Source organism: Staphylococcus sp. mip270_02 (assembly GCF_054031535.1).
Map to the genome: position 1 here is coordinate 807,400 of NZ_CM132934.1, position 115,343 is coordinate 922,742.

Below are 115,343 nucleotides of genomic sequence, written 5' to 3' on the forward strand. Positions count from 1 at the left end.
ATTAATGTAATTCAGTGAATATAAAAATTAAAATTAAACATAAATTTAAATAATAAAGGAAGTATTGAAAGTGTTTCTCAACTTGAGTATGATTTAACTAACAAAGGAGGTGGCTATTATTTTTAGTAGAAACACTAAAGACAATAGTAGTAAGCACAAGGTGAAAAAGCCGTTAGGTTTTGTTTCGGCAATCGTTACGTTAGTGACGATGATTGCAGCAATGCTTTTTACAGTTGCAGTATTAGAAAAGGAACCACATATTCCTTTATTAATAGGAACAGCTGTAGCGATACTAATCACAATGTTACACGGTTATGAATTTAGCGAAGTTGAAGAAATGATGTATAAGGGGATTCGTCATGCTTTACCAGCAATCGTAATCATTATACTTGTAGGGTTGGTAATAGGATCGTGGATAGGCAGCGGTGTAGTCGCTACAATGATTTACTATGGATTACAACTGATAGACCCAAGATACTTTTTATCAGTTGTTATTATCTTATGTGGCATTGTAGCTTTAGCTATAGGCAGTAGTTGGTCGACGATGGCGACTGTGGGGGTCGCATCGATGGGTATTGGCATTAGTATGGGTATATCACCAGGTATGGTGGCTGGTGCAGTGATTTGCGGGTCATACTTTGGTGATAAGATGAGCCCTCTATCGGACACTACGAACTTAGCTTCTGGATTAACTGGTGTTGACTTGTTTGCTCATATAAAGCATATGTTTTATACGACGATTCCAGCATTAGTTATTTCATTAATTGCTTTTTTCTTTATAGGACAACGCTTTGGTGGAAGAAATTTTGACGCAAAAAACATAAAAGACATTCTTGCGACGATGCAAGATAATTTTTTAATTACACCATGGCTATTACTTATACCAATTATTGTAATTGCACTCGTTGTAGTAAAAGTGCCTGCAATACCAGCAATTTGTGTAGGTATTATATTAGGGTTCTTTGCACAGATATTTTTACAAGGTGGCTCTATTACAGAAGCACTTACAGCTCTGCAAACAGGTTATACAATTGATTCAGGCAATAAATTAGTAGATGAATTGTTCAATCGCGGTGGATTGGAATCAATGTTCTATACGATATCACTGACACTTGTTGCAATGACCTTTGGGGGTGTCCTAGAATATTCTGGTATGCTCACAGCGTTAATTGCTGTTATTTTAAAAGTGGCTAAATCTACGGGATCATTGATCGCGTCTGTTATTGTATCGTGTATTGGAACAAACTTTACCTGTTCTGAACAATATATATCAATTATCGTGCCATCGCGCATGTATATAAATACGTTTAAAGATAAGAAACTGCATCCGAAAAATCTATCTAGAGCTTTAGAAGATGGTGGAACATTGACATCTGTGTTCGTACCTTGGAATACATGTGGTGTCTTTATTGCATCAACTTTAGGCGTTTCAGTGGTAGAATATGCGCCGTTTGCTATTTTAAATTATACTGTACCAATCATTTCGATTATATTTGGTTATATCGGTTTTAAAATTATCGGTTTAGATGAAACAGAGAGTGAACAACCGGAACAATCTCCACCAAATGATACAAATTTAGCATAAAGCATAAATACAATAGTGCAATAGCTGTAAATTTTATGAAGGAGCGGGACATTATAGGGGTTCCGCTCTGATTTTTATACTGGAAGTTTGTGAATGACTATATAAAGTATGTGATTGAATTATTAGAAATTATACGTATACTGTACAGTATTAATTATGTTTCAAGTAGAGGTGTAAACATATGGATATTAAACATATGAAATATTTTGTCGAAGTCGTAGATCAAAAAGGAATGACTAACGCTTCAAAATCACTATATATTGCTCAGCCTACGATTAGCAAAGCAATAAAAGATTTAGAAAAAGAACTTAATATGACTTTTTTCGATCGTAGTAAGAGACAACTCGTATTAACTGATGCTGGAAAAGTATTTTACAAAAAATGTAAAGAAATTTTAACTTTATATAAAGATTTACCAAAAGAAATTAATAGCTTGTTAGGATTAGAAACAGGCCATATAAGTATTGGATTATCGGCAGTAATGAACATGAATAAGTTTATACATATCTTAGGAGAGTTTCATCAAGAATATCCAAATGTCACCTACAATCTTGTTGAAAAAGGCGGCAAAATGATTGAGACACAATTAATCAATGACGAAATTGATATTGGTATTACAACGATACCCGTAGACCAAGATATTTTTCATTCTATACCACTTTATCAAGAAGACTTAAAATTAGTAGTAAATAAAGAACATAGACTAGCGAATAGAGAACAGATTAATATGGCTATGTTAAAGGATGAAGATTTTATCTTATTTAATGAGGACTTTTATCTAAATGATAAAATTATTGAAGCGGCAAAAAACGCTGGTTATGTACCAAAAACAATATCTAAAATTTCGCAGTGGAATTTTATAGAGAATTTATTAAGTGCGCACTTAGGCGTAAGCATATTACCAGAAAATATTGTGAATTTATTAGACGGTAGCTTTAAAAATATTAGAATTGATGATCCAGGTATGCGTTGGGAATTGGGAGTTATTTGGAAGCGAGATAAATATCTTAGTCACGCAACAAGAAAATGGATTGAATTTATGAAAGAACGTTTATAAAAAAATAATTTGTAAAGTACCACACTACTTTTAAGAAAGTTTTATTTAAAAAGACATTGTTCATAGCAGATGGGGCGACGAAAACAATTTTGTACATTGTGTTTTCGTTGTCTCTCTCTTTTTTTATCTAATAAATATATAATCTATCAAATAGAAATTTAATCTCTCATAACCATAATTCCAATTAATATTAATTGGAATACGTATAGCTAAATATAATTAAATAAATCGCTTCCATTCATAAAAGTAATAAGTAATATTAAAAATCAATATTTTTATTATATGATTAAGAGTCTTATACTAAGAGATGTAATCAATAAAGTTTAAAATAATAATGCAATAAAGGATGATGAATATTGCAAATATCAAAGAAGGTATCAAAAGTTTTACTGCAAGTATTATTAATTATGGGGATCACTTATATAGGCAATGTAATTCAGAGCGTATTGCATATACCAATTGCAGGTAGCATTGTAGGATTACTTGTATTTTTCCTTTTATTACAGTTTAAAATAATTCCGTCAAAATGGGTCAGTGAAGGCTCTAACTTTTTCCTTACGACGATGGTGTTTTTCTTTGTACCATCAGTAGTTGGTGTTATGGATGTCGTGTCTGATATTAACTTGAATTTTATACTATTCTTTTCAATGATTATTTTAGGAACATGTTGTGTCGCATTAATTTCTGGTTTTATAGCTGAGAAAATGGTTAAAACTGCGCGATACGGGAATGGACAAAATTAGATGATGTTTTTAAAAGGCTTTTTAATGATTGTTTTAACACTAGCTATGTTTATAGGTGCCAAAAAATTACAGGTGAAATATAAAACGCCATTTTTAAACCCGGCATTAATATCGTCTATAGGAATTATTATTGTACTTCTATTATTTAATGAAGATTATCAAGATTATATGACTGGTGGAAAATGGATTCATTATTTATTGAATTGCACTGTTGTTTGTTTAGCATTTCCACTTTATCAAAATCGCCATAAAATACTACAAAACGCGAGTATTATTTTTAGTAGCGTGCTGACAGCAGTGATGTTAAATTTCATATTCGTATATAGTGTATTAAAAATATTAGGATATTCAAAAGAAGTGATCGTGACAATGTTACCAAGGTCAATGACTGCTGCGGTAGGCATAGAAGTGTCACATCAACTTGGTGGTATCGATACTATTACAGTGATGTTTATTGTAACTACTGGATTGATTGGTAGTATTTTAGGTTCTTATTTATTAAGATTAGGTAAATTTAAAACCTCAATTGCGAAAGGTTTGACTTATGGAAATGCTTCACATGCTTTTGGTACTGCACAAGCATTAGAAATAGATTTAGAATCTGGTGCATTTAGTTCTATTGGAATGATACTAACAGCAGTTCTAAGTTCAATCATCTTACCTATTCTGATCCTTTTCTTATACTAAATAAATACTGTTTAGTGATAATAGATTGCGAAGTTAATTAAAAATATTAGAAATCAACTTGAATATTGAAAGGAGCTATTTTGATAATGGCAAAAATTAAAGCGAATGAAGCATTAGTGAAAGCATTACAAGCATGGGATATTGATCACTTATATGGCATTCCTGGTGATTCTATTGATGCAGTGGTTGATAGCTTAAGAACGGAAAGAGATAATATTGAATTTGTCCATGTTCGTCATGAAGAAGTTGCAAGTTTAGCTGCTGCGGGTTATACAAAATTAACTGGTAAAATCGGTGTCGCATTAAGTATCGGCGGCCCTGGCGTTATTCATTTATTAAATGGTATGTACGATGCGAAAATGGATAATGTGCCACAATTGATTTTAGCAGGTCAAACAGACAGTACTGCTTTAGGAACAAAAGCTTTCCAAGAAACAGATGTTAATAAAATGGTCGATGATGTAGCAGTATATAAACATCAAGTAACTGAAAATGATAAAGATATCTTTGGAATTGTAAACGAAGCAATACGTACAGCTTACGAGAAAAAAGGTGTATCTGTTTTAATCTTGCCTAACAACTTATTGACGCGCAAAGTTAAAGACACTACTAACCAAAAAGTAGATACTGCGCCACCAGCTCGTGTAGCACCAAAACCAAATACTATAAAGAAAGCGGCTAAACTCATTAATAAAAGTAAAAAACCAGTAGTATTACTTGGTACTGGTGCACAGCATGCAAAAGACGAAGTCCGTGAATTTATAGAAGCATTTAAGATACCAACGATTGTAACATTACCAGCAAAAACAGTTCTGCCTGATGCACACCCTTATAACATAGGGAACCTTGGTAAAATAGGTACTAAAACAGCATACCAAACGATGCAAGATGCGGATTTATTAATTATGGTTGGTACTAATTATCCTTATGTAGATTATTTACCAAAGAAAAATATCAAAGCAATACAAATTGATACAAATCCAGAAAACATTGGACACCGTTTTGATGTTAATGTGGGCATTCTTGGCGATAGCAAACTAGCATTGCTACAATTAACTGATATGGCTAAGCACGTTACGGATCGCGACTTCTTAAATAAAACATTAGAAAGAAAAGCCACATGGGATGCTTGGATGGCTGAAGATATGGCTAATGACAGTAAACCTATTAGACCCGAACGTTTAATGGATGCTATAAATAAAGTTAGAACAGACGATGCCATCTTCTCTATAGATGTCGGTACAGCAACAGTTTGGTCTACGCGTTATTTAAACTTAACAGTAAATAATAAATTTATTATTTCTAGCTGGTTAGGTACTATGGGTTGTGCGTTACCTACTGCAATAGCTGCCAAACGTGAGTATCCAAATCGCCAAGTAGTTGGTATTATCGGCGATGGTGCGTTTGATATGGTCATGCAAGATTTTGCAACTGCAGTGCAGTATGATTTACCAATGACATTATTTGTATTAAATAATGAACAACTTTCATTTATTAAATATGAACAACAAGCTGCTGGTGAGTTAGAATATGCTATTAACTTCACTGATATTGACTTAGAAAAATTTGCTGAAAGTTGTGGCGGAGTTGGTTATACACTTAAAGATCCAAACAGAATTGATGAAGTCGTTGAAGCTGCTATGACTGAAAATAAACCAACGATTGTTAATGTTTATGTAGATGAAAATGCAGCACCTTTACCAGGTAAAATTGTTAATGAAGAGGCAATTAACTATGGTAAATGGGCATTTAGATCTATTACCGAAGATAAAAAATTAGACTTGGATGAATTGCCACCAATGTCAACAGCAGTAAAACGTTTCTTCTAAAATAACAATGAAGCGTTAGTCGCTATAGATAGATCTTTAAAATATTTCTTAATAATAAAAGTTGATGAGATAAGTTATTGAAAGATAGTCAACAAAGATAAACGATATAAGTAATTTTATAGGGCGAGAACACGAAACCAAAGTAACTTTTGGTTTGTGTCTCGCTCTTTTTATATATATTAAGATATTGATAAAAATCCAGACTATGGAATAATAGAGTTAACTAAATTTTCAGATAAAAGTAAAAAAGCATGCATTATACATCAATAACGCTTAGGAGTTATAGTGCATTGATTATTTTATAGCATAGTGTAGTTAAATTGGAGAGGATGTAAAAATGATTAAAAAAATATTTAAAGGTAATCAATTAAAAACACCGCATACGTATGCACTGTTACTCTTTATTATTATCTTTTCTAGCGTATTGACGTATTTAATTCCTGCTGGTGAGTATGCAAGAGAGAAGAAAGATGGACAAACTATAGTTATATCAGGTTCATATGAACAAGTTCAGCAACAAGGCGTATCATTCTTTGATATTTTTAGAGCTATACCTGAAGGTCTTCTTAGTGGTGGAGAAATTGTATTTTATATTTTCCTAGTAGGTGGGGCGTTTGGTATTGTACATAAAACTGGTGCATTTGAAAACGGTGTAAATAAAGCAATGCAAACACTAGGTTCATACAAAGTACTGATGATTCCTTTAACTATGACTATTTTTTCGATATTAGGCTTCTCAATAGGGTTAGCAGAAGAAACGATTATCTTTGTTCCTATTGGTATTATTATCGCACGCACACTAGGTTATGACGCGTTGACCGGTGCAGCAATGGTTATTTTGGGAGCGGCAAGTGGTTTTATAGGTGGAATGTTAAATCCTTTTACTGTAGGAGTAGCACAAACAGTGGCAGAATTACCGATGTTTTCGGGGTGGGGACTACGTACCATTATTTATATTTTTATTCTAATTGCTGCAATCACTTCAGTTATGTTATATGCACGTTCTGTAAAACGTGATATGTCTAAATCTTTAGTATACGAATTAGAACAAGTTGAAAGTCACAAAAATAGTGTAATAGAAGTAGAGCGCTTTACAAAGCGACAAGCCGTTGGTTTAGGGTTGATAGTCATAGTAATCATAATAAATGTATATGGAATATTTACGTATGGTTGGTCATTTAATGAAATGAGCGCTAACTTTATACTAGCTGGTCTACTAGCTGGTTTCATTGGTGGCCTTGGATTAAATGGTACATTTGATGCAATGATTGATGGGATGAAAGATATACTGTTTGGTGCTATGATAGTTGGATTTGCAAAAGGTATTATTGTTATTCTAGAAAATGGTCAAGTTATTGATAGTATTGTGCATGGGATGACAACTTTACTTGGGGGTGTACCATCTTCTTTAGTCATTATTGCTATGTTTATATTACAGTTTATGCTCAATTTCTTTATACCATCAGGATCTGGTCAAGCCTTGACTACAATGCCTTTAATGGTACCTATTGCTGATTTGTTAGATATTAATAGACAAATTACAGTGTTAGCATTCCAATACGGTGACGCAATTAGTAATGTATTATTTCCAACGTCAGCTATTTTGATGGGAGCCTTAGCGGTAGGTAAAATAACCTATACGCAATGGTTGAAGTTTGCTTGGAAGATTATTTTATCTTGGATTATTATCTGTTGTATTGGCATGTCAATTGCGCTTATAGTTGGCTATTAGCACGAGTTATTTAGTGCAATTGTATAAGCTTATACAAATTAAAAATTAAAATTTATATTGTATATTTTATGAAAGCGTTATATAATGTAAAAAAACATATCGTTATTTTGCGTGTTACTGGTTAAGCAGGCATGAGCAAACAGAAAGACTATAGGGAATAGTCTGTTTGCTCATGCCTTTTTTTGCGCACTAATAGCGATCAAATTATATTTTGGAAGGGATGTTTTTAGATGTTTAAAAAGCTATTTGGACAGCTTCAGCGTATAGGTAAAGCTTTAATGTTACCAGTCGCTATTTTACCTGCTGCCGGGCTATTACTGGCAATAGGCACAGCTATACAAGGGGAGGAACTACAACACTATCTACCATTTATTCAAAATGCTGGTGTTCAAAGTGTAGCCGAAATGATGGCAGGCGCTGGAAGCAGTATATTTGATAATTTACCAATGATATTTGCTTTGGGTGTTGCGATAGGTTTAGCTGGTGGAGATGGTGTTGCAGCAATTGCAGCATTTGTCGGTTACGTTATTATGAATAAAACGATGGGGGCATTTTTACATGTGACGCCAGACAATGTTAACGACGCAGCAAGTGGTTATGCAAGTGTCTTAGGCATACCTACATTACAAACGGGTGTGTTTGGCGGTATTATTATTGGGGCATTAGCAGCGTGGTGTTATAACAAGTTCTATAACATTTCGCTCCCGTCCTATTTAGGTTTCTTTGCTGGTAAACGTTTTGTACCGATTATGATGGCAACAACTTCATTTGTATTAGCGTTCCCAATGGCATTAATATGGCCAAGTATTCAATCTGGCTTAAACGCATTTAGTGAAGGTTTATTAGATTCAAATACAGGGGTCGCAGTTTTCTTATTTGGATTTATTAAACGTTTGTTGATTCCATTTGGTTTGCATCATATTTTCCATGCACCGTTTTGGTTTGAATTTGGCGCCTGGAAAAATGCAGCTGGCGAAATAATTCACGGTGACCAACGTATATTTATTGAACAAATTAAAGAAGGTAGTAATTTAACAGCTGGTAAATTTATGCAAGGGGAATTTCCAGTTATGATGTTTGGTCTTCCAGCAGCAGCTTTAGCAATCTATCACACAGCAAAACCTGAAAATAAAAAAGTAGTAGCTGGCTTAATGGGATCAGCAGCTTTAACTTCTTTCTTAACAGGTATTACAGAACCTTTAGAATTTTCATTCTTATTTGTAGCGCCATTACTATTTTTAATTCATGCGATTCTTGATGGTCTATCTTTCTTAACTTTATATTTACTAGATGTACATTTAGGTTATACTTTCTCAGGTGGATTTATCGATTATGTCTTATTAGGCGTCTTACCTAATAAAACACAATGGTGGTTAGTCATTCCTGTAGGACTAGTCTACGCAGTGATTTACTACTTTGTATTCCGATTCTTTATCCTTAAATTTAAATACAAAACACCAGGTCGCGAAGATAAACAAGCGCAAGCTACGAATTCATCTGCAAGCGAATTACCGTTTAATGTGTTAAACGCAATGGGTGGACAAGAAAATATCAAACACCTTGATGCATGTATTACGAGATTGCGTGTTGAAGTAGCAGATAAAAGTATAGTGGATACTGCGGAATTAAAAGCATTAGGTGCTTCAGGTGTACTCGAAGTAGGTAATAATATGCAAGCAATTTTCGGACCTAAATCTGATCAAATCAAACATGATATGTCCTTAATTATGAAAGGTGAAATCACAAAACCTAGTGAGACTACAATCACTGAAGAAGATGAGGAAAATACTGTTCAATTAAATAAAGTATCAGAAACAGAGGTTTATGCTCCAGGTAAAGGACAACTTATTCCTTTGTCAGAAGTGCCAGATCAAGTATTTGCTCAAAAAATGATGGGTGATGGTGTAGGTTTTATTCCAGAAAATGGAGAAATTGTAGCGCCATTTGATGGGACAGTTAAAACAATCTTCCCGACAAAACATGCTATTGGGTTAGAATCTGAACAAGGCATAGAATTATTGATTCATATAGGCATCGATACAGTTAAGTTAAATGGTGAAGGTTTTGAAAGTCTTGTGAATACTGGAGATTCTATTAAGAAAGGTCAACCACTTATGAAGGTTGATTTAGACTATATTAAGTCTAATGCACCAAGTATCGTAACACCTTTAATCATAACAAATTTAGAAGATCGTACAATTGAAACAGCCGATGCAAAAAATGTATCTATTGATGAAGTAATTATGAAAATTAGTCAAAAATAATAAATTATAAAATTAAAACTAAAAGAGTTCGAGGCATAATACGATATGTCTCGAGCTTTTTTATTAGCTCAGGAATTCACACGAAAATAAAAAATGTTGAAATATTCTGAAATTGTAAATATTATTAGAATTAAGAAAAGAGAAAGTAATGGGTGATAAAAATGAAATATAAACCAACAATGAATGTAATGTCGAAAGTATCATTAGTCCCACCAGAATTAAATATGGCGGAATCACTATATAGAACAATTAAAAATAATTTTAAACACTTGTCACCATTTTTAGATTTTATAACAGACGATGTGACGATTGAAGATGAACGTGCATATTTAAAAATGATGATTCAGCAGCATGCGGACAATAAAGCGAGATTGTTTTTAATTTACTATGAAACAACACTTATAGGTACTGTTGATTTACATAAAATAGATGATAATAATAATAAAGCTGAAGTAGGTTATTGGATAGCTGAAGGATATACGGGTAAAAACATAGTAACAAATTGTGTTAATCATTTATGTCACTTTGCGTTTGAAACGTTATCTCTTAACAAACTTATAATTAAAGCTGATGTTAGAAATATAGCCAGTAACAAAGTAGCTGAAAAAACAGGATTTACTTTTCTAGCTACAGATGTAGAAGACATCTTTGATGGTGAAAATTATAGAGACATGAATAGATATGTCCTACTTAAAAAGCAATTTGAGCAGCGACAAAGATAATTTGTTATTAGGAGGGAGTATATGGAACTTACTAGAGGCATAAACCATATAGGATTAACAGTTCCTGACATTGAAAGTGCTACTCAGTTTTTTAAAGAAGCTTTAAACGGTAAAATTGCGTATGATAGCCAGACTAAAGCAGACGAGCCGCGAGGAGGGCCACATATTGAACATGTTTTAAATATTGAAGAAGGGGCAGTAATTATAAAAAAAAGAATGATGGTATTTAATAATGGCCCTAACATAGAGATGTTTGAATTTAAGCATGCTACACAAAATAATCCGATATCTTTACAGGATATAGGATTTACACATATTTCATTTTATGTGGATGACTTTGATAACACACTAGCTCAAGTTAAACAAGCTGGAGGTATACCAGTATCTGAGCCACATGCTAATACAAGATATGAAGATACGGCCGGTAATCAAACAGTATATGTTAAAACACCATGGGGGAGTTTAATTGAGTTACAAACTGTACCGAATGGTTTTTATTACCCGGACAATAGTGAAGCAACTGTCTTTATACCAGAACCATAACTAAATATAACTAAATGGAGGAAAGAAAAATGTTACAAAACAAATTAAATGTAGCTAATTTGAAAACACCTATTCATAAATTAGAACAGTTAAGTGAGACTTTAGGTAAAAATATTTATATTAAAAGAGATGACTATACTGGAACTGAAATTTCTGGTAACAAGGTGCGTAAATTAGAATATACCTTGCAATATGTCTTGGATAATGGCTATGATACAGTAATCACAACAGGGGCAATAACATCAAATCACGCAAGAGCGACCGCTGCATTATGTGCACAATTCAACATAACATGTCATTTAGTACTTCGAGGTAACTTGGCAGAGTTTGAAGGAAATCTATTTTTAGATGCGATGTTGGGGGCGCATATTCATATCATTGAGCCATCAGCTTCAAGAGAAGAAGCAATGGAAGCATTACAAAATGAATTAGAAAAACAAGGAGAACGGACATTTGCGATACCAGCAGGCGCTTCTGATTGGATAGGATCACACGGTTATATCAATGCTTTTAATGAAATTGTTGAACAAGAAAAAGAGATGGACGTCCAATTCGATTCAATTAATTTAGCCGTCGGTTCTGGAGGAACTTATGCTGGTCTTTGGTACGGTAATATAAAAGACGGTTTAAATAAAAATATCATGGGGTTCGCAGTCACTCAAAGTGCGCATGAATTTAAAACAAAAATAATCGAAATATTAACTCATTTAGATGATAGTATATCATCATTTGACATGATATCTATCAATGATGATTATATTGGTCTTGGTTATGGACAAGCAACAGATGAAGAATTGCAATTTTATATAGATATTGCCCAACAAGAAGGGATTATTTTAGACCCAACTTACACAGGAAAAGCCTTTAGAGGTTTAGTTGAAGAAATTAAAGCTGGTAGCTACGACAATCAAAATAATATTTTATTTATTCATACAGGTGGATTACAAGGTTACACACAGGCAACAAGAACACGTATTCAACAATTGCTTCCTGAAATTATACAGGATAAATAGCAATAAACTAAAAACTATTATTATGTTTGCATTAAAGTAATGTATTATAGATGAAGTTTATATTGGTGAATTTGCGTATTACTATATTTATAACATTGAGTTGTAGCATTCTACGTAATTATATAAGGAGCGTAATGAGTCATGACCATTAGAAAATTAGTGTCAGAAAAAGCGATAGAAGTGAATGGTTACGATATAGATGCGATGGGTATCGTAAGTAACATAGTATATATCAGGTGGTTTGAAGATTTACGTACGGATTTTATAAATCAATATATGCCTTACTCTGATATGATGAATCAACATATTTCACCAATATTAATGAAAACAGAGGCAGAATATAAAACTCCTATAACTATACATGATAAACCTATAGGCCGTTGCTACATTGTAAAAGCGAGCAAATTGCGGTGGGAATTTGAGTTTGAGATTGTGTCTGAGGACAAAGTACATTGTTTAGGCCATCAAAATGGTACGTTTTTTGACCTACAAAATCAAAAGGTGACAAAATTACCAGAAGTTTTTCAAAATATACTGTGAGAATAATAGTTAGTTTAGTTAGGAATTTGAATGTGTTCATGTATGGTATTATAAGTAAGCAAAAAGTTTGCTACATTATAGATAAACAAGGCATAATGATATTCAATTTATTAAAATAAAGGTGGTGTTCAATCGTGCAACAGACATTGCCAACGATAGATTCATTTCATGACTTTATAGCTCGACATCCATTGGCTGTAATACACATTATGAGGGACAATTGTAGTGTGTGTCATGCAGTATTGCCACAGATAGCTGATATAGTAAAAGACTTTCCTAACGTACCTTTGGGTATTGTTAATCAAAGCGAGTTAGAAGAGATAGCAGGGGAATTATCTATCTTTACTGTACCAGTAGATTTGATATATCTAGAAGGAAAAGAAATGCATCGCCAGGGTCGTTTCATTGATATGCAACAATTTGAACATCAATTGAACTTAATGTATCAAAGTTTAGATAACTAAAATTTGATAAGCACTTTTCCATAGTCACTCATATTAATAAAATAATGAAATTCTTGTAATATAAGTTTCTACAGGGTTTATTATATTTTTGAAATCTATTAAGCAAAGATTATGAAAAAGCTGGGACATTAATTATGTCTCAGTTTTTTTATGCTTTTTCAGAAATTAAATTGCTCGTCATAAAAAAGTGGAAAATTTGATAAAAACTGTCATAATTATGTTAAATAATGTATGACAAGTAAAATTCATAGTGCTAAGGGGGATTTTTATGCGAATTGAAAGAATTTGTCCAAATGAAGCGGAAGCGCTTTATGATTGTATGAGAAAAATTGATGAAGAGTCCCAATATATGCTCTATTTACCAGATGAAAGAAATTTCGATAAAGAACGTTTTATAGATGACATAAAGCGCAATTTTTATATTGGTGTCAAGTCGGAAAATAACCAAATCTTAGGTTATTTATCAGTACATATTAGTACATTAGCAAAGGTGAGGCATATTGGTTACATTGTTAGTGGATTAATCAATGATTTGAAACAACAAGGTTTAGCGACGCAAATGTTTGATGAAACTTTTAAATGGGCTGAACGCAAAGGCATCAGAAGGTTGGAATTAACAGTGATTACTACTAATAAACCCGCTGTAAATTTTTATGAAAAGGTAGGCTTTAAGATTGAAGGGATTAAACATAAGTCTGTTTATATGGATGGTCATTTTTTTGATGAATTTTATATGTCTATGATGTTGAATGAATTCTATAATACTGAGTCTGAAAATATATGGTAGGGGCTTCATGAATTTCAAAAATGTCACAGTTAGTTAATGAGATAGTTCCTTTTGTTAAAATTATTGTTGAGTGTGTTATAAACTATATGTAATAGCAATATTAATGTAATAGGCAAGGAGGAAAAATTATGATAAAAAAAATAGCTACATTATCAAGTGTGACAATTGCCGCTTCATATCTATACGTAAAAGTAAGAGAAAAACGAAGTTATAAAAGCTTTTTATATGAATTAATGTTAAAAATCACTAATACGAAAAGTTCATTTGAAAATGTTGAAAATGCGCAAAAAAGTTTAGATGCTGTGAAAGAAGAAACAAAGGGTCTATACAATGGTACAGAATATCGTTTTAAACATAGGGTGCAAGCGACAACAGTACAACAGTCTACGGTTTATACAATCAATAATCAATCTGATAGACAACAACAAGTCGTATTATATATACACGGTGGTGCTTGGTTCCAAAATCCAATGAAAAATCACTTTGATTATATCGATACACTTGCAAGTGAATTGAATGCGAAAATCGTTTTACCTATTTATCCAAAAGTGCCACATGCGACTTATAAAGAGACATTTACATTATTAAAAGAAATATATGAAAGTATTGTAAGGGAGGTAGAAGATCCACATCAAATTATAGTGATGGGAGATTCAGCTGGTGGGCAAATCGCGTTATCATTTGCTCAGTATATTAAAATGCAATCATTACCTCAGCCAAGTAATATTATTTTGATTTCTCCTGTACTAGATGCAACATTATCTAATCCAGAGTCAGCAGTTTATGAAGAAATTGATCCGATGTTAGCTAGAGAAGGAAGTAAGTTTTTCTTAGAACTATGGTCTGGAGATTTATCTTTAACAGATTGGCGTGTTTCCCCGATGTTTGGAGATTTAGAAGGGCTGGGGCATATTACGTTAATCATTGGTACAAAGGAAACATTATATCCAGATGTACTTAAACTTTCGAATATGTTGAATAAAAAGAATATAAGTCATGATTTTTTACCAGGGTATAACTTGTTTCATATTTATCCCGTATTTCCAATTCCTGAAAGAGCACAAGTAATAACAAAACTAAAGCAGATTATTAAAAAATATTAGCCTTAGTTTGAATCAAGGTAGTTTAATAACGAAATGATAAAACTTAAATTTCTAAAATACAATAAAGAAGTGAGGTGGCAGTCTAATATTTAATTTAGACTGCCACCTCACTTCTTTTTAATTATTCATTAGAATAAATCATATAGATGCTAACATCAATTTAATAATGTATTAATTTTAATTTGTATGATTCTTTTTTAAAGAAATCATTAAGATTAATAACATAATTAATACTATACCTAATAATTGGAATGGTAGAAATGTTACTTTTAACCAAATAGCGCTAGACACAATAGCCATTACAGGTTCTATTGTGCCAAATAAAGTGGTTTCCTTTGCTGATAAATACTGCAAACTTTTTATAAAGAAAAAGAAAGCAATTGCAGTTCCTCCTATAATACCGAAACCTAAATAACTTAGTGTACTGAACGTTATTTGTGAAATATCAAATTGCCACAATGGTGCTTTGAAATTCATCAATATTCCTGAAATTAACATCGCCCATCCTACCACTAAGATTGAAGAAAAATTAACTAATAATTTCGTTGCATATATAGTGTAAAAGGCAAGGGCGATACCAGAAACCACTCCCCAAGTGATGCTTGAAGTTGGTACTACGAGACGACTTAGAGAACCATTTGTTAAGAGTAGAAATGTACCAGTAAGTGTCAGCGTAATAGTTACTAAATCGAAAATCTTAAAAGTTGCTTTGCCACGTATAATAAACCAGAAAATAATATAAACAGGAGCAATATATTGCAGTAACGTAGCTATTGCTGCATTACCTTCATCGATAGAAGCCATATATGAGTATTGTACGAGTAACATACCAAAAATAGAGAATATCAACATCTGTATCGTACTTGTAAAGTTTGAGAAGATAGTAAATATGGAATGTTTGGGATTTAATATTTTGAAAATAATCATAAGTATTACGCCACTAAGTAGTAGTCTAGTGGTAACATACCAGTTAACATCGATATGCCTATACCTAAATAGATAATCTGATACTGTTCCGCCAAGCCCCCAAAAGGATGCACCTACAATCGCTAAAATAATACCTAACATACGTTTTTTTGTTTTCATTATATCACCTAATAATTATTAATATATTAAACTATAAATGAAAATAGTTTGATATAATACATTAAAATGTATTAAAAATATCAATATATTGAGGTGACGTTGCATGGATAACGAAATGGTCATAGGAAATAATAGAGAAGAATATATAAGATATCCAGACTATCAATGGAAGCATGTTATTCTACGTACTACTTTAAACCAAACACTATTAGGTCATATACCTTTACATTGGCATCATGCTTTACAATTCGTCTATGTAATTAACGGCACAGTAAAAATAAATATTGCTGAGAATACTATAATATTAAAGGAAAGAGACGGTATATTTATAAATGCCAATATTGTGCATGAGGTTCACGATATCGTTGAAGGCAGTACGTTTTATTGCTGGAATATTGAGCAACCTAGCATTACAAACTTTATTGAGTATAAATATGTAAATTATATTATTGAGTTAACAAACCAAGTTCCATATATATATTTATCATTTGATCATAAGCAGCAACGAGTACTTTTAGAAATAATTGAATATACAGGTATGATTTATGAAAAGCAAGAAGACTTGTATCAGCTTGAAATCACAATACAATTTTATAGCGCTATTAAATGGTTGTTACATCACGTGCCAGGCTATATAGATGATTTAACTTACAATTTTGATAGTCGCGTTAAACAAATAATTGAATATATACACGAGTATTACTCAAACAAAATAACGTTACAACAACTAAGTGGAGTTATTCATATGAGTGAAGCGGAAACGATAAAGTTATTTAAGAGGGCAACTAAACAAACGCCATTTGAATATTTGCAAAAAACAAGGCTAGAGGCTAGCATCTATCAGTTAAATCATAAAGCAAAATATACAATTACAGATATTGCCATGCAATGTGGATTCTCTACCACGAGTTATTTTATAAAATTATTTAAGGACACATATGGCATGACTCCAAAACAATATCAAAAGTTCCAATTGCAGTCATAAGATAAAGCAACGTAAATAAGGGTGAGATAGAAAACAATAGTTGAATGCTATCTCACCCTTGTTATCTTTATTAAGATTAATTTACTACTATATAAATAGTTATTTCAGCTAACAATTAGAGTAATTACCTTTATCTTAAAACGTTCTATCATGACCATTATCACAAATAATTTTTATTTTAGATTTTTTAAGTAAGTAGGGAAAAATTCTGTGTATAAATCAATGAATTTGAAGTAGCTATCTTTTTCAACATATTCGTCTACTTGATGTGCCTGACTTACTAGGCCAGGGCCGTACATGATAAATGAAAAATCTTCATCTTTATCAACTAATAAGTCAGAAGCATCTGTAACTCCTGGCGATGCTTCGTAAGGTAAATCTGTATTTAAATATTTTAATCCTAAATCATGGGCTAGTGTCGCTAGTCTATTTTTACCGGTAGTATAAACAGGAGGTCTAGACATATACGTATCAATTTCTATGTCTGTATTATCGGTTTCAACTTGTTTTAAAATTTCGTCGAAATAAGTTATGAATTGGTCATTGTCATGTTCTGGAATAGTGCGAATGTTAAACTCAGATTCAGCATGTTCTGGTATAGAGTTTACTTGATTGCCACCATTGAAAATTGTAGCGTTCATGATTGGGTTACCTAATAAATCATTATTTTTATCAAATTTCGTGAACCCTTCATCCGCTTTATATACAAATTTCACTAAAGGTGATATCGCATTAAACCCTAATTGTGGCATAGAGCTGTGGGCAGCCTTTCCTCTTGAAATAACGCGAATGTCCATAGAACCCTTATGTGCATAGATGATTCTATCTTGTGAAGGTTCTGCAATAACTAGTGCTTCTACATCTTTCATGTAACCTTCTTGTTGGAAAGTTTTAGCACCTTCACCAACAATTTCTTCTCCTGCAGTGGCTAATAGTCTGATCCGCCCGTATTCTAATAAGTTTTTATCATGGATATCAATCATGCTTAATACTAAAGCAGCTAATCCAGATTTCATATCGGCTGCTCCACGACCATATAGTTTGCCATCTACTTCAGTCAATTTAAATGGATCAAATGTCCATTTATTAATATCGCCTTCAGATACGACATCCATATGACCAGAAATACCTAAAACAGGCCCTTCGGTCCCAATCTCTGCAACTAAGTTGGCTCTCGTATCATTGATTTTAATTATTTTTGATTCGATACCGTGTTGGGATAATAAGTCTTTTAAGTATTCACAAACTTGCATTTCATGGTCATTTACGGATTTGATTGTCACTAAATCCTCCAAAATTTGAACCTTTTCACTATCTGTAAATTTACTCATAATTAAAAACCCCTTTTCAATAAATATAAAATTCAGACAATTTAAGTATAGCTAATAAAATTGAAGAATTGTAACTAAAAGGGTTGAATTTAACGTAAAGAAAATTTGGAGGACAATGCTTTGTAATATATATTAATAAAATGATAGAACTTATTAAATATAAAAAATCATACATGATTTTTTATCAACTTTGTTCTAAAGTCCATGTATGATGCTTATCATCTTTCAATGAAGATACATTATTTAATTTGTAATCGTTACTAGATTGTGAACCTTGAGGTATATCACTAGATTCAGTAGTTTTTAACTCAGAAGATTGGGAACTGTTGTTGATATAGTCTACGTTTTCAATATTTTTAGTGTTATCAGAATCTAACACAGCGCCTCTCATATCATTACCTTGAAAACTTCCTACTAAAAGCATAACCAGATAAGCGCAACAAATAATCGCTACAATAGCAAGATATATTGAAACCACCAATTTGACTGATTTACTCATAAACTACCTCCTAAAATTTGTATCAGTTGTCCCTTACACATATAAGATAACATGTAAATTTTAATGCTATGTAAAATTGAGGTAAATAATATATTTATTTATTTTCGTTATAAATTCTTAGATGAATAAAAAACATTAAAATTATTCATATAAAAATAAAACATATGTAAGAATCAACAAAAAGCTTTTGCGTAAGGATTCATAAGTGTATTTATTTTTTTTACAGATGAATTGTAAACTCAGATTTACAAATTATTAATAGATAATTCAAACTATTTAAACTAAATCAATAACTGCATGATAGCATGTCATTATCAAAAGATAGCAGTAGATTAGACATATCATTTAATAATATTGAAATTCTAGCTATTTTGAATACATAAAATTAAATAGGTTGTTGAAAAGAGGGATAAAATTTGCTACTAATCATAATTTGTATCGGGGTTATTCTTTGGTTAGGTATTGTTGAAAAGAAAAGGCATTCTAACAGATTAGAAAAGATTCCTATACGTATCAATATAAATGGTATTAGAGGTAAATCTACTATAACTAGATTGATTTACAGTACTTTACGTGAGGATAACTATCGCGTTATTGGCAAAACAACAGGTACAGATGCGCGTATGATGTATTGGTTTACACGTAGGGAATATCCAGTTTATAGAAAACCACAAGGAGCTAATATTGGAGAACAACGTGATATTATCAGGAAAGTTGTTAAACAAAAAGCCAACGCTTTAGTTAATGAATGTATGGCTGTGAATCCCGATTATCAAATTACGTTCCAGAAAGATCTTGTAAAAGCTAATATAGGAGTTATCGTCAACGTAATGGAAGATCATATGGATGTTCTTGGACCAACGTTAAATGAAGTGGCGGAGGCTTTTACAGCAACTATTCCTTATAGAGGACATCTTGTTGTTATGAAAGATGATTATACAGACTTTTTTGCTAAAGTAGCAAAAAGGCGTAAGACGAAGCTTATCGTTGTAGATAAGGAAGAAGTGCCAGAATCGTATTTAAGGAAATTTGGTTACATTGTGTTCCCTGACAATGTAGCTATTGCAATGGGTGTTGCAGAAGCACTTGGTATTGATAGAGAAATCGCATTAAAAGGTATGCTGAATGCGCCACCAGATGTTGGAGCCGTTGAGGTTAAATACTTTGATGCTAATCAGTCAACTAATGTTTATGTCAATGCGTTCGCTGCTAATGAACCGAAATCGACTAAGGCAATATTAAATAAGGTAGAAAGTTATAACTATCCATATAAGAAAATAGTTATTATCTTGAATTGTCGTTCTGATAGGGTCGATAGAACACGGCAGTTTGCTGAGGACTTTATTACTGAAGTTGATTTTGACACATTGATTTGTACTGGTAAGAGTACGCAAATGGTTACTGAAGTAATGAAAGGACAACCGGATAAAAAGTATTTGAATTTTGAAGGTAGAGATATAAAAGAAATAGAGCAAGCGTTATACCAAGAGTCTCAAAACTCATTGATATTTTGCGTGGGTAATATCCATGGACCAGGTAAACAAATAGCGCAGTATATAGAAGGGATCAAATAATATGATAGGTTCAGAATTATATTTTTCATTATTTGTGGGCATTGTATTAAGTTTAATCTTCGCTGAAAAATTTGGTATTAGTCCAGCTGGATTAGTAGTACCTGGATATTTAGCTTTAATTTTTGATCAACCAATTATGCTATTATCTGTACTCATCATTAGTTGTATTACATACTTTATCGTAAATCATGGTATAAGTCGGATTGTTATATTATATGGCCGAAGGAAATTTGCAGCCATGATCTTGACTGGAATGGTTTTGAAATTTGTTTTTGACTTAATATATCCAGTGACACCATTCGAGATGGTCGAAATGTCGGGCATAGGTGTCGTTATACCAGGCATTATAGCAAACACGATTCAAAAGCAAGGTGTCATTATTACTTTATCAACTTGTATGCTTTTAACATGTATCACTTATGTCATTTTATTCTTTTATAGCTTTATCAACTAGTAAGGAGCATATATATGAAGAATTCTAAAAGATTTTCAATAGAAGAACGCATACTCAAGTGGACTAAACGACATAAGAAAAGAAATACAATTTACACTAGCATTATTTTAATTATCGCTATTGTACTTTTAGTATTTGTCATGACATCACAAAAAATTGAACCCGTTAAAGCTATGAATAAAGGTCAAGGTGATATAAGAATGACATATTTAGGAAATGTCGAATTAAATAACCACATCAGGAAGAATAATATTAGCGAAGCTTTTAGTGCTATTAAGCCAATTTTAAAAGGGAGTGATTATTCTACAGCAAGTTTAAAGGTATCGAAATTCTCAGATGATAGAAAAAAAAATATCAATAAAAACTTAGAAAATGTAATGTTTTTAAGAGATTTGAATATTAAAAGCTTAAATCTTATCAACCAAGTTACAGACAATGTAACTGCGAGAGACTTAATGAAATCAGTAGAAGCTCAGTCAGGCTATAATTATTTAACTGGAAATGGCTCCAATGCTATCAATAGTAAAACAGTACAACAAACGGTTAAAAATAAAAAAATAGCTAATGTATCTTTTACTGATGTTGAATCAGACTATACAGATACATTAAAAAATACGACATCAGTTAGTTTGGAGCCAAACATTTATATCCCATTAATTAAAAAACTTAAAGAAAACAATGATTATGTAGTTGTTAACGTTGATTGGGGTATCACAGATGAACGATCAGTTACTACTAGGCAAAGAGAATACGCGCATTCGTTAGCTGATGCGGGTGCTGATGTGATAATTGGTCATAACTCGGTAGTACAAGAAATAGAAAAATACAAAGACACCAGTATCTTTTACAGTTTAGGCAATGTAACATCAGAAGATTTTTTATCTAAAAACAAACAAGGTTTAGCAGTGCAACAAAATTGGAACGGTGACCAGTCTCAATTTACGGTGACGCCAATTAAGTCACAAGGTGGGCAAATCACTAAATCTAACCCAAGTAAAGTAGAAGAAATCAAGTTACTTAATAATATTGAAGGTAAAAACATAAATTTTAAAAAAGAGAATGGAGGTTACGTTTATGAACATTAAAAAACATTGGGTAAGTATAACAGTTGTTTCAGTTGTATTGGTTGTTTTACTATTAATTGTTTTCGCGAGAGCGAACGAAGGATTAGATCAATATGAACTAAATGAATTGAAAACTTCTCATCATCAATATCTTTCTAAAGGAGCTTAAGTATGAGTATTTATAATAAAAAAACGCTCATCGTAATATTACTCCTTACAATTATCATATCTTTTGGCTTTTTTATGATAACTAAAAAAGATAATTATAATAAAGATGAATTATATGAGAATAAAATAGCAGATCATGCCCAGGATCTTTCCGACAAAAATTACGGTGTTGCTTCAAACAATCCAATCGCAACGCGGGTTGGGGAAAAAATATTGCAAGACGGCGGTAATGCGATAGATGCATCTGTAGGTGTTTCTTATGCACTTGCAATAACAGAGCCTCATTCATCCGGTTTAGGTGGTGGTGGCGCAATGTTAGCTTATGATGGCCAAGAAAACGTTGCACCAAAGCAATGGCAATACAAAGACATATCATCTTTTGACTTTAAACAAAAAGACGAGATAGGTACACCTGGATTTGTTCGTGGTTTACACGATGCACATAACGAAGGAGGCAAGATGGAGGAACAGAAAATATTAGACTATGTTATACCTTTAGCTGAGGATGGTTTTGAAGTGGATTCAGAACTGGAACGTAGTTTAAAACTTTATGGCTCAGATATTGATCGGAACTCCCCATTTTTTGATAGTGGCCAGACGAAAAGAGAAGGTGACGTTGTAAAACAACCAGCTTTAGCTAAAACGATTAAAGGCATTAGAGATCATGGACCGGAATACTTTTATGAGAAAGTAGGTAAAAGTGTTTCTAAGCAAGTGGATGATGAAGTTAATGAAAAAGATTTTACAAGTTACAAAACAGAGAAAAAGGAACCGGTAAGTACAGATTACCTAAATAATAAAGTATATTCTGCATCTAATCCGTTAGGTGGAACGCTAATGCTACAAGGTTTAGAAATTGATGAAGCAACAGGTAATGATACAACCCCTGATAACCGATTAGATTATATTACAGGTATGTTAAAGTCTAGAGCATTGATGTATAGAAATAGAGATATTATTAATGGTCAAGATGAAGACTACGATGAATACTTATCTCAAGATTATATATTAGGAAAATTAAACGAGGTTAATTTTAATAGTAATTTCAATACAAATAATGTGGACAATACAAGTACTACACATTTTGTAGTTATAGATAAAAACGGTAAGTTAACAAGTACTACCAATACTTTAGCAAGTTTCTTTGGTTCCGGTAAATTTATGAAAGAGGGATTCTATATGAATAACTCATTAAACAACTTTTCATCTAATCCGGCAAGTCCGAACTATGGTGGGAAGCATAAAGAGCCAAGGTCGTTTACAGCACCAAGTATTGTAGTAGGCCCTGATTATTACATGGGTATAGGAACGCCAGGAGGTAACAAGATACCAACCACATTGAATGAAGTGTTGGTAGATTATTTAAGAGGTGATGGTACCCTACAAGAATCGATAGATAAGCCACGTTTTTATAATGATGGGGGACAAATTTTTTATGAAAATGCTACAAGTAAACAAGATATAGATATATTCAAAAGTTTAGGTTTTCAGATTGAAGAAAAACGTAATGATCCTAACTTTGGCAGTGTCCAAGCCGCACTATACAACAAGAATAATAAAACTGTTGAAATTGGACACGATGTCGGTAATAGATAGTAAATAAAGGGGTAAGATAGAAATTTTATATAACATCAACAACAAAAGAAAACGGATAGATATCAGTTTGAGATATCTACCCGTTTTTTACTAAATGATTAAGTAAGTTGTTTTACCAACCTTGGCCTGCTATATCGTAGTTTGCTAATTGGCCTTTTTCCAAGTCTTGAATTGCAGCTTCTAGCACATTTAAAGCAGTATCTAACTGATCATAAGTTATGACTAATGGTGGTTGGAAACGCAGTACATTTCCAGCAACAGCAATGATGACGACACCATTGTCAAAACAACGATTACAAATCTTTAAAGCTGCTTCAGGATTGCGCACTTTTTTAATTTTATCTGACACAATATCGATACCAATAGAGAGCCCTTTACCTCTGACATTTCCGACAGATTTATATTTTTCAGGCCATTGATTCAGGCGTTCACGAACGTAATATCCTTTATCAGTACTAGCCTGCAATAGTCCTTGATCTTCAATCATAGAAATTGTAGCTAACGCAGCTTCACAACTTACCGGATTAGCACCAGTAGTAAATAAATGAGCTGGGGCGTCTAAATAGTCCATGATTTCTGAACGCCCAACAATGGCGGACATTGGTAGACCACCTGCCAGTGATTTACCAAATGTAATAAGATCAGGTTCAATATTATAATGCGATACGGAACTCCAACAACCTGTTCGTCCTAACCCTTGTTGGATATCATCCACAGCCAATAATATACCGTGTGTTTGGCATAACTCTTGTAAGGCTTCAAAGTAACCGTCTACGGGTTCAAGTAAACCGCCATCGCCTTGGATAGTTTCAATCATGATACAAGCTACTTCGTCGGCTGGTACATACTTTTCGAACATTTCTTTAAGTGGAGCAAGATATTCTTCTACTGTATTTGGATTTTGATGCTCAAACATACCGCGATAATTATCTGGAAAAGGAATGTGATAGAAACCTGGTAGCATTGGACCATAATGTTTACGCATATTTAAACTGATTGCAGACATAGAAAGTGATCCATATGTAGAACCATGATAAGCATTGATAAAACTAATAATATAAGGTCTTCCTGTATATGCGCGAGCTAATTTAACGATGCCGTCATTTGCATCTGATCCCGAAAGGCCGAAAAGTGCACGTTTCTCATAGGCACCTGGTGCAATTTCACATATTTTTTTAGCTAATTTGACTAAAGGCTCATGATACATGTACGCAGGAGTATAATGTATGAATTGATCAACTTGTGCTTTGATAGCATCAGTAACCTGTTTAGGTGCATGACCAACGTTTTGAGAACTTGCACTAGATAGCAGGTCAATATATGTTTTTCCTTCAACGTCTACGAGTGTTGCACCATAGCCATGCGAGATAGCTAATGGATAATATTTAATTCTTCCTGGCTTAGCAAAGTATTTACTATCTTCATTGATAAGTCGTTCTGATTTGTTCATAATTGATGCGCCTCCCATAATTTAACGTAGGGTGTGTCGATATGTATAAAGTCATTGTGAGTTATGTTTCGTCAGCATATACACAGCTTAAAATTATAAAAGTAGTGTCTATATTTATGGTAAAAAGTCACGTAAATAAATAGCTAATAAGTCGAATATACTAAGAAAATTTAGAATTGTAAATATATTCTGAAAAATTAAAGTTGAATAACGCTTTTTTAGTGTAAAATAACCATTTTATTAGATAGAAGTGCTCAATTTTAATTACTTGCAAGTTGAATTTTATAATAATATATATTGAGCGAGGTAATATGATGCTATTAAAAACATAAAAACAGTTATAACTAGAAATGAATGATAAAAATTGGTATATTGTGCTTAAGAAATAATGTTTATCTCTATAACATAAAAAGTAAAATCTTTAAAAGATTTATCGAATGGTAAAAAGTCAAAAATATTTAAAGTTAAAATAAAAAAATAAATTATAAGATTTGAAAGTGAATAGGAGGAAAAACATATGATATATGCTGGTATATTAGCGGGAGGTATCGGTTCTAGAATGGGAAACGTGCCACTGCCAAAACAATTTTTAGATTTAGATGGTAAACCTATATTAGTTCATACGGTTGAAAAGTTCTTGCTCACAAATGAATTTGACAAAATATTTATTGCGACACCACAAAAGTGGATTTCGCATACGAAGGATACGTTGCGTAAGCATCAAATTAATGACGATAGAATCGAAGTGGTACAAGGTGGTTCAGACCGTAATGAAACGATTATGAATATTATAAATGAAGCTGAAAAAGCACATTCTATAACTGATGAAGATGTAATCGTTACACATGATGCGGTTAGACCATTTTTAACGCATCGAATCATCAAAGAAAATATTGAAAGTGTATTAGCACATGGTGCAGTCGATACTGTAATACCTGCAACTGACACTATTATCACTTCAAGCGATGGAGAACAAATACAGTCTATCCCAGTCAGAAGTGAAATGTATCAAGGTCAAACACCACAATCATTTAATGTGAATTTATTGAGGAATAGCTATAATGCGTTATCTGTAGAAGAGAAAGAAATAATGACAGATGCCTGTAAAATTCTTGTAGTAGCTAATAAAAAAGTGAAATTAGTGATGGGAGAATTATATAATATTAAAATCACCACACCTTATGATCTTAAAGTAGCGAACTCTATCATCAAAGGTGGGATGTTGAGTGATTAATCAAGTTTATCAATTGGTTGCGCCAAGACAATTCGAAGTAACATATAATAATGAAAATATTAAAAGTGATAAAGTTGTTGTAAGACCATTATACTTATCAATTTGTGCGGCAGATCAAAGATATTATACTGGTAGCAGAAATGAACAAGTATTAAAGAAAAAATTACCGATGTCTCTAGTTCATGAAGGTGTTGGTGAAGTTGTTTATGATAACAAAGGCATATTTAAGACTGGTACAAGAGTTATTATGGTACCGAATACACCCGTAGAAACAGATGAAGTCATAGCAGAAAACTATTTACCTAGTAGTAAATTTAGATCTAGTGGTTATGATGGTTTTATGCAAGATTATGTTTTTATGGATCATGACCGTGTCGTAGAAATCGACGATAGTATCGAAGATTTAAGTACAATTGCATACTCTGAATTAGTAAGCGTGAGTTGGCATGCGATCCAAAGGTTTGAGCGTAAATCAAATGCAAATAAAAATAGTTTTGGTATTTGGGGCGATGGCAATTTAGGATATATTACTGCAATTTTATTAAATAAACTATACCCCAATGCAGCAATTTATATCTTTGGAAAAACAGATTATAAATTAAGTCATTTTTCTTTCGCAGATGAAATATACCATATACATGAAGTACCTGAAGGGGTTACTTTTGATCATGCATTTGAGTGTGTAGGCGGAAAAGGTAGCCAGTCTGCAGTAAACCAAATCATTGATTTGATTTCACCTGAAGGCACAGTTAGTTTGTTAGGTGTAAGCGAATATCCTGTTGAAGTTAACACAAGATTAGTGTTAGAGAAAGGTTTAACAATGTTTGGAAGCAGTAGAAGTGGTGCGCAAGACTTTAAGGATATTGCGAAATTCTATAAAGATCATCCAGATGTTGTGGAAAAATTAGCGCTACTCAAAGGTAACGAATTTGATGTTAAAACCATTAATGATGCAGTCAATGCATTTGAAACAGATTTATCCACTTCGTGGGGCAAGACTGTCATTAAATGGACGATGTAAACTTTTAAAAATAAGCAATTAGTAATAATATTTTGGAATAATATTATGAACAGGATAGAGAGAGGTTTTTTAAATTGAGTAAATCTAAAATAATAATTGATAATATTTATTGGGAACGTATTCAATTATTTATTTCTGGTCATGTTGAGGATATCGAATTGAACAAGAAACGTTTTGTTCTACGTAATTTAACTGAGACTAAAGAATTGAAAGCAAACGATGTGAAAATTAATGGAAATCAATTCGTAGCACGCTTTAATGTGGCTATATTGGATGACGGAAATTATCTACCTTCAGGTGAATACTTAATTGTATATAAAGGTGACTTTGATTATATAGCTAATATTAATTCATCATTGTTAGAACCTAGTCAATATACGTTAGAGGAAGATGAGCTGGAACAGTATCATGAGATAGATACTCAAAATGGTAAGAATAATTTTCTATTAGAACATTTTATGTACACGTTTAAAAAAGGTGGCAACTCTAATAAAACAGAGTATGTTGTGAGGCCGATGATATCCAGTGAAGTTAATGAGTTTGTACTAGATATCTTGTTTAAAGCTCCAATACCTAAGTTAAATCCTCTAAAACAAAAGATTGCAGATTTGAAATTAAAGTATAATCGTTATTCATATAATGTACGTAATTTTGTCTTCCAAATGATATTTAATACAACAAAATTTTTCCATTTGAAAAAGGGAAATACTGTACTATTCACATCTGATTCAAGAGCTGAAATGTCAGGTAACTTTGAATATGTTTATAATGAGATGTTACGCCAAAATTTAGATGACAAATATAAGATACATTCCTTGTTTAAATCTAATATTTCGGCACGTCGTAACTTTATCGACAAATTTAAATTTCCGTATTTATTAGGTAAAGCAGATTATATATTTGTGGATGATTTTCACCCATTACTCTACACAGTAAAATTCAGAAAAAGTCAGGAAATTATTCAAGTATGGCATGCAGTTGGTGCTTTCAAAACTGTTGGTTATAGTCGAGCTGGAAAAAAAGGTGGTCCATTCTTTAATTCTGTAAATCATAGAAACTATACTAAGGCCTTTGTTTCATCAGAAACAGATATACCATTTTATGGTGAAGCCTTTGGTATTAAAGAACAAAATATAATTCCGACTGGTGTGCCTAGAACAGATATCTTATTTGATGAGGCGTATGAGCAACAAGTTACAGCCGAAATGGAGGAGGCACTGCCAATCATTAAAGATAAAAAAGTGATTTTATTTGCGCCTACATTTAGAGGTAATGGACATCATACGGCGCATTATCCATTCTTTAAAATTGATTTTGCTAGATTTGCAAGGTATTGTCGTGAAAATAATGCAGTAGTTTTATTTAAAATGCATCCATTTGTGAAGAATAGACTAAATATTCCTAGAGAATACGAGCAATACTTTGTGGATGTTTCTGATTTTAGAGAAGTTAATGATATTTTATTTGTTACGGATATTTTAATTAGTGATTATTCATCACTGGTTTATGAATTTGCGGTATTTAAACGACCGATGATTTTTTATGCATTTGACCTTGAGGATTATATTACATCACGTGATTTTTATGAGCCATATGAAATGTTTGTGCCAGGGAAAATTGTAGAGTCATTTAGTGATTTAATAACAGCACTAGATAATGAAGACTTTGAAGTAGACAAAGTAGAACCATTCTTAGATAAGCATTTTAAATATCAAGATGGTCGTTCGAGCGAACGTTTAGTAAGAAACGTATTTGGAAGCTAAGAAAAACTGAAAATAAAAAATTATGATGAGCTGAAACAATAACTAATAAACTAAAAGTAAGATAATGAATCTATTCATAAGATTATGTATCATTAAACTAACTATGTGTTATTAGTATTTCAGCTCATTTTTATAAGGTGGATATATCAATGGAATTTTCAATCATAGTACCAAGTTACAATTCTGAAAAGTATATAGGAGAACTATTGAACAGTTTACAGAATCAAAAATACGATAAGAAGGATTTTGAAGTTATACTGATAGATGATTGTTCTACAGATCATACTTTGGAGATAGTAGAGTCTTATAAAAACAAATTGAATTTAACTGTAAAACAACTTGAAGCCAATTCAGGTGGCCCTGGAAAACCTAGGAATACAGCTCTAAACTTAGCTAAAGGAGAATATGTCTTCTTTGTAGATTCAGACGATTACATTCATCCAGATACATTGAAAGATGTATCAAAATTTGTTGAAGGTAATCAGGCTGATGTGGTTCTAGTTAAAATGGAAGGTGTAAATGGTCGTGGCGTTCCTAAATCTATGTTTAAAGAAACCAATGATGATGTCACATTAGCTAATTCACGTATTATTTATACATTAAGTCCCACTAAGTTTTATCGTACGTCCTTACTACGTGATAATCATATTGAGTTCCCAGAAGATTTACGTAGTGCAGAGGATCAACTATTTACAATGAAAGCATACGTTAACGCAAAGAAAATCGCTGTATTAGCAGATAAACCATACTACTATGCGACTAAGCGAGAAGGGGAACATATGAGCTCGGCATATGTGTCACCTAAAGATTTTTATAAAGTTATGGGATTAATTACAGAAGAAATTCTTAATAGCCCTTTAGACAATAGACATGATATATTAGGGTATTTTTTAGATCGCCATTTTTCATTTTCAAGAACAAATAATTTTTCACTTAAAATAGCAGATGATAAAAAAGAAGATTGGATGGATGCGTTAGGCGACTTTATACAAAAAGTACCAACCGAAGTAGACGATATAGTCAGAGATTCATTAAAACCATTGTTATATTATGCACGCAAAAAAGATATGAAACATTATCAAATTGTTGAAGAAAGCTTTAATAATGGCCAATTTTATAATTTTAGTGCGCAACAAGGTGTATTGCAAATTCAGTTTGATCGTGAAGAACCATACTTTATATTCAATAAATTAATGAAACCGGATATAAGAATGACCCATTTTAAATTTAATGAACAAGGTTTTGAATTGGAATTAGAATTTTTAAGTTCAATTATCAACCCTAATCATGTAGCTTCTATGATACAACTGAAGTTAGTATCACGTAATAAAAAAGAATTGATTTATATACCTTTAGCTATTAATGATCAAACATGTTTTAAATTTAATGCTTCTATGAAGGACATTATGCCGTATTTAATTAAAGAAAAGGTTTGGGATGCATTTTTAGAAATGCGCGTAGATAATATGAGTGTTGAAAAACGCATTGGCGGTAAACGCTTAAAGTATTCCTATGGAAAAGAAACGAGTACAATTGCTTCACTGAATGATAATTATTATCGTTTTACACCGTACTTCACAAAAGATTTTGACAATCTATCATTTTATGTAACTCAAAATAAATTAGACGATATGATTGAAGTTACGATAAAAGATAGTAAAACGATTCAACTTAGTAGTTTAGAATTTAACTATATTTTGTCTGAAGGTTTAACAACTGTATTACTGCCAGATACGTTTATGTATGGTTACCTGACTGCTCATCAATCTAAAGAAAAAATGACTTATAATATAGCGCTCAACGATAAGATTAAAGCTAAAAATCTTAAAAAGAATTTCACTTTGGAATCGCCATATTTTAATTTAAGGTATTAACCAGTATATAATAATAAAAAGCAACGATATAACTATAAATACTTGGGTTTAAATATTTATAGTGAGCTAACTTATGGGTGGGAATACGAAATCAATTTTCAAATTTGATTTCTATCCTGCCCTTTAATTTTAATTTGATAGTGATGATATAGGGTGACGACTATATTAATGCATCCATATAAGTATGATGCTTTAGAGAGTTCAATAATCTATTGTATAATTTATAAACTATTAGTGTGCTATAAACCGATGTCATTGATAATAATTTTCAATTATAGTATCTTTGAAATAATGTATTTTTAATAGGAATATAAAGCATAAGTTAAGGTGTATATTAATATCTTAGTTTCATATGCGATACGGCAAATGAGTTTGCTCTTGTATTCTTTTTCTAGTCACGACGTGGGACGATAAGATAGGTTATTTAAATATAATTTTCTGAGTCATTCCAATTTTAGTTTTATGTGAAGAGGGAGTTACTGATGAAAAAAGGCAAAATAGATGTTAAAGATTTAATAAATATAGGAATATTTACGGCGATATATTTTATATTTATAGCCCCGCCAGGTATTTTAGGCATTATACCAATATTTATGCTATTACTGCCTGCTATGATAGGTTTGGTTGGTGGTATACCAATTATGTTACTTATTACGAAAACACAAAAATTTGGAGCACTATCGCTTTGTGGTATTGTGGTAAGTTTGATATTAGCAATTATGGGTCATCCTTGGATGGCATTGCTTTTAAGTGTACCTATTATTATATTAGCAGACGTTATTATGGCAATAGGTGATTATAAAAGCTGGAAATTAAATGTTATAGGTTATATTATTTTCTCATTTTGGCCAATAGGCAATTTATTACCATTTTATTTTATGAGACAGTCATATCTAGCCTTTATACAAGAGAAATACGGTTCAGATTATGAAGCTACGGTAGCTGCATTATTTTCAATAGAGATGATTCCTATCATAATCGTTACGACTATCATTGGAGCGCTGATAGGTACTTACATCGCTAAAGGCATATTGAAGAAGCATTTTAAGCGTGCAGGTATGATTTAGTATGAATAACAAAATAATAAATCAAAGCCATATATTTAATTTAGACCCTAGAGTAAAGCTTGGAATCATGGTTATTATTTCACTTATTTCATTAACTGGTGGTGTAACGGGAAATGAAATTTTCTTACGTTTACTTGTAATGTTAATACCCTCTGTTTTGATTTTACTCATTGGTAAATATTTGATTGGATGTCTATGCATTATTGTTACAATTAGTGCATGGTATGGAGAAGCGTTTGTTACATTTGATCATAGTCAATTAGCTACTTTATTCATCTTTGTCTCTTCAGGCGTGATTACACGTTTTTTACCATCACTTGTAATGGGATATTATATTTTTAAGACAACTCAAGTTGAAGTTCTTATTGCAGGTCTAGAACATCTGAAAACACCGAGAAAGATTACGATTCCTATCGCTGTAATGTTTAGATTTTTACCAACTATCAAGTCAGAATCAGCATCGATTAAAGATGTAATGAAAATGAGGGGTATTTCATTGCGTTTTGCGTTTAAAAAGCCACTGCAGTATTTCGAATACCGCGTTGTGCCGTTGTTAAATAGCGTCGTGAAAATTGGTAATGAATTGACTATTGCATCAATCACACGTGGTTTGAATTTAACACATAAAAGGACATCTATCGTATTGCTAAAAATGCGTTGGCTAGATTGGTTATTTATTAGCATAGTACTGATTTTATGGGTAACTTATTATATAGTGTGAGGTTGAAATATGATTCGAATTGAGGATATGTCGTTTAATTATGAAAATGGAGAAAAAGTGTTAAATAATATTAACCTTACTATTAATAGTGGTGAGGTTATTTGTTTAACGGGTGCGTCAGGTTGTGGGAAAACTACAGTGACACGCATTTTAAATGGTACTGTACCTCATCTATATCATGGCAATGTTGAGGGGACTGTTCAAGTCAATGGAAAGGATATACGTCAGGAATCTATTTATGAGATTTCGGAGTTGAGTGGTTCAGTTTTTCAAAATCCTCATTCACAATTTTTTTGTTTGAATACAACAAGTGAATTAGCATTTGAGCCGGAAAACTATGGCGTTAATCCACAACGTATCAACACTAATATTAATCATAGTGTTGAAGTATTGAATATGAATCATTTATTAGATAGAGATATATTTAACTTGTCCGGCGGAGAGAAACAACTTATCGCATGTACTGCAATACAAGTAAGTGGACATGAAATTATCATTTTAGATGAGCCTTCGTCTAATTTAGACTTTACTACAATTACTAAATTGCGACAGTTGTTAGAACAGTGGAAGAGTGAAGGTAAAACGATTATAATTGCTGAACATCGTTTGCACTATTTGGTAGATGTTGTCGATCGTTTTGTAGTGATGAAGCATGGTGAAATCGACAAGATGTACGACAATCGCTCATTTAATGCATTAACACATGGCAATTTAACGTTTCTAGGATTAAGGTCAATACATTTAGATGAGATGAAACCTAAAGCTTTAAATTACAACAATAGTGAAGAAAAATTAACATTGCATAATTTTGTTTTTAACTATAAATCCAAGCAACCATATGCACTTAATATTCCTAAAGTCGAATTAACTAAAGGTAAAGTAACAGCTATTATAGGTCGTAACGGTTCTGGAAAATCGACATTTGCTCGTTGTCTAACAGGTGTAGAACGTAAATTTAAAGGTTACGTTGATATGAATAGCGTAATATTAAAACGTAATCAAAGATTAGACCGTGTATATATGGTTTTTCAAGATGTGAATAATCAATTATTTGCTGAAAGTGTTGCTGAGGAGCTACGTTTAAGTAATAACAAATTAGATGATGCATCGATTCAATCGCGATTACAACAGTATGGAATATCAGAACATGTTGATAGGCATCCTTTGTCACTTTCAGGTGGAGAAAAACAACGCTTAGCTATTGCGAGTGCTGTAGAAACTAAACGAGAGGTTCTCATTTTTGATGAACCCTCTAGTGGGTTAGATGGACAACGTATGCGTGAGATAAGTGGAACCCTTAATTGTTTAGCCAATCAAGGACACACAATATTAGTCATTACACATGATTATGAATTATTGATGTCATGTGCAGATGAAGTATTACATCTTGAAAATGGATGTGTTAAAGCCCAATATCAAATAGATAATGAACATTTAAACGAGTTACAGAACTTTTTTGAAATTTAAATATTGCAGTAATTGTTGAAATTAAGAAAAGGCCAAAAGCAAATGTAAGTTTGTTTTGGCCATTTTTTGTTATTAACTCATGGCAATCATAATATATTGGAGAGACGATTGAGATAGTTTGTAAATCAAAGGTTCTTTAAAGTAATGTAAACTCAATTTCGATAATGGATAATTAGCGCTATTGATTTGTTCTATATAGTTTAACCCGAAAATTTTTTGATCTATATTTGAAGGTAACAAATTTGTAATCATTCCATGATCTTTATTTAAAAGCCTTGAAAACACTGGAAATGATTTGATGAAATGGTGGTTTATTCTAACTATAAAAGATGCTTTTTCTACGTTACTAAATAATAAAATATGATAATGGCAATTTGTTTTACATATAATTGCGTTTGGGAGTAAAGCAACCTGTTGTTTGAAAAAAGCTTTGAGAAAGCTATATATATGAACAATAGGCATCGGGCAATGATATTTATTAAATAGCATGATTCTATCATTATTGTCTGTATAGTATGGGTAACCAAAACCACAGATACTTTGATTTAATTCAACTAAAAAACGCGTTAATAAAATATGTGTCTGCTGGCTAGATGTGTTGTAGTAATCTTGTAAAGAATTATGAGTCAAATGAGTTATAATTAGTTTCTTTGCATACTCATCACCTAATTGGCTAATAAATATTAAAAGTACTTGTTTTAAGTTATGGTCTTTTTGTGACTGAGCTACCTTATGAGCCATTAACCTATAAAAACTATTCAAATCTAAATCAATGTAGTAAAAATCTGCTTTAATTGAAGTAATATTATGTAACATTTGTGATAAAGTATTTTTACTTTTAATGATAGAATCTATCGTCGTACCAATTTTAATAAGCGGATACTTGAGACGGACTTTTTCAATAAAATTTAAAAGTTCATTATAAGTATAATAAGAAAAATCGAATTGTAATGTTATTTGATTTAAATCGTTTACTAGTTCAGCTAGTAATTTAGCAACCGAAAACTTCTGAGTTTGACGTAAAGATAGGTGAGTTATTTTAATAGTCAACTGATGACCCTTTAGCATTAACTGTTTTATTGTATTTATGATTTGTTGAGCACTCAATGTATTTAATCGCCTCAAATGTGTATCTAATATACAAAAGTTTACTTTTGGAAAAATCGTCGTAGTATCATTGTGCATCGTATGTGATTCATAAAAATGATTCAAGGCATATATGTCATCTAATTGAATAAGAATAGTCATGGGTTTAAAGAAATTATTAAATGACAGTTTTGAAAGATTTAATGAATAATCAGAGTTATTTGTGTCCTTAGTTGGTGGTTGAACTTTATCCAAATAACTTTTTGAAGGTACGTCATTTGAGATTATTTTATATGGTGATTTATAATACCCTTTTTTAAATAAGTAAATATACTTTTTAGGGGGCATTTGGATGTAATATTTAAAATGTTTAGAATAAGTTGTTACATTTAAAAATTGATATTTAATAGCGACTTCGTAGATACTTTTATTATTTTGAATAAGATCATATAGGGATAAAGCAATTCTTAACGAAGTCGTATAATATTTAAAATTTATGTTGATATTATTAGCAAATAGTATAGATATATACGATTGTGAGATATAAAATGTTTGAGATAAATGTTTTGTATTCAAAGTGTTACAAATATTATCATGAATATATTTAGTAATACGTGCTACTAAAGGATGTTTAGTATTTAAACAAGGTATATAGATGCTACTTAACACTACCCGAGCTTCTCTTAATAAGAATTCAATAATGCTAGATATATAAACATTCATACTGAACTCATCTTGGATAGGTCGGTGTATAATTTCCAGAACTAGGTTTCTAAATTGTTCTACAAAGTGAATACAGTTAAAATCGAAATATGATTTTGAAATATTAATATCTTTTTCAATAAATAATGGTAAAGGAATTTTTAATTCTAACAGTTCTTGAACATCTAACATTTGATATAAATCCGCATTATTAACAATTATGCCATCAGTAACTGTAATAATTAATCCATTTAAATTGATTTTGCAGGGTTTATTTAAAGGGAGCAGTATAACAATTTCATTGATGCACCTTGTTAATTCAGATGTATACTGATTTCTAATAGATAGTGTACTAATCAAAAATATCACCTTTATCTAGATATGAGTCTTTTACCTTATAGTAGTAAGCCTATTGTACAACTCTATACTTTAAAAAAGGTAGCCAACTAGCAACATTAACAAAATGAATGTCTGAATTAATATAATGACATTGTGAAAAGAATCTAAGGGAACATTTATTAATAAAATTTTAGCGAGGTAGTAAAAATATAAATAATTTTTATGCAGTATGTTATGTAATAGAGCTTGAAAGTTTATAAAAGTGACTAAATAACATTTTTATATGAAAGTAACAAGGTTATAACGGATAGAGCATTGTTGAGATTTGCATGAAATGATTTGAGTTTCATAGTTAAACTTGAGGAGAAAGGTTAAAAAGAAGCGAGTAAAATAATAACTGTGCCAAAGTTTATAAGAGGTCAAAACATGAATAAGATCTAAAGTTACTGCCTGAAAGTAACTTTAGATCTTATTTTTTCAAGTAGGCAATAATCTACTTGAATAGAATGTTGTGATATATCATATATTAAATTGGGTGCATAAAGTCTAATTCTGGGAATGGAATATAACTATGATGATAAACGGCACGTTACTAGCTATGATATAAATTTAACATTCTATATTAATATTATATAACTAAAAACGAAACCTTACAATATAAAATTAAATAGTACATAAATATATTAGGGTGTAATTGGATCAGCTTAGCAATTATTATTTATTAACGTATTAGTCAAAGTAAGCTATCTGTTTTGTTTATAAAGATCTAAAGCTTTATAAACAAATATTAATATAGAGATAAATAAAAATAAGGTAAACAAACCGTTAAATATCTCGTTATTAAACAGGCTGACAACTGTGGCACTACTCAGTGCATTTAAAAATAGTGAACCGGTTGTTTCGATTTCAAATAAATCAAAGGAAAATAAAACTAACGTGATTAGTAACATGTAACCTAGGGCAATAAGAAATAGGTTTAACAAATCAATTAAAAATAACTTTCTCATCACAACCAGCCTCCTCCCTTACTTTTCTATATCCCATTTATAAGGAATTAATCTTAAGTTATTGTAATTTTACAGTTTATTTATAAATAGTCTAAGGATTAGTTATTTTCCTGTTTTGAGTTTAGTAGATGCAAAATGTTATAAAATAAATGTAAAAAGTAAAATTAGTTATTAAATATTAATTGAAATTAAGTTAAAACTGTTTCAATGTAGTCTAAACGTGCTAAAGAGTAAGTAAGTCTGATTTTTATCAAGAAAGGGAGGTTATATATGTATAAAGCTATTATTTTTGATGTTTACGGTACAATATTTGATATGGAATCGCTAAAAAACGATATGGGTCAATTCAATGAAGTGGAAGCAAAATCCATTTCGCAACTTTGGCGTAAAACTCAGTTAGAGCATATGTTTTTAAGACAAGTGATGCAAAGATATGTTCCTTTTGATGAATTGACTAAAGAATCACTGCGCTATGTATTAGATGTTCATGAAATTCAATACAATAGAGAAGATGTAAATCAACTCTTTGACGCTTTTTTAGATTTAGACTATTTTAAAGAAATTCCAAAAGTGCTTTCGGAGTTGAATTCGAAAAACTTAGAAGTTGGTGTATTATCAAACGCTAATGACAATATGTTAATGCCTTTAGTCGATAATTCTGAAATTAACAAGTATATAGATACTGTTATTAGCGTTAATGAAATAAAGCAATATAAGCCTAGCCCTGCTAGCTATTCCTTAATACTGAAATATTATCAAATGACACGTGAAGATATTTTATTTGTTTCTTCAAATGCATGGGATGTTTCAGGAGCAGCTAATTTTGGATTTGACACAGTATGGGTAAATCGTAGTAAATCACATTTTGACTACAATGGGCAATCGCCAACTATGACAGTTAATAATTTAAATGAAATGGTTAAATGGTTAGAAATGAATAAAAGATAAGACATAAGTTGTTATATAAGTACTTAAAAATACAACTGCCTTTTATAAAATTAGGGGCGGGAAGACGTAATCAAAATTATGATTCGTGTTCCCGCCCCCAACAAGGCTAAGTAGTTTCAATTTAATAGATATGGACTCAGATATTATTTAGTTTGATTCAGATAATCTGTTAATAGTCGAATGTATAAATCGATGAACGTAAGGTATACATCTTTATAGACGTACTCGTCCACTTGGTGTGCCTGTCCTGTTTCACCTGGGCCATACATGACAAATGAAAAGTCTTCACTTTTATCTTTCATTAAATAAGAAGCATCTGTAGTTGCAGTAGAAGAAGTAACTTCTAAATTTCTGTTGAAATATTCATCCCCTAAAGATTTAGCTAATTTTAAAAATGAATTATCGCCTGTAGTGTAAACAGGGTCACGATTAACATAAGGATTTATAGTGATATCCCCGTTACTTTCTGTTTCGATTTTTTCTTTGATACGATTGAATAGTTCTTCGAATTTTTTATTATCAAATTGTGGAATTGTACGCATATTAAATAGTGATTCAGCATATTCAGGAATAGAGTTAACTTGGTCTCCACCGTTTATAATAGTTGAATTCATAGTAGGAGTACCTAGCAACTCACTGCTTACGTCCACTTTGTTATACTCTGTATTTAAAGCATGAATGAAATCAACTAAAGGATTAATGGCATTAAAACCTAACTCTGGCATGGAACTATGTGCTGATTTTCCTTTAGAAGTGACTTGAATGTCCATCGTACCTTTGTGTGTATAGACAATGCCATCTTGTGATGGTTCTGCAATTAACAATGCATCTATATCATCCATATAGCCTTTTTCATATAGCAAGGCGGCACCATTACTTGTAACCTCTTCGCCAGCTGTAGCCATAAAGCGAATTGATCCCTGCTTCAATAGACCTGCTTCTTTAATTTCTATTAAACTAATTGCTAACGCTACAAGTCCGGATTTCATATCTGCTGAACCACGACCGTGTAATCTCCCTTGATCATCTTCAGTTAATTTGAAAGGATCATAATTCCATTTATCACTATCACCTGTTGTTACGACATCCATATGTCCCGAAACGCCGACTACAGGTTTACCGTTTCCGATTTCTGCAATGAGGTTAGCACGAGAAGATTCACCATCCAACGTTAGAATTTCTGTATGAATATCATATTTTTTAAAAAGCTGTTGCAAATAATGAGCAACATCGAGTTCTTTTTCATTTACAGACTGAATTTCAATAATATCTGATAATATTTTTACACGTTCATCTTTTGAAAATACCGCCATATAAACACTTCCTTCAAAATTAATCAATACATTATAATTAATACCACTAAGTCTAAGTAACAAAACAAATTAGCGATTTGAGCCCAAGAGAACGAAAGTTTTTATAAAGAAATTAAATGTCCATCCTGTTCCCAATTTTAGTTAAAGTTTATAGGGGTATTGATTTTTGAAAAAATATTTTAGTTATATATTATTTATTAAAAGTATTTAAATCTAATTGGTAAAATGCAAGATCTAGCCATTTATCGAATTTATAACCTACTTGTTGAATCGTACCAGAATGAGTGAAATTGAATTTTTTGTGTAAATAAATACTGTAATCATTTGTAGCATCTATACCAGCAACTAACGTTTTATAGCCGCTTTTTTGTGCATGATGGATGAGTTCCAGTAATAATTTCGAAGCGATACCTTTCCCTCTGTGATACTTACTTACGTAAATTGAGTGTTCAATAGAATATTGGTAAGCTGGCCAGTCCCTAAATGAACCATAAGATGCAAAGGCAATAGCTTCATCATGTTCCACATAAACAAAAATAGGCTCGTTACTCTTTGATTTATTTTCAAACCAAGCCTCTCGTGATTCAAGCGTTTGTGGGTTATAGGTATACACAGCGGTAGTATTTAAAATGGCATCATTGTAAATGTCTAAAATATTTGGTAAATCTGATTTAACTGCTTGTCTTATCATAAAAATTCCCCACAATCTTTTATATTATGTCTTAGGTTTATTTAACACTTATTTTCTAAAAGGTGCAATTTTTTGTCATGAAAATTAACGTGAAGATACAAAAATATATTTTTAATCCCTTAATATTAATGAAAATAATTAATGAATTGTGCTATAGTTGATATAACTTTTTAAATTTGAAATTGTTCAAAAGGAGAAACAAAGAAAATGAAGAAATGGACTAATCGCCTGATTACTGTGGCGGGGGTGTTACTTATTTTGACGGCAGTTTACCTTTTCACTAAACCATATATCGATGATTATTTAACTAAAAAAGATAATGAAACAAAGATAGAAACTTATGATAAAGATGCTGTAAACAATAAAAATCAAGAAGTTGAAATTCCTAAAGATAAAACAAAAATGGCCGGTTATTTATCAGTACCAGACGCAGATATTAAAACGCCAGTCTATCCAGGACCGGCTACACCGGAACAACTTAATAGAGGCGTCAGTTTCGCTGAGGCGGATGAATCATTAGAAGAGCAAAACATCGCGATTGCTGGACATACCTATACAGGAGGTTCAGATTATCAATTTTCAAACTTACCAGATGCAAAAGTAGGAAGTAAAGTGTATTTAAAAACAGGAAATAAGAAAAAAGAGTATAAAATTGTTAAAATTTTTGACGTGAAACCAGAAGACATAGAAGTACTTGAAGAACAACAATCCACAAAACAACAACTTACATTAATAACATGTGACAATTATAATGAACAAACGAATCAATGGGAAGATCGTAAAATATTTATTGCTAAAGCAGTATAATAATGGAATTGAAACAATGGTTTTATAATTAATAACTTTTTATAAAATTAAAGTGGCTGAGGAATGTCTCAGCCACTTTAATTTTATGTGTTTAAAGCATCAATAAAGCGTTTGGTAATTTCCTTAGGACGTGTAATGGCACCGCCAACAACAGTGCAATGTACGCCTAAATCTGTTACAGTTTTAAGCATTTCAGGAGTGACAACATTGCCTTCAGCTATAACTTTAGCATCGACATGTGCTAAAACATCTTTTAAAAATTGGAAGTTGTTTTCATATAAGATATGCCCTTTAGTATATGACGTATAACCATATAATGTAGTGCCAATATAATCAAAACCAAGTTTATCAGCATTAATTGCTTCATCTAGTGTTGAAATGTCTGCCATAAGTTTAATATGAGGGGCATTTTCTCTAACATAGGATACAAGTGATTGTAATGATTCTTTTGGACGTATTTGTTTTGTAGCATCTAATGCAATGACTTCACATTGACTTTCAATTAATTCATCAATTTCTTTGCTTGTTGCAGTAATGAATACATCAGAATGATCATAATCTCGTTTGACGATACCAATCACTGGTAGATCAATCTCTTGCTTAATTGCAATAATATCTTCTTTAGAATTAGCTCTGATACCGACGGCACCGCCCTCATAAGCTGCTAACGCCATTTTTGACATGATAAATGACGAGTGTAGTGGTTCGTCAGGTAATGCTTGGCATGACACGATTAATCCTTGTGGTAACATAATATACACTCCATAACTTTGATAAATTTAATAAATCATTAAACTCCTTTAGATTTGTAATTTTAATATAACATTGAGAAAATAATAATCAATACATTTAATTGTTATGAAAAATATTTTCATATATACTGAGATTATATTCATATTTGAAGGGGAGAATCCTAATGAAATTTGAAAATCGTGTGCAACGTTATCGACACTTATTTACGAAAACAGACAAGCAAATCGTTGAATACATTCAAAGTAATCAATTTGATGATGCTTTTTCGACGATTAATTCATTGGCGCATGCTATAGGCACGTCACCAGCCACTATTACGCGCTTTAGTAATAAATTAGATTATGATAACTTTCAAGACTTAAAGTTTAATTTGCAACAAGAAATGACAGACAATGTTATAGAAAATAGCCCACTTATACAACGTATTCATAAATACCATCAAGATATTATTCAACAGACAGGCGAGTTTATTTCTGATGAAAAAATTCAAAGGTTAGTAAATCAAATTATGCGTAGCCGACAAATTATTTATGCTGGACTAGGAAGTTCAGGACTGTCTGCAACTGAATTTTATTATCGTATGATGCGCATGGGATTAAAAGGGAATGTATCAACAGATGCACACCAAATGAAAATTTTTGCATCATTATTAACGGCTTCTGATACATTTGTAGCTATTTCAAATAGTGGGGAAACTACTGAACTTATTGCAGCAGCAGAAGTCGCTCATGAACGCGGGGCATTTGTTGTGGCAATTACAAATTACGAGGGCAGTGCGTTAACACAATGTGCAGATTTAGTATTAATAACGACAGACCAGTCTAGAATTAATGATACAAGGTTTATTAATACGCAAATAGCAACGCTTTTCTTAATTGATATTGTAAGTTATTTGTTATTGGATGATGATTATATGCAAAACGTCTACCAGCATACCAAAAAAATCATATTAAACGAATAGCTTTCAACCATGTAAAATTTTAATAAGTGTATCGTAAAGTAATGAATGGACTATATATAGCTTGAAATGACTTTTGCGTTAAAGAGTTTTCATTAAAATTATGGAAGCAAAATGATAATTTTAATTCGAAATGATATTTAGACTTATTTCGCTTCCACAATTAAATTTAGAACGATTATTATAAAAATCTAGATATTGCACCATATAACGAGGCGTAATTTTGGGTTTGAGTTGTTTGCACAGGTGCGTGACCATAATTTGAAGGTAAAAATTCTTCAATTTTAGGGGTGATATAATTTAATAATTGTGTGCCTTGAGAAGATATACCGCCACCAATCAAAATTAACCCTGGATCGTAAATAATTTGAATTTGTGCAATGCCTTCTGCGACATGTGTACTCCACCGGTCGAGAATGGAGATTGCTAATGCATCTTGTTGCTCAGCTAATTCAAAAAGTTTGGGTACATTATCTGAATAAGGTAATGCATGTGTTTTCATTAGAAACTTCAATGCATTAGTTGAAGCGCGTTGCTCAAACGTTAATCTATCTTGTACTTTATATAATAAGTAACCGATTTCGTTGGCTCTATTACGCTCCCCATTGTACAAGTGACCAACTTTATTGTAAAAAGCTCCTCCTATACCTGTCCCCAATGTAAGGCAAAAAATATTATCTGCTTCATAATCATGTAAAGTCAGCTCTCCTAGTAGTGCAGCATTAACATCATTAAATACTTTTACTTCTGCGTTTAATGGTGAAAGTAATTTATGAAAGTTTGTACCAATAAAGTTTGGAATCGTAGGACCAGCATATACTACAGTTCCTTTTTCTTCATTGATGACACCCGCACTAGAAATCCCCACTTGCAAAGGATGTATCATATAAGTTTCTTTAAAATGAGACACAAGTTCAAAGATTGCATCAGCAATAAATTCATTGATGTTATTTGGTGTAGGTATTCTTTGATAATTTATGAACTTTAAATTTTCATCTAGTACAGCGGCTTTAATATCAGTACCTCCAATATCAATTGCTATTTTATAATTAGTCATAATTCATACCTCCATTCATAGTATTTACATTAATATGTATCATTTTTTAATTTAAAAGTGTAGTTATAATAACTATGAAAAATATTTTCATTGATATTTGTTATAAGTGATGATTTTTTTCAAAACACTATTGATACTGTTAATGGTAGCGGTTACAATTTGAACTGTAAATAGAAAAGCTTTATATCTTTAACTTAATGTAATAGGGGTTTTAGAGTTAATAAAAATATATAAACAAAAGATGGAGGGAAATTTATGGAAGAGAATTTTAAAGGATTATATGCGGCATTATTAGTTCCGTTCGATGAACATGGTGAAGTGAAAGAAGAGGGGCTAAAACAAATTGCTAAAAATGCGATTGAAACTGAAGGCTTAGACGGTTTATATGTAAATGGCAGTTCAGGGGAAAACTTTTTACTAAGTAAAGAACAAAAGAAGCAAGTATTTAAAGTTGCGAAAGAAGCCGTTAATGATGACGTAACATTGATTGCGCAGGTAGGATCTTTAGATTTAAATGAAGCTATAGAATTAGGGAAATACGCTACAGAATTGGGTTATGATGCTATTTCTGCAGTTACACCGTTTTATTATCCATTTACCTTCGAAGAAATCAAAGACTATTATTTTGAGCTAATTGAAGCGACACAAAATAACTTGATTATTTATGCGATTCCTGACCTTACAGGTGTCAATATTTCTATTGAACAATTTGCTGAACTATTTAATCATGAAAAAGTAATAGGTGTTAAGTATACTGCTCCAAACTTCTTTTTATTAGAACGTATACGTAAAGCTTTTCCTGATAAATTAATACTTTCTGGATTTGATGAAATGCTTGTACAGGCTGCGATTTCAGGTGTAGATGGAGCTATTGGTTCTACATATAACGTAAATGGTAAACGTGCAAGACAAATATTTGAAAAAGCACAAAACGGTCAGATTGACGAAGCTTATCAAATTCAACATGATACTAATGACATTATAGAAACGGTATTATCTATGGGGATATATTCTACATTAAAAGAAATTTTAGCGACACGTGATATAGATGGTGGTTTACCGAAACGACCATTTAAGCCATTTAATGAGACGAATAGAAGTAAATTAGCAAAGTTAATCAAAGACTATAACTTATAAGACATCACGTTAGGGGTTGAAGTAAATGCAGCAAGTAGGGTTTGGTGCTTGGAACTGGGTAGCAGTTATTGCTTACCTTGTCGTTATGTTATTAATCGGGGCTTATTTTACGAAACGCGCGAGTCAAAATACAGATAGTTTTTTTACTGCAAGTGGTAGATTACCGTCTTGGGCAGTAGGCTTTTCTATTTATGCTACAACATTAAGTGCGATTACTTTTATGTCGACACCTGAAAAGGCGTTTTTGACGGACTGGTCATATATAGCAGGTAATATAGCAATTGTCGCTATTATTCCATTGCTTATTTATTTCTATGTACCGTTCTTCAAAAAGTTAAAAGTGACATCGGCATATGAATATTTAGAAGCGAGATTTGGACCTAGCGTCCGTGTTATTGGGTCATTACTTTTTGTATTCTTTCATTTAGGAAGAGTTGCTATCGTTATTTATTTACCGACACTTGCAATTACAGCAGTATCAGATATGAATCCATATGTCGTTGCAAGTTTAGTAGGTATTTTATGTATACTATATACATTCTTAGGTGGTTTTGAAGGCGTTGTATGGAGTGATTTTATTCAGGGGGTCATTCTATTAGGTGGCGCAGCAGCTATAATTATCTTAGGTGTCATGCATATTCAAGGTGGTATGGGAACAGTTGTATCTGATGCGCTTGAACATAAAAAGATTATTAGCGTAGATAATTGGAAATTTAACACTGCAGCGGCCGCTATTCCAATTATTTTTCTTGGAAATATTTTCAATAATTTACATCAGTACACAGCGAGTCAGGATGTTGTACAACGTTATCAGGCATCTGAGTCTATGAAAGAAACGAAAAAATCACTATGGATGAATGGAGCATTAGCATTAATATCAGCACCTTTATTTTATGGTATGGGAACAATGTTATATTCTTTCTATAATCATGAAAGTTCATTACCTGAAGGATTTAATACATCTTCAATCGTCCCGTATTTTATTCTTACTGAAATGCCACCATTTATTGCAGGTCTACTAATTGCAGCGATATTTGCTGCAGCACAGTCTACAATTTCATCAAGTTTAAACTCAATATCAGCTTGTTTATCGGTAGACATCAAACATAGATTCTTTGGAAAAGGTGAAGAAAAGGATGAAGTAAGAACTGCGAGATGGATAATTATTATTTCAGGATTATTTGGATTTGGTATGTCTATTTATTTAATAGCTTCTGATTCAAATGATTTATGGGATCTATTCTTATTAATTACAGGGCTTGTGGGAGTACCATTAGCAGGAGTTTTTGCTGTAGGTATCTTTACAAGAAGAACAAATACATTTGGTGTTATAGTAGGATTAATATTGGGAATTATTTTTGCTTATATCTTTAATGGTATGGGCGGCGGCAACTCACCATTCTTTGTATCTATTATTTCATTTGGTGTTGCATTTATTTGTTCTTACGTTATTAGTATTATTATACCTGGTGAACAAAAAGACATTAAAGGTTTAACAATTTATGATATTAAAGAAAGTACTAATTATATTGCGAAGGTTCATGATAAAAAAGAAAAGTAATTTAATGTCACGGTGGACGAATTATTCTCTTAGGCATATCAGTTTCTTTTTGAACTAGGGAAGTTTAATATAAAGCTATTAAATTAGTAATGAAACGAGGAATGAACATATGTCTACATTAGTTGTAGTTGCGCATCCAGATATTAATAATTCAACTGTTAATAAAGCATGGAGAGATGAATTATCTCAACATGAGGAATTAGTAACCGTTCATGAGATTTATCCAGAATACCCACACGGTCAAATTGATATTGAAAAGGAACAAAAATTGTTCGAAGCACATGATCATATTATTTTTCAATATCCATTATATTGGTATAGCTGTCCACCATTATTAAAACAATATTTAGATGAAGTATTTACCTATGGCTGGGCGTATGGCTCACAAGGAAATGCGTTAGAAGGAAAGCAAATTGGATTAGCAATTTCAATCGGGGCCGTACCAGAAGCTTATACACCTGAAGGTAACGTCCAGTTTACAATAGAGGAATTAATTAGTCCTATGATTGCGACAACGCGTTTCGTAAAAGCAAACTATGTAGGTGCACATAAATTATATAGCGCATTTACGATTACACCGAGTCAATTAGCAGAAAATACACAATCATACTTAGAATTTATTAAACAAATATAAAATGAGTGAGCCTGTGGCATAAGAGATGTCGCAGGCTCAAATTTTAGTTTAACAATAGTTGAATGTATAACTGTTCAAAGCATGATGCGTAAAGAGAAATACAACAAAATATGAGTTGAATAATTTACTCTCAATTATGTTAGTAATCGAGATAAAGTGCATAGGTTTACTTTGAAACAATGAGCATTGTCGATATAATGAAAGGGCGTACATATAAATTGGAAGATTTGAGGGGTCAATATGATAAAAGCAATCGCAGTTGATATGGATGGTACATTTTTAAATTCAAACAAAACGTATGACGAGCATAGATTTGATAAGATATTTAAGCAACTTAAAGCTCAAAATATTAAATTTATAGCAGCAAGTGGTAATCAATATGCAAAATTAAAATCGATATTTGGTGAACGTGACATGTTCTTTGTAGCTGAAAATGGTGCTGTTATTTATGAAGGGGATATATTATACGACTATCAAGCGTTTGATAGAGAGTTTTACCAAGAAATTATTGACTATTTAAATGTTGAACGTGAAATTGATAATTTAATTGTTTGTGGTCTAAACAGCGCTTATATTTTAAAGGATAACAACGATGCATTTAAAAAAGACGCTCACTTCTACTATCGCGAACTAAAAGAGATAGATAACTTTCAAGATTTACCGGAAGATGAATATGTAAAAATCGCGCTTAATATCAATAGAGAATCTCATCCTACATTAGATGAAGACTTAAGTACAAAATTCAGTGAAAATTTAAAGTTAGTATCTAGCGGCCGTGATAGTATTGATTTAATTATACCAGGAATGACTAAAGGTAGTGCTTTAGAGAGACTTTTAAAACATTGGCAATTAGATGCAGAAGATTTGATGGCTTTTGGTGATGCTAATAATGATTTAGACATGTTGCAATTAGCCAAACATAGCTACGTCATGGCAAATAGTGAAGATGAAACATTATTTGAAATTGCTAATTATGTGGCACCGTCTCATGATGAACAGGGTGTGCTAACAACTATTGAGGAACAAGTACTTCAGCCACTAAATTAATAGTGAATAAAGTTTTTATAACTTGATACGTAATTTATAAACATATCGTTTTAATAAGATATGGAATTTGACTATACTTAAAAGTACTTAAATTGAAAGGTAGGATATAAAAGTTATGGATCAAATGCAACAAATGCTGCTAAATGCTTTTAATTTTAGACATGCAACAAAACGTTTTGATGCTAATAAAAAAATCTCAGATAGTGATTTTAATACCATCTTAGAAACGGGTAGATTGTCTCCAAGTTCACTAGGATTGGAGCCGTGGAAATTTGTAGTAGTTCAAAACCGTGAAATAAGAGATGAACTTAAAGAAATTAGTTGGGGAGCACAAGGCCAATTAGATACGGCAAGTCATTTTGTTTTGATTTTAGCACGTAAAAATGTGACTTCACAATCACCATATGTGCAACATATGATACGAAATATCAAACAATATAGTGAAGAGAGTATTCCTGCTACAGAACAAAAATTTGATAATTTCCAAACTAGTTTTCATATAAATGATACGCCACAGTCGTTACTAGATTGGGCAAGAAAGCAAACTTATATAGCCCTCGGTAATATGATGACGAGCGCGGCATTACTTAATATAGATTCATGTCCAATTGAAGGATTTGATTTAGATGCTGTCACAGCGTACTTATCAGAAAAAGGTATTGTTGATTCTGAAAACTTTGCCCCCTCTGTTATGGTAGCCTTTGGATACAGAGAAACTGATCCTAAAGCTAAAGTACGTCAACCACAAACTGATGTCGTTGAATGGTTAGAATAATTAAAAAGTAAGGAGTAGGACAGTAATTTTGAAATTGAATTACTGTCCTACTCCTTATTTGTTTTGAGGTGAACTATATATCAAATTATAAAGACTGAGTTCTTATCTGTTACCAAAACACTTTAAATTTTATCTGCTACAAAGCTTTCGTTGCTGTGTATAATGATTTCAAAACCCTCTGGCCCCTCAAATTGTTCTCTATGCGTATTTGGTTTATAAATCGACACTTTTGATAAACCAAGGCTGCTATCATTGTCTTGGCGTACGATATTGGATTGCCATGTGTTAATAGCGATGTGATGATGGTAATGGTTTGTAGACATGAAAAGTGCTTGGGAAAAATCAGAGATATGCTCAAGTCCAAGTTTGTTTAAATAGAAATCTTTTGATTTCTCTAAATTGGCTGCTTTCAAATGTAAGTGGCCAATTTTCGCATTGGTGGGCATGCCTTGCCATCCAGCTTTACTACGTTGTGATACTAAGTCATCGACATCTACTGCAAGTGTATCCATCTTGACTTTATTATCTTCCCATAGCCAATTCTCTTTAGGTCGATCAGCATAAATCTCAATGCCATTACCTTCAGGATCATCGAAATACAATGCCTCACTAACAAGGTGGTATCCACCTCCAATTTGTACGCCTAAACTTGCGGCGTGATATAAAAAATTACCTAAATCTTGTCTGTTAGGCAATAACAAGGCGATATGGAATAGTCCTGATTCTCTCATAGAAGGACGTCTACCATCTTTGACTTCTTGTAAAGTTAAGCTATGTCCGTTACTTCCTATATTGAAAGTAACGCCTGTATTAGACTCTAACTTTATGGATAAGCCTAAAATTTGTGTATAGAAAGTTGTCATTTTTGCTAAATCAGCAACATTTAAAGTGATATTAGTGACTTGAATTGATTGATTATCGTGAAAAGACATTATCAAACTCCTTGTTGTTTACTTGTATTTTTAAAGATTACAAGCATTACTTTAGTATAAAAAGTATACCTAGTCAATGGAATGAACTTATAATGATAATACTTTTTTAATTAGTATATATGTTGTGAAATGGGGTATAACGTTATGACAGAAAATACATAGATAGGACTGTTAAACATGACACACTATTATTTCAAAGAAAACTTTTTTAATGCTTCAAAGTCTACAATAGATATATACGATGATAATGATGAAGTAGCTTTTGAATTACAATTATTTTATACCTCTTTGGGGCAAGAAACGATGGCATTGTTTGGTAACGGTAAACAAAATTTTGAAATCACAGACGGCCATGATACTTTTCGAATTTTACAAGAAAGAACAATTAGTGGTGCGATTAAAACACCATTTAAAACAGTTTGGCAAGTAGAAAAGAATGGTCAGAAAATCGGAATCTTCCGCTCTAAAATGGGATTTAAGCCTTCTATGCAGTTCGAAGGTGATAAAGGAGATATATTAAAATTCCAATCAGGATTTTTTTCAAGAAGTGTTAAAGTATCTGATGGCAATAACGAGTTGATGCAAACTAAATCAGAACGGTTCAAATTAGCTTCGAGACATGATTTGTATATTGAAACTAAAACATATAATCCGGCGATGCTTATTATGATGTTTCAAGTTTTTTATGAATTTCAAGAACAACAAAGAAGAAATTCAAATTAGCTTAAGTGAAATCAAATTTAGTATAAATTATGCACCATCAACTTAAACTAATTAATAGAAGATGGAAACCTGAAGTCTATGTAAAAGCGTTAGATTTTAGGTTTCTATTTTTTAGGGAATTTCAAATAGTAACAGTGTGTAATATATCCATTCTATTTACATATATCTACATGTGGTAAGATATGAGAACATAGAATAAAAACATCATTGGGGGTGACGGGATGAAAGTATTTTGGAAATTGGGATGGTTTTTTAAACAACAGAAACTTAGTTATATCATTGGTTTAGGGACATTATTGCTAATTGCATTAATTGAAATTGTGCCACCACAAATTATAGGGCGTACAATAGATCAAATGACGACAAATCAATTAACATCTAAATTATTAATGGTTTATTTAGTTATATTGGTTGTAGTTGCCATATTAACTTATGTACTTAGATATGTATGGAGGTTATCTATATTTGGAACGAGTCAAAAACTGGGACAAATTTTAAGAACATATCTTTACAAAAAGTATACAGATATGAGTGCTATATTCTTTCAAAATAGACGTACAGGAGATTTAATGGCTCATGCTACAAATGATATCCGTGCCGTACAAAATGCAGCAGGTGCTGGAATCCTTATGATCGCGGATTCATTGATTACAGGGGGAACTGTAATTATAACGATGGCTACAACAGTAAGTTGGAAACTCACATTGATTGCCATGATACCACTACCATTTATGGTGTTATTAACTAGTTTTTATGGAGCTCTTTTAAGTAAAGGGTTTAAAAAAGCTCAAGCTGCATTTAGTAAATTGAATGATAAAACACAAGAAAGTGTTGCAGGGATTAAAGTTACTAAAACTTTTGGCTACGAATCCAGTGATCAAGCCGACTTTAAAGATTTAAGTGATGATGTGGTTGATAAAAACCTAAAAGTATCTAAAATAGACGCATTATTTGATCCGACAATTACATTAGTTATTGGTATGAGTTACTTTTTATCTATTGCGTTTGGAGCACAAATGGTCTTTCATAATGAGATAACCTTAGGACAACTCATCACTTTTACGACGTATCTAGGGATGCTAGTATGGCCGTTATTGGCATTGGGGTTATTTTTTAACATTGTACAAAGAGCAAAAGCTTCTTATGAACGTATAGAGGAAATAGGAAACTTACCTAATGGTATCGATACTCATCATAAAACTGATAAAAGTCCTCAAGGTGATATTCACTTTAATATTGAACATTTTAATTTCCCAGGTAATGATAATCAAGGGGTGTATGATATTCACTTTACAATCAAACAAGGTACCACTGTAGGTATTGTTGGCCGTACAGGCTCAGGTAAGAGTACATTGATAAGGCTATTGTTAAGAGAGTTTGATACTAAACATGTTCAAGATATAACATATGGTTCTTATCCGTTACGTGACTATAAAATTGGATTATTAAGAGGGCAATTTGGTTATGTACCACAAGAACATTTTTTGTTTTCTACTACGATTCGAAATAACATCGCGTTTAGTAATGAGGCTATAGAAGATGATCAAATATATGAAGTAAGTCGATTAAGCCATATCCATGATGATATTATGAATTTTACTAATGGCTACCAAACAGTTGTAGGTGAACGGGGTGTATCATTATCAGGTGGGCAGAAGCAACGAGTTTCTATAGCGAGAGCTTTATTATTGAATCCTGAGGTATTGATTTTAGATGATTCATTATCTGCTGTAGATGCACAAACTGAAGAGGTAATATTAGGGAACTTAGAACATTTGAGAAAGAATAAAACTAATATTATAACAGCGCATCGTATGAGTGCCGTGAAACATGCTGACCTTATTATTGTTATGGATGAAGGGAAAATAGTTGAACGTGGTCATCATGAATCATTAATGCAACAACGAGGATGGTATTATGAAACTTATCAATCACAAGCGTTACAAGCCAAGTTGTCGCGTAACTTAGACAATCTTACGAAAGGGGATGGTGAAAATGACTGAATACGAACACGCTAACTTAACCGCTAAAGACCAAGGAAGTGTGCTGATAAGGTTATTTAAATACACATTACCCTATAAGTGGATTATTATTTTAGCATTCTTAACATTGATTATATCAACTGTCGCCAGCATGATGACGCCCTATATGGTGAAAATATTTATTGATGATTATTTAACGCCACAAGACTTTCCGAGAAGTGCTATGATTTGGCTCATTGCGATTTTCTTAAGTGTGCAAATAATTGGTGCATTAACACTTTATTTTAGCCAATATCTCTTTCAATATTTAGCGTTTAAAGTGATTCAACAATTGAGGATTGATGCTTTTAATAAACTAGGGAAATTAGGAATGAAGTATTTTGATGAAGTACCGAGTGGTAGTATTGTCTCACGACTAACAAATGATACCGAAACAATTGTGGACATGATCGTGGGAGTGTTCTCAACTTTTATTATGGCCTTATTTCTGATGATATCTAGTTATATCATGATGTTTGTATTAGACGTCAAATTAGCTTTAATAGCGCTTGTCTTTTTGCCTATTATTTTTGTTATCTTGTCTACTTATCGTAAGTATTCAGCGTATTTATTTTCAAAATCAAGACAGCGTTTATCTGATTTGAATTCAAAATTAGCAGAGTCAATTGAAGGCATGAAAATTATACAAGCTTTTAATCAAGAAAGACGATTAAACAAAGAGTTCAATCAGATTAATGATGAACATTATCATTATATGTTGAAAACAGTGAAACTAGATAGTTTACTGTTAAGACCGGCTATTAGTTCTATCTCAATCTTTGCTATTGTAATGATTCTTGCTTATTTCGGTATAATTAGTTTTACCACTGGCGTGACAGCAGGTGTAGTTTTTGCATTTATTCAATACATGGAACGCTTTTTTGAACCGATTAATCAAGTTAGCCAAAACTTAAATATTTTACAGCAAGCGCTTGTATCGGCGAGTAGAGTTTTTGCGCTAATCGATGACGATACTTATGAGCCACAGCAAAATGAAATTGAATCAAATCACATAAATTCTGGGAAAATAGAGTTTGAAAATATTAGTTTTAGTTATGATGGCAATACTGATGTACTAAAAAATATTAATTTTACTGCTAATCCTGGAGAAATGATAGCACTTGTTGGTCACACAGGATCTGGTAAAAGTTCAATCATCAATTTATTTATGAGGTTTTATGAATATCAACGAGGAGATATTAAGATAGATGGACATTCCCTCAAGACAATACCTAAATCAGAATTAAAAGAAAAAATTGGTTTAGTATTACAGGATGCATTTATCTTTTATGGAACTATAGCGTCTAATATAAAATTATATCACCCTACAATGACGTATGAACAAGTGAAGGCAGCGGCAAAATTTGTTCATGCTAATCGTTTTATTGAGCAATTACCTGAACAATATCAGCACAAAGTAATTGAAAAGGGTAGTGCTTTTTCAAGTGGTCAAAGGCAGTTAATTGCATTTGCTAGAACAATTGCTACAGACCCTAAAATTTTAATTTTAGATGAAGCAACTGCCAATATTGATTCTGAGACTGAAGAACAGATACAACAATCATTAAATGAAATGCGTAAAGGTCGGACAACATTAGCGATAGCTCATCGATTATCTACAATTCAAGATGCGGACCAGATTTTTGTTTTGAATCGAGGTGAGATAGTCGAATGTGGTACTCATGAACAATTAATTACACAAAAAGGCATATATCATAATATGTATTTACTTCAAAATGGTTAACTCTTTGTTCTAAAGATAGTAGTGTGTTTATAATAGATTTAATTTATATTTAACATAATGAAAAAAGGTGAAACTAAGCCATTTATTTCTACTTAGTTTCACCTTTCATTTGTATACAAATGAAATAAATACATGTCGAACCAAATATTAATCTGTTTGATTGAAATTTTTAACTTTATCCAGCGTAGACATCTTGGTATTCATCATTTTTTTCAATCACGTTTTTAGCAAATGGGCAAGTAGCAACAACTTTTAAGTTATTTTCGCGAGCATAATCAACTACGGATTTTACTAATTGTGAACCGATACCTTGGCCACCTAGTTCTTTAGGGACGCCAGTGTGGTCAATATTGATTTGATTATCTCCTTGAGGTTGGAAAGTGATTTGTGCTTGTGGATTATTTTCGTCGTCACCGATATAAAACTTGTTTGAACCTTGTTTAATTTCAGCCATACTATCTCTCCTATTTATAAGTCATATATATTAAATATCACATTTGAATGAATGTTAAACAAAACGAGTCTTGAATAAAGAAAGAATATTAGTAGATTAAGTAAAAACCATTGAAATATCATGAAAATAAGTTTATAGTTTTAACGGAATAATTTCGATTTGGAGGGGCGTTTTTTGAGAAAAAGTATAATACTCATTATGGCATGTGTAGTTGTTGTGATGTTGAGTGCATGTGACAATATCAATAAAGGCGAAAACAAAGACGTCAGTTCAAAAAATAAACTTAAAATTTATACTACAGCATTTGCGTTTCAAAGTTTTACTGAACAAATAGGCGGTAAATATGTAGATGTAGAATCTATCTATCCGCCAGGAGCCGATATGCATACCTTTGAACCAACACAAAAGGAAATGGTCAATATTGCAAAAGGCGATTTATTTATTTATTCTAACCAAGAAATGGATCCAGTTGCTAAAAAAATTGCAGGTTCTATAAATAATAAAGATTTAAAATTAGCATTAGCAGCTGGTTTTACACATGACGATTTAGTTGTAAGTCATGAACATGAGCACGAGCATGAAGGGCATGCACATGATCACGAAGAGGTAGGTCATGACCATGAAGAAGGCAGTGAAGACCCTCATGTTTGGCTAGACCCAGTACTTAATAAAAAAATGGTGAAATCAATCAAGGATGATTTAATAAAAAAAGATCCTCAACATAAAGTTTATTACGAGAACAATTATAACCAAGTCGTTAACGATTTAGATAATATCAACCAAAGATTAAATGAAATTACAGAGCATCCAAAGCGTGACACTGTAGTGATTTCTCATGATTCTATTGGTTATTTAGCCAATCGTTATGGGTTTAAACAAGAAGGTGTCAGTGGTATGAATAATGAAGAACCAAGTCAAAGAGACTTGATGAATATTGTTAACAATATCAAACAAACTAAACAACCTTATGTACTTTATGAACAAAATATTTCATCTAAAGTTACTGATGTAATACAGAAAGAGTCTAATTCAACGCCTTTAAGTTTTCATAATATGGCAACACTTTCTAAAGAAGAAAGTAAAGAGAGCAATATTACTTATCAATCCTTAATGAAACGAAATATAAAATCGCTAGATAAAGCATTAAATGAATAAGATTAACAAAACCCTGAGACAAATAACATCTCAGGGTTTTTAACTACTATTTGACTAAAAAGATAATTATTTTAAAATTTTCTATGTCATATTTTTAGTCATATCTTATATAGGATACAGTAGTGTTGTAATATTCTTCTAAACCGTGTACACCATCGGCACCACCAATACCAGATTCTCTCCAACCTGCATGGAATCCATTCACTACTTCTTCGGCTTCACAGTTTGCATAGACTTCACCAAATTTAAGTTTTTCAGTAGCTAACATAATTTCTTTTAAATTTTCAGAGAAGATAAAGGATGATAAACCAGCATTTGTATCATTGGCTTGTGTAATTGCAATATCAAAATCTTGATAAGTTACAATAGGTAGAACAGGACCGAAAATTTCATTTTTAAAGGCTTCATCTTCAACGTTTACGTTATCTAAAATAGTAGGTTCATAGAAGAAACCAGAACGTTCTATCTTATGTCCTCCTGTAATTAAAGTAGCGCCATTTTTTATGGCATTTTGGACTTTTCCATCAATACTATCAAGTTGTTGTTGGTTAATAATCGCACCGTAATCAGTTTGTTCATCAAATGGATCGCCTACTGTTAATTGTTCCATTTTAGTTTTTAATTTATTTACAAAATCCTCGTGAACATCTTCGTGTACAAAAATACGTTCAGGGCATGTGCATACTTGTCCAGCGTTATTGATTCTGGCAGTAACGATGTAATCAACAGCTTTGTCTAAATTGGCATTAGGAGTTACTAGCACTGGAGCATTACCCCCAAGTTCTAAATTTACTTTTTTAACTGTATTGGCGCTTTCAGCATACACTGATTTACCAGCTCTCATGCTACCTGTAAGTGAAATAAGTTGGATATCAGGGTGTTGTGCTAATTGAGTACCAACCGTTTCTCCCGTACCAGGAAGTATTTGGACAAGCCCTGCTGGTATTGTTGAATCACGAATAAGTTCTGCAATTTTCAGTGTTATTAATGATGTTGCTTCACTCGGTTTAATTACTACAGAACAACCTGTAATTATTGCGGGGATGACCTTTCTCATTAATACCATAATGGGTGCGTTCCATGGAACGATTCCTGCAGTAACACCAATCGGCTTTTTAGTTAGTAAAATGGTCTCGTTTTCTCTAGTGTTTTGTAACACTTCACCTTTATTGTTCATACTTAAACTTGTCATATAATTAATAAAGTGGATTGCTTTATCTATTTCACCTTTTGCAGATGCTAGTGTTTTACCTTGTTCTTTAACATATAATGTTGCAAGTTCATCTTTATTTTTTTCGAGTAGGGGTATTAATAACTTAACGTGATCTGAGCGAGTAGGTTCTGGTGTTTGCTCCCATTCTAGTTGAGCTTGTTTTGATTTAGCAATTGCATCGTTAACCTCGTACTCAGTTGCAAATGTTATCGTATCTATTTTTTCTCCAGTTGCAGGATTGATAACGTCCATAGTGTCTGTTGATTTACTTTCGATAAATTCATTGTTTATAAATAATTGGTTCAATGTTTGACACCTCCACACTCTTTGCATACCACTGATAATACTTCTGAAAACAACATACTTCATTTTTCTAATAATAAGTTGTTGTAGTTAACCATAAAATTAGAACCAGAACAGCTTACTAGAAGTTGTTCAGAATGCATTAGTATAATTTTTATACTTAATTGTTGACTAGTTAAAGAAGAAGAGTTATAATTTATCTCGAATTCGAAATAAAATTTAGGGAGCTGGTGAATCCTATGGATCGTACGAAAGAATCTTTAAATTCGTTTGTTGGTTTAAATAGAACGTTAGATCATTTAATGAAGATTGTTAGAAAGGATGTCCAAAGGCATGGCTTAAACGTAACTGAATTTGCAGTTATGGAATTACTTTATAACAAAGGCGACCAACCGATACAGCGTATTGGTAATAGAGTACTTATTGCGAGCAGTAGTATTACCTATGTCGTGGATAAACTTGAAGAAAAGGGATGCGTCAGTAGACAACGGGATGAACAGGATAAACGTGTGACGAACGCGTCGTTAACTGAAAAAGGCTATGCAATGATGGATGAAATTTTTCCTGATCATGCTTCAACATTAGAATCAACATTTTCAGTGTTAACTAATGACGAAATAACTGTATTGCAACATGCTTTAAAAAAACTAAGTGCTCAACCTATAGAATAGTAGTAGCACTTAAAATTTTAAATTAAATTACTTCGAAATCGAGATAAAATTATAAAGAGGAGTTTTATTATGACAAATAATCAATTATTAGGAATCCATCACGTAACAGCTATGACTGATGACGCTGAAAGAAACTATAAATTTTTCACTGAAGTCTTAGGTATGAGACTTGTTAAGAAAACAGTTAACCAAGACGACATATACACTTATCACACATTTTTTGCGGATGATCAAGGTTCTCCAGGTACAGATATGACATTCTTTGATTTTCCTAATGTACCTAAAGGCGCACCTGGTACAAACTCAATTACACGTCCATCATTCAGAGTACCTAATGATGCGGCTCTTGAATACTATGAACAACGTTTTAATAATTTCGGAGTGCAACATGAAGGTATACAAGAGTTATTTGGCACAAAAGTATTACCATTTGAAGAAGAAGATGGACAAAGTTATCAACTTGTATCTGATGAGGATAATGAAGGTGTTGCACCTGGTAAACCATGGAAAAATGGTCCAGTACCAAGTGATAAAGCTATTTATGGTTTAGGTCCGATTGAAATTACTGTAAGTTATTTTGATGATTTCAAGAAAGTTTTAGAAGAAATTTATGGTATGAAAGCAATTATTGTAGAAGAAGATGTAGCAATTTTAGAAGTTGGTGAAGGTGGTAATGGCGGCCAAGTTATTTTAAGAAAAGATACTGAAGGCCCTGAAGCGAGACAAGGTTATGGTGAAGTACACCACGTATCATTTAGATTGAAAGATCATGAAGCAATTGAACAGTGGTTAGAGAAATATAAAGCAGTGGGCATAGGAAATTCAGGTTTAGTCGATAGATTTTACTTCGAGGCACTATATGCACGCATTGGCCATATTTTAATTGAAGTATCAACAGATGGCCCTGGATTTATGGATGATGAGCCTTATGAAACATTAGGTGAAAGTTTAGCGCTACCGCCATTTTTAGAATCACAACGTGGGTATATTGAATCAGAAATACGTCCATTTGACACTAGAAGATAACTAGCGCAGGCGGCCATAATTAATAACAACAAAGCCATAGTGAAATGTAATAATTAAACAATTAGAAAGTTAGGAGGAAACGATATGAAAGCAATTCAACATATCCATCATATTTCAGCAATTGTAGGTAATCCTGAAGAAAATATAAAATTTTATAGAGATATATTAAACTTGAAACTAATCAAGAAAACAGTAAATTATGATGATCCTTCAACTTACCATTTATATTTTGCGAATGATTCAGTAGATAATGGCACAATCATTACTTTCTTCAACTGGCCAAATACTCATAAAGGACATATTGGAAATGGGCAAGTAGAACGTATTGCTTTCAGAGTGCCAAAAGGATCTTTAGAGGTGTGGGCACAACATTTAGAAATGAATCAAATAAAAACAATGACTACACAATTATTTGAATATAAAACGTTAGAGTTCAAAGATATACATGGTTTACCGCTAGCATTAGTAGAAGATGACAAAGTGCAAAGAGATCAACAAGCCATTATTGGTTTTCATGGTGTCACACTATTATCTTCAAATCCACAAGAGACAGTAAAAACTTTAACAACTGATATGGGTCTGGTTAAAACGAACGAAGATGAAGATTATATTCACGTTGAAACACAAGGTGAGTGGCGTCATCACATTATAATAAAAAAACAAATTGCTGACACAAACGTTCGTTGGGGAGTTGGCGTTGTGCATCACATTGCATGGTCAGTTTCCACAAACCAAGCACATCTTGATTGGCAAGCATATATGAGTAATAGAGGCTATCACGTAACAGAAGTTAAAGACCGTAGCTATTTTAATGCAATTTACATGAAAGAACACGGTGGTATTATCTTTGAATTTGCAACAGAAGGCCCTGGGTTTACGATAGACGAACCTTTTGAGCAGTTAGGTCAAAAGTTAGTATTACCGTCACAGTATGAAGATAGAAGAGAAGAGTTATTACGTTTATTACCACAGATACGCGTTTAACATTAATGATGAAAAAGGAGATGAAAATTTATGGAACATATTTTTAGAGAAGGTGAAGCAAACGCACCAACGTTTATTTTATTACACGGTACTGGCGGGGACGAAAATGATTTATTACCTTTAGCTCAAGCACTTAATCCTAAATACAGTGTTCTCAGTATCAGAGGTGAAATTTCTGAGAATGGAATGAATCGTTTCTTCAAAAGACTTGGGGAAGGAAAATACGATTTAGAAGATTTAGAATATCGTACGAATAGATTAATCTCATTTTTAAAAGAAGCGGCAGAACGTTATAATTTTGACTTGTCAAAAGCAATACCTGTTGGTTTTTCAAACGGCTCAAACATTGCAATCAGCATGATTTTACATCCGGATACATTTTTTGAAAAAGCTTTATTATATGCGCCTTTATACCCAGTAGATCTTGTTGATAACAAAGATCTAAGTAACATGAATGTATTGCTTTCAATGGGACAACATGATCCAATTGTTCCTTTCGAAGCTAGTGAAAATGTAATCAATATCTTCGAAAGTCGTGGTGCTCAAGTAGAGCAAGTTTGGGTCAATAGTCATGAATTAACACAAGCAGGCGTAGCAGCAGGACAAACATTATTAGATTAATAAAAATAATAAGCCATCGATATCACACATTAATGAAGTATGATGTTCGATGGTTTATTTTGTATGAGTTCAATTTGAGTAAGTAGTTATAAAATCATTTATAATGTTTGTTGAATACCTAATAGAATAAAAAAGGTGGAATTAATATATGGGGAATAACCAAGCACTTATTGTCATGGATATGCAAAATGGAATAGTGAGTGGATTAAAACAGAAAGATAGCGTTATACATTTTAATAAACAAGCTATCAATTTTGCTCGTCAGCAAAATATACCAGTTATTTTTATTCGTGTTGCATTTACAGGCGACTTTTTAGAGGTATCACCTAATAATAAAATGTTTGCACAAATGAAAGCTAACGGCATACGGATGAATAAAGTAGATGAAGAGACACAAATTCTTGACACATTAGGACGCCAAGCACATGAACCACTCGTTACGAAACATAGGTTGAGTGCATTTACAGGCAGTAATTTAGAGGTATTATTGCGTGGGTTACAAGTAGAACATCTTATCTTAACCGGTGTAAGTACTAGTGGTGTTATACTATCTACGGCCACTGAAGCGGCAGATAAGGATTATAAACTGACTATATTATCAGATGCTATAACCGACCAAGATGAAGAAAAACATCAATTTTTACTTAATAAAATTTTAACAAGATATGCTGATATAATGACTACAGATTTATGGACGAGTAAATAAATTAATTAAAAATCCCCAAGCTATGTTTAATGTGTTTAACATGGCTTGGGGTTATATATTACATAAGGCCGATGAGCTTCATCCACAATGATCCAACGCCTAACCATACTATAAAATAGAAGAAGGCAAGTATTGCATTCATAGTCCACCAACGATTTTGTGAAACATATCCAGCTGAATATAGGATAGGAGCTGGACCGCTACTATAGTGTGTTGTAGAAGCCATTAAATTCCCGAAGAAACCTAACATCAATGCACTATATAATGGTGGTGCCCCCGTAGCGATAGCTACACCGAGTAAAGCCGAGTACATTGCACTAACATGCGCTGTTGAACTCGCAAATAAATAATGTGAATAGAAATAAAATAGTATCAAAATAATTAAAACGATTGGCCAACTTAAGCCACCTAAACTACCTGATATCGAGTCACTTAACCAAGGAATAAAGCCGAGTTCATTGAGTTGATTTGCCATCATCACTAGGATTGAAAACCAAACTAATGTATTCCATGCACCAGTCTCTTTAAGAATATCATTCCAAGTAAGCACACCTGTAATGAGTAATAGTGATAATGCGATAAAGGCAGTTAAAGTAGCATTAATATTTAACGTGCTACCTAGAACCCAAAGGCCAAGTGCAATAATAAAAATTGCAATCATGAATTTTTCACTTTTAGCCATGATTCCCATATCAGTGAGTTCATTTTGTGCCCATGACTTGGCATTTGGTGTTTCTTTAATTTCTGGTGGATACATTTTGTAAATTATAAGTGGTACTAGTATTAACGAAATAATACCTGGGACTAACGCTGCTAAGAACCAGTGCATCCAAGTGATGTCGACACCTTGATGTTTTGCAAGTGATTGTGCAAGTGGGTTACCAGCCATAGCAGTTAAAAACATAGCTGCAGTAATTAAGTTACCATGAAATTCTGTAAAGATAAGAAAAGCACCCATTTTACGTTGCGTACCGTCTTCTGGTTTTGAACCGAATGAACGGGATAGTGCATTGATAATAGGAAACATAATACCACCTGCTCTAGCAGTATTACTTGGCGTGGCAGGTGCAAGAATTAAATCTACCCCGATAAGTGAATACCCTAAACCAAGCGTTTTTTTACCGAACAATTTAACGAATTGCAATGCGATACGTCGTCCCAAACCAGTTTTCACAAAGCCTCTAGAAATGAAAAAGGCCATTGCAATTAACCAAATACTACTATTACCAAACCCAGCTACAGCAGTATCGATTTTAACCGTGTTAGTTAACACAGTTAATGTGAAACCTATCATAGCAATTGCACCTATCGGTAGCGGTTGTGTAATACAACCAATGATTGTTGCTACAAATATAGCAAACATGTGCCAAGCAGCAGGATCTAAAGCATCTGGTCTAAGTGGTGTGAATAGCCAGATAATGATACCTGCAACGATAGGAAAAATAAACTTTTTGTAGTTAATGCCTTCGTGCATTAGAATCATCTTCCTTTACGTATGATTGTGATAAAAAAATAGTAGTTGAGAAATAAAAAATACAATTTATAGTGCCCATATATTTTCCTATCCTATTAATTTATTATAAATTTGTCATAATAATTATAATTATGACAATACATATTGTAAAGTTGGTGTTTAAATAGAGGAATCTTTTTGAAAAATAGTAATAAGGTTTTAGAGCACGGTCTTAAGCACAAAGTCACTATGCAAAATTAAATGTGTCTATTTTCGTAATATTCCTTTTGCCAAGATTGGTATTAATAGAATGAAACCAAATACGCCCATAACTGGAAACACTTTACCTATCAATTCTATAAAACCAATAAATGTTGTGGCAAATGTCACGATTGTCATTATAATGATAAGTCGATAATAGGCTTTAGTATAAGGAGTAGTGAATCTAGATGCGAAAGCGTACATAAGTCCAACGACGGTATTGTAAATAACCAACACCATTACAACCGACATAAAAATTCCAATAATTGGAGAAATCTGTTTTGCCAACAATAATGAAGGTAACGCAACGCCAGTAATTTGTGTGAATTCAGTAATCATACCTAAGTTGAGCATCAAGAGTAAAAATGTAATAGTAATACCACCTAATACTCCTCCCCAAACTGTTGATTTCTCAAATTTTAAACGGCCTCCCATAACTGATAAAAAGCTAAAAGCAGCGGCAATTTGTAGACTACCGTAGTTAATTGCATCAAACCACCACCATTGATCTGAGCGTCCATCACTATTTGCGTAATGATGTGCAGCATTGAAGTTTAACTGACCTGTAGAAAAGTAATAAACAGCAATGATTGTAACAATTATTACTAAAAATGGTGTAACCATACCTAAAACGGTAATAAGACGATCAAATTTTAAGAATAGTGTTAGTAGGATAACGATAACTAAAATTAACGAACTAAATACATAAGGCATTCCTGTACTTTCATGAATTGTTGATGCGCCACCAGCGGTCATTATCATAGCTAGTGCAAATAAGAATAAAGTCAAAATAATATCAAATACTGTTGCGATAGGACGCGGTAAATAGTGTTTAATTGGTTCAGTATGATTATGAGAACGTAAGCGATAACCAGTATGTAGTACAAAGACACCGCCAATGGTAATGATAAATCCTGTAATCAACACACCATAAACGCTAAATTTTCCATTGCTTGTAAAAAACTGAAAAATTTCTTGTCCAGTTGCAAATCCAGCACCCACAACAACACCAACAAATGCAAAAGCTACAATAATAATTTCCTTCAAGTTTGTCATAGAAGTTGAAATCCTTTCATTGTTTTAGATTATCAAATTTTGTAGAAAAGTATCACAATGAATCATTTTATATGAAAGTAAAGTAAAATTAAACACTAAAGTTTATATAGTGAATACAATTGTGTATATAGAGTGAACTTTTGAGAGGGAGAAAAAGCCATAAATAAAAGAAAAACATTTTTAGTGCGTTAATATAAAATTTTTGATAATATGTTTTCTTATTGCTTTATTTTATGCTTTAATTTAGTAGCTAATTTACATAAAAATACCGGGTAATAAATATAAAAAATCGGGAGAGTGTGAGTCATGTGTCATTATTAAATTTACCGTTAACATTACTCATTGTTATATTTTTGGCATTGGGTATTTTTAGTCAATGGTTTGCGAATAGAATTAAATGGCCGTCTATCGTAGTTATGGCCATAGTTGGATTGCTTGTAGGGCCAGTATTTGGCTTGATCAATCCACAAGAAAGTTTGGGTGAAGAAGTATTCAGTCCCTTAGTTTCATTAGCAGTGGCAATTATCCTATTTGAGGGAAGTAGTAATTTAGATTTCCGTGAAATTAAAGGGATTTCTAAAGCTGTTATACGTATTATCACGATAGGTGCAATCATTGCTTGGATACTTGGTGCAATCACGCTACATTATATTATTGGCTTTTCACTATCTATTTCGTTAGTGTTAGGTGGTTTATTTTTAATCACAGGGCCTACTGTCATTCAACCATTATTAAAACAGGCGAAAGTTAAAAAGCGTGTTGATTCAATACTAAGATGGGAAAGCATCATTCTTGACCCTATCGGACCAATGCTTGCTTTAGGTGCATTTTATATTTTTCAAATTATAGAACAAGGATTTGATTTACAGTTAATAGCTAGATTTATTATAAGTTTATTCATTGCAATTGCTATAGGGTTTGGTGCATCGTACTTATTTATGTGGTTAATTAAAAAAGATCTTATTCCACAAAATTTGATGCCGCCGATACAATTAATCTTTATCTTATTAATTTTTTCTATATGTGATGAGATTTTACCGGAATCAGGCCTATTAGCAGTTACAATATTTGGTCTAATGATGGCGCGTATGAAGAGACACGATTTAATCTTTAAAGAATCTGATCATTTTATTGAAAATACATCATCGATAATGATTTCTACTGTATTTATATTAATCACTTCTTCATTAACTTTAGAAGTGTTAAAAAGCGTTATGTCTTGGAAACTATTTATTTTTTGTGCAATTATGATCGTCTTAGTAAGACCAATTTCTATCCTATTGTCTACAGTAAACACTGAAATATCAAAACGTGAGAGAGCGATGGTATCAATGATGGCACCTAGAGGTATAGTTGTATTAACGGTAGCGCAATTTTTCGGTGGTTTATTCATTGAAAAAGGGACACCGATGGCAGAATATATAACGCCAGTTACTTTTGGCTTAGTATTCATTACCGTTGTCATATATGGCTTTAGCTTTTTACCATTAAGTAAGATTATGCGAATTTCTAGTACTGAACCTCCTGGCATTATTATAGTAGGGGAAAGTGAATTTTCTTTTCATCTTGGAGCAAAATTAAGAAGCCATAACATACCGGTTATGACATTTAATTTATTTAGTAATACAACACAACGTTCAAAAGAATTAGGTTTTGAAGTTTTTGATGGAAACTTATTATCAAGCAATGATCGAATATATGCAGATATGACACGATATAATAAATGTATATTGATGACACAATCCTTTATATTTAATAGCTTAGCTTTTAATGAGTTAGTTCCAGAATTTGGTTTGAAGCATGTAGATATGATGCCAGTATCGTTTAGCGATGAACATGATCGTAGTAACGTAGATGGTCCGATTAGAAATCATATTCTTTTTGATTGGAATTTCACGTCCCGTTGGTTTAATCGTTTCATAAGTGAACACAATATTTTAGAAATACCAGCAAAAAAACAAAATCAATTAACTAAAAATGATATGGTACTCTATCATATAGATAATAATAGTGTAGTAACATTTAAGCGTAGCAATCAGTTTATCTCTGACGATGAGGAAGGCGTAATAGGTTATTTAAAAGACGCTTACTTACATCAAAATATATAAGAAGTTAAAAAGAGTGAGAATGTGTTTTCAGCCTATACTATCGACAAAGGATTCATCTTTGTCGATAATTTTTTGTTTTCATAGATACTTCTTATATTCATAGAAAGGGAGTGGACAGAAATCAAATTTTCTAATATAGATTTCGTAATCCCATCCCGGCAAGGGCTACTAGGATTGAAAAAAGCTTGATATAAGCGTATTTCTAATTCAGTCACCTACTGCCAAATTGAAAACGAGCCTGAGACATCTGTTTATGTCTCAGGCTCTGTTTTATATATTCTTTTTTATGAGTATATTTAGTTTACAAAACGATCATGCATTAATTCTTTTAAGATATCAATCTGCGCTTGAATTTCATGACCAGTATTTGTATCACGAATTTTTTTACGTTGTAATTCTTTATCTACGACACGGCGAATTGAGAGTTCATCAGCGCCGTTAAGTAATACGTGCTTTTTAGAGTTAAAGTGTTGATGGGCCACGAGCTGCATACCAAATGAATTATAAAGCAGAGTATATCCTGCAATACCTGTCGTTGATTGATAAGCTTTTGAGAATCCGCCATCAATGACAATCATCTTACCATCAGCTTTTATGGGGTCTTCCCCATCAATTTCTTTCACTGGTGTATGACCATTGATAATATGACCTTGTTCGGGATCTAAACCGAAATCTTTTAGCATTTTTTTACACATATCTACATCTTCACGTAAATAATAATAAGGATTTTTAGTTTCTTTATGAGCTGTTTTATCTTTGATGAAATAGCGTTCAAATGTAGTCATTGCACGTTTGCCAAATAGTGAAGAATATTTACCGGTCCATAAATACCAAACTAAATCTGTAGCTAAATCATCTTGGATATCTTTATGGTCAAAAGCTATTCGTACATATTCTTCGAAATGGTCTAATAAATCTCTGCCATAACATTTCACTCCATCAATAACCATTGATTCCATTTCACCTTGTTCATCGACGGGAATACAACCATGGATAAGTAAGTTTCCGTTGTAAGGTAAGTAAAGTTTTCCTTTTTGCATAAGGAAAGTCATGTGACGTTTTAGTTTTTCGGATTGTTGAACTGATAACAATAATTTATCGATTACATCTGCTTCTTCATCAGTTAATTTATTGGGGTCATTAGGATCAACTGTTTGAAAACAAGTGTGTTCTAATGGGTATGTTTTTCCGTAAAGTGTTGCTTCATTTTTTTCATAGTTAATTTTTTCTAATACTAAACGTTCTTCCATTTCAAATGTAGGGCGACGTTTGATAATTGGTGCTTCTAATTTAAATTGAATAATAGCTATGGCTTGATGGAGTTTAGTGATTTGTTCTAACTCTAGCTCAGATAAACCTTCAGCATTTTTAGGACGGAAAGCTGGATTTGAACCATCATAATATTTGTCGGCAAGTGTTAATAACGGTCGTAAATTGATGCCATATGCATCTTCAATAATATCCAGATTGTCGTAACGTGCACAAATTCTAAGTAAGTTTGCAAGACAAACCTTAGACCCAGCATATGCTCCAATCCATAGTACGTCATGATTACCCCATTGAATATCTACAGAAGGATAATCTATGAGTGTTTCCATAATTTTATCTGGTTCAGGTCCACGATCATAGATATCTCCTACAACATGTAAGTGATTCACCACTAGATGTTGTACTGTAAAAGATAGCCCAATAATTAAATCATCTGATTGTTCTAATTCTATAATTTGTTTGATTAACGTTTCATAGTATGAGTGTTTATTATTATATTTATTACTTTTATATAATAATTCTTCCACAATAAAAACATAATTTTCAGGTAAAGATTTACGTAGTTTTGTACGTGTATATTTTGATGATGCATAAGTAATTAGTTTAATTAGACGGTTAATGGTAGTTATATACCATTCATTTAATTCTGATTTTGAACTAAAACTATTTTTTATGAGTTGTAATTTTTCTTCAGGATAATAGACCAAAGCAGAAAACTCATTAATTTCTTTACGCGTTAGCGTATCTTGGAAAATGTCATTTATCTTTGAACGAACATTCCCTGAACCATTTCGTAAAACATGTTGAAAGGCATGGAATTCGCCGTGTAAATCACTAACAAAGTGCTCTGTTCCTTTTGGAAGTTCCAAAATAGATTCTAAATTGATGATTTCAGTTGCGAGCGCTTCTTTAGTATCAAATTGTTCAGAAAGTAAATCTAAAAATCTTTCTTTTACACTCTTGTCTGTTGAATTATGCATTATTTATGTCACTCCAGTTGAATAAATTTCTAAAGTATAAAATACAAATTAGTAAAACGCTTCCATTATATGTTTCTTATTGTAGCATTAAAATACAATCTTTTGTCTACTACTTATTATATTATGAATTTTAATTAAATTCGAAGATATGGATTGATTGTATAACCTAATATCAAAAAATGTTTTATATAAAGATTTAAAAGGTGCATTTGAAGTGAAAATATTCTATGTTACTCAAATATAGTATTTTTGATATTTATATAAATATTGTGATAAACATACATTTTTACGAATGTTATTAGAAGTATTTTTATTTTAAAAGTGTAATTGTACAATTAAAATTTATAAGCGTCAAAATCTTTTTATATCAGTATTTTAAGCTTAATATTGGGCTGTTATATATATAAGTTAACAAAAAAGTTGTGATTTATTGTTTAATTTGATGATTATTTTTGTATAATATATGCATGTAACAAAATTATAAGGGGAGGAGTTTGTTTCATGTTTATATTGGGGACATCATTATCGAGTCAAGTAGATCCAAATTGGCAAACATATATTATGCTAGGTGTTTATTTTATTATTTTATTAGGCATAGGATACTATGGATTTAAACAATCTACGAGCAACGTAAGTGAATATATGTTAGGTGGAAGAAATATTGGTCCATATGTAACGGCATTGTCTGCAGGGGCATCTGACATGAGCGGTTGGATGATTATGGGATTACCAGGAGAAGTGTATTCAACTGGATTATCTGCAGCATGGTTAGCCATAGGCTTAACAATTGGCGCATACATAAACTATTTAGTTGTAGCACCTCGTCTTCGTGTTTATACGGAAAAGGCTGGGGATGCAATTACACTACCAGATTTCTTTAAAAATAGAGTGGATGATAAATCTAATCTGATTAAAATAATTGCAGGTGGGATTATCGTTGTATTCTTTACTCTTTACACTCACTCTGGAATGGTTTCAGGAGGAGTATTGTTTGAAAGTGCTTTTGGATTGAATTATCACTTTGGTATGTTATTAGTGGCAATTATAGTTATTGCATATACATTCTTCGGAGGTTACTTAGCAGTATCATTAACAGATTTTTTCCAAGGGGTTGTTATGATTATTGCTATGGTAATGGTACCGGTAGTAGCGATGATGCAATTAAGTGGTCTAGATACCATATCACAAGCAGCAGAATTAAAACCTACAAATTTAGATTTATTTAAAGGAACAACCTTTATAGGTATTATTTCTTTCTTTGCTTGGGGGTTAGGTTATTTTGGTCAACCACACATAATTGTTCGTTTTATGTCTATCAAATCTATTAAACAATTACCGACAGCAAGACGTTTTGGTATAGGTTGGATGGCGATTAGCTTACTTGGTGCAGTGGGTGTTGGACTGGTAGGTATCACTTTTGTAAATAGCAATGGACTTGAATTAAAAGATCCTGAGACGTTATTTATTTTAATGGGACAAATATTGTTCCATCCACTTGTTGGCGGATTTTTACTTGCTGCCATTTTAGCTGCTATTATGAGCACGATTTCTTCGCAATTGTTAGTAACATCAAGCTCATTAACAGAAGATTTTTATAAGTTGTTTCGTGGTGAAGAAGCCGCTAAAGAACATCAAAAAGAATTTGTATTGGTCGGGCGTATATCAGTTATAATTGTTGCGATTATATCTATATGGATTGCATGGTCTCCTAATGATACGATTTTAAATCTTGTAGGTAATGCTTGGGCAGGTTTTGGTGCAGCATTTGGGCCACTAGTGCTCTTGTCATTATATTGGAAAGGTTTAAGTCGTACCGGCGCTATTAGCGGTATGTTGTCGGGTGCAATAGTAGTTATACTATGGATTGCATTTGTTAAACCACTAGGAGATATAAACGATTTCTTTAATTTATATGAAATCATACCTGGCTTTTTAACAAGCCTGATTGTTACATTCATAGTTAGTAAATTGACTAAGAAACCACAAATTGATGTAGAAAATGATTTAGCTGATGTACGTCGAATTGTTAAAAATAAAGATGAACAGAGTGAATCATAATTTAAAAAGGGGTTTAAATTATGATTGATATTCACATGTTCAGCACAACATTATAGTGTTATTTAATAAGGGAGAAATTTTATATAGATCGTGAAAGGCTAACTTCAAAGGGGGAAGTTAGCCTTTTTTATGTCAAATATTGATAACGTGATGGATATTAAAGCTATAAGTGTAAAAACGCCCTTGTCACAATGATTTTATTATTGCGATAAGAGCGTAAATTTTATTTTACTGAATTTAAATGCGTTAAATTAGTCAGCTAATTTTTATGCTAAACAGACACGTTCTTATTGGACACGGTCTTTTTTGAAAAGTCTATAAAAGACAAAAATCACCGCTAAAATAATAACGACATACATAATATACGAATAGGTATGTAAACCATTCATTAATACATCCCAACTACCACTCAATAATTTACCTAAATAAATTAAAGCGAAATTCCAAACGGTTGTACCAATTAATGAAAGAATTGTAAAAACTACAACATTCATACGATTGATTCCTGCTGGGATAGTAATAAGTACACGTAAAACTGGTATAAAGCGACAGATGAACACTGCAATGGCACCATATTTCTTAAACCAATCGTTCGCACGTTCAACATCTTTGCCTTTTAATTTAATCCATTTGCCATATTTATCAACGAAACGATATAAACGCGTTTCAGAAACAAGTCTACTTATATAATAGAGGACAAGTAAACCTATCAATGATGCAATCGTTGAAATTGTAAAAAGAATGGGTATAGATAATCCTGATTTAACAGACATTAGTCCTGCAAAAGTTAAAATAATTTCAGAAGGTATGAAAGGTAATATATTTTCAAATAATATTAATATTGCAATGGCAGCATAGCCCCATGTGCTAATAAAGTCGGTAAGTATTTGTTCCATAGCTCTATGATTGGCTCCTTTAAAATCAAACTTCGTTAATTTTTGTACATCTTCAAGTATAATCTAAAATACTAAATTGTCCATGGAACATACATAGGGCTCAAGTATGATATTGTGGTTGGTTTCATATAATCATGTAAAAAACAAAAAAGTTATTGTAAGCGATTTCATGTTGTGGTAATATCGTTTAAAACAATAGGTCATATGATGACTGGTTATTAAAGGGAGAAAGTTGGAGAGAAATGAAAGAAAAAAGAACAAATATTAGATGGTATTTTGCAATAGCATTTTTTATTATCGGAGTAATTGCTTATATGGACCGTTCCAATATATCTATAATTGCAGGGCCGATGATGGAAGACTTAAACTTAAATAAAACACAATTCGGCTTATTAGCATCATTCTTCTCATTGGGCTATGCATTGATGCAAGTGCCATCTGGGTTTTTGGCTGAAAAATTTGGGTCAAAAAAATTATTAACTATTGCACTTGTTTGGTGGAGCGCTTTTACGATTTTAACAGGTATTGTAAAAAATCATGGTATGCTTTACGCCGTACGTTTCTTATTCGGTATCGGAGAAGCACCAATGTATCCTTCTAATGCTGTATTTAATACAAACTGGTTTGCAAAAGGTGAAAAAGGGCGTGCGTCTAGTGCGTTGCTTGCTGGTTCATACTTTGGGCCTGTAATTGCTCCAGTCGTAACGATAGCAATTGTAAATATGTTTGGTTGGCAAGCGGTATTTTATATATTTGGTGCGATAGGTTTTGTTATCGCTATATTATGGATGGTAATTGCAAAAGATTTACCAGAACAACACAAGATGGTAAATGAAGCAGAAAAAAATTATATTATTGAAAATAGAGATGTTATAAAGACAGAAAAATCGAACGCACCATGGAATATCTTTCTCACGCGCTTTAGTTTTTATGCGATAGCAGCACAATATTTTGTAGTACAGTTTGTAGTTTCATTGTTTTTAATTTGGTTACCTACATATCTTACGGAACAGTATAAAGTGAAACTTACTGATCCTGATATGGCTTGGGCAGCAGGCGCTCCTTGGATAGCAATGTTCTTACTTATACTTTGTGGAGGAGCAATTTCAGATAAACTGTTACAAAGTGGTAAATCCCGTTTTGTGGCACGTGCATCAATTGCGATTATTGGTTTCTTAGTATTTTGCATCTCACTATTTATGTCTTTACAAACAGACAATCTAGTAGTTAATGTATTTTGGCTATCATTATGTCTTGGAGGTATTGGGATTGCTACAGGAATGAGTTGGGCAGCAGCGACGGATTTAGGACGTAATTTCTCTGGTTCAGTATCAGGTTGGATGAATCTGTGGGGGAATATTGGTGCATTATTAAGTCCGTTATTAGCAGGTATGATGGTTGATATTGTGGGTTGGACGATGACATTAGAATTAGTAATTATCCCAGTAGTGTTTGCGATTGTTATGTGGTTCTTTGTAAAACCGGATCAACCTTTAATTATAGAAAAAGAAAATTTATAAAGTTTAATTATTTGTGTTTTTTAATCATCCCCTAGTATAATAATTATACTTATGAGGAGGAGAAAAATATGATTACTATTAATGCAATAATGAAAATTGACCCAACTAAAAGAGAAGGTTATTTAGAATTGGTAAAACCATTACTTGAAGGTGCTAGCACTGAGGAAGGTTCATTATTTTATAAACATTTTGAACAAACTGACGAACCTAATACTTTTGCCTTTATCGAACGTTACAAAGATGAAGAAGCTGTTGAAGCACATAACAATTCTGATCACTTTAAAGCATTCTTTGCTGAAGTAAGTCAATATTTAGTTGAAAAACCAGATATTAGCGTTTCTCAAGATCAAACAACATAAATAATTATTTAAAACGTATTGAAATAATAAGAGAGTGGGATAGAAATCAAAGTTGAATTTTGATTTCTATCCCATTTTCTTTATCTTGAGAAAGATAAGCAAGATACTGTTTTAATCATATTAATAAGAGTATAATTTTATGTTGTGGGTAATATAATAATGATTTTGATAGAGAAAAGTAGTTTTAGGAGTGTAAAAATAATGTTATATCAACATGGTACTTTAGGAACGTTAATGGCGGGTTTATTAGAAGGTACTGCAACAATTAATGAAATTTTAGAACATGGTGATTTAGGTATAGGAACACTCACTGGTTCTGATGGTGAAGTGATTATATTAGATAATCAAGCTTTTCATGCAAATGAATATGGAGAATTCAAGGAGTTGAAGGGCGATGAGCTAACACCTTTTGCAACAGTTACGCCATTCCAACCAGACGATCAATTTGATGTTCGTAATATAACTGATTCTGAAACATTATTGAATAAAGTACAACAAAAGGCTTTAAGTGACAATATTTTTATCGCTGTAAAAATAACTGGCAAATTTGAAATGGTACATGTGCGTATGATGCCAAAGCAAGAGAAACCCTATACGAAACTTATTGAATCTGCTAAACGTCAGCCAGAATTCACGCATGAACAAATAGATGGTACAATTGTTGGTTTTTATGCGCCCCAATTATTTCATGGTATAGCTGCTAGTGGCTTCCACTTGCACTTTGTAGATAATCATAAATCAGTCGGAGGGCACGTACTAGATTTTGAAATGAATCATGGTATTGTTGAATTGAGTAATATAGAGACATTAGAACAACATTTCCCAGTAAATAATCAAACTTTCTTAGAAGCAGATATTGATTATTCAAATGTAGAAGAAGATATTAAAGAAGCCGAGTAGAAATAGCGACCATTAATTTTTAGTTGAATAAGTTTAAAAGGGTTCATACTAATCACATCTAGAAGAATTTAAAAAAAGTGTTAAAATAGAGAAGTAATACTTCTAGATAAGTATATATATTTAAGATGACTTTATATATTTTATTAAACTAAATAAGTTAGGAACAAATTCACTAAATCATATGGCTATTTAATAATCACGCGTATTAATATAGTAAGTAATGTTACTTGTTGTTTAAGCTGGACATAGCAAATCGATTTTCTGACAATTAAGATGGCATGTTTCAATACAAGACTTTTAACTATTTAATCAGCCTTATGAGGGCGGGAATAGGAAATCACATCTTTGATTTCTGTCCCGCTCTATTTATGTGGCGAAAGATTTAATAAAATTATACATATCATTGTAAAATAAAAATAGAAAAGGAGATGTTTGACCATATTGACTAATTATATAAAATCTTTACTACGGTTCGATTCGATGAAGATTGATGTATCAAAAGGAATTAGACAATGTATCTTAATGTTAATTCCTTTACTTATTGGTTATGTCACTGGCTATTTTTCTATAGGGCTACTAATTTCAACTGGTACTTTGGCACATATCTATGTCTTTGGAGGTCCGGCTAAATCTAAATTACGCATGGTGCTTTTTTCAGCAATAGGTTTATCTTTAGCTATGGTTCTAGGAACTCTAACCGTTAGCCAACCAATCATATTTGGTGTATTACTTTTAGTTGTTTCGGTAATACCATACTACATCTTTAGCTCTCTTAATATCCCTGGACCGTCTTCCACGTTTTTTATCGTTGCATTTAGTTTGCCAATCAACTTACCTGTAGCCCCAGAAGAAGCTTTAACAAGAGGCTGCGCAATGTTTGTCGGAGGGCTATTAGCGACTGTTATTGTGATATTAGTAATATTGTTATCCAAAGAATCTACAGAGTCAAAAGCAATTAAAAATGATTACAATATTATCAAACAATTGATTTATAATTTTGATGATGCAAAGGCATTTGCTAAAGCGTCACAATTTGCAGTAACGGCATTTAGAAATTCAGATATTCAACTCATCACATCAAGTACAGCGAAATCAAAAGAGTCAGCAGAGTTTCAGCGTCTGTTATTGTTACATAATACTGCACAAGGTATTCATTCAGAATTATTAGAGCTGAATGAAAAGGGTGCACGCCCGTTGCCAGAAGAAGTAAAAGAGATGGCAGATTATGTAATTAAACGTGTTTATTCGCATGGTAATACAACGCGTCAATGGACACAAAAAGTAGAAGTAGATGCTGTATACCAAAATTTAGTTGATAGTATTATTAAAGTAGATGCGATTATGAACGCAGACAGTGAACGTGTGGAACATGAAATAGATATTAGAGTACCAATTTATGGACAACGCATGATGCAAAATTTAACGTTAGATTCATTTGTATTTAGAAATACAATACGTTATACCGTCATCATGGCAATTGCTATTTTTATAGCGCTCATGTTCGATTTTGAAAAAGCTTATTGGATTCCATTAAGTGCACATACTGTATTATTAGGATCCACTACATTGCATAGTTTTGAACGTGCAGGGGCTAGAGGAATTGGTACTATTATTGGTGTGTTATTCTTATCATTAATATTATTAGCAACGCCGCCAATTCCTGTAGCAATTATATTATTAGCTGTTGCAGCAGGCATAACTGAAATGTTCGTCGGTGCCAACTATTCGTTTGCAGTGATATTTATTACAATACAAGTTATTTTATTAAATGGACTTGCGTCTAATCATTTGACTATCTTAATTGCTTTACCAAGAGTAATAGATGTTATAGTAGGTATCCTCATTGCTGTTATTTGTTTGCTATTTATTGGGAGGAAAACAGCTTCATCTATGTTGCCAGATACTTTAGCAGCAGTTGCTAGAGATGAGGCATTAATTTTCCATTATCTATTCTCAAGTAATAAATATGCTTCAAGAGAACAAGATAAACATGAAATGCTAAAACTTAGCGTGAAATTAAATAATATGACGCAAGTTTATAATAGTGCAAACGGTGAAATATTTAGTGATAAAATGGTGATACAATACTATTATCCGAGTATTTATGCATTGGAAGAAATCAGTTTTATACTAACCAGAGCGTTAAGTAATGAACAGCGTTACCATATAGATGATGATACGATGGGAGACTATTTATTGGTTTTTGAGAATATTGCTAAACACTTTGAAAGAGGTAACCATATTCAATGGAAAACATTACCAAATTTACCTCAATATGCGCATATAAAAACGTCACTGCTGAGTATTCAAACTAATTGTATGAATGTAAGGCAAGAGGCGTCATTATAACTAAATCTATAAAATAAGCCACCCTTTGCTACTTTGTTAGCATTAAGGGTGGCTTGTTTTATAGAGAACCTCAGTTCTTATATTGAATATAATAAGGTGGAGTAGACTTCGGTTTGTCTTGGGTTAGACTGTCGGTAAGTGTAGGGAACTAATTATTATTATTATATTCCTTAGCCTTTGCTTCGCTTTCTTGTTTTTTCGTTTTGATTGCATCTTGAGCATCTTCTTCTCTCTCAGCACGTTCTTTTTCATCTTCGTCCATCTTTTGATACCGTTGTTTTTGTCGATAACCATATGTACTTTCTAATATCTGTGATTCATTATTTAAACCAGCCCCAATTGCGCCAGCAACGGTGGAAATAGAAGTTGCAAACCATGCGAGATTAATATAAGTAATGAAGTTAGCAGAGCCTTTTAACTGTAGCGTTTGTCCTAAATAATCTGGTGGTAACACTACTAGTGAAGCCAATAAAAAAAGACAAAATAAAATTAAGTAATAAAAAACAATAGATACAGTTAAAGTTAAAGTAGTTGTTAAATTATATAACATTGTTATTTGTTTATTGTTACTTTCTGTTGGTGATTCCCATAAATTATGTGCAACAATAATCCAAACCATCATACCTAAAATGGCAACCAACATAATTAATAGCATACGCCATGCAGAGTAAACAAAACTTAAATTCCACATCGTTGTAAAAACAATACCAAAAGCGCCAGTGGTGAAGGCGATCGCAACTATATTACTAAGACTTTTTAACATATTAAACGGATTATTTGCAAATGTCATACCACTAATTAAGCGAAATGAACCTTTTGTACTTGAAGAAACGTAATATAACGTGTGTTGAGAATTGGTATCTTTAAAGTATTCAGTTTTTGTGACTAAGTTTGAAAAGGGGAATTGAGCATTCAATTGTTGTTCACTTTCATCTTCAACTTCCATTTGTTTCATAGTTGAGTCCTTATATTCATTAATAGCTTCAATGATACCTAATATAGAGCGTTGGAGTCGTTTTTTTATAGGACGCCAACCGTAAGAAGGTATAGAAATTAAACTTGCGCCATTGCTACTATTGATATCAAACGCGACAGCATTTCCGTTTCTAATGATGGGTAAATCGGTTAGGCCAATTGTATATTGCCATTCATTGTTATTTTGGTAATCAGAAATCTTACGAAATATTTTTTGAACAGTTTCAGCAGAACCAGTAAGAGGGTCGATGATTGTCTCAATTTGCCATTCATTATCTTCAGAAAAATATGAAGCAAGCAATTCTGGTAGCTCTTTTTTTAGATGATAAGCAATTTTTTCAGTTACGCCTGGAGCTGCAACTAAGCCGATTTTCAGGATATTACTACACATCAATTACGCTCCTCTCTATGTGTTTGTTTTTCTCCTACGTAAGAGTGATGTTCTTCGTGTTTACCATAAATATCTTCTTCTTCTTGTTCTAACTGTTTATTTCTATAATATTGCCTAAATGAATAAGTTACACGCTTAATTTTCTCTGCATTCTCCACTGTTGAACCCATTGCTCCTGCCAAGATACCTAGAGAAGTTATAAACCAAATTAAATTAATATAGTTAATTAAAGTAGGTTCTTTACTGTTAAGTGTTGTCCAGTTTGAAAATAATTCTGGTGGGACAAAGAGTAAAGTACTAACTGTTAGTAGTAGAAATAAGCTTAAAAAGTTAAAGAGCGTGATGGTAATTAAAGTGGTCACTGTAGTGAAATTATAAATATATCTATATAGTTTTTGAGTTTTAGGGCTTTGTCGTTCCCATAAACTATAAGAATAAATTAGCCAACCCACCATCCCGAATATAGACAACAGCGTAAGTAATATAAAACGCCAATAATTATAATCTAAACTTAAATCCCACGGGGTAGAAAAAATTGAAATATAGGTTCCTGTAGCGAAAGAAACTGAAATTATTTTTTTGAAATCAAAAATTGCAGACCATGGTTCGTTGGCGTAAGTCATTCCAGCTATCAAATGAAACCATCCTAAAGTGGTAGACTTTACAACGATGCGTTCGTGATTTTGATCATCGGTGTCTTCATTAGGTATTACAGTATTGAATTGAGTTAATTTAAAGTCTCTCTTATTTAGAAGTTGTTGGTCAGAACTGCCATTGTGTAATAATTGAATGACATAGGTAATGAAATGTTTCAACTTCTTTTTAAGTTTAATTGAGCCTAAGACGGGCAATGAGATAAGTGCAATATTATTGTCATAATTAATATCACAGACAACTGTTTTATGATTAGAAAAGTTGGGCAAATCAGTAATACAAACGGCGTAATCCCATTGTTTTTGCTTTTTCATGTTAGCTGCTATATCCATTGCTTTGTCCATATGTTCAGCAGTACCAACTATAGAAGCAACATGCTTATCAAAGCGCCAATCTTCATAATTTGTCTGTTCCTGAATTGCTCTCGGTAATTCATCGTATATTTTATTTATCATTTTATGTGGCATATCAGGTGAAGGGATTAAACCAACTGTGATATTTGCCATAAAAGCCCCTCCAGTATGTATAGAATTTATCAACTTCATATATGTACTACAATTCCCTTTATGACAACGAGTAATCATTATTAGCTTTACATTCTATAAAATGAGTTGAGTGCAATGAACAGTTTATACTAATTTATTAGTGGTAAACAATAAACAAGAATAAAAAGATTGGAAGTGGTGTTCATGCCTTGGACAATGGAAGATTATCCTCAAAGTTGGAAAAATTTTGATGAGTTAGAACGCAAAAAGGCAATTGATATAGGTAACGCTATGTTAAAAGATGGTTATAAAGAAGAAAACGTAATTCCTATCGCAACCAAACAAGCCGAATCATGGTATAAAGATGCCTCAGACAGTGAATTAAAAGAATTAAAAAACAAAAAAATTACACAGCATAAACAAGATGACTCAGCCAATCCGAAATTAAATCAAAAAGATGTACATGTATATTATGAAGACGACGAATGGAAAGTTAAATCAGATGGAGCGAAACAAGCCTCAGATACCTTTCCAAAAAAAGAAGATGCAATGAAACGAGCACGTAATATTACAGATAATAGAGAAACAGAAATTATAGAGCATAAAAAAGATGAATAACTAAATGTATTATTCATAAGATTATATAATCGTTGAAATAGTAAAACAGTTTTTGACATAAGTAGATGTTGAGGACGATTTAGTCTTTAATTCTTAGCCATACGCGTTGGGGCGGGACGGTGAAATCATTTCAGCAAAAATTGATTTCTGTCTTGCTCTTTTTATTTGTAATTACATGAATAATAATTGACTAAATTAAATAAAGTTTGGCAATCATTGCGCGTTCAATATGGTGGAAATTATAGAGAAGTTTAGCTTTATATTTAAATTATAATTTAGAATTAGCTATAATGCTCTGTAAGAAGTGATTAATTGGAGGTACGAAATATGTACATAGAACGTAAACCTTCGTTAAATGTAGACGACTTGAAGGAAGAATTTAAAGAAAGTATCGACCATATCAATGAGTCGGAAGAGGCTCTTGAAATGGTTGTTGGTTTTGTTGCCTTGGAACAACTATATTCTTCAGCATTAAAAGAAGTAAGTACAAAACTAGATATATTAGATGATCAATTTCAGCAGATGTACAAACATAACCCAATACATCATATGGAACGTCGTGTTAAAGAGATGAGAAGTTTGATAAACAAATTAGCACGTAAGGGTTGTGATATAAGTACAGAATCTGCAAAAGAGAATATATTAGATGTAGCTGGTATCCGTGTAGTTTGTAATTATTTGGATGATATTTATGTGATTGAAGATTTATTGCTTAAACAGGCAGATGTTAATTTGATAAAGCGTAAAGATTATATTGAATATCCGAAAGAAAATGGATATCGGAGTTTGCATATTGTAGTGACTATCCCCGTTTACTTAGCGCATTCTATGGAACTTGTACCAGTAGAAATACAAATAAGAACAATAGGAATGGATATGTGGGCTAGCCTAGAACATAAAATTCGTTATAAAAACAGTGAAAATACAGAAAAATATAGAGCTGTATTGAAGCAATGTGCAACAGATATTACTTCTGTAGAAGGCAAATTACAAGATATATATTCAGAAGTATTTAAAAATTAAATGAATTGCTTGCTGATTACGTAACGTCATCATGTATATTTTTATTGAGGAGGTGTAAAAATATGACTCAATATCAAACAGGTGAATTAGCAAAGCAATGTGATGTCTCAATAAGAACAATTCAATATTATGATAGAAAGGGCTTAATAACTTCAACTAAGACTGAACAGAATGGAAGACGAGTGTTTGACGAGCAAAGTAAGCAGGACTTAGAAATAATTTTAATCCTTAAGCGATTTGGATTTAGTTTGAAAGATATTAAAAAAATTACCGTAGAAGAGAATAAATTAAAGTCGGTACGATCAATGATTGAACAAAGAGCATTAAATATAGAATATGAAATTAAGAGGAACCAAATGCTTTTATCAGAAATAAAGCAATTTAAAAATTATATCGATAAAGATTCTCAGGCACCATTAAATAAATTATTAGAAACTAATCAATATGTAACAAATAAAGGTAACATGAACATATTGACTCGTTCAATCATATATAGAGTGTTACCAGTTGTGATTGTACAATATACAGCCCTATTAGCAAGCGTTATTACGAGAAAATGGTGGCCCAGTATTAGTGTATTACCGTTTTTAATAGCTTTTGCTGTCTATTTTACACGTTTTATCTATAAGCATTTGATGTATGTTTGTCCAAATTGCCAGGAGGTTTTTAAGCCAAATATAAAGTCTTGGCTCTTTGCATCGCACACGCCAAAGACTAGAAAACTACAGTGTCCTAATTGCTGTGAGACTAGTCATTGTATGGCAATAAGACAGAAAATGTAAAAATTTAAACGCGTTAAAACAAGTTTAATTATATTAAAAAATACAAGAGTTTACACATCTGTATTAGCCTTAATAAAAAATTTTTATCGGCATATTAGGTTTGAAAAACCTGATGTGCCGGTTTTTTATGATGTAAAGCATATCAATCAATAGTTGCAAGCGCTTGCAATATTGAAGGTTGTGTATTACCATACTTGTATACAAGTATATCGTATTGATAAAGAGGTGATATTTTAGTGGATTATTCATATCCTGAACAATGGTTAGACGGTGTATCAAAAGGCGAAATGATTGCAGCTGAAATTCGTTTGAGAATTGTTGATGGTACGATAACACCTGACACTTTATTAACAGAAAATCAAATTGCTAAAGAATTTAACGTCAGTAGATCACCAGTTAGAGATGCCTTTAAATTGTTAAAACAAGATCAGTTAATTCATCTAGAAAGAATGGGTGCAGAAGTTCTACCATTTGATGACAATGAGAAAAAAGAACTTTATGATTTAAGAATTATGTTGGAATCTTTTGCGTTCAGTAGAATTAAACCCTTAATGCATACTCAAATTGTAAAAGAATTAAGAAAGCAATTAGAAATGATGAAGGTAGCGGTGAAATTTGAAGATGCAGAAGCGTTTACAGAACATGATATGAAATTTCATGAAGTAACAATTATGGCATCTAAACATCAATACTTAAAAACATGTTGGAATAATTTACGTCCGGTAATGGAAGCACTTATTTTGTTATCTATGCGTAAACGTATGAATGAAAACCCTGAAGACTTTGAAAGGATTCACCAAAACCACGAAGTATTTATCGAAGCGATTGCAAATAAAGATGCGCACAAATTGAAAGAAGCATTTCATTTAAACTTTGATGACGTGGGTGATGATATCGAAAGCTTTTGGTTAACTTAGCATTTTAACGCAGTGAAGAATCGGGAGGCAAAAGCATGAAATACATGATAGGTGTCGATATAGGCACAACAAGTACAAAATCAGTACTTTATGACGAAAAAGGTCAATTTATAATGAAACATAATATCGGTTATCAATTGCATACACCGAATGTTGAAATATCAGAAGAAAACCCAGATGAGTTATTTGATGCGGTATTAATGACGATTAAGTATGTCATGAGAGAAGCTGATATTGATAAAAAAGATTTGAAGCTTATTTCATTTAGCGCTCAAATGCATAGTCTTATAGCAATGGATGCTAGCAATCAACGTTTGACTGAAAATTTAACTTGGGCAGATAATAGAGCGAGCAAATACGCAGAAGAAATTAAAAATAGCCATAACGGTGATGCGATTTACCAACGAACTGGAACACCAATACATCCTATGTCTCCACTATCTAAAATATTTTGGATGAAGCATGAACAACAAGAAATATACAATCAAACAGCTATTTTTGCTGATATCAAAACGTATATTTTCTATCAATTATTCGAGAAATTTGTAATAGATCATTCTATGGCATCATCAACGGGTATGTTGAATTTGGAAACATTATCTTGGGATAAAGAAGCGCTCGAATTATTAGGTATTAACGAATCGCAATTGCCTGAACTTGTACCAACGACACATATATTAAAAGGTATGAAACGTCGTTATGCAACATTGATGGGCATTGATGAGAATACACCAATCGTTGTTGGCGCAAGTGATGGTGTATTATCTAATTTAGGTGTAAACGCTTTTAAAAAAGGTGAAGTTGCTGTAACTATAGGTACTTCAGGCGCTATAAGAACTGTTATAGATAAACCGCGTACAGATTATAAAGGTAGAATCTTTTGCTATGTATTAACAGATGATCATTATGTTATTGGTGGCCCCGTTAATAATGGCGGCGTAGTACTGCGATGGTTACGTGATGAGTTATTAGCAAGTGAAGTTGAAACAGCAAAACGTTTAGGAGTAGACCCATATGATGTACTAACTAAAATTGCTAATCGAGTTAAGCCTGGTGCAGAAGGTCTAATATTCCATCCGTATTTAGCGGGTGAACGAGCGCCATTATGGAACGCAGATGCGAGAGGTTCTTTCTTTGGATTGACGTTATCTCATAAAAAGGAACACATGATTAGAGCTGCATTAGAAGGTGTTCTTTATAATCTATATACAGTTTATTTAGCCTTGGTTGAGGTTATGGATGAGACTCCATCAACTATTAAAGCTACTGGTGGCTTCGCTAAAAGTGAAGTTTGGCGTCAAATGATGGCAGATATTTTCGATACTAATTTAAGTGTCCCAGAAAGTTATGAAAGCTCATGCTTAGGTGCTTGTGTATTAGGAATGAAAGCGTTAGGAGAAATTGAAGATTTTTCAATTATTGAGGAAATGGTTGGTACTACAAATGAACATAAACCAAATGAGGACAATGTGAAAATATACCAACAATTGATTTCAATATTTATAAACTTAAGCCGTTCGCTAGAGGATCGTTATACAGAAATTTCAGCGTTCCAACGTGAACATATGGATTAATGATAATCAAGTAAATAGGTTGGAGGAAAAGGAAAGTTGTAATTAGTAGTTGTCATTGGGTGACAATTTATTTAATTCCCTTTCCTGCATACCTATAAATAGCACAGTTGGGAAAGTTTTTTAGAATAAAAAGAAAGCGTTACCAAGATTGAAGTGGCTATGTCTGTTAGCTATATTCATTCTTTACTATGGAAGGGGAGAACGATGATGTTTGAAACAATTTGGCCATTGGCTACGGTGGTAATAGGTATTATCGTATTACTATCATTAATAATCTTCTTGAAATTAAATACCTTTATTTCATTAATAATTACATCTATTGTAACTGCAATATTACTGGGAATGCCTTTAGATAAAATAATAGAAACTGTTGAAAATGGTATGGGCAGTACACTTGGTCATATTGCTTTGATTTTTGGACTTGGCGCCATTTTAGGTAAATTACTTGCGGATGGTGGCGGAGCGACGCGTATAGCTGACACGCTAATTAAAAAGTTTGGCCATAAACATGTGCAATGGGCAATGCTTGTTGCAGCATTTATTGTAGGTATCGCACTATTCTTTGAAGTGGGATTAGTATTGTTAATACCATTAGTGTTTACTATAGCTAAGCGTGCAAATGTATCACAGTTAAAACTAGGTTTACCAATGGTAGTAGCTTTATCTGTGACACATGGCTTCTTGCCACCTCATCCAGGACCAGTAGTTATTGCAAAAGAATTGGAAGCTAACTTGGGTCATGTGTTAATGTACGGTATTATTATTGCTATTCCTGTTACATTGATAGCAGGACCATTATTTAATAAAATTGCACAAAAAATCGCACCAACTGCTTATGCACGTGAAGGTGACATATCAGCATTAGGTGCACAAAGAGAATTTAGTGAAGCTGAGATGCCAGGATTTAGTATTAGTTTATTAACAGCTGTTTCACCAGTCATCCTAATGTTGTTTTCTACAATTGTACAATTAATTACAGGTAATGAAACAGCGACGAACGGTTTTGAATCTGTAGTTTATTTTGTAGGTACAGCGGGAACTGCGATGCTTATTGCAGTATTGTTTGCCATATTTACAATGGGAATTAAGCAAGGGCGTAACAATTCAGAAATTATGGATTCAGTATCTAATGCAATTTACCCAATTGGTATGATGATTTTAATTATTGGAGGTGGTGGTACCTTCAAACAAGTACTAATAGATGGCGGTGTTGGAGATACAATCGCTAAATTGTTCGAAGGTACAGAAATGTCTCCTATACTATTAGCGTGGATTGTGGCTGCAGTATTACGTATTGCACTAGGGTCTTCAACGGTAGCGGCGATTTCTTCAACGGGGATAGTATTACCGTTATTACAAGCTTCAGATGTTAACGTAGCTTTAGTAGTGCTTGCTATAGGTGCAGGTAGCGTTATATTATCCCATGTTAATGACGCGGGATTCTGGATGTTTAAGGAATATTTTGGCTTAACAGTCAAAGAAACATTTTTAACTTGGTCACTACTGGAAACAGTAATTTCAGTTACTGGAATCGTGTTTATATTAATACTAAGTATTTTTGTATAAATTATTTAAATATTAACTATAAATTAGTTGAGTATATTCCAGCAGAAAACTAGGATGAAAATCTAATAATAAGTGTTCATTGAACTAATAAAGTAATGACAATGAAAAACTTGAGGAGACAGGTGTGCCAATACAAACTTTGGTTTCTACCTGACTCCTTTATTTTTATCAACACAGTGAAAAAATAAAATTATATAATATAAGTAAATAATATTATGACTAACAAGGAGGAACTGTAAATGACAAAATTTAGTACAGATAGTTTTTCTGTAAAAGGTAAAAATGCAATTGTGACAGGTGGTGCTAGAGGTTTAGGAAAATACTATACTATCGCATTAACGATGTATGGTGCTAATGTCACAGTTGTAAGTTCTTCAAATCAAGCGTGGGAAGACCTAAATGAAAGTGTCGAACAGAACGAAGGTAAGGTGTCATTTATACAACAAGATCTAAAAGAACAAGGCGCAGCAGAAAAGGTTGTTGCTCAAGCTGTGGAAACATGGGGAAGTTTAGATATTTTAGTAAATAATGCTGGCGTTCAAATTAGAAATAATGTCTTAGACTATAAAGATGAAGATTGGCAAAATGTTATAGATATCAATTTGAACGCAACGTATTATATGGCACATGAAGCGGCTAAAGTTATGACAGAACAGCAAACTGGTAAAATTATTAATATAGGTTCTATGCAGTCATATCGTGCAGGTAAAAATATCTTTCCTTATGCAGCTAGTAAACATGGCGTCGTTGGTATTACACGTGCGTACGCTGATGCACTAGCCCCTTATAACATTCAAGTGAATGCACTTTCTCCTGGTTACATACGTACTGATATGACTAAAGTATTAGAAGAAGATCCAATAAGAGGGCCAGAAATTAAAGGACATATACCATCTGGTGAGTGGGGGGTGCCCGAAAATTTAATGGGGCCTTTAATATTTTTAGCAAGTAGTGCATCTGACTATGTTACAGGGACAACATTACCTGTTGATGGCGGTTATTTATTAAGATAACAAATTATTATTAGCAATTATTTATAGGAGGCAAGTACATCGTGTTTGTACTTGTCTTTTTTTATAGGATATTGAAGTTCAGTAAGAAACTAAATAGTCATCTAAAAGATATACTATTGAAAATACAACATAAATTATGCTTTAAATGATAAAATGTAGAAGCGATTGCTCATTCTACGTATGATAAATGGGGTATCGATTTATAAATGAGCCAGAAAGTTGAGCTATATAAAGTCAATCATTTTATGATGATTTAAGGGGTAAGTTATTTTGTCTTTTTAATTTAGGGGGATTACATTATGAAAAGAATCTTATTAATTGCAAGTGCATTTATTGGTGTCATTGTAGGCGCTGGTTTTGCTTCTGGCCAAGAAGTACTTCAATATTTTACAAGTTTTGGTATTATGGGAACGTTTGGTGCAATTATTACAACTGCACTATTTACTTATGTGGGTATGATGCTTGTATGGCTAGGTAGTAAATTCAAGACAGATTCTCATAAAGAAGTGATACATAATATAACGGGGAAATCATTGGTAGGAAAAATACTTGGTTGGATTATTGACTTAGTTATTATCTTTACTTTATTTGGTGTAGGTGTAGTAATGATTGCAGGAGCGGGTTCAAACCTTAATCAACAATTTGGTTTACCTTCTATTGTGGGTACGTTATTAATGACTGCATTAATCTTGTTAGCAGGTATGTTAAAGGTTGAAGGTGTGGTAAAAGTTATTGGCAATATAACACCATTTTTAATTATATTTATTATTCTTATTTCAGTTTATAGTTTTATTACTACAAATACACCATTTTCACAGCTTAATACATTATCAGATGCTAAACCTTCAACATTACCAAACTGGTTTGTAGCTGGAGTGAACTACGCTTCCTTTAATACTGCTGTTGGTGCTTCAATGGCTATAGTCATGGGAGGCTCAGAGAAGAATACGAAGGTTGCTGCAACTGGTGGATTAATTGGTGGTCTTGCATTAGGTGTTATGATTGTATTGAGTCACTTGGCTATTTTCACACAAATTGATGTTGTTGGTGATATGGATATGCCGATGTTAGGTATTGTAAATAATATTTCGCCTGTGCTAGGTATTATCATGGCAATTGTTATATTCGGTATGATATTTAATACTGGATTAGGAATGTTTTATGCATTTGCGTCACGCTTTACGGTAGTAGACACAATGAGATTTAAAATATTCTATACGATAGCAGTTATCGTGGGATTGTGTTTAAGCTTTGTCGGATTTACAGATTTAGTAGCTATATTCTATCCATTAATTGGCTATTTAGGGCTCGTACTTATTTTGGTGTTGTGCTATGCGCCATTTAAACTTAAGTTTAATAACAAAAATGTATAAACGATTTAAAAAATGTTATTAAAATAAAATGAAACCTAAGGCTTAATAAAATAAAATAAAATTTACACCCCCATTCTTTTATTTTTAGTTATAATAAAATAAAGGAATGGGGTGATTTTTTATGAATGAGAACACGTTAGAAATTTTACAAATGAATGCACTTCAATTATTGGGTATCCAATTAGAAGGTTATGATATGAGTGATATAAAAGGTATTAGCACACATATTAAAACACCATTTACAAATACTGCAAGAAAACAATTTAAAACTGAACTTAAGCACTTTATCGTTCATATGAAAAGTAATAAAATTTATCATTATTCTAATAGTTTTGATGTTAATTTTTTGATTTTTAAATTTAAGAAAATGAAGCAGATTTATATCATTGGACCTTTTATGGAGCAAAGACCGAATGAACGACGTTGTAATGAGCTACTGCAAAGAGCAGATATTAAAATATCAAAGTTGTCAATATTAAAACAATATTTACTTAGTATACCTTTGTGTCATTGTGTTAAAGCTCAAAAGATGTGCCGATTAGCAATTCGCTTTTTAAAAAAGAGAAACGTTGTTTATGAAACAGTAAAGATTGATTTCAAGTTTCATTCAACTATAGAAGTGTTAGCTGAACCGAGAGCACAAATGGATTATACACTACAAGAAATAGAACGACGCTATAATTTAGAGAATCAATTACTTACTGCAGTTGAAAATGGAAATGTGATAGAAGCGTTATCAATTTTAAATGAAATGAATGTATCTGTATCAGGTTTACGTAGAGTTAAAGATGATGTTTCTAATGAACAATACAAAGCATTTCTTATAAATACGTTATGTCGAAAGGCAGGGGAAAAGGCAGGTATTAGCTTAATTCACATTGATGAAATATCCGAGAGGTATGCTGCTATCATCGATCAAACTGTGGACAGTGAGATGTTTGATGAGATTATTCAGGAAATTGTTAAAGAGTATGCGGAAAAAGCTATGAAGACAAAAGCTAATGCTTATAGTCCAAAAGTAAGTAAAGTAATACAGTATATAGAAAGAAATTTGGACAATACTTTGTCCTTAAAAGAATTAGCTAGTCATGTTGATTTAGCTCCTAGTTATTTATCTAGGATATTTAATCAAGAAATTCACAAATCAATTTCGCAATATATCATTGAACTAAGAATTAAAAAAGCACGCGATTTGATAGCTAGAACTAAGATGACAGTTTCTGAAGTTGCTTCATATGTAGGATTTAAAGAACAAAGTTACTTCACACAATGCTTTAAAAAGCAATATGGAGCACCTCCATTAAAATATAGAACTGAGCACAAAGAATTTTACTAAGAGTTAACTTCAAAAATTAAAATTTATAAATAAAGTTGCTGTTTTGGTAAAAAAATTATAAAAAATGTAAAAATAGTCTCAAAAAATAATCAAAACAGTATAGAAAATACAATTTTACAATATGATAAAACAATTTAAGTAATGTATTTTCTAATAAATAATTTCACTCATGAAATTTTTACAATATACTTTAGTTATAGCTTTTATTCGTGTTATCTCAGTTTAAATCATAAGGATGTATATTATACATTTATAACAACGTTGTTATTTTTATGTTGACTGTTTTATTTTAAAAAATATAATAAAAGAAAGACCTCTATAAATTACTCGCAGGGATGAATTCAATCATATGAAATGATAAAGAAATTTGTAGAGTTAATTTTTTTACGTACATAAGAAAACGCTTACAATATGAGGTGTTTTTTTATCGAGTATTAGTTATGAATACAGTTACGAATACATACTAAGAAGTTATTGGAACAGTTATTTATTCCAAGTACTTTAATAGTGGAAAGAGGTAATCGATATGGTTACAGCAAAATTAAAGCCAGCAAACATTAAACTAAAGCGTTTTAAAGAAATTCAGGAGCCTAGGTTGAAATTTAAAGAAAAGTTATCTTATGGATTTGGTGACTTAGGTAACGGCATGATGTTCGATATGGGGCAGATTTACTTACTTTTATTTTATACTGACATATTAGGAATACCTTCGTGGGTAGGAGGTTTAGTTTTTTTAGTTTCGAAATTCTTTGATGCCTTTGTTGATACAGCTGTAGGTACAATTGTAGATAACCAAACTAATTTTGCTAAACGTGGTAAATTTAAACCATTTATTTTATATGGCAGTATACCGTTAGCAATACTGACAGTCATAACATTTTTATCACCAGAGATAGGACAAACTGGAAAAATTATATGGGCTTTTGGTTCGTATTTGTTATTTAATGCAGCATATTCATTTGTAAATATTCCATATGGCTCACTGTCTGCGTCTATGACTATTAATGCGGATGATCGTACGCAATTATCGGTATTCCGTAACATGGGATCTCAAGGTGCGATGTTTATATCTGGTATTGTCGTTATACCTGTTGTTAGTTTATATCCGAATCATCAAATAGGTTATCCAATAGCAGTTGGGATGCTTGCTATTGCTGGAGTGATATTCCATATGATTTGTTATAAAGGTGTAACTGAAAGACATACGATTGAAAGACCGAAAGAAAAAGGGATTGGTCGTAAAGCATTTTTAAATTTATTGAAAAATAGACCATTCATCATATTGGCAATTTATACACTTTTAACAATTAGTGCACTATTTTTACAGCAAGCTTCGCAATTATATTATTTTAAATATGTTTTAGGAGAACAAAATTTAGTAGGGATAGTTAGTACGTTAAACTTTCTTGTGCTAATTCCAGCGTTAATATTAACAACGTTCTTAAGTAGACTGGTTGGTAAGAAAATGACTGCGATTATAGGCGTAGGAGGATTTATTCTATTCCAATTCATCAATTTCACTTTTTTCTCAGATCATATCGTAATGTTCTTAGTGGTTAATACCGTTGCACAATTATTCTTGGTCATTCCTAATACTGTAACTTGGGCATTTATTGCCGATGTTGTGGAATACGGGCAATGGCAATCGGGTCTTAGATCTGAAGGAATTATATATGCGAGCTATAGTTTTACAAGAAAAATATCACAAGGTTTAGCAGGATTTATACCAGGTGCCTCTTTAACACTGATAGGATTTGTTCCAAATGCTACACAATCAGCAGACACATTACATGGGTTGAAAGTATTATTCTTTATCGTTCCTGCGACAGCTTGTTTAATTGCAATCATACTATTTTTCTTTGCATATCCTTTAACCGACCGTAAGCATAAACAAATCGTTAAAGAGTTAGCATTGAGAGAAGAATTGTAGATAGGTTTAATAAAATTGAAAGGAGTAATTAATTATGTTGTATCCAGTTGTAAATGAATTTAGAAGTATCATTGATTTGAATGGTATATGGCGTTTTAAATTAGAGGGGAATGAAGATCGGATTGATGTGTCACAACCATTAAATACTACACAAGTCATGGCTGTGCCAGGTTCGTTCAATGACCAAGGTGTCACTGCTAATATTCGTAACCATGTAGGGAACGTTTGGTATGAAAGAACATTTACTGTTCCCAACGTCTTAAATAATGAACGTATTGTCTTACGATTTGGTTCAGCAACACATAAGGCAACTGTATATATTGATGGTAAAGAGGTAACATCACACCAAGGAGGTTTCCTACCATTTGAAGTAACATTAGATAAAGCTTACACAGTTGGGACACATCGTTTAACGGTATGCGTAAATAATATATTAGATGAAACAACTTTACCGGTTGGAGATTATAACGAAATAACAGATGCAGAAGGTAATGTGATTAAGAAGAATACTCCAAACTTTGATTTCTTCAATTATGCGGGTTTACATAGACCTGTAAAAATATATACAACACCTAAGATGCATATTCAAGATATTGAAATTGTACCTGAATTACTAGGTGATGATGCTTATGTAAATTATAAAGTGAGCACGAACCATAGCGGAGGGACTGTTGAGGTTCGATTAGTGGATGAAGACAAGCAAGTTATAGCGGAATCAACAGGTATAGAAGGTACGATAAAGGTTCAGAATCCACATCTTTGGAAACCATTAAATGCGTATTTATATCATTTAGAAGTGTCACTTATAGAAGATGGATCGTTAATTGATACTTATGCTGAGCGATTTGGTATACGTTCTGTCGAAGTGGCTAAGGGTAAATTTTTAATTAATGGAGAGCCGTTTTATTTTAAAGGCTTTGGTAAGCATGAGGATAGTTATTATCATGGCAGAGGTATGAATGAAGTAGCGAATGTATTAGACTTTATCTTGATGAAATGGATTGGAGCAAATTCATTTAGAACTTCACACTACCCGTATTCAGAAGAAATGATGCGCTTAGCTGATGAACAAGGTATAGTGGTGATTGATGAAACGACTGCAGTAGGCGTTCATTTAAACTTTAATGCCATTTTAACTGGTGAAAAAGCAAGAAATACATTTGAAGAAATAGGTACGAAAGCGGCGCATGAAGCTGTGATTAAAGGGTTAATTGAACGTGATAAAAACCATGCATGTGTAGTTATGTGGTCGATTGCCAATGAGCCAGCTTCTGACGAACAGGGTGCTAAAGCATATTTCGAACCATTAGTGAAACTAGCACGAACGTGTGATCCACAACAGAGACCTGTGACAATTGTAACAATACTGACTTCTCAACCAGACACATGCCAAGTGCAAGATTTAGTCGATGTATTATGCTTAAATAGGTACTATGGTTGGTATACTCAAACAGCAGATTTGAAAGCAGCTAAATTGGCACTAGCAGAAGAGTTAGATGGTTGGAGTATTAAACAACCAAATAAACCAATTATGTTTACTGAATATGGCGCTGATACAGTGGCAGGAATGCATGCATTAAACGATGAATTATTCACAGAAGAATACCAAATACGTTATTATGAAGCCAATCATGAAGTGATTGATAAGTATCCACAATTTATTGGAGAGCAGGTATGGAATTTTGCAGATTTTGAAACTTCTACTGGTATTATTAGAGTTCAAGGAAATAAGAAAGGAATTTTCACACGTGAAAGAAGGCCAAAAGCCGTTGCTCATTACTTCAAAGAAAGATGGTCAAATATTCCGGATTTTGGATATAAAAAATAACATATAAACAAGAGAGTTGGACAGAAATCTTAAGGTGCAACATATTTAAATGGTTTATATGAGGCGATAGCTAAAAAGTATAGCACATAGTCCTAGAAAATAAGTACCAGTTTTTGTAAAGTATTTAATAATAATTATGGTGGACAATATCATGGTATTTGATGGGCAAAGAGAAATGTCAAATATAAGACTTTAATGGAATAATAAAAAAGAATAAAAGTGATGATTTTGTGAAAATAATCACAAAAAACTTTTAATTTGCTAGAACATGGATTATGATAAGGGTGTAGAAGATAAACAAAGCTTCTTAATAGAAAAACTACGGAGTGATTAATTATGAGAAAAGTAATTGAAACAGTTATTTTTTCAAACGAAAGTAGTTATGAAATTTACACACACACAGGTGTAAACCAAGGTATTATTAATGACATTAAAGATGGATACAGAAGTATTGACTATATAGCTTACATTGATGCAGAGAAAATTTACAACTATGGTTTAAAGAAAGAGCTATTAGTTAACCAATAATACACTGTATACATCGATGTGAATTGAAGTTTAATAGTGTTTTTAATATGCGCTTACAATAAAAACCTATTAACTTTATGTAAGTTTTTCTCCCCAGTGAAACTTTCATGATTTATTTAAACACCCTCACCCCCAGTATTATGAAAAGCCTACACATACTGTTTTTACAGTAGTGTAGGCTTTTTCTACATTAATTTAAACGAAAATATATTGAACGGCTACTCTTAGATATATGCTTTGAAATTATGTTTAACTGAATTAAAGTCATAAACGGAATTATACATACGCATGCGAATGTGGTCTTGTGAAGCATACGGTATACGTAAATGATCATGTTGTTCCACGTAGCTACGGAATTCACGTTCCAGTTTATTGCGTTGGCTTAAAGACATTTGAATCCATTCTTCTTGTTCAAACAAAGCTTCAAAACGAAATTCAAAATTATCTTTGGCCATAGATGCATGTAAATGATTGATTCTTTCATCAAAGTTCAAATTTAATCCCCCTTTTAACAAATGCTATTAAATTGATATACACCCATTATATACCCACATTAAATGGAAGTATAGGTAATGAATAATTGTTATAATTCAAAAATTTAATAAAAAATAAATTAACATGATAAAATAAGTGAAAATAGGGAAATGATTATATACATAGTTAAATTGAAGTAGAAAGGAAGATATGGATGAGTAAGTTAAAAGATAAAGTTGCAATTGTTACAGGTGCGAGTAGTGGTATTGGCGCAAGCATTGCCGAAACCTTATCACAACATGGCGTTAAAGTAGTATTAACAGGACGTAATGAAGCACGTTTATATGATGTAGCAAGACAACTTCAAGAAAATAGTCAGTCTCAAATTGATACACATATCGTAGATGTAACGCAAAAAGATGAAGTAGCCAAATTAGTAAAAGAGACTGAAAATAAATTTGGACATGTAGATATATTAGTGAATAGTGCTGGTTTAATGCTTTCTTCTGCAATTACAGATGGTGATGTTGAAGCATGGGAAAATATGATTGATGTCAACGTCAAAGGTACTTTATATGGCATTAATGCCGTTTTACCAATATTTTTAAATCAATCTACAGGACATATTATAAATATTGCTTCTATTTCTGGTTTTGAAGTTACAAAACAAAGTACCTTATATAGCGCATCTAAAGCAGCGGTACATACGATTACACAAGGGTTAGAAAAAGAATTAGCTAAAACAGGTGTAAGAGTCACAAGTATTTCACCTGGTATGGTAGACACACCACTAAGCGGTAATACTGATTGGGGTTCTCGTAAAAAGTTAGATCCGCAAGATATAGCTGAAGCTGTCGTTTATGCGTTACAACAACCTAGTCATGTCAATATCAATGAAGTTACCGTAAGGCCAGTATAAAATATTACAGGTAAGTATTGTTTCATATATTTTGTACTTTGTTATCTGTTAATTATATGGGAGTGAGGTGAAAATCAAATTACAAATGTTGATTTTTGTCTCACTCTTAAAATTTATATTTTTGTACCTCTTTATATGAAAGAAGTGATAATGAATGTACTATAGACGATTAACTGAAATTGACGTAAAGCAATATCGTAAGTTGCGTTTGAAATCATTGCAAACTGATCCGAAAGGTTTTGCATCTACTTACAAACGTGAGTTAGAGTTCCCACTAAGTAAGTTTAAATCGCGAATTATATCTTCAGAAACTCAATTTACAATTGGTGCGTTTGATGACACCGCATTAGTTTGTATAGGTACTTTTTATAGCGAAACATTAGAAAAGGTGAAGCATAAAGGCAACTTAGTGACGGTATACTGTGATCCATCATATAGACGACAAGGTATTGCCAGTTTATTGATACAAAAAATAATTAACGAAGTAAATGAACTAGGCTTTGTGAAAATAATTGGATTATGTGTACTATCCGAAAATAAAAGTGCTATTGCATTATATGAACAATTAGGATTTAAGCGTTATGGAACTGAGCCCAAAGCACTATTTGATGGTATTAGTTATTATGATGAAGATTTAATGTACATGGAATTATAATATATAGCAGTTGTAAATATTAAACTAAGGTGGGGTAAAATATGGAAACAGATTATATTATGGAGACAAACTTTATTATTGTGACAGAGCGATTATATTTAGTAAGACCTTCTCAAGAATATTTAACTGACTTACACAGTTTACATTCAGATCCGAGAACAAACATTTATAATCCAGCGGGACCTCATCAAAGTATAGAAGAAACAGAAGAGATGCTTAAGTCATGGATTGAACATTGGTTTAAATACCGTTTTGGTTACGCATTAATGATAGAAAAAGCAAGCGGTCAAATGGTTGGTATGTGTGGTTTGGCATATAAAACAATGTTAGGTGAAACATATCTTAATTTGGCTTATCGTTTGAAACCAGAGTACGCGCGAAAAGGGTTTACCAAAGAAGCATGTTTAGCAATTATAGCGTATGTGAAGAACGACATACAAGTGAACCATCAAATACTTGTGCGCACAAAAAAGGATAACTTACCTTCTATTATGACTGCACAATCATTAGGATTTGAAAAAATAAGCAGTTATAACAATTATGAGGAAATGGGCGACATCTATCTTTTTGAGTGACATCTGTTTATGTTATAAGATATGTGTTTGTGATGAAATATTACATAGCCCGCCTTCACATAATTGTAAATTTTTAGTAGACCCTCTAAGTAAGGTCACTGTGTAAGTCTCGATAACTCAATAATGATTACCTGAGCTAGTGCTCATGCATAAGTCCCACTAACTTTCAAAAGAGGAACACCTGAGTAGGGACTCATGTGTAAGAGCCACTAACTTTATAAATAAAGAAGTGGCTCTTTAGAGAGTGGGCTTTACAGCCATTCTATAATTTCAATTCTATTGCCAAATGGGTCGTAAATATAAAAGCGATCAGCACCTTCAAGTTCATCTCCGTATATAATTTCGACTTCTTGTAATTCAAGGTTTTTCCTTACTTCTGTTGCGTTGTGTACTGCAAATGCTGGGTGTGCTTTTTTAGCAGGGCTAAAATTGTTTTCAATGCCAATATGAAGTTGTTGTTGGCCGATTTGAAACCAAACTCCACCTTTTTGTGCAAGGTTATCTGGTTTAGGTATTTCTTTAAAACCTAATTTTTCAGCATAAAATGCTCTTGCTAAAGCTTCTTGATTTGTTGGTGCTGCAACTTGAACATGATCAATTCCTATAAAGTGCTTTTCCATAATAACAACTCCTTTTGTAATTGATAATATCAAAAGTGTAAAAATAAAACGACTATAATAATTTGTAAGATTGAAAATTGTAATACTATAATTAATTAAATCTTCTATATTATTACATTGCAATTGATAATTGTTTTCAATTATAATGGAAGTATAATACTATGGAAGGGGTTAATATTTTGAAGAAATTATTATATTTCATGTTGTGTTTATTATTATTTTTAGCAGCTTGTGGCAATAATACTGAGTCTAAAGACGCAACTTCAAAAGAAGATACTAAGACGAAAACATATACAACAGGTGAAGGTAGTAAAGTCCAAATTCCTAAAAAGCCTAAGAGAGTACTTGATTTAACAGCTAATTATGGCAATTTTAAAAAATTAGGTATTAAACCGATTGCGATAACGAGTGTTTTTCCTGATTCAAAATATTTAGATATGAGCAAAATTAAGAAGATAGATCCGGAAGATGTGGAAGCAGCAGCAAAATTAAAACCCGATTTAATTATTACATATAAAGAAAATAAAAATAACAAAAAATTAGCAAAAATTGCGCCAACTGTTCCAATTAAGGTGCAGAATATGGATTATAAAGATACACATATAGAAATAGGTAAACTAGTAAATAAAGAAGCAAAAGCTAAAGAACAAGCTAATAAATTATCATCTAAACTAGCACAAGATGGTGAAGAAATTAAAAAAGCAATTGGTAAAGATAAAACTTTTTCAATCATGGATATTCAAGCCAAAGATATATATCAATTCGGTCCTAGATTTGGTCGGGGCAGTGAAGCAATCTATGAAGGATTCAATTTAAAAGAGGATCCCGAAGCAAAAAAAGCTATGCCTAAAGAGAAATTTATGAAAGTTCCCAAAGAAAAATTTAATGATTATTCAGGCGATTATTTATTACTCCCTACAAAAGAAGGGCAGAAACCTAATAATGATTTCGTAAAATCAAATACTTGGAAAAATAATCAAGCTGTACAAAATGGTAATGTAATTTATTATGATATGGATGAAGCAATATATGCAGATTTAATTTCTGTAGAAAAACAAGCAGAATTTTTTAAAAAAGAGTTGTTGAAAGACAAATAAAACAGACGAGGTGAATATGGTTTACAGAAATCTTATTAAAAATAGATTTTTGTTCCTATTTCATCTCGTCTTTGTATTTAAAACATTATTACCAATGATTAATATCTGTGCGTTCTCCTTTGAAATTATTATCGGTTTTATGACGTTGAGCGAGAACTTGTTCAACGTCGTCAAATTTTATATCTAAGGCGTGTAATAACACAAATAGATGATACATTAAATCAGCAGTTTCATTCGTTACTTCTTTGCTATCATTTTTCATTGTACCTATGACAACTTCAAATGATTCTTCGCCGAATTTTTTCGTGATTTTTTCTAGTCCTTCATTCAATAAATACTGTGTATAGGAGTTTTCTTTATTAGATTTGGCACTAGTTGTTACAGTTTGCTCTAGTTGTTGCACGTTGAAAGGCGTAGGTGTGTTAAAGCAACTTTGACTACCTGTATGGCATGTTGGCCCATTTGGTACAACATCGATAAGGAGTGTATCTTGGTCGCAATCTAAATGAATATTCTTTACGATTTGAGTATTGCCAGATGTTTCTCCTTTTGTCCATAAACGATCTTTGGAACGTGAATAAAAACAAACAACGCCACTTGTGAGTGTTTGTTGATAAGCTGCTTCATTCATATAACCGAGCATTAGCACTTGTTTTGTATTAACATCTTGCAATATAGCTGGTAAAAGCCCTTTGCTAAAATCAGGTTGTTGTGTAGTCATCTAACTGGGATACCTCCTTGTGCCATTGTTTTTTTAATTTCATCTACAGTTGTTTCTTTATCATGTAAAATACTTGCGGCAAGACCGGCAGAAACATCAGTTTGCTTAAATAAATTAACAAAATGCTCTGGATTGCCACCGCCACCACTAGCTATAACAGGAATATTTACAAGTTGTTCTATTTCATGCAAGTGAGTGACATCGAACCCTTGTTTCATGCCATCATGAGTCATACTTGTGATAAGTAACTCACCTGCGCCTAAAGCTTCAACTTCTTGAACCCAATCATAGACACGTTTATCAGTACGTTGCTTACCACCATGTGTATAGCAAAAATAGTCATTTAATTCACTATCATAATTACTATCAATAGCGATACAAATGCATTGGCTGCCAAATTTTTCACTAGCTTCTTTAATAAATGATGGATTTTTAAGTGCACTTGAATTCAATGATACTTTGTCAGCACCATGATTTAACAGTTGAGAAATATCATCAATAGTTGATATTCCACCACCGACAGTTAATGGTATAAATAGTTTATCTGCAGTTTCTTCAATAACATCCAACACTAGGTCATGACCCGCTTCTGTACGTGAAATATCTAAAAAAACTAATTCATCGGCGCCTTGCTCGTTATAATACAGTGCATATTCGACTGGGTTACCAATATCTCTTAATCCTTTAAATTGTATGCCTTTAACGACGCGCCCATCTTTAACATCCAGACAAGGAATGATTCTCTTTTTAATCATGATAAGCCCTCCCAAAAAGTAGGGTTATGTGCAGCTTTACCTACGATAGCTGCTGAGACGCCAAGTGATTCTAATTTCTCTAAATCTTGTTGATGACGAATACCGCCAGAAGCAACGACAGGTTTTTGAGTTGCGTTGACTAATTGTCCAGTAATTTCAAAATTAGGTCCTTCTAGTCGTCCATCTTTTGAAATATCTGTGTAGATGACACCGCCAATTGGTAATGACTCAATTTTTTCAATTAGCTCAAATAAATCTAGTTCAGCATCTTGTTCCCAACCATTTATTTTTACTTCTCGTTTATAGGCATCTACTGAAAGGTATAAACGATTAGGATATTGGTGTGCCATTTCAGCTAACCATTCTAAGTTTTGAATACCTTTGGTACCGATAATACAATAATCAATACCATCGTTAAAATATGCTTCAATGGTTTTTAGACTTCTAATACCACCACCAACTTCTATAGGTTTATCGGTTAGAGCCCGTAAGTCTTTAATATAGTCTTGTTCAATAGATGACTGTTGTTTAGCACCGATTAAATCTACTATATGAATACGATCTACACAATTGTATTGATTATAAAATTGAATGCTTTCTTCAGCGCTACGTGACATTTTTTCTTCTGAATCATATTTACCCTCAGTAAGACGTACGCTTGTTGCATTGATTAAATCAATGGCTGGCCATAGTTTGATCATTTAGGAATCCACCTTTCAGTGCTTGATTAAGTATTGCTAAGCCATCATCGCCACTCTTTTCAGGGTGGAATTGGATGCCTATATAATTTTTAAATTGTACAATTGCAGGGACTTGCGTGCCATATTCGGCAAATGCTACAACATATGCTGACATTTCTGCCTGATAAGAATGTACAAAATAGACATCTTGAGAAAGTGTTGGTTGGTTACTAATTAGATTGTTCCAACCTAAGTGAGGTACTGGATAGGGCGTTTCAATAGGTATGATTTGACCTGGAATTAGTTTTAAACCAGATACTTCGCCTTCAGCACTCCATTCATATAGCAGTTGCATACCAAGACAAATACCAATCACAGGTTTGTTTGTAACAGATTGCAAAATCTCCACCAAACCTCGTGATTGAATCGCTTGCATGGCATCTTTAAAGTGACCGACACCAGGTAAAATAATCATATCAGCAACTTCAATATCTTCTGGATCATCTGTTAATATAGATTCATAACCAAGATGATTGATTGCACGTTGTACATTTTTAATGTTTCCTAAGCCGTAATCAATAATGGCAATCATTCTATCACACCCTTAGATGAGGGTGTGCCTTCGATGTCATTGCTTGATAGAGATTCTTTAAGTGCACGCGCAAAAGATTTGAAGATTCCTTCTATTTCATGGTGAGTATTACCACCACGTATTAAATCAATATGCGTTGTTAAGCGGGCATTAATGACTAATGCACGGAAGAATTCTTCTACTAATTCCGTATCAAAAGTGCCTACCTTTTCACGGCTTAAATGTGCATTAAATGAAAGGAAAGGACGTCCACTAATATCAACCACGGTACGTGCTAATGTTTCATCCATAGGGATATAACTTACGCCATAACGTTGAAAAGATTTTCTTTCTCGGGTCATTTCTAACAACAATTGACCTAAAACAATCCCAATATCTTCTGTGACGTGGTGATCGTCTACTTCTGTATCACCATTTGCTTCGATAGTAATAGATAAGTTGCTATGAAAGGTGAAGAGGGTCAACATATGATCTAGAAAACCCACGCCAGTGTTGATTTTGCTTGGGCGATTGTCGTCTGCAAGTGAGATAGATAATTGTGTTTCAGCAGTGTTACGTGTTTTTTGATAAATCATATTGAGACCTCCAAGTTTTAATAATTTCTTCTAAGTCATCCAATTGTGAATCTGTCGCAATAGAGTAACGCACATAGTCATTCATTTCTGGCTCATCATACAATCTAGGTAAAAAACCATGTGACTGAATATATTGCCCTAAGTTTTGTGCCGCTGCTCCTTTAGTAAGTACAAAATTAGTATATGATGGAAAGACGACCATAATATCTGCAACGTAATCGCTAAATAAGTTTCTTAATCTAAGTGCTAATTGGCGTTGATGATCAATGAATTGTTTGGTTTTTTTCGGATGTTCAAACATATATAAAGCGATGTGTAGCGTAAGCGTATTTAATGGATAGGGGTGTTCAATACTTTGTATATGTTGAATTGTCTCAGGTGTACCAATTAGAACACCTAACCTTAAGCCAGCGATACCGAACGCTTTTGATAAGGTACGCATTTGTAGTACGTGTGGTTGCATATCAAACTTGTAAGCTTCACCGAAATCTAGGTATGCTTCATCTATTACGAAATAACCACCAATAGTGTTCATCTTGTCAGCTATAGCTTTTAAAAATGTAGTACCATATTGTTTGCCAGATGGATTATGTGGATTGCTCATTATAAAAAATGCTGGCTGAACTTCCTCGATCCGTTGTAAAATCTGTTCAAGGTTAAATGTTAAATCGTCCTCAGCTTCCACAAATTCAATAGGACGATTTACTTGAGCGGCATAAGCCTGGTACATGAAAAAATCTGGATTAAGTGTTAATGCCGGACCCTCTGGCATGATTAACATTAATTTTTGAATCAGTTCATCAGATCCATTACCAGCTATGACTTGTTCAGCAGTATAGCCATAATAATTTGCATAAGCTACTTTAAAGCGTTCGTATTCATCATCTGGATAAAAGTTAAAGGATGCTTCTTGTATTATTGTAGCTAGTTGTGAATCTGTTAAAGGACGAAGTGGGCTTTCATTTTTGTTAATTCTTATCATCAATATGACCCCTTTGTTGTTCTAATTTCAATAGATTGTTCATGGTTATATAGTTGTTCAATATGAGCAAGCTCACGAGCAGGTTTTTCAATTTGATTGAAAGTATCTTGAGACAAATCTATGACTGAGTGACGCGTTAAAAAGTCATTCACTGATAAACCGTTCGTAAACCTTGCTGTTTGATTCGTAGGTAATACATGGCTTGGTCCAGCAACATAATCACCTATGACTTCTGGTGAATAATGACCTAAAAATAGTGCTCCTACATAACGTACATGATTTAAATAGTCTTGTGGTGAAGCGGTTTGGATTGATGCATGTTCAGGCGCGATTTGATTCATTAAATCACAGGCTTCTGTAAAGTCATCAACTGCAATCAAAAAATGATGATTAGCTAAACTTGCTCTTACGATAGATTGACGTTCAATTTCAGTGAGTGTTTGTTGAATCTTTTGTTCGAGTTGTTGTAGCAGCTCCTCATCTTCACTAATAACAAATGTACGTGCTAATTCATCATGTTCAGCTTGCGCAAATACATCATATGTAATCGCATCTAAATCAGCAGTTTTATCAATGATTAAAGCAATTTCACTTGGGCCTGCAATTTGGTCTATACCCACCTGTCCAAAGAGATATTTTTTCGCATAAGCAACATATTGATTGCCTGGGCCAACAATTTTATCTACTTTAGGTATTGTCTCAGTTCCATATGCAAGAGCAGCTATACTTTGTGCGCCACCAACTTGGAAAACATAGTCAACGCCAGCAATATAACATGCTGCCAAAACGATATCAGGTAGGCCGTCTGCTTGTGGTGGTGTTACAACAGTTATATTTTCGACACCAGCAACTTTCGCAAGTGTTGCAGTCATTAATACAGTTGAAGGATAGCTCGCTTTACCACCCGGTACATAAACACCAACGCGTTCTAAAGGGTGATACATTTCATAACATTCAGTAGAACCTTGTTGGTCTGTACATTTGATAGATTTTTGATATGTCTCAATACGAGCATGACTATGTTGTAAAGCTTCTCGTAAATTATTGTCTAAGCGGTGAAAGGCTGCTTCCAACTCTGAGAATGGAATTGCTAATTGAGGCGTATCTACTTTGTCTAACTCTTTATTATATGCTTTAAGCGCTTGATCACCTTCTGATTTAACTCTTTCACAAATTGTTTTAACTAAGGGATACAAATCCTCATTTAAAGAAGAATGATCTAAATAGTCATTTAAAAATGTCTCTTTATTTATAATCAATGAGTGACACCTCCAAAGTTTGAATTAAATCGTCAATTTCCGTTGATTTTTTAAAGTATGATTGTTTGTTGGTAATAAGTTTTGCATTTATATTCTTAATGGTATCTTTTTCGACTAACCCATTAGATTTCAATGTTGTGCCGGTTTGGACGATATCAACGATGCCATCTACCATATCAACTAAACAAGCTAACTCGATAGAACCAGATAATTTTACAAGCTCTACATCTAGCCCTTGCGATTCAAAATATTTACGTGCTGTTTTCATATATGAAGTAGCAACTTTAGTGAAATTAGTTGTTTCTGGTTTAGAGGCTAAAGCAAAGTGACAATTGCCAAAAGGTAAGTCTAGAAGGTTATTGATTGTATAATTACTTTCTTCCAGTACATCACTTCCAACAATACCTACATCTGCTACACCTTGTTCCACATAAATAGGGACATCGCTCCCTTTAACTAATACAAATTGGATAGAATCAACAGTAATTAACAATTGACGTTCTCTCTGTTCTAACGCTTGTGCATATGAGTGTTCATTTATCTCATTTAAATAAGCAATAAAGCTTTTTAATAATCTTCCTTTTGCTAAAGCTACTGTAAGCATGTGTGTCGCTCCTTTTTTTATAAAATAAATCCGAGTCCAAATCCTTCTAGATCACCTTTGTAAAAACCACCAGTTAGTTGTTGAGATTTATTTTCTTTAAGATGACATCTCATAAATGCACCTTTGTAATATGAGCGAGGTGGCTGAGGTGTAATATCTAGATGTATATCACTAATACCAAGTGATTTGAACCACTGATCCCAACGTCTTAATGCCTGTATAGTATGATGGTCGTGTTGGAAGAGCTGACTTAATAGATCCAATTGTTCTGTCGTTTTAGTAGTTAATAATTGAACGATTGGATGAGCGATACCAAGTTGCGAAGTAAGCTCTGAAATATTACGTTCTTGGACGAGTTTTAATACCTCATCAGTTTGTTCTTTAGTAGTTAAAAGTAAGTCAATAAGTTGGTAATGACCTAAAATAACAAAATCTATCTCATCGTTAAGTGAAGTTTTTATAAACTCATAAAAAGCCATAAAGTCTTCTTGCATATCTGTGATGGTAGGGTTGTAGTGTTCTATACCTAATTGAGTATAGACTTCATTATCACGCACAATAGGGCCTGAATAAGCTACATTGCTTAATTGTCGCGGATAATTACTATAATAACGCAATAATTGATCAGTAAAATCATTGCGTAGCGCAAAGATATGATGGTCATGTTGCCAGAAACTACGCTCTGTCATTTGTTGAAGGTCGTCTTTTGTAAGTGTTTGCCATGATAGAGATTCTATAAAGCTGAAATCGACAAGTTTAAATCCGGCTTGTTGAAAATGCTTTAAAAATGCGAGTTCAATTTCTTTGTTTTTAATAAGTGTTGTAGCATTCATAGTATAACCATCCTTTACATTTACTTTGTTTCTCTACCGAACTAAAGTGAATTGATAAAGAACACTTTAACATAGATATTTTTGTAATTCAATAAATATTCTGAAAATAATAGACAGAGTTCATTTTAGCTAGCTCAAAATATACATATGATACATTTTAATAAAAATAAAAGTATAGCCCGAGCCATAAAATAAATGTCTCGGACTTAGTATGTCTAGTAATCATTAACTAGGCGAGATAACAAAATTATTTTACCAAAAATTGATTGCCGTCCCACCATAAAGTTCTATGTTTTGATATTAACAATATTAAATTTAACTAGGGATGTAATTTATTTTGATTGAGTGATTTTTGTATATTGTTGTAGCAAAGAGTGAAATTAATATTTTTTATTTTCAACTAATTTCTTGCCATAATCTACGTACTTGAGCATTTCATCTTTAGGCACCATATTACCACCTGTTGCCCAAACGATATGGTTCGCATTTTCTACAGCAATGCCATTAATAATTGCTGTTTGAGTTGCTGATTTTATACCAGCAAAGCCAGAAGCTGCTGAAGGCTCAATGAATATGTGTTCCTTTTGGCTCAAAGTATACAGATATCGATACATTTGCTTATCAGATACAGTACATGCGCCGTAAAGTAAGTTATTCATTATTTGACCAACTAGGCGAGAGGGGCGTGATACTGCTAAACCGTCAGCATCTGTGCGTCCATCTAAACCAATATCTGTGACAGCAATTTGATCATGTAGTTGTGTCATCATTCCTAGTAACATACACGGAGCATGTGTCGGTTCAACAAACATACAATAAACATGCTCACCCAAAATTTGATTTAAACCAAAAGCTACACCACCAGGGCCACCACCAACACCGCATGGTAGATAAACAAAGAGAGGATGTTCAGCGTCAACTTGTATGTTTTGTTCTCTAATTTGTGATTTTAATCTTAAAGCTGCTACGGCATAGCCTAAGAATAAATCGGCTGATCCTTCATCATCTACAAAATGGCAGGTAGGGTCATGTTCTGCTGCTTTCCTACCTTCTGCAACAGCAAATTGATAATCGGATTGATGTTCAATAACTTCTACGCCACGGTCACGCAACAAATCTTTTTTCCATTGACGCGCGTCACTCGACATATGGACCGTTACACTGAATCCAAGTTTTGCGCTTATAATACCGATACTTAAACCGAGGTTTCCTGTTGAACCAACAGCCACATTATATTGACTGAATAGTGCCTGATACTTTGGTTCAGCTAAAATACTGTAGTCATCGCTATAGTTTAAATCTCCTTGATCTATTGCAATGGTTTCGGCTAATTTCAGTACTTCATAAATCCCTCCACGTGCTTTGATAGAACCAGATATCGCAAGGTGACTATCACATTTAAGCCATAATTTGCCTATATTAGTTTGAAAATCTGATTTCGTTAAAGCGTCTTGCATAAAAGGAATATGCTTTAAAGGTGATTCTATTAAACCGTCATTTTTTTCGGTTTCAGGAAAAACTATACGAATATAGTTGGCAAACCTATCCAATCTCGCGGCAGCCTCTTCAATATCATTTATAGTAAAAGGGAATGATCCTGGTTTTTGAAAATTTGGATTTTCCCAGAATAAAGGTGTATAGTTTTGTAACTCATTAATTAAAGGAAACGTTTGTTTAAGTTGATTGAGAGTGGTCATGGTAATCCTCCTACAGTACTAATTCATTCTCATATATATTATAGCAAAGTGTTTTTAATAATCGGTGTATATACTCGTATAACATTGGTAGGATGGATAAAAAAACATGTTACTTATTAGCAAGTATCTGAGGAAAACATTTATGAGTCATGTGAAAGAGAATAGTTACAATTAACAAATAGAAAAAGAAGTGGAATAGAAATCACGATTTAATTTGATTTCTATTCCACTTTTATGAATTTATCTCATGAACAGTATCTGCTAATCTAATAAGTAAAACGCTTTAGAAACGTGACTTAAAAGCTAAACTATAGGATAGCAATTTATTTTTTAAAGGATTTTCGAATTTTAGTAAACCAACCTTTGCGATTATTGGATGAAATAACTCGAGGTTGTGCAGATTTTTCTTGTAAAGATTGACCAAATTTTATAGCTTCATTCATAAGATAAGCTTGCGAATTTAATGGTGACAAATTATTTTCAATATAGTGGTAATTACCATTTTGATCTTGGTAACGTCCTTTTTGATTATCAGAAAGTTGAAGATTCATATAATCTAACAGACGACTTGCAATTGCCTTATCTTCAACAGGAAATAGAATCTCTACACGTTTAATCATATTTCTCGTCATCGCATCTGCAGAAGAGAGATAAATCTTATCTTCTCCATTGTTATGGAAATAATAAATACGAGAATGTTCTAAAAAGCGTCCGACTATGCTCACTACTTCAATGTTTTCACTAATTCCAGGTACTCCTGGTTTTAAGCAACAGATACCACGAATAATAAGTTGTACTTTGACACCAGCACAGGAAGCTTCAAATAATTTGAGTATAATATCCTTATCAGTTAAAGAATTCATCTTCATAATAATCTTCCCATTCCCGTGTTCTAAATGGGTCTTAATTTCATTATCAATACGAGCTAAAAAGACATCACGAATATCGAATGGTGCAACAATTAATTTGTTGTAAACTGGTTTAATTGAATAGCCACTTAGATAATTAAAAAAGTTAATTGCATCTTCGGCAATTTCATTGTTCGTCGTTATAATCCCCATATCAGTATATAGCTTAGCAGTCTTATCATTATAATTTCCAGTTCCTAGATGTACAAAAGAAGTAAGTTTATTATTAATACGTTTAACTACTAGCGAAATTTTACTGTGTGTTTTTAAATGTGTCATACCGTAAATAACATGGCAACCAGCGTCTTCTAGCATTCTAGCCCAATGAACATTGTTTTCTTCGTCGAAACGTGCTTTTAATTCTACAAGTACGGTAACTTGTTTCCCGTTTTCTGCAGCATTTTTCAAGCTATTAATAATAGGTGAGTCTTTGCTGACACGATAAAGTGTCTGTTTAATGGCAATCGTATCAGGATCTTCAGATGCTTCACGTATAAAGTCTACAATAGGCTCGAAAGATTCATAGGGATGGTGGAAAAATATATCTCTTTTTAAGGATAGATCAAAAATATTATTATCACCTAAAGATTGTGGGATTTGTGGTACGTATTTATTATATTTTAAGTGTTTTAATTTATTAGATAAATGTCCGACTAAATCTGAAAGCATAGTTAAATCGAGTGGTCCATCCAAGAAATAAACATCATTGTCATGAACTTCTAATTGATTCATAATCCATACAATATCTTCATGTGTTGCATCTCTGCCATCTACTTCTAAACGTACAGCTGTACCGCGTTTACGTTCTTTTAAGAAACGCTCGATTTCAATTAATAAATCTTCTGCACCATCTTCATGGATGGTTAAATCTGCGTTTCTTGTAATTCTAAAGGTAAATGTATTTATGACATTAAACCCTGTAAATAAATCATTTATAAAATAAGTGATAATGTCTTCAACCATAATAATGTATTGTTTGTCGCCTTCATTCAATGCATAAAAGCGTGGTATTAATGATGGGATTTGCACAATAGCTGAATTAATTTCATCAGGTGTATCAATATTCACAAAAATGTTTAAACTCTTATTATTTAATTTAGGAAATGGATGGTAAGCATCGATACCTAACGGAGTCAAAGTAGGTAATATACCAACTTTAAATTCTGTTTCAAGTTGTGCTAAGAGTGTTTCAGGTAACTGATGAGGTTTTACGATTTCTACTTGATACTGACGTAAATCATTGATTAATTCGTTATAAACTTCATACTGTAAATCAACGTTCATTTTGTTTTTTATTTTAATCTGATCAAGTTGTTCCTTTGGTGTTAATTGTGCTTTGTTTTCTGGTTTATCATAGCCCATCTTGACTTGATCTTGTAGACCGGCTACCCGTACCATAAAAAATTCATCTAAATTTGAGCTGAATATAGAAACAAAGTTAAGCTGCTCTAATAATGGATTGTTTTTATCTTGTGCTTCTTGTAACACACGATAGTTAAAATCTAACCAACTTAGCTCTCTATTATTATAATACTGTGGTGAATTTAAATACTTCTCTCCCAAATTTCTATGCATAACTGTTATTACACCTCATTAGTAGTCTTAGATACATATTTTGCTACACTTAATTTATCATAAGAATTTTAAGATTTTGTAAAGATTATAGAAATGTTTTCCTTTAAGATTTTATCGATATGTTTCTTTTGTCTATGAGCTTGATATTCTTCTGCTATAGGTGCGCCATTATAGTAAACGTAAAGGATATAGCCATCGTTCTCATATTTGAGATTTAAGTGCTCAACAGCATTTGTGTGTGAAATATTGAGTGCATTAACGAATTTTATAATGCCTCCTAGATATTGAATATTATCTAGTTCTTTACCACGAAGCCATTTCGTTTCGTGACTAAAGAATTTTAAAAGTGATTTATTTTTAAAACTTGCGAGTAACGCTAATTTGACACGATCTTCATGTTTGAAGCCATCTATCATTGAATTGGCAATTATATAATAGGTATGTGGTGAACTAGAATCCGCATCAATAAATCTACCTAGATAATATAAGTATGCGCCCTCAGCAAATAAAGATTTTTCTGTTTCTGAAACTTCAATTTTATCTAATTTAATTAATTGCTCTAAAAGTGATTGTGCTAATTTTACGCGTTGGTTAGCGCTTGTTTCTTCGATACCATATTCATTTGCTAAATGATACAAAGCATCAGTTCTAATATTTTCTTTCTTAAATTCTTCTGGGTGTCGTTCGCCAATGACATTCATGGCGTATCCTTCACGAAGACCTTTTCGAGAGAATGTAAATTGAGTGGCATCTATTTTATTAAATAAGGTGTTAAAGACTGCTACGGCTGGCAGTATAATATCTACACGGTCTCTACTTAGTCCATCAATATCCTTTAAATCCTCACGTGAACTCTTTTTAATAATTGTATATACTTCTTCAATATTATCTTCTGACATTGTATAGTTGTGCACGCCACCGATAGGGTACGAGTGTTCAGACTGGTGTATACGTGCTACGTTACGAGCAGAACCACCAATACCTACGAGTGCAACTTCTTGATTTTTTATCCATGATAATTGGTCAAATTGTTTAGATAAGAATTTTTCCATATCTTTAATTGCAGATTTGTCGTTATGATCTTTACCATCAAAAAATTTGCGCTGTAAAGTAACGACGCCGAAAGGGAAACTGTGCGATTCTATTAGTGTCTTATCTTTAAAAAGTGTGACTTCTGTTGAGCCACCACCAATATCAACAGAAACACCATCATTAATGTCAGTAGTATGCGTAATTGCATAAAAACCATAAAATGCTTCTTCTTGATCGTTTATAATTTTAATTTTGATATTTAGTTCTTTTTTTATTTTTTCGAGAATTTTATCTCTATTTGTTGATTGTCTGATTGCTGCAGTAGCTACAGGGTGTAATGCATCAACTTCGAATTTATCTGCTACTTTTTTAAAGCTACTTAACGTTTCAGTTAATACTTTAATACCATCGTCGTTCATTGCTAAATCTTCAGTTAAATATTGGCTTAATCTTGCGGGTGTTTTAATATTTAATAATTCATTTAACCCTGTTTTTTTATCAAATTCGAAAATAACCAATCTAATGGTATTTGATCCGATATCAATTAATCCTATGCGTTCCATAATGCCTCCTAAAATATTAATGAGGTAATTTATATTGCTCTATTTTATTTACCCATTTCTTAAGTTTATATTACATTAAATATAATAATTTGTTACTAATTATTTTCATACTGCTCAATAGAAATTAATTTAAAATAAATAGTATAAATTATAACGTGTAAAATAAAATAGACAAATTCGAAAATCAGCTATATTTGCCGATTGTTGAATTTGTCTATTAGGTGTGTAATTTTCAACGTATTATTTCATATCTAATGGACCACCAGGGCCTAATGGCCAACCTAATAAATACCAAATAATCATAAACAATGGCCAAACAATACTTAAAATGATGGTATAAGGCATTAAGCTTGAAAGTAACGAACCTAATTTCATATTGTTGTCATATTTTTGAGCATAAGATAATAGCAGTGGTAAATATGGCATCATCGGAGTAATTGGATTACTGATGGAATCACCAATTCTATATAGCATTTGTGTAAACGCGGGATGAAATCCAACAAGCATTAACATTGGTATAAATATAGGTGCCAAAATTCCCCATTTAGCGGATGCGCTACCTATCAGTAAGTTAATGAGTGCGCTTAATATAATAATGCCTAAGATTAATACAATTCCATTTTGTCCTTGGAGTAATGAAGCTCCTTTAACAGCGACAATAACACCAAGATTACTCCACTCTAAGAATGCTAGTAGTTGTGCTGCAAAGAATACTATAACAATAAAAGAACTCATAGATCCCATAGAGTCAGCCAACATTTTACCTAAGTCTTTAGAATTATGAAATACTTTCATTTTAATTCCATATACTAAACCAGGTACTAAAAATAAGACTAAAATAATCAATCCTACACCATTAATAATTGGCGCATCGTTAAGTAAGCTACCTGTTTTAGCATTCCTTAGAAAACTATTTTGTGGTATTGCTAAAACAATGAGTAAAGCAATCATTGCAAAGAAGCTTATGTTTGCCCAAAAAACTGCTTTATTTTCTTCAGGTGTTAATCCTGTATTTTCTTCATCAACTTTAATATCTGAGTTGGATGTATCATAAGTTCCGAGTCTAGGTATAACAAATCGCATGGTTACCCAATATACAGCTGGTAATAAAACGATAATACTAGCGGCTATAAAGTACCAATTCATTGCGACATTTACGTGTACATTATCAGAAACAATTTTTGCTGCAGGCTCTGTAAAAGCATAAAGTAAAGCATCAGACATACCAATCATGACATTAGCTGAGAAACCGCCAAGTGCTGACGCATAAGCCATAGCTAACCCAGCAATAGGGTGATACCCTAATTTAATAAACACCATGGCAGTAAGTGGCGGCAACACAATAGTAGCGGCATCACCAGCAGCATTACCTAAGATACCAACTAATATAATTACAGGAACTATAATTTTCTTTGGCGCTTTATGTACTACTTGTATCATCAATTTATCAAAATAACCTGTTTTTTCCGATACGCCAATACCAAGCATGACTGATAATACCAGACCTAGTGCAGGGAATTCAGAAAAATTCTTAACAGTATCATTCAATATCATTGATAAGCCATCACTACTTAAAATACTTTTAATTGCAATAGTGTCACCTGTGCCAGGGTGTTTAACAGTGATAGAGAAAAATGAAATTATCCAAGTTAATACGGCTAGCCCTAAGCACATTAAGAAAAATAAAATACTGGGATCAGGTAATCTGTTCCCAACTTTTTCTACTATGTTTAAAAATCTATTGATAAGCGTTGGTTTTTCTTTTGAATTTAATGACATGATCTTTACCTCCCAATTAAGTTGTCGAAAGTATAACAAATTAAAATTAATAATTAAATGAAAATTTTGACAACTTAGACAGTTAAATAATTTCAATTGTTGTAAACGCTTTTATATAAAAGACTAAATAAATGAAGTTTTGCAGGTAATTAAAAAAGGAAGTATATAATTGAGCTGTGTTAAGAAGAAAAGCTAATTTTAGAAAAGGAGTCGTGAGTAATCATGGGAAAATTAGAAGATAAAGTAGCTATATTAACAGGTGTCAGTACAGGTATTGGTGCCGCTACCGCACATATTTTAGCTAAAGAGGGAGCTCATGTTATAGCAGTAGATATCTCAGAAAAAGTACATGATACGGTTAAAGAAATTAATAATGCAGGAAATAAAGCTTCAGGTTATACTGTTGATATTTCAGATGAACATGCAGTAGAACGTTTTGCAGAAGCTATTAAAGAAAAATTCTCAACAATCGATGTACTTTTTAATAACGCGGGTGTTGATAATGCTGCTGGTAGGATACATGAATATCCTGTAGAAGTCTTCGATAAGATAACGGGCGTCGATCTTAGAGGAACGTTTTTAATGACTAAGTTTTTCTTACCTTTAATGATGGATGAAGGTGGTTCAATTATTAATACGGCGTCATTCTCAGGTTTAGCAGCAGATTTAAATCGTTCAGGGTACAATGCTGCAAAAGGTGGCGTGATCAATTTCACACGTTCCACTGCAATTGAATATGGACGAGAAAATATTAGAGCCAATGCGATTGCACCAGGTACTATTGAAACGCCACTTGTCGATAAATTGACTGGGACTGCTGATGAAGAGTCTGGTAAAGCATTTAGAGAAAATCAAAAATGGGTTACACCTTTAGGTAGATTAGGAACACCTGAAGAAATTGGGAAACTTGTTGCGTTCCTAGCTTCAGACGACAGTTCATTTATTACTGGCGAGACGATTACTATTGATGGTGGTGTAATGGCTTATACATGGCCTGGTGAAATGTTAAGTGACGATAGTTGGAAAAATACGACTAAATAAAATAAGCAATCTATAATAATGAATAAAATAATTATATAAAACAGCGAGGCTGAGACAAAGTAATTGTCTCGGCCTCGCTGTTTAAGCACATATTGGTAATAGATTAAAGTCTCGCTGATATGCTAATTGTATTATATCTTTTTAAATAGCGTGTAATCATTACCATATAAAAAATTAGTTTAATAAAATTATTCAAGTTATATTAGAAAGATTACCAAATAATTTCTTCTACAACGTCATCACTTAAAGATTTAACAATTTCGGTCACAAGTGCAACTGAATTTTTGTAATCATCTGTGTGTAGTACTGACACGTTTGAATGCATATAACGTAATGCGACACCAATAGATACAGTTGGTATGCCTTCATTCGCGACATGTATGCTACCAGCATCAGTGCCGCCACCAGCTGTAGTATCTAATTGAATAGAAATCTTGTGTTTCTTAGCTACTTCTTTAATATGTTTAGTAAAGCCGACATGCCCGATATTAGAAGCATCCATAATGATGACAACAGGTCCATTACCAATAGCTGTATCACTAACTTGTCCAGACATTCCTGGTGTATCATATGCAATTGCAACATCAACGGCAATTGCTAAGTCGGGTTTGATTTTATTAGCAGCGACTTTAGCACCACGTAGCCCAACTTCTTCTTGGACATTTGCGCCAGCGACTAAATTGACATCAATGGTATCATTTTTTAAATGTTGTAATACATCAACGGCAAGTGCGCATCCATAGCGATTATCGAATGCTTTTGCAGTTAAATATTTGTTGTTTGCTAATGTTTCAAATTCACTATATGGCGTAATCATATTTCCAATTTCAATACCGAATTGCTCAGCTTCTTTTTTACTTTTAACACCAATATCTATAAACATTTCTTTCATATCAATCGTTTTTTTACGCTCTTCAGGTGATAGTACGTGCGGTGGTTTAGAACCGATAATTCCTCTTATTTTCTTACCTTTGTCTGTTGTAACCGTAACTTTTTGTGACAACATAACTTGATTCCACCAACCTCCAATTGGAGTAAATTTTAAAAATCCATCATTATCAATTTTAGTAACGATGAAACCAATCTCATCTAAATGCCCAGCAACCATCAATGTTTTGTTACCATTTGTTGCGGATTTTTTACCAAAAATACCACCAAGGTTGTCTTCTATAATTTCATCACTTACAGGTTTTAAATAATCATGCATTAAAGCTTTCACTTTCATTTCATGACCTGCGATGCCGTCGACATCAGTTAAAGATTTTAATAGTTCTACTGATTGATTCATATTAACCCTCCCAAGTTTGATTTATAGATATATTTTACCATTTTAATATTAATACTATATAGTCATTTGATTTAAATAAAAATTGATAAGAACTGTATAAATCTAAAAATAAATCTTACTAATTCA

Annotated in this window: 102 protein-coding genes; 67 read left to right on the top strand and 35 right to left on the bottom strand. The window is 32.5% G+C overall.

Annotated elements, in window-relative coordinates; all coding sequences use genetic code 11:
- Positions 1-160 precede the first annotated feature (160 nt).
- The 14 genes from nhaC to ACW5YJ_RS03590 all read left to right on the top strand — a co-directional run bounded on the left by nhaC (position 161) and on the right by ACW5YJ_RS03590 (position 15,069).
- Complete coding sequence (nhaC, locus tag ACW5YJ_RS03525; protein WP_457338493.1) at positions 161-1,585, top strand: Na+/H+ antiporter NhaC; 1,425 nt, start codon at positions 161-163, stop codon at positions 1,583-1,585.
- 181 nt (positions 1,586-1,766) lie between these two features.
- Positions 1,767-2,642, top strand: coding sequence for a cidABC operon transcriptional activator CidR (gene cidR / locus ACW5YJ_RS03530; RefSeq protein WP_457338494.1), 876 nt, complete (start codon positions 1,767-1,769; stop codon positions 2,640-2,642).
- Between the two features lie 356 nt (positions 2,643-2,998).
- A complete protein-coding gene (locus ACW5YJ_RS03535; RefSeq protein ID WP_017723760.1) occupies positions 2,999-3,385 on the top strand; it encodes a CidA/LrgA family protein in 387 nt (128 codons plus the stop codon).
- Positions 3,386-4,072, top strand: a complete 687-nt coding sequence (locus tag ACW5YJ_RS03540; protein ID WP_017723759.1) for an LrgB family protein — start codon at positions 3,386-3,388, stop codon at positions 4,070-4,072.
- 86 nt (positions 4,073-4,158) lie between these two features.
- Positions 4,159-5,901, top strand: coding sequence for a pyruvate oxidase (locus tag ACW5YJ_RS03545; protein ID WP_017723758.1), 1,743 nt, complete (start codon positions 4,159-4,161; stop codon positions 5,899-5,901).
- Between the two features lie 337 nt (positions 5,902-6,238).
- Complete coding sequence (locus tag ACW5YJ_RS03550) at positions 6,239-7,633, top strand: YfcC family protein (protein WP_457338495.1); 1,395 nt, start codon at positions 6,239-6,241, stop codon at positions 7,631-7,633.
- Between the two features lie 230 nt (positions 7,634-7,863).
- A complete protein-coding gene (gene ptsG, locus ACW5YJ_RS03555) occupies positions 7,864-9,897 on the top strand; it encodes a glucose-specific PTS transporter subunit IIBC (RefSeq protein ID WP_457338496.1) in 2,034 nt (677 codons plus the stop codon).
- 161 nt (positions 9,898-10,058) lie between these two features.
- Entirely contained in the window at positions 10,059-10,619 is a 561-nt protein-coding gene (locus tag ACW5YJ_RS03560; RefSeq protein ID WP_017723755.1) for a GNAT family N-acetyltransferase, read from the top strand.
- A 21-nt stretch (positions 10,620-10,640) separates the two neighbouring features.
- Positions 10,641-11,162, top strand: a complete 522-nt coding sequence (locus tag ACW5YJ_RS03565; RefSeq protein WP_153672095.1) for a VOC family protein — start codon at positions 10,641-10,643, stop codon at positions 11,160-11,162.
- 29 nt (positions 11,163-11,191) lie between these two features.
- Positions 11,192-12,175 (top strand): D-cysteine desulfhydrase family protein, encoded by a 984-nt coding sequence (locus tag ACW5YJ_RS03570; protein WP_107552457.1) that lies wholly within the window; start codon positions 11,192-11,194, stop codon positions 12,173-12,175.
- A gap of 141 nt (positions 12,176-12,316) precedes the next feature.
- Positions 12,317-12,715, top strand: a complete 399-nt coding sequence (locus tag ACW5YJ_RS03575) for an acyl-CoA thioesterase (RefSeq protein WP_457338497.1) — start codon at positions 12,317-12,319, stop codon at positions 12,713-12,715.
- Between the two features lie 134 nt (positions 12,716-12,849).
- On the top strand, positions 12,850-13,179 hold the full coding sequence (locus ACW5YJ_RS03580; RefSeq protein WP_017723751.1) for a thioredoxin family protein: 330 nt from the start codon (positions 12,850-12,852) through the stop codon (positions 13,177-13,179).
- 268 nt (positions 13,180-13,447) lie between these two features.
- Entirely contained in the window at positions 13,448-13,966 is a 519-nt protein-coding gene (locus tag ACW5YJ_RS03585; RefSeq protein ID WP_107552461.1) for a GNAT family N-acetyltransferase, read from the top strand.
- Between the two features lie 128 nt (positions 13,967-14,094).
- Entirely contained in the window at positions 14,095-15,069 is a 975-nt protein-coding gene (locus tag ACW5YJ_RS03590; RefSeq protein ID WP_135091954.1) for an alpha/beta hydrolase fold domain-containing protein, read from the top strand.
- Positions 15,070-15,246: 177 nt separating this feature from the next.
- Here the strand turns inward: ACW5YJ_RS03590 and ACW5YJ_RS03595 are convergent, their stop codons facing one another.
- Positions 15,247-16,155, bottom strand: a complete 909-nt coding sequence (locus ACW5YJ_RS03595) for a DMT family transporter (protein ID WP_107552136.1) — start codon at positions 16,153-16,155, stop codon at positions 15,247-15,249.
- A 103-nt stretch (positions 16,156-16,258) separates the two neighbouring features.
- Between ACW5YJ_RS03595 and ACW5YJ_RS03600 the strand changes: the two genes are divergently transcribed.
- Positions 16,259-17,140, top strand: coding sequence for an AraC family transcriptional regulator (locus ACW5YJ_RS03600; RefSeq protein WP_153672099.1), 882 nt, complete (start codon positions 16,259-16,261; stop codon positions 17,138-17,140).
- A 173-nt stretch (positions 17,141-17,313) separates the two neighbouring features.
- Here the strand turns inward: ACW5YJ_RS03600 and ACW5YJ_RS03605 are convergent, their stop codons facing one another.
- Together ACW5YJ_RS03605 and ACW5YJ_RS03610 are read right to left on the bottom strand one after the other, a co-directional pair.
- Complete coding sequence (locus ACW5YJ_RS03605; protein ID WP_017723746.1) at positions 17,314-18,471, bottom strand: ArgE/DapE family deacylase; 1,158 nt, start codon at positions 18,469-18,471, stop codon at positions 17,314-17,316.
- Positions 18,472-18,655: 184 nt separating this feature from the next.
- A complete protein-coding gene (locus tag ACW5YJ_RS03610) occupies positions 18,656-18,970 on the bottom strand; it encodes a hypothetical protein (protein WP_017723745.1) in 315 nt (104 codons plus the stop codon).
- Between the two features lie 416 nt (positions 18,971-19,386).
- Between ACW5YJ_RS03610 and pgsB the strand changes: the two genes are divergently transcribed.
- The 5 genes from pgsB to ACW5YJ_RS03635 are packed head-to-tail and all read left to right on the top strand — an operon-like array spanning position 19,387 to position 23,826.
- Entirely contained in the window at positions 19,387-20,544 is a 1,158-nt protein-coding gene (pgsB, locus tag ACW5YJ_RS03615) for a poly-gamma-glutamate synthase PgsB (RefSeq protein WP_457338498.1), read from the top strand.
- 1 nt (position 20,545) lies between these two features.
- Positions 20,546-20,998 (top strand): poly-gamma-glutamate biosynthesis protein PgsC, encoded by a 453-nt coding sequence (gene pgsC / locus ACW5YJ_RS03620; protein ID WP_017723743.1) that lies wholly within the window; start codon positions 20,546-20,548, stop codon positions 20,996-20,998.
- 14 nt (positions 20,999-21,012) lie between these two features.
- Entirely contained in the window at positions 21,013-22,083 is a 1,071-nt protein-coding gene (locus ACW5YJ_RS03625) for a CapA family protein (RefSeq protein WP_017723742.1), read from the top strand.
- Positions 22,073-22,231: a hypothetical protein gene (locus ACW5YJ_RS03630; RefSeq protein ID WP_167750726.1), complete on the top strand. Its 159-nt coding sequence runs from the start codon at positions 22,073-22,075 to the stop codon at positions 22,229-22,231. Before ACW5YJ_RS03625 ends, ACW5YJ_RS03630 begins: the two co-directional genes overlap by 11 nt.
- A gap of 2 nt (positions 22,232-22,233) precedes the next feature.
- On the top strand, positions 22,234-23,826 hold the full coding sequence (locus tag ACW5YJ_RS03635; protein WP_017723740.1) for a gamma-glutamyltransferase: 1,593 nt from the start codon (positions 22,234-22,236) through the stop codon (positions 23,824-23,826).
- A gap of 112 nt (positions 23,827-23,938) precedes the next feature.
- Here the strand turns inward: ACW5YJ_RS03635 and ACW5YJ_RS03640 are convergent, their stop codons facing one another.
- Positions 23,939-25,276: an aspartate aminotransferase family protein gene (locus tag ACW5YJ_RS03640; RefSeq protein WP_017723739.1), complete on the bottom strand. Its 1,338-nt coding sequence runs from the start codon at positions 25,274-25,276 to the stop codon at positions 23,939-23,941.
- Between the two features lie 517 nt (positions 25,277-25,793).
- Between ACW5YJ_RS03640 and ACW5YJ_RS03645 the strand changes: the two genes are divergently transcribed.
- From ACW5YJ_RS03645 to ACW5YJ_RS03675, 7 genes are all read left to right on the top strand, one after another.
- Complete coding sequence (locus ACW5YJ_RS03645; RefSeq protein ID WP_119603768.1) at positions 25,794-26,510, top strand: D-ribitol-5-phosphate cytidylyltransferase; 717 nt, start codon at positions 25,794-25,796, stop codon at positions 26,508-26,510.
- Positions 26,503-27,531 carry an alcohol dehydrogenase catalytic domain-containing protein gene (locus ACW5YJ_RS03650; protein ID WP_107551445.1) on the top strand — a complete coding sequence of 343 codons (1,029 nt, stop codon included), beginning with the start codon at positions 26,503-26,505 and terminating at the stop codon, positions 27,529-27,531. The genes ACW5YJ_RS03645 and ACW5YJ_RS03650 overlap by 8 nt, the downstream gene beginning before the upstream one ends.
- A 74-nt stretch (positions 27,532-27,605) precedes the next feature.
- The gene (gene tarL / locus ACW5YJ_RS03655; protein WP_457338499.1) at positions 27,606-29,294 is read left to right on the top strand and encodes a teichoic acid ribitol-phosphate polymerase TarL; all 1,689 of its coding nucleotides are present in this window, start codon (positions 27,606-27,608) and stop codon (positions 29,292-29,294) included.
- Positions 29,295-29,443: 149 nt separating this feature from the next.
- On the top strand, positions 29,444-31,168 hold the full coding sequence (locus ACW5YJ_RS03660; RefSeq protein ID WP_457338500.1) for a glycosyltransferase: 1,725 nt from the start codon (positions 29,444-29,446) through the stop codon (positions 31,166-31,168).
- 482 nt (positions 31,169-31,650) lie between these two features.
- Positions 31,651-32,235: an MptD family putative ECF transporter S component gene (locus ACW5YJ_RS03665; RefSeq protein ID WP_457338501.1), complete on the top strand. Its 585-nt coding sequence runs from the start codon at positions 31,651-31,653 to the stop codon at positions 32,233-32,235.
- A gap of 1 nt (position 32,236) precedes the next feature.
- On the top strand, positions 32,237-32,956 hold the full coding sequence (locus ACW5YJ_RS03670) for an energy-coupling factor transporter transmembrane component T (RefSeq protein WP_107551441.1): 720 nt from the start codon (positions 32,237-32,239) through the stop codon (positions 32,954-32,956).
- A gap of 9 nt (positions 32,957-32,965) precedes the next feature.
- Positions 32,966-34,423, top strand: a complete 1,458-nt coding sequence (locus tag ACW5YJ_RS03675; protein ID WP_457338502.1) for an ABC transporter ATP-binding protein — start codon at positions 32,966-32,968, stop codon at positions 34,421-34,423.
- 72 nt (positions 34,424-34,495) lie between these two features.
- Here the strand turns inward: ACW5YJ_RS03675 and ACW5YJ_RS03680 are convergent, their stop codons facing one another.
- Positions 34,496-36,580, bottom strand: coding sequence for a helix-turn-helix domain-containing protein (locus tag ACW5YJ_RS03680; protein WP_457338503.1), 2,085 nt, complete (start codon positions 36,578-36,580; stop codon positions 34,496-34,498).
- Positions 36,581-37,293: 713 nt separating this feature from the next.
- Positions 37,294-37,557, bottom strand: a complete 264-nt coding sequence (locus ACW5YJ_RS03685) for a hypothetical protein (protein ID WP_017723083.1) — start codon at positions 37,555-37,557, stop codon at positions 37,294-37,296.
- Positions 37,558-37,827: 270 nt separating this feature from the next.
- On the opposite strand from ACW5YJ_RS03685, the gene ACW5YJ_RS03690 reads away from it, so the two are divergent.
- A complete protein-coding gene (locus ACW5YJ_RS03690; RefSeq protein ID WP_017723084.1) occupies positions 37,828-38,505 on the top strand; it encodes a haloacid dehalogenase type II in 678 nt (225 codons plus the stop codon).
- Positions 38,506-38,648: 143 nt separating this feature from the next.
- Here the strand turns inward: ACW5YJ_RS03690 and ACW5YJ_RS03695 are convergent, their stop codons facing one another.
- A complete protein-coding gene (locus tag ACW5YJ_RS03695) occupies positions 38,649-39,818 on the bottom strand; it encodes an ArgE/DapE family deacylase (RefSeq protein ID WP_457338504.1) in 1,170 nt (389 codons plus the stop codon).
- A 190-nt stretch (positions 39,819-40,008) separates the two neighbouring features.
- Entirely contained in the window at positions 40,009-40,509 is a 501-nt protein-coding gene (locus tag ACW5YJ_RS03700) for a GNAT family N-acetyltransferase (RefSeq protein WP_017723086.1), read from the bottom strand.
- 207 nt (positions 40,510-40,716) lie between these two features.
- On the opposite strand from ACW5YJ_RS03700, the gene srtA reads away from it, so the two are divergent.
- Positions 40,717-41,316, top strand: coding sequence for a class A sortase SrtA (gene srtA, locus ACW5YJ_RS03705; RefSeq protein WP_457338505.1), 600 nt, complete (start codon positions 40,717-40,719; stop codon positions 41,314-41,316).
- 83 nt (positions 41,317-41,399) lie between these two features.
- Here the strand turns inward: srtA and ACW5YJ_RS03710 are convergent, their stop codons facing one another.
- A complete protein-coding gene (locus ACW5YJ_RS03710; protein WP_017723088.1) occupies positions 41,400-42,068 on the bottom strand; it encodes an N-acetylmannosamine-6-phosphate 2-epimerase in 669 nt (222 codons plus the stop codon).
- A gap of 164 nt (positions 42,069-42,232) precedes the next feature.
- Between ACW5YJ_RS03710 and ACW5YJ_RS03715 the strand changes: the two genes are divergently transcribed.
- Positions 42,233-43,030, top strand: a complete 798-nt coding sequence (locus ACW5YJ_RS03715; RefSeq protein ID WP_029378236.1) for a MurR/RpiR family transcriptional regulator — start codon at positions 42,233-42,235, stop codon at positions 43,028-43,030.
- Positions 43,031-43,208: 178 nt separating this feature from the next.
- Here the strand turns inward: ACW5YJ_RS03715 and ACW5YJ_RS03720 are convergent, their stop codons facing one another.
- The gene (locus ACW5YJ_RS03720) at positions 43,209-44,084 is read right to left on the bottom strand and encodes an ROK family protein (RefSeq protein ID WP_017723090.1); all 876 of its coding nucleotides are present in this window, start codon (positions 44,082-44,084) and stop codon (positions 43,209-43,211) included.
- 255 nt (positions 44,085-44,339) lie between these two features.
- Here ACW5YJ_RS03720 and ACW5YJ_RS03725 point away from each other — a divergent pair, with 255 nt between their 5' ends.
- From ACW5YJ_RS03725 to ACW5YJ_RS03745, 5 genes are all read left to right on the top strand, one after another.
- On the top strand, positions 44,340-45,221 hold the full coding sequence (locus tag ACW5YJ_RS03725; RefSeq protein ID WP_171916008.1) for an N-acetylneuraminate lyase: 882 nt from the start codon (positions 44,340-44,342) through the stop codon (positions 45,219-45,221).
- A gap of 25 nt (positions 45,222-45,246) precedes the next feature.
- Entirely contained in the window at positions 45,247-46,782 is a 1,536-nt protein-coding gene (locus tag ACW5YJ_RS03730) for a sodium:solute symporter family protein (RefSeq protein ID WP_457338506.1), read from the top strand.
- Positions 46,783-46,891: 109 nt separating this feature from the next.
- Positions 46,892-47,416 (top strand): NAD(P)H-dependent oxidoreductase, encoded by a 525-nt coding sequence (locus ACW5YJ_RS03735; RefSeq protein WP_017723095.1) that lies wholly within the window; start codon positions 46,892-46,894, stop codon positions 47,414-47,416.
- 240 nt (positions 47,417-47,656) lie between these two features.
- Positions 47,657-48,463: a Cof-type HAD-IIB family hydrolase gene (locus ACW5YJ_RS03740; RefSeq protein WP_017723096.1), complete on the top strand. Its 807-nt coding sequence runs from the start codon at positions 47,657-47,659 to the stop codon at positions 48,461-48,463.
- Between the two features lie 115 nt (positions 48,464-48,578).
- The gene (locus tag ACW5YJ_RS03745; protein WP_107551433.1) at positions 48,579-49,238 is read left to right on the top strand and encodes an NAD(P)H-dependent oxidoreductase; all 660 of its coding nucleotides are present in this window, start codon (positions 48,579-48,581) and stop codon (positions 49,236-49,238) included.
- Between the two features lie 122 nt (positions 49,239-49,360).
- Here ACW5YJ_RS03745 and ACW5YJ_RS03750 read toward each other — a convergent pair whose 3' ends face one another.
- Positions 49,361-50,170 carry a VOC family protein gene (locus tag ACW5YJ_RS03750; RefSeq protein WP_457338507.1) on the bottom strand — a complete coding sequence of 270 codons (810 nt, stop codon included), beginning with the start codon at positions 50,168-50,170 and terminating at the stop codon, positions 49,361-49,363.
- A gap of 177 nt (positions 50,171-50,347) precedes the next feature.
- Between ACW5YJ_RS03750 and ACW5YJ_RS03755 the strand changes: the two genes are divergently transcribed.
- From ACW5YJ_RS03755 to ACW5YJ_RS03765, 3 genes are all read left to right on the top strand, one after another.
- Positions 50,348-50,893 (top strand): tubby C-terminal domain-like protein, encoded by a 546-nt coding sequence (locus ACW5YJ_RS03755; protein WP_017723099.1) that lies wholly within the window; start codon positions 50,348-50,350, stop codon positions 50,891-50,893.
- Positions 50,894-51,114: 221 nt separating this feature from the next.
- Positions 51,115-52,896 carry an ABC transporter ATP-binding protein gene (locus ACW5YJ_RS03760; RefSeq protein ID WP_457338508.1) on the top strand — a complete coding sequence of 594 codons (1,782 nt, stop codon included), beginning with the start codon at positions 51,115-51,117 and terminating at the stop codon, positions 52,894-52,896.
- A complete protein-coding gene (locus ACW5YJ_RS03765) occupies positions 52,889-54,658 on the top strand; it encodes an ABC transporter ATP-binding protein (protein ID WP_017723101.1) in 1,770 nt (589 codons plus the stop codon). Before ACW5YJ_RS03760 ends, ACW5YJ_RS03765 begins: the two co-directional genes overlap by 8 nt.
- A gap of 175 nt (positions 54,659-54,833) precedes the next feature.
- Here ACW5YJ_RS03765 and ACW5YJ_RS03770 read toward each other — a convergent pair whose 3' ends face one another.
- Positions 54,834-55,112, bottom strand: a complete 279-nt coding sequence (locus ACW5YJ_RS03770; protein WP_017723102.1) for a GNAT family N-acetyltransferase — start codon at positions 55,110-55,112, stop codon at positions 54,834-54,836.
- Positions 55,113-55,286: 174 nt separating this feature from the next.
- Here ACW5YJ_RS03770 and ACW5YJ_RS03775 point away from each other — a divergent pair, with 174 nt between their 5' ends.
- Complete coding sequence (locus tag ACW5YJ_RS03775) at positions 55,287-56,267, top strand: metal ABC transporter solute-binding protein, Zn/Mn family (protein WP_017723103.1); 981 nt, start codon at positions 55,287-55,289, stop codon at positions 56,265-56,267.
- Between the two features lie 94 nt (positions 56,268-56,361).
- Here ACW5YJ_RS03775 and aldA read toward each other — a convergent pair whose 3' ends face one another.
- Positions 56,362-57,813 (bottom strand): aldehyde dehydrogenase, encoded by a 1,452-nt coding sequence (gene aldA, locus ACW5YJ_RS03780; RefSeq protein ID WP_039835162.1) that lies wholly within the window; start codon positions 57,811-57,813, stop codon positions 56,362-56,364.
- A 209-nt stretch (positions 57,814-58,022) separates the two neighbouring features.
- On the opposite strand from aldA, the gene ACW5YJ_RS03785 reads away from it, so the two are divergent.
- From ACW5YJ_RS03785 to ACW5YJ_RS03805, 5 genes are all read left to right on the top strand, one after another.
- Positions 58,023-58,454 carry a MarR family winged helix-turn-helix transcriptional regulator gene (locus ACW5YJ_RS03785; RefSeq protein ID WP_017723105.1) on the top strand — a complete coding sequence of 144 codons (432 nt, stop codon included), beginning with the start codon at positions 58,023-58,025 and terminating at the stop codon, positions 58,452-58,454.
- Positions 58,455-58,523: 69 nt separating this feature from the next.
- A complete protein-coding gene (mhqE, locus tag ACW5YJ_RS03790) occupies positions 58,524-59,480 on the top strand; it encodes a ring-cleaving dioxygenase MhqE (protein WP_017723106.1) in 957 nt (318 codons plus the stop codon).
- Between the two features lie 84 nt (positions 59,481-59,564).
- A complete protein-coding gene (locus tag ACW5YJ_RS03795; RefSeq protein WP_135091926.1) occupies positions 59,565-60,464 on the top strand; it encodes a VOC family protein in 900 nt (299 codons plus the stop codon).
- A gap of 30 nt (positions 60,465-60,494) precedes the next feature.
- Complete coding sequence (gene mhqD, locus ACW5YJ_RS03800) at positions 60,495-61,085, top strand: methylhydroquinone degradation carboxylesterase MhqD (protein ID WP_457338509.1); 591 nt, start codon at positions 60,495-60,497, stop codon at positions 61,083-61,085.
- A gap of 148 nt (positions 61,086-61,233) precedes the next feature.
- Complete coding sequence (locus ACW5YJ_RS03805) at positions 61,234-61,791, top strand: cysteine hydrolase family protein (protein ID WP_107551427.1); 558 nt, start codon at positions 61,234-61,236, stop codon at positions 61,789-61,791.
- A gap of 58 nt (positions 61,792-61,849) precedes the next feature.
- Here the strand turns inward: ACW5YJ_RS03805 and ACW5YJ_RS03810 are convergent, their stop codons facing one another.
- Both ACW5YJ_RS03810 and ACW5YJ_RS03815 read right to left on the bottom strand, forming a co-directional pair.
- Positions 61,850-63,265 (bottom strand): anion permease, encoded by a 1,416-nt coding sequence (locus tag ACW5YJ_RS03810; protein ID WP_017723110.1) that lies wholly within the window; start codon positions 63,263-63,265, stop codon positions 61,850-61,852.
- Between the two features lie 246 nt (positions 63,266-63,511).
- A complete protein-coding gene (locus ACW5YJ_RS03815) occupies positions 63,512-64,561 on the bottom strand; it encodes a YkvI family membrane protein (RefSeq protein ID WP_017723111.1) in 1,050 nt (349 codons plus the stop codon).
- Between the two features lie 308 nt (positions 64,562-64,869).
- Here ACW5YJ_RS03815 and ACW5YJ_RS03820 point away from each other — a divergent pair, with 308 nt between their 5' ends.
- Positions 64,870-66,669 carry a cation:proton antiporter gene (locus tag ACW5YJ_RS03820; protein WP_017723112.1) on the top strand — a complete coding sequence of 600 codons (1,800 nt, stop codon included), beginning with the start codon at positions 64,870-64,872 and terminating at the stop codon, positions 66,667-66,669.
- Between the two features lie 296 nt (positions 66,670-66,965).
- On the opposite strand, the gene ACW5YJ_RS03825 is transcribed toward ACW5YJ_RS03820, so the two are convergent.
- Positions 66,966-68,918, bottom strand: coding sequence for a fructose-1,6-bisphosphatase (locus tag ACW5YJ_RS03825; protein WP_107551424.1), 1,953 nt, complete (start codon positions 68,916-68,918; stop codon positions 66,966-66,968).
- A 501-nt stretch (positions 68,919-69,419) separates the two neighbouring features.
- Here ACW5YJ_RS03825 and putP point away from each other — a divergent pair.
- Positions 69,420-70,976, top strand: a complete 1,557-nt coding sequence (gene putP, locus ACW5YJ_RS03830; RefSeq protein ID WP_153672113.1) for a sodium/proline symporter PutP — start codon at positions 69,420-69,422, stop codon at positions 70,974-70,976.
- A 287-nt stretch (positions 70,977-71,263) separates the two neighbouring features.
- On the opposite strand, the gene uptA is transcribed toward putP, so the two are convergent.
- Positions 71,264-71,872 (bottom strand): undecaprenyl phosphate transporter UptA, encoded by a 609-nt coding sequence (uptA, locus tag ACW5YJ_RS03835; RefSeq protein WP_107551904.1) that lies wholly within the window; start codon positions 71,870-71,872, stop codon positions 71,264-71,266.
- A 242-nt stretch (positions 71,873-72,114) separates the two neighbouring features.
- Between uptA and ACW5YJ_RS03840 the strand changes: the two genes are divergently transcribed.
- The 4 genes from ACW5YJ_RS03840 (at position 72,115) to ACW5YJ_RS03855 (ending at position 77,000) form a co-directional block, all read left to right on the top strand.
- Positions 72,115-73,392 (top strand): MFS transporter, encoded by a 1,278-nt coding sequence (locus tag ACW5YJ_RS03840; protein WP_017723116.1) that lies wholly within the window; start codon positions 72,115-72,117, stop codon positions 73,390-73,392.
- A 68-nt stretch (positions 73,393-73,460) separates the two neighbouring features.
- Complete coding sequence (locus tag ACW5YJ_RS03845; RefSeq protein WP_017723117.1) at positions 73,461-73,751, top strand: putative quinol monooxygenase; 291 nt, start codon at positions 73,461-73,463, stop codon at positions 73,749-73,751.
- A gap of 201 nt (positions 73,752-73,952) precedes the next feature.
- Positions 73,953-74,651, top strand: coding sequence for an acetolactate decarboxylase (budA, locus tag ACW5YJ_RS03850; protein ID WP_017723118.1), 699 nt, complete (start codon positions 73,953-73,955; stop codon positions 74,649-74,651).
- Positions 74,652-75,131: 480 nt separating this feature from the next.
- Positions 75,132-77,000: an FUSC family protein gene (locus ACW5YJ_RS03855; RefSeq protein WP_228065272.1), complete on the top strand. Its 1,869-nt coding sequence runs from the start codon at positions 75,132-75,134 to the stop codon at positions 76,998-77,000.
- 148 nt (positions 77,001-77,148) lie between these two features.
- Here the strand turns inward: ACW5YJ_RS03855 and ACW5YJ_RS03860 are convergent, their stop codons facing one another.
- Both ACW5YJ_RS03860 and ACW5YJ_RS03865 read right to left on the bottom strand, forming a co-directional pair.
- Positions 77,149-78,366 (bottom strand): 5,10-methylene-tetrahydrofolate dehydrogenase, encoded by a 1,218-nt coding sequence (locus tag ACW5YJ_RS03860; protein ID WP_457338510.1) that lies wholly within the window; start codon positions 78,364-78,366, stop codon positions 77,149-77,151.
- Positions 78,366-79,526 (bottom strand): hypothetical protein, encoded by a 1,161-nt coding sequence (locus ACW5YJ_RS03865; protein WP_107551907.1) that lies wholly within the window; start codon positions 79,524-79,526, stop codon positions 78,366-78,368. Before ACW5YJ_RS03865 ends, ACW5YJ_RS03860 begins: the two co-directional genes overlap by 1 nt.
- A gap of 183 nt (positions 79,527-79,709) precedes the next feature.
- Here ACW5YJ_RS03865 and ACW5YJ_RS03870 point away from each other — a divergent pair, with 183 nt between their 5' ends.
- The 12 genes from ACW5YJ_RS03870 to ACW5YJ_RS03925 all read left to right on the top strand — a co-directional run bounded on the left by ACW5YJ_RS03870 (position 79,710) and on the right by ACW5YJ_RS03925 (position 93,993).
- Positions 79,710-80,123, top strand: a complete 414-nt coding sequence (locus ACW5YJ_RS03870) for a DUF2188 domain-containing protein (RefSeq protein WP_017723123.1) — start codon at positions 79,710-79,712, stop codon at positions 80,121-80,123.
- Between the two features lie 327 nt (positions 80,124-80,450).
- Positions 80,451-81,146 (top strand): GTP pyrophosphokinase, encoded by a 696-nt coding sequence (locus tag ACW5YJ_RS03875; RefSeq protein WP_017723124.1) that lies wholly within the window; start codon positions 80,451-80,453, stop codon positions 81,144-81,146.
- 62 nt (positions 81,147-81,208) lie between these two features.
- On the top strand, positions 81,209-81,928 hold the full coding sequence (locus tag ACW5YJ_RS03880) for a MerR family transcriptional regulator (RefSeq protein WP_457338511.1): 720 nt from the start codon (positions 81,209-81,211) through the stop codon (positions 81,926-81,928).
- A 236-nt stretch (positions 81,929-82,164) separates the two neighbouring features.
- The gene (locus tag ACW5YJ_RS03885) at positions 82,165-82,845 is read left to right on the top strand and encodes a GntR family transcriptional regulator (protein ID WP_017723126.1); all 681 of its coding nucleotides are present in this window, start codon (positions 82,165-82,167) and stop codon (positions 82,843-82,845) included.
- 35 nt (positions 82,846-82,880) lie between these two features.
- The gene (gene gntK, locus ACW5YJ_RS03890; RefSeq protein ID WP_135091912.1) at positions 82,881-84,419 is read left to right on the top strand and encodes a gluconokinase; all 1,539 of its coding nucleotides are present in this window, start codon (positions 82,881-82,883) and stop codon (positions 84,417-84,419) included.
- A gap of 207 nt (positions 84,420-84,626) precedes the next feature.
- Positions 84,627-85,985, top strand: coding sequence for a gluconate:H+ symporter (locus ACW5YJ_RS03895; RefSeq protein WP_017723128.1), 1,359 nt, complete (start codon positions 84,627-84,629; stop codon positions 85,983-85,985).
- Between the two features lie 239 nt (positions 85,986-86,224).
- Entirely contained in the window at positions 86,225-86,998 is a 774-nt protein-coding gene (locus ACW5YJ_RS03900; protein WP_107551909.1) for an SDR family oxidoreductase, read from the top strand.
- Positions 86,999-87,297: 299 nt separating this feature from the next.
- A complete protein-coding gene (locus tag ACW5YJ_RS03905; RefSeq protein WP_107551910.1) occupies positions 87,298-88,371 on the top strand; it encodes a YkvI family membrane protein in 1,074 nt (357 codons plus the stop codon).
- A 121-nt stretch (positions 88,372-88,492) separates the two neighbouring features.
- A complete protein-coding gene (locus ACW5YJ_RS03910) occupies positions 88,493-89,707 on the top strand; it encodes a helix-turn-helix domain-containing protein (RefSeq protein ID WP_017723131.1) in 1,215 nt (404 codons plus the stop codon).
- A gap of 526 nt (positions 89,708-90,233) precedes the next feature.
- Positions 90,234-91,637, top strand: a complete 1,404-nt coding sequence (locus ACW5YJ_RS03915; RefSeq protein WP_457338512.1) for an MFS transporter — start codon at positions 90,234-90,236, stop codon at positions 91,635-91,637.
- A gap of 34 nt (positions 91,638-91,671) precedes the next feature.
- On the top strand, positions 91,672-93,465 hold the full coding sequence (gene uidA / locus ACW5YJ_RS03920; RefSeq protein WP_457338513.1) for a beta-glucuronidase: 1,794 nt from the start codon (positions 91,672-91,674) through the stop codon (positions 93,463-93,465).
- A gap of 336 nt (positions 93,466-93,801) precedes the next feature.
- The gene (locus ACW5YJ_RS03925; RefSeq protein WP_017723134.1) at positions 93,802-93,993 is read left to right on the top strand and encodes a hypothetical protein; all 192 of its coding nucleotides are present in this window, start codon (positions 93,802-93,804) and stop codon (positions 93,991-93,993) included.
- Positions 93,994-94,217: 224 nt separating this feature from the next.
- Here ACW5YJ_RS03925 and ACW5YJ_RS03930 read toward each other — a convergent pair whose 3' ends face one another.
- The gene (locus ACW5YJ_RS03930; RefSeq protein ID WP_017723135.1) at positions 94,218-94,487 is read right to left on the bottom strand and encodes a DUF1413 domain-containing protein; all 270 of its coding nucleotides are present in this window, start codon (positions 94,485-94,487) and stop codon (positions 94,218-94,220) included.
- A gap of 194 nt (positions 94,488-94,681) precedes the next feature.
- Here ACW5YJ_RS03930 and ACW5YJ_RS03935 point away from each other — a divergent pair, with 194 nt between their 5' ends.
- The 3 genes from ACW5YJ_RS03935 (at position 94,682) to ACW5YJ_RS03945 (ending at position 96,616) form a co-directional block, all read left to right on the top strand.
- The gene (locus tag ACW5YJ_RS03935; protein ID WP_107551668.1) at positions 94,682-95,386 is read left to right on the top strand and encodes an SDR family oxidoreductase; all 705 of its coding nucleotides are present in this window, start codon (positions 94,682-94,684) and stop codon (positions 95,384-95,386) included.
- Positions 95,387-95,540: 154 nt separating this feature from the next.
- Entirely contained in the window at positions 95,541-96,041 is a 501-nt protein-coding gene (locus ACW5YJ_RS03940) for a GNAT family N-acetyltransferase (protein ID WP_017723137.1), read from the top strand.
- A gap of 41 nt (positions 96,042-96,082) precedes the next feature.
- Positions 96,083-96,616, top strand: coding sequence for a GNAT family N-acetyltransferase (locus ACW5YJ_RS03945; protein WP_107551669.1), 534 nt, complete (start codon positions 96,083-96,085; stop codon positions 96,614-96,616).
- 251 nt (positions 96,617-96,867) lie between these two features.
- Here the strand turns inward: ACW5YJ_RS03945 and ACW5YJ_RS03950 are convergent, their stop codons facing one another.
- Complete coding sequence (locus ACW5YJ_RS03950) at positions 96,868-97,236, bottom strand: VOC family protein (protein WP_017723139.1); 369 nt, start codon at positions 97,234-97,236, stop codon at positions 96,868-96,870.
- Between the two features lie 179 nt (positions 97,237-97,415).
- Between ACW5YJ_RS03950 and ACW5YJ_RS03955 the strand changes: the two genes are divergently transcribed.
- Positions 97,416-98,333: an ABC transporter substrate-binding protein gene (locus ACW5YJ_RS03955; protein WP_107551677.1), complete on the top strand. Its 918-nt coding sequence runs from the start codon at positions 97,416-97,418 to the stop codon at positions 98,331-98,333.
- Positions 98,334-98,421: 88 nt separating this feature from the next.
- Here the strand turns inward: ACW5YJ_RS03955 and hisIE are convergent, their stop codons facing one another.
- The 13 genes from hisIE to ACW5YJ_RS04020 form a co-directional block, all read right to left on the bottom strand.
- Entirely contained in the window at positions 98,422-99,054 is a 633-nt protein-coding gene (hisIE, locus tag ACW5YJ_RS03960; protein ID WP_135091902.1) for a bifunctional phosphoribosyl-AMP cyclohydrolase/phosphoribosyl-ATP diphosphatase HisIE, read from the bottom strand.
- Positions 99,051-99,809 (bottom strand): imidazole glycerol phosphate synthase subunit HisF, encoded by a 759-nt coding sequence (gene hisF / locus ACW5YJ_RS03965; protein WP_017723142.1) that lies wholly within the window; start codon positions 99,807-99,809, stop codon positions 99,051-99,053. The genes hisIE and hisF overlap by 4 nt, the downstream gene beginning before the upstream one ends.
- Positions 99,806-100,510 carry a 1-(5-phosphoribosyl)-5-((5-phosphoribosylamino)methylideneamino)imidazole-4-carboxamide isomerase gene (hisA, locus tag ACW5YJ_RS03970; protein WP_135091900.1) on the bottom strand — a complete coding sequence of 235 codons (705 nt, stop codon included), beginning with the start codon at positions 100,508-100,510 and terminating at the stop codon, positions 99,806-99,808. Before hisA ends, hisF begins: the two co-directional genes overlap by 4 nt.
- Positions 100,485-101,081, bottom strand: a complete 597-nt coding sequence (gene hisH / locus ACW5YJ_RS03975) for an imidazole glycerol phosphate synthase subunit HisH (RefSeq protein ID WP_135091898.1) — start codon at positions 101,079-101,081, stop codon at positions 100,485-100,487. The genes hisA and hisH overlap by 26 nt, the downstream gene beginning before the upstream one ends.
- The gene (hisB, locus tag ACW5YJ_RS03980) at positions 101,078-101,656 is read right to left on the bottom strand and encodes an imidazoleglycerol-phosphate dehydratase HisB (protein ID WP_017723145.1); all 579 of its coding nucleotides are present in this window, start codon (positions 101,654-101,656) and stop codon (positions 101,078-101,080) included. Before hisB ends, hisH begins: the two co-directional genes overlap by 4 nt.
- Positions 101,634-102,638 carry a pyridoxal phosphate-dependent aminotransferase gene (locus ACW5YJ_RS03985; RefSeq protein ID WP_017723146.1) on the bottom strand — a complete coding sequence of 335 codons (1,005 nt, stop codon included), beginning with the start codon at positions 102,636-102,638 and terminating at the stop codon, positions 101,634-101,636. The genes hisB and ACW5YJ_RS03985 overlap by 23 nt, the downstream gene beginning before the upstream one ends.
- On the bottom strand, positions 102,638-103,894 hold the full coding sequence (gene hisD, locus ACW5YJ_RS03990; protein ID WP_245168344.1) for a histidinol dehydrogenase: 1,257 nt from the start codon (positions 103,892-103,894) through the stop codon (positions 102,638-102,640). The genes ACW5YJ_RS03985 and hisD overlap by 1 nt, the downstream gene beginning before the upstream one ends.
- Entirely contained in the window at positions 103,884-104,501 is a 618-nt protein-coding gene (hisG, locus tag ACW5YJ_RS03995) for an ATP phosphoribosyltransferase (protein ID WP_017723148.1), read from the bottom strand. The genes hisD and hisG overlap by 11 nt, the downstream gene beginning before the upstream one ends.
- Positions 104,502-104,518: 17 nt before the next feature.
- Positions 104,519-105,334, bottom strand: a complete 816-nt coding sequence (locus tag ACW5YJ_RS04000; RefSeq protein WP_457338514.1) for an ATP phosphoribosyltransferase regulatory subunit — start codon at positions 105,332-105,334, stop codon at positions 104,519-104,521.
- A gap of 380 nt (positions 105,335-105,714) precedes the next feature.
- On the bottom strand, positions 105,715-107,031 hold the full coding sequence (locus tag ACW5YJ_RS04005; RefSeq protein WP_457338515.1) for a D-serine ammonia-lyase: 1,317 nt from the start codon (positions 107,029-107,031) through the stop codon (positions 105,715-105,717).
- 323 nt (positions 107,032-107,354) lie between these two features.
- Complete coding sequence (locus tag ACW5YJ_RS04010) at positions 107,355-109,514, bottom strand: RNA degradosome polyphosphate kinase (protein ID WP_171914764.1); 2,160 nt, start codon at positions 109,512-109,514, stop codon at positions 107,355-107,357.
- A gap of 68 nt (positions 109,515-109,582) precedes the next feature.
- On the bottom strand, positions 109,583-111,112 hold the full coding sequence (gene ppx, locus ACW5YJ_RS04015; RefSeq protein ID WP_026113513.1) for an exopolyphosphatase: 1,530 nt from the start codon (positions 111,110-111,112) through the stop codon (positions 109,583-109,585).
- Between the two features lie 237 nt (positions 111,113-111,349).
- On the bottom strand, positions 111,350-112,888 hold the full coding sequence (locus ACW5YJ_RS04020; RefSeq protein ID WP_107551674.1) for an AbgT family transporter: 1,539 nt from the start codon (positions 112,886-112,888) through the stop codon (positions 111,350-111,352).
- 222 nt (positions 112,889-113,110) lie between these two features.
- Between ACW5YJ_RS04020 and ACW5YJ_RS04025 the strand changes: the two genes are divergently transcribed.
- Complete coding sequence (locus ACW5YJ_RS04025) at positions 113,111-113,929, top strand: SDR family oxidoreductase (RefSeq protein WP_171914761.1); 819 nt, start codon at positions 113,111-113,113, stop codon at positions 113,927-113,929.
- 211 nt (positions 113,930-114,140) lie between these two features.
- Here ACW5YJ_RS04025 and ACW5YJ_RS04030 read toward each other — a convergent pair whose 3' ends face one another.
- Complete coding sequence (locus ACW5YJ_RS04030; protein WP_457338517.1) at positions 114,141-115,217, bottom strand: M42 family metallopeptidase; 1,077 nt, start codon at positions 115,215-115,217, stop codon at positions 114,141-114,143.
- Positions 115,218-115,343 lie beyond the last annotated feature (126 nt).

Coding starts and splice junctions, on each gene's coding strand:
- cidR (WP_457338494.1), top strand. CDS start 1,767: ATGGATATTAAACATATGAAATATTTTGTCGAAGTCGTAGATCAAAAA.
- ACW5YJ_RS03730 (WP_457338506.1), top strand. CDS start 45,247: ATGCAGCAAGTAGGGTTTGGTGCTTGGAACTGGGTAGCAGTTATTGCT.
- ACW5YJ_RS03545 (WP_017723758.1), top strand. CDS start 4,159: ATGGCAAAAATTAAAGCGAATGAAGCATTAGTGAAAGCATTACAAGCA.
- ACW5YJ_RS03795 (WP_135091926.1), top strand. CDS start 59,565: ATGAAAGCAATTCAACATATCCATCATATTTCAGCAATTGTAGGTAAT.
- ACW5YJ_RS03595 (WP_107552136.1), bottom strand. CDS start 16,155: ATGAAAACAAAAAAACGTATGTTAGGTATTATTTTAGCGATTGTAGGT.
- ACW5YJ_RS04000 (WP_457338514.1), bottom strand. CDS start 105,334: ATGAATGCTACAACACTTATTAAAAACAAAGAAATTGAACTCGCATTT.
- ACW5YJ_RS03710 (WP_017723088.1), bottom strand. CDS start 42,068: ATGTTACCACAAGGATTAATCGTGTCATGCCAAGCATTACCTGACGAA.
- ACW5YJ_RS03735 (WP_017723095.1), top strand. CDS start 46,892: ATGTCTACATTAGTTGTAGTTGCGCATCCAGATATTAATAATTCAACT.
- ACW5YJ_RS03640 (WP_017723739.1), bottom strand. CDS start 25,276: ATGAACAAATCAGAACGACTTATCAATGAAGATAGTAAATACTTTGCT.
- mhqD (WP_457338509.1), top strand. CDS start 60,495: ATGGAACATATTTTTAGAGAAGGTGAAGCAAACGCACCAACGTTTATT.
- uptA (WP_107551904.1), bottom strand. CDS start 71,872: ATGGAACAAATACTTACCGACTTTATTAGCACATGGGGCTATGCTGCC.
- ACW5YJ_RS04030 (WP_457338517.1), bottom strand. CDS start 115,217: ATGAATCAATCAGTAGAACTATTAAAATCTTTAACTGATGTCGACGGC.
- ACW5YJ_RS03900 (WP_107551909.1), top strand. CDS start 86,225: ATGACAAAATTTAGTACAGATAGTTTTTCTGTAAAAGGTAAAAATGCA.
- ACW5YJ_RS03645 (WP_119603768.1), top strand. CDS start 25,794: ATGATATATGCTGGTATATTAGCGGGAGGTATCGGTTCTAGAATGGGA.
- ACW5YJ_RS03770 (WP_017723102.1), bottom strand. CDS start 55,112: ATGGCTGAAATTAAACAAGGTTCAAACAAGTTTTATATCGGTGACGAC.
- ACW5YJ_RS03845 (WP_017723117.1), top strand. CDS start 73,461: ATGATTACTATTAATGCAATAATGAAAATTGACCCAACTAAAAGAGAA.
- hisG (WP_017723148.1), bottom strand. CDS start 104,501: ATGCTTACAGTAGCTTTAGCAAAAGGAAGATTATTAAAAAGCTTTATT.
- hisIE (WP_135091902.1), bottom strand. CDS start 99,054: ATGACTACACAACAACCTGATTTTAGCAAAGGGCTTTTACCAGCTATA.
- putP (WP_153672113.1), top strand. CDS start 69,420: ATGTTTATATTGGGGACATCATTATCGAGTCAAGTAGATCCAAATTGG.
- hisF (WP_017723142.1), bottom strand. CDS start 99,809: ATGATTAAAAAGAGAATCATTCCTTGTCTGGATGTTAAAGATGGGCGC.
- aldA (WP_039835162.1), bottom strand. CDS start 57,813: ATGCAAAGAGTGTGGAGGTGTCAAACATTGAACCAATTATTTATAAAC.
- ACW5YJ_RS03625 (WP_017723742.1), top strand. CDS start 21,013: ATGAAGAATTCTAAAAGATTTTCAATAGAAGAACGCATACTCAAGTGG.
- ACW5YJ_RS03575 (WP_457338497.1), top strand. CDS start 12,317: ATGACCATTAGAAAATTAGTGTCAGAAAAAGCGATAGAAGTGAATGGT.
- ACW5YJ_RS03635 (WP_017723740.1), top strand. CDS start 22,234: ATGAGTATTTATAATAAAAAAACGCTCATCGTAATATTACTCCTTACA.
- ACW5YJ_RS03745 (WP_107551433.1), top strand. CDS start 48,579: ATGGATCAAATGCAACAAATGCTGCTAAATGCTTTTAATTTTAGACAT.
- ACW5YJ_RS03895 (WP_017723128.1), top strand. CDS start 84,627: ATGTTTGAAACAATTTGGCCATTGGCTACGGTGGTAATAGGTATTATC.
- ACW5YJ_RS03725 (WP_171916008.1), top strand. CDS start 44,340: ATGGAAGAGAATTTTAAAGGATTATATGCGGCATTATTAGTTCCGTTC.
- ACW5YJ_RS03585 (WP_107552461.1), top strand. CDS start 13,448: ATGCGAATTGAAAGAATTTGTCCAAATGAAGCGGAAGCGCTTTATGAT.
- ACW5YJ_RS03865 (WP_107551907.1), bottom strand. CDS start 79,526: ATGGCAAATATCACAGTTGGTTTAATCCCTTCACCTGATATGCCACAT.
- ACW5YJ_RS03825 (WP_107551424.1), bottom strand. CDS start 68,918: ATGCATAATTCAACAGACAAGAGTGTAAAAGAAAGATTTTTAGATTTA.
- ACW5YJ_RS03565 (WP_153672095.1), top strand. CDS start 10,641: ATGGAACTTACTAGAGGCATAAACCATATAGGATTAACAGTTCCTGAC.
- ACW5YJ_RS04005 (WP_457338515.1), bottom strand. CDS start 107,031: ATGACCACTCTCAATCAACTTAAACAAACGTTTCCTTTAATTAATGAG.
- srtA (WP_457338505.1), top strand. CDS start 40,717: ATGAAGAAATGGACTAATCGCCTGATTACTGTGGCGGGGGTGTTACTT.
- ACW5YJ_RS03715 (WP_029378236.1), top strand. CDS start 42,233: ATGAAATTTGAAAATCGTGTGCAACGTTATCGACACTTATTTACGAAA.
- ACW5YJ_RS03815 (WP_017723111.1), bottom strand. CDS start 64,561: ATGACAAACTTGAAGGAAATTATTATTGTAGCTTTTGCATTTGTTGGT.
- ACW5YJ_RS03805 (WP_107551427.1), top strand. CDS start 61,234: ATGGGGAATAACCAAGCACTTATTGTCATGGATATGCAAAATGGAATA.
- ptsG (WP_457338496.1), top strand. CDS start 7,864: ATGTTTAAAAAGCTATTTGGACAGCTTCAGCGTATAGGTAAAGCTTTA.
- ACW5YJ_RS03760 (WP_457338508.1), top strand. CDS start 51,115: ATGAAAGTATTTTGGAAATTGGGATGGTTTTTTAAACAACAGAAACTT.
- gntK (WP_135091912.1), top strand. CDS start 82,881: ATGAAATACATGATAGGTGTCGATATAGGCACAACAAGTACAAAATCA.
- ACW5YJ_RS03685 (WP_017723083.1), bottom strand. CDS start 37,557: ATGAGAAAGTTATTTTTAATTGATTTGTTAAACCTATTTCTTATTGCC.
- ACW5YJ_RS03605 (WP_017723746.1), bottom strand. CDS start 18,471: ATGAGTAAATTTACAGATAGTGAAAAGGTTCAAATTTTGGAGGATTTA.
- ACW5YJ_RS03660 (WP_457338500.1), top strand. CDS start 29,444: ATGGAATTTTCAATCATAGTACCAAGTTACAATTCTGAAAAGTATATA.
- ACW5YJ_RS04010 (WP_171914764.1), bottom strand. CDS start 109,514: ATGCATAGAAATTTGGGAGAGAAGTATTTAAATTCACCACAGTATTAT.
- ACW5YJ_RS03855 (WP_228065272.1), top strand. CDS start 75,132: ATGAAGATTGATGTATCAAAAGGAATTAGACAATGTATCTTAATGTTA.
- hisH (WP_135091898.1), bottom strand. CDS start 101,081: ATGATTGCCATTATTGATTACGGCTTAGGAAACATTAAAAATGTACAA.
- ACW5YJ_RS03880 (WP_457338511.1), top strand. CDS start 81,209: ATGACTCAATATCAAACAGGTGAATTAGCAAAGCAATGTGATGTCTCA.
- ACW5YJ_RS03860 (WP_457338510.1), bottom strand. CDS start 78,366: ATGTGTAGTAATATCCTGAAAATCGGCTTAGTTGCAGCTCCAGGCGTA.
- ACW5YJ_RS03840 (WP_017723116.1), top strand. CDS start 72,115: ATGAAAGAAAAAAGAACAAATATTAGATGGTATTTTGCAATAGCATTT.
- ACW5YJ_RS03630 (WP_167750726.1), top strand. CDS start 22,073: ATGAACATTAAAAAACATTGGGTAAGTATAACAGTTGTTTCAGTTGTA.
- ACW5YJ_RS03875 (WP_017723124.1), top strand. CDS start 80,451: ATGTACATAGAACGTAAACCTTCGTTAAATGTAGACGACTTGAAGGAA.
- ACW5YJ_RS03755 (WP_017723099.1), top strand. CDS start 50,348: ATGACACACTATTATTTCAAAGAAAACTTTTTTAATGCTTCAAAGTCT.
- pgsC (WP_017723743.1), top strand. CDS start 20,546: ATGATAGGTTCAGAATTATATTTTTCATTATTTGTGGGCATTGTATTA.
- ACW5YJ_RS03870 (WP_017723123.1), top strand. CDS start 79,710: ATGCCTTGGACAATGGAAGATTATCCTCAAAGTTGGAAAAATTTTGAT.
- ACW5YJ_RS03940 (WP_017723137.1), top strand. CDS start 95,541: ATGTACTATAGACGATTAACTGAAATTGACGTAAAGCAATATCGTAAG.
- mhqE (WP_017723106.1), top strand. CDS start 58,524: ATGACAAATAATCAATTATTAGGAATCCATCACGTAACAGCTATGACT.
- ACW5YJ_RS04020 (WP_107551674.1), bottom strand. CDS start 112,888: ATGTCATTAAATTCAAAAGAAAAACCAACGCTTATCAATAGATTTTTA.
- ACW5YJ_RS03785 (WP_017723105.1), top strand. CDS start 58,023: ATGGATCGTACGAAAGAATCTTTAAATTCGTTTGTTGGTTTAAATAGA.
- ACW5YJ_RS03600 (WP_153672099.1), top strand. CDS start 16,259: ATGGATAACGAAATGGTCATAGGAAATAATAGAGAAGAATATATAAGA.
- ACW5YJ_RS03570 (WP_107552457.1), top strand. CDS start 11,192: ATGTTACAAAACAAATTAAATGTAGCTAATTTGAAAACACCTATTCAT.
- ACW5YJ_RS03670 (WP_107551441.1), top strand. CDS start 32,237: ATGAATAACAAAATAATAAATCAAAGCCATATATTTAATTTAGACCCT.
- ACW5YJ_RS03740 (WP_017723096.1), top strand. CDS start 47,657: ATGATAAAAGCAATCGCAGTTGATATGGATGGTACATTTTTAAATTCA.
- ACW5YJ_RS03675 (WP_457338502.1), top strand. CDS start 32,966: ATGATTCGAATTGAGGATATGTCGTTTAATTATGAAAATGGAGAAAAA.
- ACW5YJ_RS03720 (WP_017723090.1), bottom strand. CDS start 44,084: ATGACTAATTATAAAATAGCAATTGATATTGGAGGTACTGATATTAAA.
- budA (WP_017723118.1), top strand. CDS start 73,953: ATGTTATATCAACATGGTACTTTAGGAACGTTAATGGCGGGTTTATTA.
- ACW5YJ_RS03915 (WP_457338512.1), top strand. CDS start 90,234: ATGGTTACAGCAAAATTAAAGCCAGCAAACATTAAACTAAAGCGTTTT.
- ACW5YJ_RS03590 (WP_135091954.1), top strand. CDS start 14,095: ATGATAAAAAAAATAGCTACATTATCAAGTGTGACAATTGCCGCTTCA.
- ACW5YJ_RS03560 (WP_017723755.1), top strand. CDS start 10,059: ATGAAATATAAACCAACAATGAATGTAATGTCGAAAGTATCATTAGTC.
- ACW5YJ_RS03700 (WP_017723086.1), bottom strand. CDS start 40,509: ATGATAAGACAAGCAGTTAAATCAGATTTACCAAATATTTTAGACATT.
- ACW5YJ_RS03750 (WP_457338507.1), bottom strand. CDS start 50,170: ATGTCTTTTCACGATAATCAATCAATTCAAGTCACTAATATCACTTTA.
- ACW5YJ_RS03540 (WP_017723759.1), top strand. CDS start 3,386: ATGATGTTTTTAAAAGGCTTTTTAATGATTGTTTTAACACTAGCTATG.
- ACW5YJ_RS03695 (WP_457338504.1), bottom strand. CDS start 39,818: ATGGCGGTATTTTCAAAAGATGAACGTGTAAAAATATTATCAGATATT.
- ACW5YJ_RS03765 (WP_017723101.1), top strand. CDS start 52,889: ATGACTGAATACGAACACGCTAACTTAACCGCTAAAGACCAAGGAAGT.
- ACW5YJ_RS03610 (WP_017723745.1), bottom strand. CDS start 18,970: ATGAGTAAATCAGTCAAATTGGTGGTTTCAATATATCTTGCTATTGTA.
- uidA (WP_457338513.1), top strand. CDS start 91,672: ATGTTGTATCCAGTTGTAAATGAATTTAGAAGTATCATTGATTTGAAT.
- ACW5YJ_RS03950 (WP_017723139.1), bottom strand. CDS start 97,236: ATGGAAAAGCACTTTATAGGAATTGATCATGTTCAAGTTGCAGCACCA.
- ACW5YJ_RS03550 (WP_457338495.1), top strand. CDS start 6,239: ATGATTAAAAAAATATTTAAAGGTAATCAATTAAAAACACCGCATACG.
- ACW5YJ_RS03810 (WP_017723110.1), bottom strand. CDS start 63,265: ATGCACGAAGGCATTAACTACAAAAAGTTTATTTTTCCTATCGTTGCA.
- ACW5YJ_RS03945 (WP_107551669.1), top strand. CDS start 96,083: ATGGAAACAGATTATATTATGGAGACAAACTTTATTATTGTGACAGAG.
- ACW5YJ_RS03910 (WP_017723131.1), top strand. CDS start 88,493: ATGAATGAGAACACGTTAGAAATTTTACAAATGAATGCACTTCAATTA.
- ACW5YJ_RS03935 (WP_107551668.1), top strand. CDS start 94,682: ATGAGTAAGTTAAAAGATAAAGTTGCAATTGTTACAGGTGCGAGTAGT.
- ACW5YJ_RS03985 (WP_017723146.1), bottom strand. CDS start 102,638: ATGATAAGAATTAACAAAAATGAAAGCCCACTTCGTCCTTTAACAGAT.
- hisA (WP_135091900.1), bottom strand. CDS start 100,510: ATGATCAAACTATGGCCAGCCATTGATTTAATCAATGCAACAAGCGTA.
- ACW5YJ_RS03905 (WP_107551910.1), top strand. CDS start 87,298: ATGAAAAGAATCTTATTAATTGCAAGTGCATTTATTGGTGTCATTGTA.
- ACW5YJ_RS03665 (WP_457338501.1), top strand. CDS start 31,651: ATGAAAAAAGGCAAAATAGATGTTAAAGATTTAATAAATATAGGAATA.
- hisB (WP_017723145.1), bottom strand. CDS start 101,656: ATGATTTATCAAAAAACACGTAACACTGCTGAAACACAATTATCTATC.
- ACW5YJ_RS03925 (WP_017723134.1), top strand. CDS start 93,802: ATGAGAAAAGTAATTGAAACAGTTATTTTTTCAAACGAAAGTAGTTAT.
- ACW5YJ_RS03690 (WP_017723084.1), top strand. CDS start 37,828: ATGTATAAAGCTATTATTTTTGATGTTTACGGTACAATATTTGATATG.
- ACW5YJ_RS04025 (WP_171914761.1), top strand. CDS start 113,111: ATGGGAAAATTAGAAGATAAAGTAGCTATATTAACAGGTGTCAGTACA.